The organism is Nocardia flavorosea (genome assembly GCF_015477805.1).
Classification (GTDB): domain Bacteria; phylum Actinomycetota; class Actinomycetes; order Mycobacteriales; family Mycobacteriaceae; genus Nocardia; species Nocardia flavorosea_A.
Genome location: NZ_JADLQL010000001.1, coordinates 114,083 through 228,663 on the forward strand (window position 1 = coordinate 114,083; position 114,581 = coordinate 228,663).

Annotated in this window: 106 protein-coding genes and 1 riboswitch (1 of these 107 cut by a window edge); of the genes, 54 read left to right on the forward strand and 52 right to left on the reverse strand. The window is 67.7% G+C overall.

What is annotated here, in order from left to right; translation table 11 throughout:
• Window positions 1–190: 190 nt before the first annotated feature.
• Window positions 191–460, reverse strand: coding sequence for a ferredoxin (locus IU448_RS00550; protein WP_195053519.1), 270 nt, complete (start codon window positions 458–460; stop codon window positions 191–193).
• The gene (locus IU448_RS00555; protein ID WP_195053520.1) at window positions 457–1,605 is read right to left on the reverse strand and encodes a Rieske 2Fe-2S domain-containing protein; all 1,149 of its coding nucleotides are present in this window, start codon (window positions 1,603–1,605) and stop codon (window positions 457–459) included. Before IU448_RS00555 ends, IU448_RS00550 begins: the two co-directional genes overlap by 4 nt.
• A 300-nt stretch (window positions 1,606–1,905) precedes the next feature.
• Here IU448_RS00555 and IU448_RS00560 point away from each other — a divergent pair, with 300 nt between their 5' ends.
• Window positions 1,906–3,999 (forward strand): FAD-binding protein, encoded by a 2,094-nt coding sequence (locus IU448_RS00560; protein WP_195053521.1) that lies wholly within the window; start codon window positions 1,906–1,908, stop codon window positions 3,997–3,999.
• Window positions 4,000–4,139: 140 nt separating this feature from the next.
• Here the strand turns inward: IU448_RS00560 and IU448_RS00565 are convergent, their stop codons facing one another.
• The 5 genes from IU448_RS00565 to IU448_RS00585 form a co-directional block, all read right to left on the reverse strand.
• Window positions 4,140–5,363, reverse strand: a complete 1,224-nt coding sequence (locus IU448_RS00565) for a DegT/DnrJ/EryC1/StrS family aminotransferase (protein WP_195053522.1) — start codon at window positions 5,361–5,363, stop codon at window positions 4,140–4,142.
• 181 nt (window positions 5,364–5,544) lie between these two features.
• Window positions 5,545–6,840 (reverse strand): LLM class flavin-dependent oxidoreductase, encoded by a 1,296-nt coding sequence (locus IU448_RS00570; RefSeq protein WP_195053523.1) that lies wholly within the window; start codon window positions 6,838–6,840, stop codon window positions 5,545–5,547.
• 88 nt (window positions 6,841–6,928) lie between these two features.
• A complete protein-coding gene (locus IU448_RS00575; RefSeq protein WP_195053524.1) occupies window positions 6,929–7,822 on the reverse strand; it encodes an aldo/keto reductase in 894 nt (297 codons plus the stop codon).
• The gene (locus IU448_RS00580) at window positions 7,819–8,541 is read right to left on the reverse strand and encodes an SDR family NAD(P)-dependent oxidoreductase (RefSeq protein ID WP_195053525.1); all 723 of its coding nucleotides are present in this window, start codon (window positions 8,539–8,541) and stop codon (window positions 7,819–7,821) included. Before IU448_RS00580 ends, IU448_RS00575 begins: the two co-directional genes overlap by 4 nt.
• Window positions 8,542–8,920: 379 nt before the next feature.
• Entirely contained in the window at window positions 8,921–10,237 is a 1,317-nt protein-coding gene (locus IU448_RS00585) for an MFS transporter (RefSeq protein ID WP_195053526.1), read from the reverse strand.
• Between the two features lie 521 nt (window positions 10,238–10,758).
• Here IU448_RS00585 and IU448_RS00590 point away from each other — a divergent pair.
• The 3 genes from IU448_RS00590 (at window position 10,759) to IU448_RS00600 (ending at window position 13,231) form a co-directional block, all read left to right on the forward strand.
• Window positions 10,759–11,238 (forward strand): VOC family protein, encoded by a 480-nt coding sequence (locus tag IU448_RS00590; protein WP_195053527.1) that lies wholly within the window; start codon window positions 10,759–10,761, stop codon window positions 11,236–11,238.
• Between the two features lie 271 nt (window positions 11,239–11,509).
• Window positions 11,510–12,256 (forward strand): SDR family NAD(P)-dependent oxidoreductase, encoded by a 747-nt coding sequence (locus tag IU448_RS00595; protein WP_195053528.1) that lies wholly within the window; start codon window positions 11,510–11,512, stop codon window positions 12,254–12,256.
• A gap of 117 nt (window positions 12,257–12,373) precedes the next feature.
• Complete coding sequence (locus tag IU448_RS00600) at window positions 12,374–13,231, forward strand: IclR family transcriptional regulator (RefSeq protein WP_195053529.1); 858 nt, start codon at window positions 12,374–12,376, stop codon at window positions 13,229–13,231.
• Window positions 13,232–13,721: 490 nt separating this feature from the next.
• On the opposite strand, the gene IU448_RS00605 is transcribed toward IU448_RS00600, so the two are convergent.
• The 5 genes from IU448_RS00605 to IU448_RS00625 are packed head-to-tail and all read right to left on the reverse strand — an operon-like array spanning window position 13,722 to window position 19,320.
• Window positions 13,722–14,747 (reverse strand): ABC transporter ATP-binding protein, encoded by a 1,026-nt coding sequence (locus tag IU448_RS00605; RefSeq protein ID WP_195053530.1) that lies wholly within the window; start codon window positions 14,745–14,747, stop codon window positions 13,722–13,724.
• On the reverse strand, window positions 14,747–15,880 hold the full coding sequence (locus IU448_RS00610) for an ABC transporter ATP-binding protein (RefSeq protein WP_324188473.1): 1,134 nt from the start codon (window positions 15,878–15,880) through the stop codon (window positions 14,747–14,749). Before IU448_RS00610 ends, IU448_RS00605 begins: the two co-directional genes overlap by 1 nt.
• Entirely contained in the window at window positions 15,877–16,788 is a 912-nt protein-coding gene (locus tag IU448_RS00615; protein ID WP_195053531.1) for an ABC transporter permease, read from the reverse strand. The genes IU448_RS00610 and IU448_RS00615 overlap by 4 nt, the downstream gene beginning before the upstream one ends.
• A complete protein-coding gene (locus IU448_RS00620) occupies window positions 16,785–17,732 on the reverse strand; it encodes an ABC transporter permease (RefSeq protein ID WP_195053532.1) in 948 nt (315 codons plus the stop codon). Before IU448_RS00620 ends, IU448_RS00615 begins: the two co-directional genes overlap by 4 nt.
• A gap of 55 nt (window positions 17,733–17,787) precedes the next feature.
• Window positions 17,788–19,320 carry an ABC transporter substrate-binding protein gene (locus tag IU448_RS00625; RefSeq protein ID WP_195053533.1) on the reverse strand — a complete coding sequence of 511 codons (1,533 nt, stop codon included), beginning with the start codon at window positions 19,318–19,320 and terminating at the stop codon, window positions 17,788–17,790.
• A 481-nt stretch (window positions 19,321–19,801) separates the two neighbouring features.
• Between IU448_RS00625 and IU448_RS00630 the strand changes: the two genes are divergently transcribed.
• Window positions 19,802–20,584: a hypothetical protein gene (locus tag IU448_RS00630; RefSeq protein ID WP_195053534.1), complete on the forward strand. Its 783-nt coding sequence runs from the start codon at window positions 19,802–19,804 to the stop codon at window positions 20,582–20,584.
• Here the strand turns inward: IU448_RS00630 and IU448_RS00635 are convergent.
• Window positions 20,562–22,022, reverse strand: a complete 1,461-nt coding sequence (locus tag IU448_RS00635) for an MFS transporter (protein ID WP_195053535.1) — start codon at window positions 22,020–22,022, stop codon at window positions 20,562–20,564. The genes IU448_RS00630 and IU448_RS00635 overlap by 23 nt on opposite strands.
• A gap of 288 nt (window positions 22,023–22,310) precedes the next feature.
• On the opposite strand from IU448_RS00635, the gene IU448_RS00640 reads away from it, so the two are divergent.
• A complete protein-coding gene (locus tag IU448_RS00640) occupies window positions 22,311–22,583 on the forward strand; it encodes a hypothetical protein (RefSeq protein WP_195053536.1) in 273 nt (90 codons plus the stop codon).
• Between the two features lie 89 nt (window positions 22,584–22,672).
• On the opposite strand, the gene IU448_RS00645 is transcribed toward IU448_RS00640, so the two are convergent.
• The gene (locus tag IU448_RS00645; protein ID WP_195053537.1) at window positions 22,673–22,948 is read right to left on the reverse strand and encodes a hypothetical protein; all 276 of its coding nucleotides are present in this window, start codon (window positions 22,946–22,948) and stop codon (window positions 22,673–22,675) included.
• Window positions 22,949–23,401: 453 nt separating this feature from the next.
• On the opposite strand from IU448_RS00645, the gene IU448_RS00650 reads away from it, so the two are divergent.
• From IU448_RS00650 to IU448_RS00680, 7 genes are all read left to right on the forward strand, one after another.
• The gene (locus tag IU448_RS00650) at window positions 23,402–24,349 is read left to right on the forward strand and encodes an SMP-30/gluconolactonase/LRE family protein (RefSeq protein WP_195053538.1); all 948 of its coding nucleotides are present in this window, start codon (window positions 23,402–23,404) and stop codon (window positions 24,347–24,349) included.
• A gap of 34 nt (window positions 24,350–24,383) precedes the next feature.
• Window positions 24,384–25,289: an SDR family NAD(P)-dependent oxidoreductase gene (locus tag IU448_RS00655; protein ID WP_195053539.1), complete on the forward strand. Its 906-nt coding sequence runs from the start codon at window positions 24,384–24,386 to the stop codon at window positions 25,287–25,289.
• Window positions 25,290–25,323: 34 nt separating this feature from the next.
• Window positions 25,324–26,562 (forward strand): cytochrome P450, encoded by a 1,239-nt coding sequence (locus tag IU448_RS00660; protein WP_195053540.1) that lies wholly within the window; start codon window positions 25,324–25,326, stop codon window positions 26,560–26,562.
• A 9-nt stretch (window positions 26,563–26,571) separates the two neighbouring features.
• Entirely contained in the window at window positions 26,572–26,892 is a 321-nt protein-coding gene (locus tag IU448_RS00665) for a 2Fe-2S iron-sulfur cluster-binding protein (protein WP_195053541.1), read from the forward strand.
• A 3-nt stretch (window positions 26,893–26,895) separates the two neighbouring features.
• A complete protein-coding gene (locus IU448_RS28650; RefSeq protein WP_195053542.1) occupies window positions 26,896–28,179 on the forward strand; it encodes an NAD(P)/FAD-dependent oxidoreductase in 1,284 nt (427 codons plus the stop codon).
• A 264-nt stretch (window positions 28,180–28,443) separates the two neighbouring features.
• Entirely contained in the window at window positions 28,444–29,562 is a 1,119-nt protein-coding gene (locus IU448_RS00675) for a terpene synthase family protein (RefSeq protein WP_195053543.1), read from the forward strand.
• A gap of 115 nt (window positions 29,563–29,677) precedes the next feature.
• Complete coding sequence (locus tag IU448_RS00680) at window positions 29,678–30,964, forward strand: sensor domain-containing diguanylate cyclase (RefSeq protein ID WP_195053544.1); 1,287 nt, start codon at window positions 29,678–29,680, stop codon at window positions 30,962–30,964.
• 56 nt (window positions 30,965–31,020) lie between these two features.
• On the opposite strand, the gene IU448_RS00685 is transcribed toward IU448_RS00680, so the two are convergent.
• The 10 genes from IU448_RS00685 to IU448_RS00725 all read right to left on the reverse strand — a co-directional run bounded on the left by IU448_RS00685 (window position 31,021) and on the right by IU448_RS00725 (window position 43,019).
• Window positions 31,021–31,224, reverse strand: a complete 204-nt coding sequence (locus IU448_RS00685) for a cold-shock protein (RefSeq protein ID WP_195053545.1) — start codon at window positions 31,222–31,224, stop codon at window positions 31,021–31,023.
• A 222-nt stretch (window positions 31,225–31,446) separates the two neighbouring features.
• On the reverse strand, window positions 31,447–31,581 hold the full coding sequence (locus IU448_RS29300) for a hypothetical protein (protein WP_267466982.1): 135 nt from the start codon (window positions 31,579–31,581) through the stop codon (window positions 31,447–31,449).
• A gap of 103 nt (window positions 31,582–31,684) precedes the next feature.
• Entirely contained in the window at window positions 31,685–33,325 is a 1,641-nt protein-coding gene (locus IU448_RS00690; protein WP_195053546.1) for an ABC-F family ATP-binding cassette domain-containing protein, read from the reverse strand.
• 291 nt (window positions 33,326–33,616) lie between these two features.
• Window positions 33,617–35,722, reverse strand: a complete 2,106-nt coding sequence (locus IU448_RS00695) for a xanthine dehydrogenase family protein molybdopterin-binding subunit (protein ID WP_195053547.1) — start codon at window positions 35,720–35,722, stop codon at window positions 33,617–33,619.
• Window positions 35,719–36,714, reverse strand: a complete 996-nt coding sequence (locus tag IU448_RS00700) for an FAD binding domain-containing protein (RefSeq protein WP_195053548.1) — start codon at window positions 36,712–36,714, stop codon at window positions 35,719–35,721. Before IU448_RS00700 ends, IU448_RS00695 begins: the two co-directional genes overlap by 4 nt.
• A complete protein-coding gene (locus IU448_RS00705) occupies window positions 36,711–37,232 on the reverse strand; it encodes a 2Fe-2S iron-sulfur cluster-binding protein (RefSeq protein ID WP_195053549.1) in 522 nt (173 codons plus the stop codon). Before IU448_RS00705 ends, IU448_RS00700 begins: the two co-directional genes overlap by 4 nt.
• Window positions 37,233–37,252: 20 nt before the next feature.
• Window positions 37,253–38,380: an XdhC family protein gene (locus IU448_RS00710; protein ID WP_195053550.1), complete on the reverse strand. Its 1,128-nt coding sequence runs from the start codon at window positions 38,378–38,380 to the stop codon at window positions 37,253–37,255.
• Between the two features lie 203 nt (window positions 38,381–38,583).
• A complete protein-coding gene (locus tag IU448_RS00715) occupies window positions 38,584–39,708 on the reverse strand; it encodes a cytochrome P450 (RefSeq protein ID WP_228811973.1) in 1,125 nt (374 codons plus the stop codon).
• A gap of 477 nt (window positions 39,709–40,185) precedes the next feature.
• Entirely contained in the window at window positions 40,186–41,952 is a 1,767-nt protein-coding gene (locus IU448_RS00720) for a hypothetical protein (protein ID WP_195053552.1), read from the reverse strand.
• Window positions 41,953–42,824: 872 nt separating this feature from the next.
• The gene (locus tag IU448_RS00725) at window positions 42,825–43,019 is read right to left on the reverse strand and encodes a hypothetical protein (protein WP_195053553.1); all 195 of its coding nucleotides are present in this window, start codon (window positions 43,017–43,019) and stop codon (window positions 42,825–42,827) included.
• A gap of 159 nt (window positions 43,020–43,178) precedes the next feature.
• Here IU448_RS00725 and IU448_RS00730 point away from each other — a divergent pair, with 159 nt between their 5' ends.
• Entirely contained in the window at window positions 43,179–43,931 is a 753-nt protein-coding gene (locus IU448_RS00730; protein WP_195053554.1) for an isocitrate lyase/PEP mutase family protein, read from the forward strand.
• A 73-nt stretch (window positions 43,932–44,004) separates the two neighbouring features.
• On the opposite strand, the gene IU448_RS00735 is transcribed toward IU448_RS00730, so the two are convergent.
• Entirely contained in the window at window positions 44,005–44,583 is a 579-nt protein-coding gene (locus IU448_RS00735) for a TetR/AcrR family transcriptional regulator (RefSeq protein ID WP_195053555.1), read from the reverse strand.
• Between the two features lie 100 nt (window positions 44,584–44,683).
• On the opposite strand from IU448_RS00735, the gene IU448_RS00740 reads away from it, so the two are divergent.
• Window positions 44,684–45,823, forward strand: coding sequence for an acyl-CoA dehydrogenase family protein (locus IU448_RS00740; protein ID WP_195053556.1), 1,140 nt, complete (start codon window positions 44,684–44,686; stop codon window positions 45,821–45,823).
• 96 nt (window positions 45,824–45,919) lie between these two features.
• On the opposite strand, the gene IU448_RS00745 is transcribed toward IU448_RS00740, so the two are convergent.
• A complete protein-coding gene (locus IU448_RS00745; RefSeq protein WP_195053557.1) occupies window positions 45,920–46,666 on the reverse strand; it encodes a 3-hydroxybutyrate dehydrogenase in 747 nt (248 codons plus the stop codon).
• Window positions 46,663–48,045, reverse strand: a complete 1,383-nt coding sequence (locus tag IU448_RS00750) for an MFS transporter (protein ID WP_195053558.1) — start codon at window positions 48,043–48,045, stop codon at window positions 46,663–46,665. Before IU448_RS00750 ends, IU448_RS00745 begins: the two co-directional genes overlap by 4 nt.
• A gap of 136 nt (window positions 48,046–48,181) precedes the next feature.
• On the opposite strand from IU448_RS00750, the gene IU448_RS00755 reads away from it, so the two are divergent.
• Window positions 48,182–49,096, forward strand: coding sequence for a LysR family transcriptional regulator (locus IU448_RS00755; protein WP_195053559.1), 915 nt, complete (start codon window positions 48,182–48,184; stop codon window positions 49,094–49,096).
• A 12-nt stretch (window positions 49,097–49,108) separates the two neighbouring features.
• Here IU448_RS00755 and IU448_RS29490 read toward each other — a convergent pair whose 3' ends face one another.
• Complete coding sequence (locus IU448_RS29490; RefSeq protein ID WP_195053560.1) at window positions 49,109–50,272, reverse strand: PucR family transcriptional regulator; 1,164 nt, start codon at window positions 50,270–50,272, stop codon at window positions 49,109–49,111.
• A gap of 150 nt (window positions 50,273–50,422) precedes the next feature.
• Between IU448_RS29490 and IU448_RS00765 the strand changes: the two genes are divergently transcribed.
• Window positions 50,423–50,800, forward strand: a complete 378-nt coding sequence (locus IU448_RS00765; RefSeq protein ID WP_195053561.1) for a nuclear transport factor 2 family protein — start codon at window positions 50,423–50,425, stop codon at window positions 50,798–50,800.
• Window positions 50,801–50,817: 17 nt separating this feature from the next.
• Here IU448_RS00765 and IU448_RS00770 read toward each other — a convergent pair whose 3' ends face one another.
• Window positions 50,818–51,498, reverse strand: coding sequence for a hypothetical protein (locus tag IU448_RS00770; protein WP_195053562.1), 681 nt, complete (start codon window positions 51,496–51,498; stop codon window positions 50,818–50,820).
• 76 nt (window positions 51,499–51,574) lie between these two features.
• On the opposite strand from IU448_RS00770, the gene IU448_RS00775 reads away from it, so the two are divergent.
• The 3 genes from IU448_RS00775 to IU448_RS00785 all read left to right on the forward strand — a co-directional run bounded on the left by IU448_RS00775 (window position 51,575) and on the right by IU448_RS00785 (window position 54,856).
• Entirely contained in the window at window positions 51,575–52,447 is an 873-nt protein-coding gene (locus IU448_RS00775) for a TIGR03619 family F420-dependent LLM class oxidoreductase (protein WP_195053563.1), read from the forward strand.
• Between the two features lie 29 nt (window positions 52,448–52,476).
• Window positions 52,477–53,217: an SDR family NAD(P)-dependent oxidoreductase gene (locus tag IU448_RS00780; RefSeq protein WP_195053564.1), complete on the forward strand. Its 741-nt coding sequence runs from the start codon at window positions 52,477–52,479 to the stop codon at window positions 53,215–53,217.
• A 718-nt stretch (window positions 53,218–53,935) separates the two neighbouring features.
• Window positions 53,936–54,856 (forward strand): universal stress protein, encoded by a 921-nt coding sequence (locus IU448_RS00785; protein WP_195053565.1) that lies wholly within the window; start codon window positions 53,936–53,938, stop codon window positions 54,854–54,856.
• Between the two features lie 860 nt (window positions 54,857–55,716).
• On the opposite strand, the gene IU448_RS00790 is transcribed toward IU448_RS00785, so the two are convergent.
• The 4 genes from IU448_RS00790 to IU448_RS00805 all read right to left on the reverse strand — a co-directional run bounded on the left by IU448_RS00790 (window position 55,717) and on the right by IU448_RS00805 (window position 58,307).
• The gene (locus IU448_RS00790; protein ID WP_195053566.1) at window positions 55,717–56,796 is read right to left on the reverse strand and encodes a saccharopine dehydrogenase family protein; all 1,080 of its coding nucleotides are present in this window, start codon (window positions 56,794–56,796) and stop codon (window positions 55,717–55,719) included.
• 116 nt (window positions 56,797–56,912) lie between these two features.
• Window positions 56,913–57,248: a rhodanese-like domain-containing protein gene (locus tag IU448_RS00795; protein ID WP_195053567.1), complete on the reverse strand. Its 336-nt coding sequence runs from the start codon at window positions 57,246–57,248 to the stop codon at window positions 56,913–56,915.
• 72 nt (window positions 57,249–57,320) lie between these two features.
• A complete protein-coding gene (locus tag IU448_RS00800; RefSeq protein WP_195053568.1) occupies window positions 57,321–57,767 on the reverse strand; it encodes a hypothetical protein in 447 nt (148 codons plus the stop codon).
• Window positions 57,768–57,866: 99 nt separating this feature from the next.
• Window positions 57,867–58,307, reverse strand: coding sequence for a MarR family winged helix-turn-helix transcriptional regulator (locus tag IU448_RS00805; RefSeq protein ID WP_195053569.1), 441 nt, complete (start codon window positions 58,305–58,307; stop codon window positions 57,867–57,869).
• A gap of 392 nt (window positions 58,308–58,699) precedes the next feature.
• On the opposite strand from IU448_RS00805, the gene IU448_RS00810 reads away from it, so the two are divergent.
• Together IU448_RS00810 and IU448_RS00815 are read left to right on the forward strand one after the other, a co-directional pair.
• Window positions 58,700–59,770: an enoyl-CoA hydratase/isomerase family protein gene (locus IU448_RS00810; RefSeq protein ID WP_195053570.1), complete on the forward strand. Its 1,071-nt coding sequence runs from the start codon at window positions 58,700–58,702 to the stop codon at window positions 59,768–59,770.
• Between the two features lie 222 nt (window positions 59,771–59,992).
• A complete protein-coding gene (locus IU448_RS00815; protein ID WP_195053571.1) occupies window positions 59,993–60,697 on the forward strand; it encodes a FadR/GntR family transcriptional regulator in 705 nt (234 codons plus the stop codon).
• Window positions 60,698–60,905: 208 nt separating this feature from the next.
• Here IU448_RS00815 and IU448_RS00820 read toward each other — a convergent pair whose 3' ends face one another.
• Window positions 60,906–61,832: an enoyl-CoA hydratase gene (locus IU448_RS00820; protein WP_195053572.1), complete on the reverse strand. Its 927-nt coding sequence runs from the start codon at window positions 61,830–61,832 to the stop codon at window positions 60,906–60,908.
• Between the two features lie 17 nt (window positions 61,833–61,849).
• Window positions 61,850–62,896: a phosphotransferase family protein gene (locus IU448_RS00825; RefSeq protein ID WP_195053573.1), complete on the reverse strand. Its 1,047-nt coding sequence runs from the start codon at window positions 62,894–62,896 to the stop codon at window positions 61,850–61,852.
• A gap of 237 nt (window positions 62,897–63,133) precedes the next feature.
• On the opposite strand from IU448_RS00825, the gene IU448_RS00830 reads away from it, so the two are divergent.
• From IU448_RS00830 to IU448_RS00860, 7 genes are all read left to right on the forward strand, one after another.
• Window positions 63,134–64,627: a class I adenylate-forming enzyme family protein gene (locus IU448_RS00830; RefSeq protein ID WP_195053574.1), complete on the forward strand. Its 1,494-nt coding sequence runs from the start codon at window positions 63,134–63,136 to the stop codon at window positions 64,625–64,627.
• Window positions 64,628–64,669: 42 nt separating this feature from the next.
• Window positions 64,670–65,848 carry a thiolase family protein gene (locus IU448_RS00835; RefSeq protein ID WP_195053575.1) on the forward strand — a complete coding sequence of 393 codons (1,179 nt, stop codon included), beginning with the start codon at window positions 64,670–64,672 and terminating at the stop codon, window positions 65,846–65,848.
• Between the two features lie 15 nt (window positions 65,849–65,863).
• Complete coding sequence (locus tag IU448_RS00840) at window positions 65,864–66,625, forward strand: SDR family NAD(P)-dependent oxidoreductase (protein WP_195053576.1); 762 nt, start codon at window positions 65,864–65,866, stop codon at window positions 66,623–66,625.
• Between the two features lie 46 nt (window positions 66,626–66,671).
• Window positions 66,672–67,436 (forward strand): SDR family NAD(P)-dependent oxidoreductase, encoded by a 765-nt coding sequence (locus IU448_RS00845; protein ID WP_195053577.1) that lies wholly within the window; start codon window positions 66,672–66,674, stop codon window positions 67,434–67,436.
• 37 nt (window positions 67,437–67,473) lie between these two features.
• Window positions 67,474–68,766: an acyl-CoA dehydrogenase family protein gene (locus tag IU448_RS00850; RefSeq protein WP_195053578.1), complete on the forward strand. Its 1,293-nt coding sequence runs from the start codon at window positions 67,474–67,476 to the stop codon at window positions 68,764–68,766.
• Between the two features lie 505 nt (window positions 68,767–69,271).
• Entirely contained in the window at window positions 69,272–69,880 is a 609-nt protein-coding gene (locus IU448_RS00855) for a TRAP transporter small permease (protein ID WP_228811974.1), read from the forward strand.
• Window positions 69,877–71,388 carry a TRAP transporter large permease gene (locus IU448_RS00860; protein WP_195053579.1) on the forward strand — a complete coding sequence of 504 codons (1,512 nt, stop codon included), beginning with the start codon at window positions 69,877–69,879 and terminating at the stop codon, window positions 71,386–71,388. Before IU448_RS00855 ends, IU448_RS00860 begins: the two co-directional genes overlap by 4 nt.
• A 65-nt stretch (window positions 71,389–71,453) precedes the next feature.
• Here IU448_RS00860 and IU448_RS00865 read toward each other — a convergent pair whose 3' ends face one another.
• Window positions 71,454–72,689: a CoA transferase gene (locus IU448_RS00865; protein WP_195053580.1), complete on the reverse strand. Its 1,236-nt coding sequence runs from the start codon at window positions 72,687–72,689 to the stop codon at window positions 71,454–71,456.
• 111 nt (window positions 72,690–72,800) lie between these two features.
• Here IU448_RS00865 and IU448_RS00870 point away from each other — a divergent pair, with 111 nt between their 5' ends.
• From IU448_RS00870 to IU448_RS29495, 8 genes are all read left to right on the forward strand, one after another.
• Complete coding sequence (locus IU448_RS00870; RefSeq protein WP_195053581.1) at window positions 72,801–73,988, forward strand: acyl-CoA dehydrogenase family protein; 1,188 nt, start codon at window positions 72,801–72,803, stop codon at window positions 73,986–73,988.
• Window position 73,989: 1 nt separating this feature from the next.
• Window positions 73,990–75,198: a CaiB/BaiF CoA transferase family protein gene (locus IU448_RS00875; protein ID WP_195053582.1), complete on the forward strand. Its 1,209-nt coding sequence runs from the start codon at window positions 73,990–73,992 to the stop codon at window positions 75,196–75,198.
• Window positions 75,199–75,241: 43 nt separating this feature from the next.
• Window positions 75,242–75,982 (forward strand): 3-oxoacyl-ACP reductase FabG, encoded by a 741-nt coding sequence (gene fabG, locus IU448_RS00880; protein ID WP_195053583.1) that lies wholly within the window; start codon window positions 75,242–75,244, stop codon window positions 75,980–75,982.
• Between the two features lie 158 nt (window positions 75,983–76,140).
• A complete protein-coding gene (locus tag IU448_RS00885) occupies window positions 76,141–76,290 on the forward strand; it encodes a hypothetical protein (RefSeq protein WP_195053584.1) in 150 nt (49 codons plus the stop codon).
• Window positions 76,291–76,315: 25 nt separating this feature from the next.
• Window positions 76,316–76,456, forward strand: a complete 141-nt coding sequence (locus IU448_RS00890) for a hypothetical protein (RefSeq protein ID WP_195053585.1) — start codon at window positions 76,316–76,318, stop codon at window positions 76,454–76,456.
• 94 nt (window positions 76,457–76,550) lie between these two features.
• A complete protein-coding gene (locus IU448_RS00895) occupies window positions 76,551–78,914 on the forward strand; it encodes a CaiB/BaiF CoA transferase family protein (protein WP_195053586.1) in 2,364 nt (787 codons plus the stop codon).
• Window positions 78,915–78,917: 3 nt separating this feature from the next.
• Window positions 78,918–80,174, forward strand: a complete 1,257-nt coding sequence (locus IU448_RS00900; RefSeq protein WP_195053587.1) for an acyl-CoA dehydrogenase family protein — start codon at window positions 78,918–78,920, stop codon at window positions 80,172–80,174.
• A 54-nt stretch (window positions 80,175–80,228) separates the two neighbouring features.
• Window positions 80,229–81,332: an acyl-CoA dehydrogenase family protein gene (locus IU448_RS29495; protein WP_195053588.1), complete on the forward strand. Its 1,104-nt coding sequence runs from the start codon at window positions 80,229–80,231 to the stop codon at window positions 81,330–81,332.
• A 398-nt stretch (window positions 81,333–81,730) separates the two neighbouring features.
• On the opposite strand, the gene IU448_RS00910 is transcribed toward IU448_RS29495, so the two are convergent.
• Both IU448_RS00910 and IU448_RS00915 read right to left on the reverse strand, forming a co-directional pair.
• On the reverse strand, window positions 81,731–83,122 hold the full coding sequence (locus IU448_RS00910; protein WP_195053589.1) for an amidohydrolase family protein: 1,392 nt from the start codon (window positions 83,120–83,122) through the stop codon (window positions 81,731–81,733).
• Window positions 83,119–84,279: a CoA transferase gene (locus tag IU448_RS00915; protein ID WP_195054946.1), complete on the reverse strand. Its 1,161-nt coding sequence runs from the start codon at window positions 84,277–84,279 to the stop codon at window positions 83,119–83,121. The genes IU448_RS00910 and IU448_RS00915 overlap by 4 nt, the downstream gene beginning before the upstream one ends.
• A gap of 225 nt (window positions 84,280–84,504) precedes the next feature.
• Here IU448_RS00915 and dctP point away from each other — a divergent pair, with 225 nt between their 5' ends.
• Entirely contained in the window at window positions 84,505–85,788 is a 1,284-nt protein-coding gene (gene dctP / locus IU448_RS00920) for a TRAP transporter substrate-binding protein DctP (protein ID WP_195053590.1), read from the forward strand.
• Window positions 85,789–85,904: 116 nt separating this feature from the next.
• On the opposite strand, the gene IU448_RS00925 is transcribed toward dctP, so the two are convergent.
• Genes IU448_RS00925 through IU448_RS00935 form a run of 3 tightly spaced genes read right to left on the reverse strand, consistent with a single transcriptional unit; the run spans window position 85,905 to window position 88,567 of the window.
• Complete coding sequence (locus tag IU448_RS00925; protein ID WP_195053591.1) at window positions 85,905–86,696, reverse strand: SDR family NAD(P)-dependent oxidoreductase; 792 nt, start codon at window positions 86,694–86,696, stop codon at window positions 85,905–85,907.
• Between the two features lie 28 nt (window positions 86,697–86,724).
• A complete protein-coding gene (locus tag IU448_RS00930) occupies window positions 86,725–87,732 on the reverse strand; it encodes a MaoC family dehydratase (protein WP_228811975.1) in 1,008 nt (335 codons plus the stop codon).
• Window positions 87,719–88,567 (reverse strand): CoA ester lyase, encoded by an 849-nt coding sequence (locus tag IU448_RS00935; RefSeq protein ID WP_324188474.1) that lies wholly within the window; start codon window positions 88,565–88,567, stop codon window positions 87,719–87,721. The genes IU448_RS00930 and IU448_RS00935 overlap by 14 nt, the downstream gene beginning before the upstream one ends.
• A gap of 213 nt (window positions 88,568–88,780) precedes the next feature.
• Here IU448_RS00935 and IU448_RS00940 point away from each other — a divergent pair, with 213 nt between their 5' ends.
• The 7 genes from IU448_RS00940 to IU448_RS00970 all read left to right on the forward strand — a co-directional run bounded on the left by IU448_RS00940 (window position 88,781) and on the right by IU448_RS00970 (window position 95,388).
• Window positions 88,781–89,935 (forward strand): acyl-CoA dehydrogenase family protein, encoded by a 1,155-nt coding sequence (locus tag IU448_RS00940; protein WP_195053592.1) that lies wholly within the window; start codon window positions 88,781–88,783, stop codon window positions 89,933–89,935.
• A 3-nt stretch (window positions 89,936–89,938) separates the two neighbouring features.
• Complete coding sequence (locus tag IU448_RS00945) at window positions 89,939–90,391, forward strand: MaoC family dehydratase (RefSeq protein WP_195053593.1); 453 nt, start codon at window positions 89,939–89,941, stop codon at window positions 90,389–90,391.
• Between the two features lie 13 nt (window positions 90,392–90,404).
• Window positions 90,405–91,601, forward strand: coding sequence for an acetyl-CoA C-acetyltransferase (locus IU448_RS00950; protein ID WP_195053594.1), 1,197 nt, complete (start codon window positions 90,405–90,407; stop codon window positions 91,599–91,601).
• Between the two features lie 369 nt (window positions 91,602–91,970).
• Window positions 91,971–92,067: riboswitch (TPP riboswitch) on the forward strand.
• Window positions 92,068–92,075: 8 nt separating this feature from the next.
• Window positions 92,076–92,765 carry a TenA family protein gene (locus tag IU448_RS00955; RefSeq protein ID WP_195054949.1) on the forward strand — a complete coding sequence of 230 codons (690 nt, stop codon included), beginning with the start codon at window positions 92,076–92,078 and terminating at the stop codon, window positions 92,763–92,765.
• Complete coding sequence (locus IU448_RS00960) at window positions 92,762–93,784, forward strand: ABC transporter substrate-binding protein (protein WP_195053595.1); 1,023 nt, start codon at window positions 92,762–92,764, stop codon at window positions 93,782–93,784. The genes IU448_RS00955 and IU448_RS00960 overlap by 4 nt, the downstream gene beginning before the upstream one ends.
• A complete protein-coding gene (locus IU448_RS00965; protein WP_195053596.1) occupies window positions 93,762–94,625 on the forward strand; it encodes an ABC transporter permease in 864 nt (287 codons plus the stop codon). Before IU448_RS00960 ends, IU448_RS00965 begins: the two co-directional genes overlap by 23 nt.
• Window positions 94,606–95,388 (forward strand): ABC transporter ATP-binding protein, encoded by a 783-nt coding sequence (locus tag IU448_RS00970; RefSeq protein WP_195053597.1) that lies wholly within the window; start codon window positions 94,606–94,608, stop codon window positions 95,386–95,388. The genes IU448_RS00965 and IU448_RS00970 overlap by 20 nt, the downstream gene beginning before the upstream one ends.
• Window positions 95,389–95,479: 91 nt before the next feature.
• Here the strand turns inward: IU448_RS00970 and IU448_RS00975 are convergent, their stop codons facing one another.
• From IU448_RS00975 to IU448_RS00985, 3 genes are all read right to left on the reverse strand, one after another.
• Window positions 95,480–96,067, reverse strand: a complete 588-nt coding sequence (locus tag IU448_RS00975; protein ID WP_195053598.1) for an alpha/beta hydrolase family esterase — start codon at window positions 96,065–96,067, stop codon at window positions 95,480–95,482.
• Window positions 96,068–96,248: 181 nt separating this feature from the next.
• The gene (gene mug / locus IU448_RS00980; RefSeq protein ID WP_195053599.1) at window positions 96,249–96,806 is read right to left on the reverse strand and encodes a G/U mismatch-specific DNA glycosylase; all 558 of its coding nucleotides are present in this window, start codon (window positions 96,804–96,806) and stop codon (window positions 96,249–96,251) included.
• A gap of 115 nt (window positions 96,807–96,921) precedes the next feature.
• Window positions 96,922–97,914 (reverse strand): LysR family transcriptional regulator, encoded by a 993-nt coding sequence (locus IU448_RS00985; protein WP_195053600.1) that lies wholly within the window; start codon window positions 97,912–97,914, stop codon window positions 96,922–96,924.
• A gap of 224 nt (window positions 97,915–98,138) precedes the next feature.
• Between IU448_RS00985 and IU448_RS00990 the strand changes: the two genes are divergently transcribed.
• From IU448_RS00990 to IU448_RS01015, 6 genes are all read left to right on the forward strand, one after another.
• A complete protein-coding gene (locus IU448_RS00990; protein ID WP_195054950.1) occupies window positions 98,139–99,380 on the forward strand; it encodes a glutamate dehydrogenase in 1,242 nt (413 codons plus the stop codon).
• A gap of 161 nt (window positions 99,381–99,541) precedes the next feature.
• Window positions 99,542–100,639 carry a WD40/YVTN/BNR-like repeat-containing protein gene (locus tag IU448_RS00995; RefSeq protein WP_195053601.1) on the forward strand — a complete coding sequence of 366 codons (1,098 nt, stop codon included), beginning with the start codon at window positions 99,542–99,544 and terminating at the stop codon, window positions 100,637–100,639.
• A gap of 4 nt (window positions 100,640–100,643) precedes the next feature.
• Window positions 100,644–100,916 (forward strand): MoaD/ThiS family protein, encoded by a 273-nt coding sequence (locus IU448_RS01000; RefSeq protein WP_280457693.1) that lies wholly within the window; start codon window positions 100,644–100,646, stop codon window positions 100,914–100,916.
• 99 nt (window positions 100,917–101,015) lie between these two features.
• Window positions 101,016–102,143: an alanine dehydrogenase gene (gene ald / locus IU448_RS01005; RefSeq protein WP_195053602.1), complete on the forward strand. Its 1,128-nt coding sequence runs from the start codon at window positions 101,016–101,018 to the stop codon at window positions 102,141–102,143.
• Window positions 102,144–102,339: 196 nt separating this feature from the next.
• Window positions 102,340–102,741 (forward strand): nitroreductase family deazaflavin-dependent oxidoreductase, encoded by a 402-nt coding sequence (locus IU448_RS01010; protein ID WP_195053603.1) that lies wholly within the window; start codon window positions 102,340–102,342, stop codon window positions 102,739–102,741.
• Between the two features lie 150 nt (window positions 102,742–102,891).
• Entirely contained in the window at window positions 102,892–103,851 is a 960-nt protein-coding gene (locus IU448_RS01015) for an NAD(P)H-dependent flavin oxidoreductase (RefSeq protein WP_195053604.1), read from the forward strand.
• Between the two features lie 261 nt (window positions 103,852–104,112).
• Here IU448_RS01015 and IU448_RS29500 read toward each other — a convergent pair whose 3' ends face one another.
• On the reverse strand, window positions 104,113–104,760 hold the full coding sequence (locus IU448_RS29500) for a hypothetical protein (RefSeq protein WP_195053605.1): 648 nt from the start codon (window positions 104,758–104,760) through the stop codon (window positions 104,113–104,115).
• Window positions 104,761–105,214: 454 nt separating this feature from the next.
• Here IU448_RS29500 and IU448_RS01025 point away from each other — a divergent pair, with 454 nt between their 5' ends.
• On the forward strand, window positions 105,215–106,768 hold the full coding sequence (locus tag IU448_RS01025; RefSeq protein WP_195053606.1) for an AMP-binding protein: 1,554 nt from the start codon (window positions 105,215–105,217) through the stop codon (window positions 106,766–106,768).
• Window positions 106,769–106,800: 32 nt separating this feature from the next.
• Here the strand turns inward: IU448_RS01025 and IU448_RS01030 are convergent, their stop codons facing one another.
• The 3 genes from IU448_RS01030 to IU448_RS01040 all read right to left on the reverse strand — a co-directional run bounded on the left by IU448_RS01030 (window position 106,801) and on the right by IU448_RS01040 (window position 108,821).
• A complete protein-coding gene (locus tag IU448_RS01030) occupies window positions 106,801–107,697 on the reverse strand; it encodes an SAM-dependent methyltransferase (protein WP_195053607.1) in 897 nt (298 codons plus the stop codon).
• A 345-nt stretch (window positions 107,698–108,042) separates the two neighbouring features.
• The gene (locus IU448_RS01035) at window positions 108,043–108,201 is read right to left on the reverse strand and encodes a hypothetical protein (RefSeq protein ID WP_195053608.1); all 159 of its coding nucleotides are present in this window, start codon (window positions 108,199–108,201) and stop codon (window positions 108,043–108,045) included.
• A 182-nt stretch (window positions 108,202–108,383) separates the two neighbouring features.
• Window positions 108,384–108,821, reverse strand: coding sequence for a nuclear transport factor 2 family protein (locus tag IU448_RS01040; protein ID WP_195053609.1), 438 nt, complete (start codon window positions 108,819–108,821; stop codon window positions 108,384–108,386).
• A gap of 217 nt (window positions 108,822–109,038) precedes the next feature.
• Between IU448_RS01040 and IU448_RS01045 the strand changes: the two genes are divergently transcribed.
• Complete coding sequence (locus IU448_RS01045) at window positions 109,039–109,680, forward strand: TetR/AcrR family transcriptional regulator (RefSeq protein WP_195053610.1); 642 nt, start codon at window positions 109,039–109,041, stop codon at window positions 109,678–109,680.
• Here IU448_RS01045 and IU448_RS01050 read toward each other — a convergent pair.
• The gene (locus IU448_RS01050; protein ID WP_195053611.1) at window positions 109,637–110,464 is read right to left on the reverse strand and encodes a Mut7-C RNAse domain-containing protein; all 828 of its coding nucleotides are present in this window, start codon (window positions 110,462–110,464) and stop codon (window positions 109,637–109,639) included. The two genes, IU448_RS01045 and IU448_RS01050, sit on opposite strands and share 44 nt — an antisense overlap.
• A gap of 496 nt (window positions 110,465–110,960) precedes the next feature.
• Entirely contained in the window at window positions 110,961–111,542 is a 582-nt protein-coding gene (locus IU448_RS01055) for a CGNR zinc finger domain-containing protein (RefSeq protein ID WP_195053612.1), read from the reverse strand.
• 102 nt (window positions 111,543–111,644) lie between these two features.
• Here IU448_RS01055 and IU448_RS01060 point away from each other — a divergent pair, with 102 nt between their 5' ends.
• A complete protein-coding gene (locus IU448_RS01060; protein ID WP_195053613.1) occupies window positions 111,645–112,817 on the forward strand; it encodes an epoxide hydrolase family protein in 1,173 nt (390 codons plus the stop codon).
• A 111-nt stretch (window positions 112,818–112,928) separates the two neighbouring features.
• Here the strand turns inward: IU448_RS01060 and IU448_RS01065 are convergent, their stop codons facing one another.
• Both IU448_RS01065 and IU448_RS01070 read right to left on the reverse strand, forming a co-directional pair.
• Entirely contained in the window at window positions 112,929–114,122 is a 1,194-nt protein-coding gene (locus IU448_RS01065) for a cytochrome P450 (RefSeq protein WP_195053614.1), read from the reverse strand.
• Between the two features lie 241 nt (window positions 114,123–114,363).
• Window positions 114,364–114,581, reverse strand: partial view of a hypothetical protein gene (locus IU448_RS01070; RefSeq protein WP_195053615.1) — the 3' portion only. Its footprint extends 274 nt past the window's final position; 218 of the gene's 492 nt are visible here — the last part of the coding sequence; the start codon falls outside the window, past its right edge; it ends in the stop codon at window positions 114,364–114,366.

Here is a 114,581-nt window from a genome sequence, read left to right on the forward strand (position 1 = left end):
CCGGCGCAGCGTTCCGCGACCGGACAGGTACAGCCCCGGAAGCCGAGATGATATCGACGGTGCGGACTGCCCGGGGTGTCCGCCGAACGGCAGGAGTCGGCTTCACGCCGGGCCGAGTGGGGCGACCGGGGTCCGTCCGGCGATCCGGTGCTGTGCGGGGCGCGGCCGAGTGAGCGGCGCCCCGCACAGTTCAGTCGGCCGGATGCTCCACCACCGGCAGCTCGCCGGCGGTCGCGGCATCCCGGATGGTGTCCCGCAGCTGCGCACAGCCCGCCAGGGACGGCCCCGGCAGCGGCGCCGCGCCGAGTTCCCGGCACGTCGACAATGCCTCGGCGTTCCACTGCACGCTGGTCTGATGCCAGCTGCTCTTGCGCACCAGCAGTTCCGCTGCGCAGGCCCGGCAGCGCAGCGGCTGCATGGGCGTATCGAGCAGGCGGTTGTCGGTGCGGGCGGCGGTCATGTCGCCGAACCCGTCGCATCGGCCTGCCGGGCGAGATTCTCCTCGATCTCCCGATTCCAGGCTTCCAGCGGGCGGGTGGTATCGAGTTCGAATTCGAACCGGTCCACCATTTCCGGCCTGATATCGGCCTTGTCGACGTAGAACTGGTCGTACCAGCGCCGCAGCTGATAGACCGGCCCGTCCTCCTCGCACAGCAGCGGATTGTCGATCCGCGCCTTGTTCTTCCAGATCTCGACATCCTGCTCGAAGCCGAGTTTCACCCAGTCACCGAGCGCTATGGCGGTGCGCATCGCCTCGTCCTCGGGCAGTCCCGCGGATTTCTCGACGATGATGCCGTACTGCAGCACGAACGATTCGGAATCGATCGGATAATGGCAGTTGAGCAGTACGGTCCGTTGGTCACCCTGTTCGTAGTGGTAGGTGAGGTCGTCGATCATGAACGAGGGGCCGTAATATGAGGCCACCGACGAGGTGCCGAGCATTTTCGGCTGCCCCTCGGGCGCCGGGAAATCAGCCCGCGCACCGCTCTTGAAATACTGGGTGGCGATCGGACCCTCGAATACGTTTTTGAAATACGTCGGCAGCGACCCGTGGATATAGAAGAAATGGGCCATATCGACCACATTGTCGATGATCTCGCGGCAGTTCGTATTCACGACGGTGGTGTACCAATGCCAGTCGGTCCAGTTATCGCTGCCCGCCCCCTCGATCCGTGGAATCGAGACGTCCTCGGTCGGCGGTTTGCCCTCCGGGTCGTTCCAGACGAACAGCATGCCGTCCTGCTCGAGCGTGGTCCACGCCCGGGTACGGGCCAGCGGGGGAACCCGGCGTGCGTAAGGAATCTGCTTACAACGGCCGTCGCCGCCCCAGCGCCAATCGTGGAACGGGCACGCGACCTCGTCGCCCTTCACCTCGCCCTGGCTGAGATCGCCGCCCATATGCCGGCAATACGCGTCCAAAACGTTGAGCGCGCCGTCGGCGCCACGGAAGATCACGAGCTTGGTCCCGAAAGCCTGGATCGCGTGCGGTTTCCCGGCGGGAAAATCGCGGAGCAGGCCCAGGCAATGCCAGCCGCGGGCGAACCGCGTGGGCGCGGCCGCGGCTTCTATCCGGCGAACGTCCTGATCGGGTTGCGTCGTTGTCATAGCGACTCTCCTCGAGACAATGGTGCGGAAGCGGGCTGAGGACCGGTGAAACGGCGGCTTCCGCGGCACCTCGGTTGTAGCAACCCCGGAGACGGTGAACAGCGTCACATTTCACTCACTGGACGTTTCGTGCAGCGGATTATCTCGGTGAACGGAACGTGAGCCCGCCGCGCCCCTGTGTTCCTGCCACCATTCGCTCGGTCCGGAAACGAGCATCGACTGGTCACCGCCGCGCGGCGTAGGCGCGTCCACCTGCGCGGCAATGGTTCTCGTCGGGTGCGGTGAGAAAGGGTTATCCCCATGAGCTGGGTGGATTCGGCGGTCGAATGGGACGAACGATGCGAGGTCCTGGTCCTTGGGTCCGGCGGTGGCGGGCTGACCGGGGCCTACACGGCCGGGCGCGAAGGATTGCACGTGATCGTCGCCGAGGCCACGGACAGGTTCGGTGGCACCACGGCGTATTCCGGTGGCGGGATGTGGTTCCCGGGCAACCCGGTGCTGCGGCGCGCGGGCGACGACGATACGGCGGAAAACGCGCTGGAGTATTTCCGGGCAGTGGTCGGCGACCGGACTCCCGCGGAACTCCAGCGGGCTTTCGTGACCGGTGGCGCGCCGCTCGTGGAGTATCTCGAACAGGATCCGGCGCTGCGGTTCCAGGTGCTGCCCTGGCCCGACTACTTCGACAAAGCACCGCACGCGCGGCCCACCGGCCGCCACATCATCCCGGTGCCGCTGCCCGGTGACGCGCTGGGGGAGATGGCAGCGCAGGTGCGGGCACCGCTGGCCACCGATCGCCGTTCGGTTCCGGTACCGGAACAGCTGGAAGGCGGCCGCGCCCTGATCGGCCGGCTGCTGCTGGCATTGCGAGCCCTGCCGACCGTCGAGTTGCGCCGGCGGGCGGCCTGCCGGGAGCTGATCCGGCTGGACGGCCGGGTGGTGGGTGCATCGGTGTCCACCCCGCAGGGGCTTCGGCGGATCCGGGCCACGCACGGTGTGCTCGTCGCGGCCGGCGGCTTCGAGCGGAACAGCCGGATGCGCGCCACCTTCGGGGTACCGAACTTCGCCCGTGATTCGATGGCTCCCGCAGGTAACACGGGCGCGGCAATAGCAGCCGCGATGGGCGTCGGGGCCGGCGTGGACCTGATGAACGAGGCGTGGTGGGCGCCGGGCCTGACCCATCCCGACGGCAGCTCGACCTTCTCCATGTGGTTCACCGGCGGCATCCTGGTCGACAACGAGGGCCGCCGGTTCACCAACGAATCCGCGCCCTACGACCGGGTCGGGCGCGATGTCCTCGCGGCCATGGATTCGGGCCGGATCGAACTTCCCTACTGGATGATCTACAGCGGCACCCCGGATCTCGCTCCGCCGGTGCTGTTCACCGGTATACCGCTGGACGATCACGACGCCTACCGCGAAGCGAGGTTGTGGCACCGCGCCGACACACTCGCCGAGCTCGCCGGGCTCATCGGTGTCCCGGCGCAGACGCTGACCGAAACCGTGCAGCGTTTCAACGCCGCAGTGGACGCGGGTTCGGACCCGGATTTCGACCGGGGCGGCGAAGCCTACGACCGGTCGGTACCGGGCACCCCGAACCCGTTGGTGCGCATCGACGGCGGCCCCTATTGCGCCGCCGCGTTCGGCCTGTCGGACCTCGGCACCAAGGGCGGCCTGCGCACCGATACCGCGGCCCGCGTCCTGGACGCCACGGGTGCGGTCATCCCCGGTTTGTACGCCACGGGTAACTCGATGGCGGCCGTGAGCGGCAATACCTATCCGGGCGGCGGAAACCCGATCGGCGCCTCGATGGTGTTCGCGCATCTGGCCGCACTGGATATGGCGGCCGTGACCCGGGTATCGGCTGCACCCGCCGTGCCGCGGTCCGAACCCACGCCCGGCGAGTTCAAATCAGCGTTGAGCCGGTTCTGTTCCGGGGTGACCATCGTGACGGCGATCGGGGAAGACGGCCCGGTCGGATTCAGCTGCCAGTCGTTCTCGGCGCTGTCACTGCAACCCCCGTACGTCAGTTTCTGTCCGGCGCTGACCTCGACTTCCTGGCCCCGGATCCGAGCGGCCGGCCGGTTCTGTGTGAACGTGCTCGCCGCCGACCAGGACGAGGTCTGCCGTGCCTTCGCCCGCAGCGGGACCGACAAGTTCGCCGGCGTCACATGGGCACCCGCTGGTAACGGAGCCCCGGCCCTGACCGGGTCGCTGGTATCACTGGAATGCACGCTCGAGCAGGAGCTATCCGGTGGCGACCACACCATCGTGATCGCGCGGGTCACCGCCGTCGGGCCGATCCGGGAAGCCGCCCCGCTGCTGTTCTACCGGTCGTCGTTCCGCGAACTGGCAGAACAACCGGTGGCCGCCGGGTCGAACGGCGCGGTTACCTGACGCGGTGGCCGACCGGTCCGTGTCTGCCGGGCGGTATATCTCCCCGACGGCCGGCAGCGTGGTTCGACCGGCCTGATGGTCTCGACCGAGCCGGGCCCGGGAGCTGCGGAATCTCCCGGGCCCGGCGGACGTAGTCGGGTTCAGTCCTGGGCGGGTGCGTAGTTGCGGGCGAACTCGTGGACGGTGGCGACGACGTGGTCGAGTTCTTCGGCGGTCATGCCGTGGCTCATCCCCAGGGACATACCGCGTTCGAAAACTTCGTCGGCGTTGGGCAGGCCGCCCTCGGGCACCCGGTATTCGACCCCGCGCATCATCGGATGCCGGGTGACATTGCCGCTCCAGACGGTGCGGGTATCGATGCCCGCCGCCTCCAGGTGGCCTTGCAGATCGGCCCGGGCGAATCCGGCGTCTTCGCGGATGGTGACCGGGTAGCACAGCCAGGCGGTGTGGAAGTCGGGGTGCTGGCGGGGCAGCCGGAACAGGGACGGGTAGGCGCCGAAAGCGCCGTTGAACGCCTCGAAGATCTCGGCGCGGCGCTGATAGTTCTTGTCGAGTTTCGACAGCTGAACCAGGCCGAATGCCGCACCGAGCTCGGAGGGCTCGAAATTCCAGGGCAGCACGTCGAAGATGAAGTCGTTGTCGTAGGCGACGCCGTCGAGATCCTCGCGGAACACCCGCCCGGTGCGAGCGGCCTCCGACCCGAACAGGTGCGGTTCGGAGCGCCGGCCCCAGCGGCGCAGCATCAGTCCCTTGTCGCGGAGCTTTTCGTCGTCGACGCAGACCATGCCGCCGTTGCCCGCGCAGGTGATGATGTGCGACATGGCGAAGCTGGTGACGGTGATATCGGAGCGGCTGCCGGTTTTGGTTCCCCGCAGGGTGGTGCCGATGCAGTCGCAGGAGTCCTCGATGACCTTCAGGCCGTGGCGGTCGGCGATATCGCGGATGGCATCCCAGTCGGGCGCGTTACCGGCCAGGTTCGGCAGTAGGATCGCCTTGGTCTTATCGGTGATCAGCGCCTCGATGGCGGCGGGATCGGCGTTGTAGGTGTCGGGTTCGACGTCGACGAACACCGGGATCCAGCCGCCGCGGACGATGGGGGAGACGTCGGTGGAGAAGGTCAGCGGTGAGGTGATGACCTCCGAACCCTTGGGCAGGTCGAGCAGTTCGAGGGCGAGGTAGAGCGCCGACGAGCCCGAATTGCACATCAGTCCGAGTTTCTTGCCGTACAGGTCGGCGACCCGGCGTTCCATCTCGGCAACATTCTTGCCGATCTTGAGCGCGTACGGCCCGCCCCGTAGAACCTCGAGGCAGGCGTTGATCTCGGCTTCGTCGTGGACACTGCGGGCATAGATGACTCTGGTCACGTGAGATCTCCTTGTAGTGGAATCGGACATAGAAAGGTCGCCTGCTCGGGCGTCGTGCCGGCTACGGTGCCTGGGCAGGCGTTCCGGCGGGGGATTTCGCCGGGCCCGGATCCGGCCCCGTGATGGCCGTCGCTGTTCCGCGGCCGTGCGAACGCGATGGTGTGGTGCACCGGGGCGGACGTCATCCGTCGGCGAGGTGGTCGCGCAGGGTGCTGCCCCGGTATTTCTTTCGCAGCAGGCCGCGATCCTGCAACCGGGGCACGACCTCGTCCACGAAATCATCGAGCCCGAGCGGCAGGTCGGCGGGCAGCACGATGAATCCGTCGGCGGCCCCGGCCTCGAACCAGCGCTGCAGGTCGTCGGCGACCGTATCGGGCGAACCGACGAGCGTACGGTGACCGATGCTGAGACCCACCCGCTGGGCGAGCTGGCGAACGGTCAGCTTTTCCCGCAGGGCGACCTCGGTCAGCAGGGTCGGCCGGCCCACACTCGCATTGCTGGGCAAGCGATCCCGTAGATCCGGGAACGGTTCGTCGAGGTCGAACCGGGACAGATCGATCCCGCCGAAGGTCTGGTTCAGGAATTTCAGGGTGGTCTGCTCGCTGATCAGCGACCCCAGTTCGAGCGCCAGATCGCGGGCCTGGGCGTCGGTGCGGCCGATGATCGGGGTGACACCCGGCAGCACTTTGACCGCCGAGCGTTCCCGGCCCGTGGCTACCGCGAGATCGCGCATACCGTCGGCGAATTCGATCGCCGACTCGATGGAATGCTGGGTCGCGAACACGAGATCCGCCACGCGGGCACCGAGTTTCATCCCGGTCGGCGACGAGCCCGCCTGCGCGAGCGGGAGCAGTCCTTGCGGGGAACGCGGAATGGTGAGCGGGCCCGCCACATCGAAATACTGCCCGTGGTGGTCGATGCGATGGAGTTTCGACCGGTCGGTCCAGATACCGGCCTCCCGATCGGCGACTATCGCATCCGGTTCCCAGCCTTCCCAGAGCGCCCGGACGACGTCGACGAATTCCTCGCCGCGCACATAACGGTCCGCGTGTTCGGGTAGTCCGGTCGAACCGTAGTTCTCGGCGGCCGCCGGAATCGCGGTGGTCACCACATTCCAGCCCGCGCGGCCGTTACTGAGATGATCGAGTGTCGCGAACTGCCGGGCGACTGTGAACGGATCGTTGTAGGTGGTCGAACTGGTGCCGATCAACCCGATGCGGTCGGTGAGCACCGACAGCGCGGAGAGGATCGGAATCGGATCGGGACGATCGGTGGCGTCGGTCTCGATCGCGGTCGACAGATTCAGTGCGTCCGCGATGAAGAATGCGTCGAAACAGCCGCGTTCGGCGGCCCGGGCGAGATGCGCCCAGTGGTCGACGGTGTGCATTCGTTCCGGGGTGGTGCGGGGCGAGCGCCAGACCGACTGGCCGACGCCGACTCCTTGTGCGAACACTGCCAGATGCATGAGTCTGCTCATGGGATCGGTCTCCTTTCTGCGATGACGGCCCGCCGGCGGAATTGCGGCGCCATATGGTCGCGCTATCGACTCGTCTGCTCGGCCTCGGTCAGGGCCCGGTTTCCGCCGGTGCGTCGAGCCGGGCGAGTTCCTCGTGGGTCAGCGTCAGGGACGCGGCCGCTACGGAATCGCGAACCGATTCGGGGCGTGAGGCGCCGGGGATCGGGATGACGGCCGGAGACCGATGCAGTTGCCAGGCGAGCGCGACCTGATGGATGCTCACACCGCGAGCGCGGGCGATCTCGGCAAAGGGCGACCCGCCGGCCCCGAGGCTCTTGGCCTGCCGCATCCCGCCGAACGGCCCCCACGACAGGAACGTGAGCCCGCGTTCCTCGCAGGCGCGAATCTCGCGCTCCGCCGTTCGCGCGGCCGGTGAGTATTCGTTCTGCACGGATACCAGCGCATCGCCCAGGATGGATCTGGCAATGTCGATCCGGGCGATATCGACGTTGGAGATCCCTACGCGGGCGATGAGACCTTCGTCGTGCAGCGCCCGCAGAGCGTACATCGACTCCTCGTAGGGCAGCTGGGGATCGGGTCGGTGGTGGTGGTACAGCGGTAGCGGATCGAGCCCGAGTCGCTGAATCGACGCCGTGCACGCGCGCCGCAGATGCGCGTAGCTGCCGTTCGTCCACCACGTATCGGTTTCCGGGAAACGGAGGTGGCCGCCTTTCGTGGCCACGATGATGTCGTCCGCGGACCCGGGCCAGGAACGGAGCGCGTCCATGAGCGCCAGTTCGTTGACGCCGTCCCCGGCGCCGGCCGGTCCGTAGACGTCCGCGGTGTCGAACAGCCGCACGCCGGCGTCGAGGGCGGCATGGACCGTTCGGCGCCCGCGGTCGGGGTCGTAACCCGCGACCTGCGTGATCGTCATGGCGCCGAAACCGATGGCCGGTACCACGATATCGCCGAGTTTCCGCAGCGGCAGCGAGATATCGCTCATTTTCCGACCGTCGTCCAGCCGCCGTCGACCGGGAGGCAGACGCCGGTCACGAATGCGGCGTCGAGTGCGAGATATTCGATGGACCGGGCCATCTCGTCCGGGCTGCACAGCCGGCCCAGCGGTGTCCGGGCCTCCGTGGCGGAGATGTCGTAGCCGTTGTCGATCATGTCCTGCACCATCGGTGTGCGGGTATGGCCGGGCGCGACGCTGGTGACGCGGATCAGGGGCGCCCACTCCACGGCGAGGTTGGCGGTGAGCTGGCGTACCGCGGCTTTGGCAGTGCCGTAATCGGCTTGCCGGTGCCAGCCGCCGTACGCGGTGGTCGACGAGATCGTGACGATCGAACCGTTCGCACCGGCGTCCAGCAGTGGCCGCGCGAACGCGGAAGCCACGAGGAATGTCCCCAGGACGTGGATATCGAACAGGCGACGGAGATGTTCGGGGTCGAGTTCCAGGGCCGGGACGAAGGCGCCGCGGATTCCGTGGCTGGTCACCAGCACATCGGGAGCCGGTGACTGTGCGGATGCCTGTGCGAGCGCCGACTCGACCGCGCTGCGATCGGTCACATCGACCCGGTAGTAGTCGACTCCCGCGCGGGCGGATGCCGGCTCGCCGAGATCGAAGACGCTCACCCGCAGGCCCCGGTCCAGGAATCGTTCGACGACCGCGGCGCCTATACCGCTTGCTCCGCCGGTGACGACGGCATGGTGTTCGACCACGATTTCGACTCCTAACGTGGAACAGCTCCGCCCGGGGTCTCCGGGTGCGCTGTCGAGGGATTCAGTTCGATACGGTGCTGCGGAAGGTACGGGCTGTTGTGCGGCAATGGTCGGGATACGCGCTGAGCGATCGGCTTGCGGGGCGCCGTGCCGCCCCGGGCAGCGGGGCGATCCGCGTGACTGCTGGACGAATCGAACGTATTTCCGATTGTGCTGGGCGGCAACCGACCCTTCCACGAGGCGGAACACCCATGGCGTAGAACCGCATACCGCACACGGATTCTCCGCGCGCTCCGGATGAACTCACGCCGGTCGCCCGGACGGGAACGTTTATGGCGGCCACCGGGCGGTTCGCTGCGATGGCCGCCGGTCCCGGGTTTCAGCGGGCGGGCACAGCGACCGCCTGACGCAGATCCTGGCCGCTGGTCTCCCGGATGCGGTAGACGGCGATGATGGTGACCAATCCACAGCCCATGGCGAGGATGATCAGCGGGACGCTGGTCGGCCCGCCCGCCAGCAGCGTGCTCGCGATGAGCGGTGTGAACCCACCACCGATCAGCGCCGCCAACTGGTAGCCCATGGACGCGCCGGTGTAGCGCACAGAGGTACCGAACATTTCCGACAGCAGTGCGCCCAACGGTGCGAACATCGCCGATTGGATCAACTGCCCCAGCATCATGGCCGCGATCAGCAGCGGTACCGAACCGCTGTCGACCAGTGCGTACACCGGCCACGCCAGTACTACGATGGCAACCGCACCGGTCAGCACCACGGGCCGGCGGCCGACCCGGTCCGACAGCGCGGAGAACAACGGAATGGCGATGAGCGCGGTGCTCGATACGAACAGCAGACCGGTGACGGCACTGGATCGTTCGTAGCCGATCGACGTCGCGTAGCTGATCATGTACGTACTGATCAGCGCGGTGAGCGCGAACGGGCCGATACCGACACCGCACGCCAGCAGCAGGTTTCCGGGCCGGCGCAGCACCGACAGAATCGGTATCTGCGGTGTGGACACCGTATCCTCCGCGGCACGGAACACCGGGCTCTCGGTGACGCCGATCCGGGTATACAGACCGGCCGCCAGCAGCACGATGCTGGCCAGGAAGGGAATTCGCCAGCCCCACGACAGCAGGTCGTCCTCGGGAAGCATGGCCACCACGGCCACGACCGCGGTGGAGAGCAACGAGCCGATGGGGGAGCCCATCTGCATGACGCCGTTCCAGAAACCGCGTCTGGCCGGTTCGGCGTGCTCGGTCACCATGAGCGTGGCCCCGCCCCATTCGCCGCCGATCGCGACGCCCTGGACGACGCGCAGCAGCACGAGCAGCAGGGGCGCGATGACCCCGACTGCCTGATAGGTGGGCAGTACGCCGATGAGGAAGCTTGCCACGCCCATCATCGCCATGGTCAGGACGAGCATCTTCTTACGGCCGATGCGGTCGCCGAAATGCCCGAATACGATGCCACCGATCGGCCGGGCCACATACCCGGCGGCCAAGGTGCCGAAGGCGGCGATCGTGCCCAGTGCCGGATCCGAATCCGGAAAGAACACGGTATTGAACACCAGTGCGGTCATGGTGCTGTAGAGCAGGAAATCGTAGTACTCGATAGCGGTACCGAGCAGGCTGGAGGCCGCGACCCTGCGTAACTGCGCGGGGTCGGGAACGGATTCCGGACCGGGTGCCGAACTCATGGAAGGTCCTTCCTCGGAAGTGAACAGGACCTCATCGTGAACGGCCAATTCCCGGTCGGCCGCGTTCTTTCCTGGTCAGTGGAATCCGTGCCCGGCCGGGTACGGAACCGGGTGTCCCCGGCAGTGTTCCGGTGGTTGAAATTCTCCGGTTTCCCCTGCGGCGGCCGGACATACCGTTGTCGGTGCGGCCCCGGCCGCACGGTCACCCGGCCGGCGCGGGGAGCATCGATTTCCCTGTGCTGTGCAAGCGGCGGGGCGGCCGCGCCGAGAAACTTCCATTCGGTCCTGCTGCGGTCGCGAGTGGCTTACGCCCCATCACCGCCGGCGGGTCAGGAGAACAGCGGGGCAACGATGTAGTGGAACGGTTCCGTCCGTTGGTGTCCTATGCGTCCACGGACACGCTCACCGAGGTTGCGGGCGGCTGACGCCTGACCCCGGTGGAGTTGCGCAGGCGGGGTAGTGACCAGGGGCGGCGCATCCGCCGGCAGCATGCACCCGATCGACGAAGGCAGGTACCGATCATGTTCTACGACTTGGCCCAGCTTCATCACGTCGGGTTCGTGGTCGACGATCTCGAGACATCGGCCACCGCCCTGCGGAAGCTGTACGGGTTGGATATCGTGCTCTTCCCGGAGGCGCAGTACCCCTGTCTGATCGACGGCGCGCGGTACGACACGGTGCAGCGCATGGGCTTGTCTGCGGGTCCGCCGTTCGTGGAACTGATTCGCACCGTGCCGGGTTCGCCGGTGTGGCAGCCGCGTGCGGGTATCCATCATCTGGGGTTCGTGGTCGACGATCTGGTCGCCGCCTCAGCGGATCTGGCCGGGCGCGGCGCGCCGCTGTGGATGACCGGTGGTCACGAGCAAGTGTCCTCGGCCGGCGCTGTCTACCACCGGGATCCGCTGGGCCAGGTGATCGAATTGCTGAGCCGGGCGACAGCGGAGCGTCTCGCCGCTCGGCGGGCTTCCGCGTTGCCGTGCGGTCGGCACCGTTCGCGGTAGTCCCGTACACCGATACAACACATTGACTCGCCACTTTCGCGACGTGGCGAGCCTCCTTGTCCGGGGCTCGGAATCGATCGGCGGGCGGCACCGAATGGCCGCCGCGGCCGATATGCGCGGCCGTCGATAGGTGCGTCGATTCCTGTCGGCAGTCGCGACCGCTCGTCGAGACGGGATGGCCATACTTTCCGCTCACCGGAACCCCACGGTGCCGGGAGGTCCCGGTGGTTTCACACTCGGCCAGGTCTGCTCGAACGGAAGGAATCGCCGGATGCCGGAAAACACACACGATCTGCTCGACCTCAGTGCGAAGGTCGTCCTCATCACCGGGGCCGCCCACGGTCAGGGCGCAGCGCATGCCCGGCAGTTGTCGGCGCTGGGAGCGGCGGTGGTGCTCGCCGATCTCGACAGGGAAGCATTGATGCGGACCTCGGCGGAGTTGAGTGGACCGCACCTGTCGGTCGAATTGGATGTCCGTCACGCCCGGGCGTGGCAGGCCGCCGTGGATGCGGCCGTGGCCCGATTCGGCCGGGTCGATGTGCTGGTGAACAATGCCGGAGTGCTGCGGAAGGCGTCGCTGGCTGAGTTGGCCGAGGCCGATCTGCGGTTCGTCCTGGATATCGATCTGATCGGTTCGGTACTCGGTATGCAGGCGGTACTGCCCGCTATGGGCGCCGGCGGCTCGATCATCAATATCGCCTCCACGGCCGCACTGACCGGATACGCGGAGGCGCCGGCGTATGCCGCGGCGAAGTGGGGGTTGCGGGGTGTGACCCGTTCGGTGGCGAAAGAACTGGGGGAGCGCGGGATCCGGGTGAACACGATATGTCCGGGCGCGATCGACACGGCCATGGTGTCGGAGGAGACCCGCAGTGGCCGGGGCGCGGTGCAGCGGTGGCCCATCGCCCGGGTGGGGCGTCCGGAGGAAGTTTCCGCGCTGGTCGCCTATCTGGCCAGTGATGCCAGTAGTTACTGCACGGGACAGGACTTCGTCGTCGACGGCGGGCAAACGGCGTAGCCCGCCGTTTCGGCGGCTGTGTGAACTGCTTTACATCTACGACACGCTGTGGTTACACTCACATCTGTCATATTCTGACACGTAGACAGAAGCTGACTGAGTCAGCTGGAGGTGTGCATGGCAACGGCGCGAACCGGTGAAACCCCCACCGCGATGATCGACCGGGTGGCGTCGATTCTCGAATCATTCGTCGGGCACCGGCCGCTGACATTGGCCGAGGTGGCGCGCGGCTCGGGACTGCCCAGGTCCTCGGCGCATCGCATCCTGCAACGTCTCGTCGAGCTCGGGTGGGTCGAACGCAACGAGTTCAAATACGCACTGGGACACCGGATGTTCGAACTGGGCACGCACTTCACCCGGCAGCGCAGCGTGCACCGCGCGGCGCTGCCGGTGATGACCGAACTGCATCGCCGAACCGGCCTGACCGCCCATCTGAGCATGCTGACCGGTGGCGAGATCCTGCATCTCGAACGAGTCGGCGTCTGGCCGGGGAATGCCGGCGAATGGAGTGTGGGCGCGCGGCAGCCCGTCGTACGTACCGCCGCGGGCCGGGCGTTGCTCGCGGCCATCCGGAGAGACGAATGGCCCGAGATCGTCTTCGGCCCCGCACCCACCTGCTACACCGTGCATTCGGCCGGTCAACTCGACCGCGATCTGGCCCGGACCCGGGACCGTGGCGGGGTGGCGGTGGACGCGCAAGGCTGTGCGCTGGGAGTGACGGTGGTGGCGGCACCGATCGCCACCGGAGAAGGCGGGCATTTCGCGCTCTCCCTGTGCGGTCCCACGACATCCATTCGTACCGAGGCGGTGATCGCCGATATCCGGCGTGCTGCGGCCGCCGTATGGCGCCAGGCTTCCGGAATACCGCCGCTGCGGGTCCGCCCCTGGGAAGACCGGCCCTCGGCGTCCTTCGCGCGAACGACGCGGGCCGTCGGTGCGCCCTGGTCGCCGGATACCGCGCCCTTGGTCGGATGAGCCGCGAATCGGCGTGATCCGCTCTGCGCCGGGTAGACCAATGAGCGGACCCGGCTCGACGATTCGATCGCAGTGCGGCCCGGCGCCCCGGCCGCCTCCGGTGCCCTGAGGCCGGAGTCAGCGGTGCGGCGGCCGGGTTCGTCGGGGTCGAGACGCCGGTGCCACGGCGGTGACCGGCCCTTCGAGTGGTCGACGAGCGCTCTGCCGCCGAGTAGGTCTTCGAGTGCCGGTTCCGGCACGCTCGGCCCCCTGGGGGTACGCCGGTGTCGTCGATGATCCATCCGGGACTGCCCGAACGGAAGATCGACGGCCCGAGCCTGTGGGGGCCGGGGCCGGGCTGCCGGTGGCTACCGCGCCGTGTCGACCGGTCAACGCGTCCTGGGGCGAGTACTCAGGTCAGGTGTCCGACCCGGCCCGCTGCGATGAAACGACCGGTATTCGGCCACCGGCAGCGTGTGGGCAACCTATGCGGTGGCCACGGACTCGGTCGCTATGTGTTCGCGGGGGACTCGGTGCTCTCCAACGGTTCCGCCGGGAAATGGCACGCGACATAGTGCTGGGGACGTACTTCGCGAATCTCCGGCTCGGATTCGGCGCACAACGCGGTGGCCTGCGGGCAGCGGGTGCGGAAGCGGCAGCCCGAGGGCGGGTCGTGCGGTGAGGGCAGATCACCCGACAAGGTGAGCGTGCCCGGTGCGACCTCGGGGTCGGGCTCGGGCACCGCCGACAGTAACGCGGCGGTGTACGGGTGCGCCGGTTGCGCATAGAGCGAATCGGGTGGGGCGACCTCGCAGATCTTGCCGAGATACATGACGACCACTCGATCGCTGATGTTCTTGACTACCGCGAGATCGTGGGCGATGAACAGCAGCGTCAGATCGTAGCGGTCCTTCATATCCTCGAGCAGGTTGAGAATCTGCGCCTGGACGGAAACGTCGAGGGCCGAGACCGGCTCATCGCAGATCACCACTTCCGGCTCGACGACCATCGCGCGGGCGATGGAGATCCGCTGGCACTGGCCGCCGGAGAACTCGTGTGGCCGCCGGTCGCCGGCGGTTTCCGGGTCGAGGCCGACCGCATCGAGGATCTCCTCGACCAGCGCGGCACGCCGCGTGCCGCTGTGCCGGCGGGCGACTTCCAGACCCTCGGCCACGATATGGCGGACCTTGCGCAGCGGATTCAACGACGAGATCGGATCCTGGAAGATCATCTGGATCGGCCGGCGCACCGAACGCAGTTTCCGTGCCGATTTCGTGGTCAGATCGTCGCCCTTGAACAGCACCTGGCCCGATGTGGGCGGCGGAAGCTGCATGATCGCCTTGGCCAGGGTCGATTTCCCACATCCGGATTCACCGACGAGACCGAGCGTTTCCCCGCGGCGGATATCCAGGCTGATATCCGAGACCGCATGTACCTTGCCCGAGCGGGCCGTATCGTATTCGACCACGAGATTCCGGACGCTGAGCACCACGTCGGTGTCGTCGGGGCGCAGGTGGGCAGTTCCTGTTCCGGCCATCAGAGCACACTCCTCGAGTCCAGGGGCAGTCCGGCGGCCGAGGTGCCCGCTGCCGTATTCGTCGCCAGGGCCGCCCCGCCTTCGGGGGTGCCCGCCGGATAGAAACAGGCGAAGCGGTGCCGCGGCCCCTCATCGGACGCGGCGGTCAGGCGAGGTGTTTCGGTCAGGCATCGCGGCCGGGCGTACCGGCAGCGCGGTGCGAACGCGCAGCCGGGAGGCGGGTCGACGATGGTGGGCGGCCGGCCGGGAATGGCCTCCAGTCGGGTGTGGCTGGGTGCGGCCAGTCGCGGAATGGAGCGCAGCAGCGCTTGCGTGTAGGGATGCCGGGTCGCGCGGAACAGTTCCGCGGTCGGCGCCTGTTCGACGATCCGGCCCGCGTACATCACGGCGATCTCATCGGTGCGCCCAGCCACGACCCCGAGGTCATGGGTGATGAGTACCATCGCCATCTTGTTCTCCCGCTGCAACCGGGCCAGGAGCGTCAGAATCTGGTGCTGCACCGTCACATCGAGCGCCGTGGTGGGTTCGTCGGCGATCAGCAGCCGTGGCGAACACGCGAGTGCCAGGGCGATCACCACGCGTTGCCGCATACCGCCGGAGAGGTTGTGCGGATACTGGCGGAGGCGGTTGCGCGCGTCCGGTATACCCACCGAGGTGAGTAGTTCCGCCGCGCGTTGCGCGGCGTCGGCTCGCGTCAGGGGAAGGTGCCGGCGCAGGGTTTCGGTGAGCTGAGCTCCGATGGTGAGCACGGGGGTCAGTGCGGTCATGGGGTCCTGGAAGACCATGGCTATCCGGGATCCCCAGAGCGCGCGCGCTTCCGCACGGTCGAGGGCGGCGGTATCGCGTCCCTCGATCTCGATCCGGGAGCCGGGCCGGATCGTGCTGTTGCGCGGGAGAATATTCATCACCGTGCGCGCGAGTACCGATTTACCCGAGCCGGATTCGCCGACGATGCCGAGTGTAGTGCCGGGGGCGACCGTCAGATCGACTCCGTCGACCGCGCGGACCATACCGCGCGGGGTGTCGAACCATACCCGCAGGCCGGTGACGGCGAGTGCAGGGGGCGTGGCGGCGCCTCCAGGCCCCGGAGTTGTTGCAACAGCCGCAGCCTCGACCTTGTCAAGAGATGTCACAGTGACGACTCCCGTCCGATGCGGTCACGTGCCCAGTCGCCGGTGAGATTGAGCGAAAGCACGGTGAGAAAGAAGAATGCTCCGGGAACGAGTACGAGATAGGGGGTTTCGTACAGACTTTCCCGGCCCGCCGCGATCATTCCGCCCCAGCTCGGCGCCGGTGGCGGTACCCCGAGACCGAGGAAGCTCAGCGAGCCCTCGGCCACCACCAGCGATGCCGCGACGACAATCGCGAACGAGAACACCGGAAGCGCCACGTTCGGCAGAATTTCGCGGACGAGAATGCGGAACGTGCTCGCGCCCAGCGATTTCGACGCGGTGACGAACTCCCGGCTCGCGAAGGCGATGGTGTTCGCCCGGGCAATCCGGGCGAACGTCGGCATCCCGACCAGGGCCAGACCGACGACCAGCGTGCCGATACTGGGCTCCATCACCGCCACCAAAGCGATGAGCAGAATCAGTGGCGGGAACGCGAGGATCGTATTGGTGCCGATATCGAAGCTCACATCGACCTTCCGGCGGAAGAATCCGGCAGCCAGACCGAATGCGGTCCCCACGGCCAGTGCCAGCAGTGTCGCGCCGATCGCCACGGACAGCGATATCTGGGCACCGTGGACCACCCGGCTCAGGAGATCTCGTCCGAGCGGGTCGGTGCCCAGGATATGCGCGGCCTCCCGGAACGGGGGAATCGAATACTGATCGGTGATCTTCGCCGGATCCGGTAGCGGCAGCATCGGCGCTGCCACGGCGGCGAGCGTGATCGCGATGAGCCAGATCGCGCCGGCGAGAGCACCGATATTCCGGCGCCGGCTACGGCGAGCGGGCGGTGCGGCCGCGTCCGGCCGGCCGGCCGCTGTTTCCGGCTCGATCCGATCGGAAGCAGCCGGTTTCACAGTAGTTGTGCTCATGACGTTCTCACTCTCGGATCGAGCAAGGGGTATGCCAGGTCGACCAGTGCGTTGATCAGGACATATCCCACGGCGACCACCAGGACGATGCCCTGGACGAGCAGGTAGTCCCGCGAGTTGATCGCGGTGATCACGAGGGACCCCAACCCGGGCAGCGCGAAAATGGATTCGACGATCACCGTCCCGCCGATCAGCCGCCCCATCGACACACCGAGGACGGTGAGCAGCGAGAAGGCCGATGGTCGCAAGGCGTGGACGAACAGGATCCGGCCGGTGGGAATACCGCGGGCCCGCGCCGACAGGACGAAATCCTGCTGCAGCGTGGCGACCATATCGTTGCGCAGCAACCGGATGAAGGCGACGGCCTCGATGGCGGCGAGCGTGGCGACGGGCAGTATCAGGCCACTGACATGCGGACCCAGACCTTCGGACAGCGGCGTCCAGCCCAGTACCGGAAGTGCCTGAAACGTCACCGCGAATACGAAGACGAGCAGCACTCCCAGCAGAAAACTGGGAATCGACAACGTCACCGAGCAGAGAAAAGTCGTGATCCGATCCGCCGCGCCGCCCGGACGGTAGCCGGCCCAGACGCCGAGCGGCACCGCCACCACCAGCGCCACGAGGATCGACAGGCCCGCCAGTTCGAGTGTGACGGGCAGGCGTTCCAGAATGGCTTCGGTCACCGGCACCTGCGACTGCATCGACCTCCCGAGGTCGCCCTGCAGCGCCGAGCCCAGCCATTCGAAATAGCGCTGCAGCAGCGGTCCGTTCAGGCCGAACCGTTCGGCGGCTGCCGCGCGCATCTCCGGTGTGGCGCCCTCCGGCAACAAGGTCGCCAACGGGTCGCCGGGAATCATCTCCAGCAGCAGGAAGGTCGAAATGCTGACCAAGGCCAGTACAGCGAGCAGTTTCGCGAGGTACGCGGCCAGTACGCGCCGGGTCACCGATCTGCCCCCCGGGACCGTGCCGGGTAGGCGCTCGAGTTCTTCATATCGGACCTCACTCCTGTATCCACGCCGTTTCTGGGCGCATCCAGTACTGGTACGCCACTTCGACGCCGTAGACCTCCGGGCGCAGCAGCAGGCTCGTTTTCGACGGCCGCCAATACCGGTAGGCGGTGGTGTCCACGAGTTCCCGGATCGCGGTCCGGTAGGCGTCGTCGACGACGGCGGGGTCTGCGGAGGTATGTGTCAGCTCCAGCGCCCGGTCCACGATCGGGTTCGAATACTTCGCCGAGTTACCGGAACCTTTCGTATGGAAGATCCGGTACAGGTTCTCGGGGTGCGCGGTGCCGAGCGAGGAAAGGATCAGATCGTAGTTGCCGGAAACCAGCGCGGTGGCGTAACCGGCGCCGTCCAGTGGTTCGATGACGATCTCGAGGCCGTCCGCCTGCTGCAGTTGAGCCTGCAGGACCTCGGCCACCCGGGTCAGGACCGGGCTGCCGGCAGTGGTGATATACGACAGCACGACCTTCTCGCCGCCGTGGCGGGCACGGTAACGGTCCACGAGCTGTTTAGCGCCGGCGACGTCCTTCTCCGGCCACTTCGCTGCCTCGTCGAAGAGCGGATGCCCCTCGGGCATGAAGTAGTCGGCGCCCTCGTCGCCCGGGAAGGCCGCTGCCAGGATCTGATCGTTGTCTATCAGCTTCCCGATAGCGGTACGCAGATCGGGATCGGCCAGGGTGCCCTGGCTGCTGAGGCGAACCCCGTTCCCGCCGAGCAGCGTCGCGTCGACGACCTCCATACCGGCTTCCCGGGCGCGGTCGGCATATCTGTCGCTGACCACCACCATGACATCCACTTCGTCGGCCTGTAATGCGTTGTAGCGCTGATCGTCGGCGGGAATCGTTTTGTAGACGAATCGGTCCAGATACGGCCGCGGACTGTCCCAGTAGCCGGGGTTTCGTTCGAGGACCAGCTCGGTGCCGCGGGCCCAGGAGACGAAAACGAACGGTCCGGCACCCACCGGGGCGGTAGCGAAATCCGCGCCTTTGCGTTCGATGGCGGTCGGCGAGCCGACGAATGCCAGTGATTCGGTGAGTTGATACGGAAGCTGGTGGTTGACCTCCGCGGAGGTAACGGCCAAGGTCGATGCGTCGACGACCTTCCAGGTCATGGTCTTCGCAGCGGCCCGGCTGGGGGAGAGCTTGCTCGGATCCAGTGCCCGTTCCCAGTTGAAGGCCACCGCGGCGGCGTCGAACGGCGTGCCGTCGGTGAAGGTCACGCCCGGGCGGAGTTTCAGGGTCCAGTGTTTGCCGTCTTCGCTGGTGAACGATTCCGCCATGCCCGGAATCACTTCGCGGGTATCGGCGTCGTAATAGAGCAGAGCTCCGTAGATCGCCTGGCAGGGGCCGAGCCCGATGCCGACAGCGCAGGTCACCGGATCCACGGACTGGGATTCGGTATTCCAGGCCAGCGTCACCGTCCCGCCGTGCCGGGGGGCACCGGCCGGCTGACGTTGCACGGTGGCGACGCCGGCGCACGCCGTGAGCAGCAGTGCCGCGGCGGCCACCACGCCCAGAGCGGATGTCATACGGTCTCTGATTCGCAAGGAATGACTCCTTTGTCATGGTGGAGCGGGCAATGCCGCAGATCGTGCGCTGTCGTCCTGGTCAGTGGGTCGATCGCGCCGGACGCCCGGAGCGCAGGGACGGGGCGAATTGCCGTGTGGCGGCGTCTCGGATCACTCCGCGAGAGCTGAGAGCATTACGCCACCGGTCACCATTCGGGGCCAGAGCATGTTCCGTTCAGCGGGAGAAGGGCCGATACCGGAAGGAAACGGGCGTAGGGGTGCGCTTGCCCGCACACCGAACCGGTCCCGCCGTCCGGTGCCCGATCGGAATGCCCATTCAGTGGAAAGTCCACCTGCCGTTTTGCGCTCCCAGGGCGATGATCGAGATCGGTGGCGTATCGCGCAGTGGCGTCCGCCGGCCACCGACGGCGCGCAACGTCACTTCCGGTGCCGGCCACCGGAAACCACTGGAAATTGTCCACCGAAGGGATCGGCAGGCTATATGTTCTCCGAACACGCGTTCTTCTCGTTCATCGATCTCACCGATCCCAGCGTGCACCGCGAATACAACGAATGGCATCAGCTCGACCACCGTCCGGAGAACCTGCTGCTACCGGGCGTCGCCTTCGGTGATCGGTGGGCCAGGCCGGCCGAGTACGCCGCACTGGACCGGTCATCGTCGCCGGAGCTCGCCGAGATCGACTATGTGGCGATGTACTGGTTTCGCCCGCCTTATGAGGAGAGCGTCGTGGCATGGACCAAACTGGGCGAGGATTCGTTCCAGTGGGGCCGGGGGCCGCAACTGCCGGGCGTCGAGCGGCCGCTGCTCGGCTTCTTCACACCGGTGAAGGGATATGCGGCACCGCGTATCGGGGTCTCGGCGGACGCACTGCCCTTCCGGCCCAATCGCGGGTTGCATCTCACCGTCACCCATTTCGCGGAACCACACGGAGCCGACGTCCACGAACAGTTCCGCTGGGACGATCGCGTCGGAATCCCCGCGCTGCTCGAATGCCCGGGAGTGGCGGGCGCGTGGACCTTCTCGCTGCATTCGATGCAGAAGCATCCCAGCCTGCCGCTCGGTGCCGGAAACCGTGAGTTCGCGCCGGGTTCGGTCCGTATTCGCCTGTTGTACCTGGACGACGACCCGGCTGAGGTGACTCGTTCGGTGACGGAGGCGGAGCGCGAACTCGCTGCCCGGGACGACCTCGCGTCGCGGCCGGTCGCCGGGGAGACGTTGTTCGACAGTCCGCTACGGACGATCATTCCCTGGCAGGACTGGTAACCGTTCGCTGGGTGCGCCGGCCTGCGAGGAGCAGGCCGGCGAGGACCGCAGCGGTTGCGGTGGTCGCGGCCGCTATCCAGAACATGGTGGAGAAGGCCGTCTCGCCGGGATAGTGTCCGCCGCCGATCGTGATGGTCCAGGTGCCGGTCGCGGCAGCCATGGTGGCGCTGGCCGTGGAGGTACCCACCGACTGGAGCAGAGCGCTGATACTGGTGGCCGAAGCCGACCGGGACATCGGGACCGACGTCATGATCAGGGTGGGGACGGTGGCGATGGTGAGTGACAGGCCGACCCCGACGACAACGGCGCCGCCCAGCATCTGCCACGGTTCCCGGCTGAAGGGTACGCGGAGCGTGAACGCGACAGCCAGTTCGATCGCTGCCAGCAGCAGAACCGGTTGTGGGCCGAAGCGGGCGATGGCGCGCGCCGCGACCGGTGCCGTGACTATTCCGACGAGCGCGATGGGCATGAGCCAGAATCCTGCCTCCAGTACGCTCATTCCCGCGCCGTACCCCGTCTCGGTGGGGAGCTGCAGCAACTGCGTGGTGAGCAGGATATTGCTGAACAGTGCGAAGCCGACGAGCAGCGCGCAGAGGTTCACCAGCAGCAGCGGTGGCCGTGCTGCCACGCGCAGATCCACCAGAGGTGTCCCGGAACGGAGTTGCAGCGGCACCCACGTCGCGAACAGGAGCAGGCTCGTACCGGTCAGGAGCAGTGTCCCGGGATCGGTCCAACCCCACTGACCGCCCTTCGACAGTGGTAGCAGCAGGGTGGTGAGCGCACCGGCGAGCACGACAGCGCCGAGGAAATCGAACCTTTCGCGTGGCCGGGGCGGTGACGGCGGGACGACCTTCGCGACAACCAGCATCAGGACCGACCCGGCCAGCGCTACCGCCCAGAAGATCCAATGCCAGTCCAGGAACGTGACTATCAGGCCGGAAAGGGGTAGTCCCGCGGCGGCGCCGATGGCCATCGAAGCACTCATGGTCGCCACCCCGCCGGGTACCCGGTGCGGTGGTAGCACATCGCGCATCGTCGCCATGGCGACGGGAATCAGCGCCAGGCCGCATCCTTGGACAGCGCGGGCGATGATCAGTGGAATCAAGGCGTCACTGAGCGCGCCGAGGACCGACGCGGCGATCACGAATGTCAGCGTCAGCACGATCAGCAGCTTCTTGCCGAAAATATCCGCGAGGCGTCCGATGAGCGGTGTGACGGCCGCCCCCGTCACCAGCGTCGCGGTCACCAGCCATGACGCGTTACTCGCGGAGGTGCCCAGCAGGGACGGCAGAGCAGGTAGCAGGGGCAGGGCCATCGTCTGCTGCAGCGCCATCAGATTCCCGCAGGCAGCGAGAACCACGACGATCCCGGTTCCGCCGCGGGCAGCAGTGGCAACTGCCGTTGCGGGCCGCACACCGTGCTGCCGGATGCTCACCATCGGCCGGAGCCCTGTTGCTGCGGGCAGGGGCAGAGAGGGCGGTTCGGTGGCATCGTCTCAGCATCGAGCCCGGCCGCGGCCCTCACAAGATATTCCACCGCTGAGTGGAACCCTGTTATCGCTGTGCCGCTGAATGGGAGGGGTCCGGTGCCCGGCCTGCTGGTATGCCATCTTGTGACGCGGCTCATGGTCGGCGTTGCCCAGAGCCGACGTCGTGGCGGGACCGGAACCTCGAGACGCATTCCGTGCGCAGCCGGACACTCGGTGAGTGCAGAAGGATGGATAGTCGTGATCACAACCGACAACGAGAAGGACGCCGCTGTCCGATGCGGCGCCGGTGCGGTGAGACCCGAATACACCGCGGACGTACACGTACGGATCTGGTTGTCCGGGCGCGCTTTCGAATACCTGATCGCGGTAGCAGGAGTCGGCAATCTGGTCGCCGACTGGAAGCGGCAGCGGTGGTGCGGCGCCATCGAGTTCTTCGCGGCGCCGACCTCGGGTGTGCCGCGCATACCCTGTGAACGGCTGTACCTCGGCGGTGCCCGGTCCGGAGAGTAGCCGACGAGCCTCGGACGCCGGCAGGCTCGGGAGCGCTGCAATCCTCTTCTCCAGGACCACCACGGTGGCACTGGAGAAGACGCTCGAGATCACTTCGCGCCGGTGAGATCGACGATCATCTTTCCCCGGTTGCGCCCGGTCAGCAGGCGGATCAGTCCCTCGGGGGCCGCACGCAGACCGTGCAGGGTTTCGTAGCGATACCGCACCGACCCACTGCGCCGCAGCTGCTGCATCTCGGACCGGAAAATTTCGTACTCCGGGTAGTGGTCGTAGACGACGAAACCCTCCAGCCGCAGCCGCTTACGCAGCATCGGACGCAGCGGTGGACCGACGGTGGACTCCGGACCGTTGTATTCGGCGGCCATTCCGCAGATGATGTGCCGGCCGTGTTCCCGGTTGCGCGCTGAGGGTATCGGTCGCCGGGGCGCGGGTGCGGTGGAAACCGGCTCGAATGGCGTTTGAACTGGGGTTTTGCCCATCCCGGAAGACGAGTGCTCCCGCTGAATGGGAGGCCGCCGATCGGCCCCTCGCGCAGACCCTATCGTCCTGTCATGCCACGCGCTTGTGACGCAGTTCACCGACGATGGCGACTCTGTTCGCCGGACCGCGCACATCGCCGCAACCGCCCGTCGCGGGAAGTGGTGAACCGTCGAACCGCCCGGTCGCACCGGGCCCGGGCGGTCCACCCGGAAGCCCGCTCGCTCCGGCCGGACCACCTGTAGTTACGACCCGACCGTTATCCGGGCCCGACCCGACCAGCCCACTGCCGTGGGGGGACGCGCCGGCCCGGCGAACTCTTCACCCGGAAGGCCCGCATCATGACCAACCCTGTCGAAAACGTAGCCGCCGCCGTCGCCGCGGCCGGCGCCCCGACTCGGGGAGCCCACCGAATCTCCTCGGGCTACTCCTGGCCGGAGTGCCCGCGGTGGCACGAGGGCGCCTTCTGGTTCTCCGATATGTACACCGGAACGCTGAAAACACTCGATGCCGACGGCAACGCGACCGTTGTCGTGGATGCGACCGGACGCGCCGCCGCCACCGACGTGCCGATCGTGCTGGGTGGATTCGGCTGGCTGCCGGACGGACGGCTCATCGTGGTATCGATGCACGAGAAGCTGGTGCTGGTACACGGCGGTGGTGCGCCGGACGACCTCGCCGTGTACGCCGATATCTCGCCGTACACGCTGGCCGCCGCCAACGATATGGTCGTCGACGCCGACGGCCGGGCCTACATCACCCAGCTCGGTTTCGATCTGTTCAAAGGCGAAGAGCCGGTGGTCTCCCCGCTGATCGTGGTGGACCCGGACGGTACGGTCTCGACACCGGACAAGGTCGACCCGCTGATGTGCGCCAACGGTATCGCCATCAGCGAAGACGGCACGAAGGTCTACACCGCCGAAGTGATGGCCTCCAAGATCACGGTGATGGATCGAGCCGCGGACGGCACCCTGTCGAACGCACGGGAATTCGCCACCTGTCCGTTCATGCCCGACGGGATCGGCCTCGACTCCGACGGCGGTGTCTGGGCGGCCATGCCGGGCGGCGGCCACGTCGCGCGTTTCACCGACCAGGGACTCACCCACGCGGTGTCGCTGCCACTGGAGGACGGTATCGCCTCGGCCTGTCTGCTCGGTGGCCCGGACCGCAAAACCCTCTACATCACTGTCGGATTCGAGGTCTTCGACTTCGAGAAGTCGGCGCGGGAAGCCCAGGGCACCATCTGGACGGCCGATATCGACCACTCCGGTGGCGCCACCCGCCCCTGACCTGTTCGCAACCCACAGAAATTCCGAGGAAATCATGGCAACACTGGACTTCTCCGACCGCGTCGTCATCGTTACCGGCGCCGGCCGCGGTATCGGCCGCGCCCACGCCGTCCTGCTGGCTTCGCGCGGAGCGTCGGTCGTGGTCGGCGATCTGGGTGCCCGGATCGACGGCTCCGGCGTCGACGGCGACAACCCGGCCGCGGAGGTCGTCGCGGAGATCACCGCTGCCGGCGGCAGAGCGGTCGCCTGCACCGGTGACGTGTCCACCGAAGACGGTGCCCGTGCGCTGGTCGATGCGGCGGTCGGTTCCTTCGGCGGGCTGACCTCTGTCGTCAACAACGCCGGGATCGTCCGGGCGGCGCCGTTCGCCGAGGTACCGGACGAGGAGTACCAGCGGCATCTCGACGTCCACTACTTCGGTTCCCTGCGGGTCATCCGAGCCGCCTGGCCGCATCTGTTGCGGGCCGAGGCGCCGCGGATCGTGAACACCATTTCCCAGGCGATGCTCGGCAATCCGGGGATGTCGCACTACGGCGGGTCCAAGGGGGCGCTGTTCGGCCTGACCCGCAACCTCGCGCTCGAGGGCCTGGCGGCGGGGATCAAGGTGAACGCGATCGCGCCCGGCGCCGGCACCCGGATGGCCGAGGCCGCCGCGGACACCTTGTCCCCGGAGGTCATGGAGTACATGCGCACGGCACTGCTGCCCGAGCATGTCGCGCCCGTCGTCGCCTATCTGGTGCATCCGTCCTGCGAGGTCACCGGCGAAGTGTTCAACGTGGCGGGCGGCATCGTGAACCGGCTGGCCCTGGTCAACACCGTCGGCATCCACGATCCGAGTCTCACCGTCGAATCCGTGGCCGACCGGTTCGACACGATCATGGCGATCACCCCGGAAGCGATTCCGCAGCTGGTCGCTCCCGCGCAGCTGCCGGCCTCCTGAACCACTTCCCACAGCCCCTATTTGGAGTGAGCCGATGAGTACAACCGAGACGGCCGGTAATGCCGTGAGCACCGAATACCCGTTCCCGCCGGTATCGCCGGACGAGGCGCTGGACCGCTATCACGCCATCGCCGCCGACCGGCCGATGACCAAGATGACCATGCCGTTCGGCGGTGACGTCTGGGTGATCCACCGCAATGCCGCGGCACGCGAGATGTTGAGCGACGGGCGGTTCGTCCGCGAACCGTTCCGGACCGGCGAACGGGTGGTGCCGTATTTCGTCGAGTTTCCCGATTTCCTGAAAACCACCCTGCAGTTCGAGGACCCGCCGCATCACACCAAACTGCGGAAGCTGGTGCAGCGCTCGATCTCCCCGAAACGGGTCAAGGCGATGCGTGATTCGGCGGTGGAATTCGCCAACCACCTCATCGACGAGATGGTCGCCAAAGGCGCGCCGACGAATCTGGTGCACGACTATGCGGTGGCGCTGCCGATCCAGATGCTGGCCAATCTGCTCGGCGTCCCGCCCGAGGACCGGCCGAAGTTCCAGAAGTGGAGTTCTTCGACGCTCGCGGTGGCGAATATGCCCGAGGAAGAAGTCGTGGCCAACATGACCGAACTGGTCGTGTACATGATGGGTCTGATCGAGGAACGCCGTAAGGAACCGCGCGAGGATCTGCTCAGCGATCTGGCCAATGCCCGCGACAAGGACGACAGCCTCACCGACGGCGAAATCCTGCCGATCGCCCTGGTTCTGATCATCGGCGGATTCGACAACACGGCGAACTTCATCTGCGCCGGCGTGCATTCGCTGCTGAGCAACCCCGATCAGCTCGAGCTCTTCCGCGCCGACCCCGACGGTCTGGCGCCGACGACGGTGGAGGAGGTCCTGCGGCACGGCCGGATGGCCGTGGACGGGGATATCGCCGGCGGCGGTGGACTGGTGCCTTTCGTGGCGACCGAGGATGTGGTGATCGACGGGCACACCATCGCCAAAGGCGAGGCGGTGCTGGTCGATCCGGCCGCGGTCAACCACGACGGCGTGGCCATCGACAACGACGGCGTGTTCGATATCCGGCGGGAAAGCAATTCGCACCTCACCCTGAGCTACGGGCTGCACCATTGCCTCGGGGCGCCGCTGGCGCGGATGGAGATGCAGGTCGGTCTTGCCGAACTGTTCAAACGCCTGCCGAACCTGCGGCTGGAGGGTGAGGCCGTTATCGATATGGACAATCTGACGCAGGCGGTCACCGAGCTGCCCGTGTCCTGGTAGGAGCCTGCGATGCCGAAAGTTTTCTACACCCAGCCCGACGGCGAGGTGAAGGTGATCGACGGCGCCGTGGGCGACTCCGTGATGTCGACCGCCGTGAAGAACGGTGTGAAAGGCATTGTCGGACAGTGCGGTGGCACGCTGTCGTGCGCGACCTGCCACGTGTACGTCGAACCCGGCGAACTGGGCAACTTCGCCGACCCCACCGAGGACGAGGACGATATGCTCGAATGCACCGCCTCCGACCGCGAGGACAACTCCCGGCTGTCCTGTCAGCTGACACTGGCCGATGGGGTGGATCTACACGTCACTGTCCCCGATGAACAGGTCTGAGCGGTGACAGAAACGGAAACCGTGCCGGGCGCCGCACCGTCACCGCGCAGCGTCGTGGTGGTGGGCGCCTCGCACGCCGCCGTCCATTTCGCGGACCGCCTACGCGATACCGGCTACGACGGTGCGATCACCCTCATCTCACACGAACCGCGGCTGCCGTATCAGCGGCCGCCGCTGTCCAAGGGATGGTTGAAGGGCGAGACGACCAGTGAATCGCTGCTGCTCCGCGATCCGGCGCACTACGCCGGCAACGAGATCGAACTGCTCACCGGCGCGCGGGTCGAACGGGTGGCTCGCACGCCGGCGGGTGTCCGGATCGAGTTCGCCGACGTAGGCGGCCTGCAGAGGAGGGAGTTCGACCGGTTGGTTCTGGCCACCGGCGCCCGAGCCCGGGCCCTCGATCTTCCCGGGTCCGCCCATCCCGATGTCGTGTGCTTACGCGACCTCGACCACGCCTCCGTACTGGCAGATCGGATCCGTAACGGCCCGATCGTGGTGATCGGTGGCGGATTCGTCGGCCTCGAAGTCGCCGCCACAGCGCGGACCCTGGGCGCGGAGGTGACCGTGATCGAAGCCGGGACACGGCTGCTGGGGCGCGCGGTGGGGGAGACCACTGCGGCAGCATTGCTCGCGGCGCACCGGGCAATGGGCACCGATATCGTGCTGGGCGCGCAGCCTGCAGCGATCGTGGCCGCGGACGAAGAGCTCTGCGGGGTCAGATTGACCGACGGCCGAGTGATCCCGGCCGCAACCGTACTGGTCGGGATCGGGGCCGAGCCGCGTATCGAACTCGCCACCCAGCTCGGCCTGCATTGTGCGGGCGGCGTGGTGGTCGACGACCGGTGCCTGGCTTCCGACGGGTGGACGCTCGCCATCGGCGACTGCACTACCCGAGTGTCGCCCACCACCGGCCGTCACTACCGGCTGGAATCGGTGGACAATGCCACCACTCAGGCCGAGGTAGCGGCAGCGGTACTGGCGGGGAGTACCGCTGCGGCCTCGGCCGCACCGTGGTTCTGGTCGGATCAGGGCGACCAGAAACTCCAGATCGTGGGCCTGACCGGCGATCACTGCACGGTCGTGGTCCGCACCGATCCGGACAAACCGCGCCGCCGGGTCGCGCTGTACTTCACCGGCGACACCTTGGTCGCCGCGGAATGCCTGAACGCGCCCGCGGACTTCGTGGCGCTGCGTGCGGCATTGGGCCGCGGGGATCGGCCGGGGCCGAACATGTTGTCCGACAGCAGTATCCCGCTCAAGAAACTGCTGACACCGGTCCGCGGCTGACCGGGGCCGGGACGCGGAAGCGCCGAGCCGCGGATCGGTCGCGGCGCCGGCCGTCCGGGTTGCGGCGCATACGAACCGCTCAGTGGGAACGTGTCTCGTTGGCGAGTGACGCGGTGCTGCTCGTACTCATCGCATTCAAATCGTTAGCCGTGTGTACCGCGCCCGCCGCGAGGCCGCTACCTCGGGGTGCCCCGGCACCGGGTGACAGTGACTCACCGGTGCACCACACTGAGAGGGTTCGGAATATGCGGGAGGAGAGTCGTCATGGCTTCTCGGTACACAGCGGCGGTCGAACGTGAGATCGACGATATGCGAGCACAATACGAAGTCTGGGTACACACCGGCGAGCCGTGGTCGTTACGCGAACTGTTCAGCACACCGGACTGCGATATCGCAGAGTACTGCGCGCAGTTCCGCCCCAGCGAATTCGGTGCGCAGGCCTGTGACGACGTGGAACGGTACTGCCGGGCGCAGGGTATCTGGCTGGAACCCGGTGGCGCGCATTACAACAGCATGACGCCCTACCTGCATCCGGGGCCGGTCAGCGCGCAGCGGTTGACCGTGATCGGATTGTTCAACGCAATCCTTTTCTGGCTCAACGACACCGTGGGCCGGGAGAAGTACGGCCACCTATCCGAAACCGAGCAGCGGCGGGCTCGCAGTGGACTCGACCGGTTGTGCATCCTACTGGAAAGCCGTGCAGCGCCCGACAATCCGTCGCGGGTCGAAGCGGCGACGGTCGATTTCCTGTCGCGTATCGAGGAGTTGTCGCAGCCACGGTGGCTGGACGAATTCCTCGCCTCGACTGTGGAACATCTGCGGACCGCCATCCGGGATCAGAACGCCCGGGCTCGTGGTGATCTGCTGACCGTCGCGGAGTACATCGATCTACGCGCGCAGGTATCGGGTATGTACCCGGCCATCGCGCTGTGCGAGTTCGGCCGCGACAGCTACCTGGACGGGGAACGGCTGGCGCGGGCCGGGGTGGCTGCGGACCTCCATCGATTACGTGTGCTCACTGCGGAAATCGGTGCCTTGATGAACGATATCTTCTCCTTCGAAAAGGAGTGCATTGCGGACCGGTCGGATTTCAACCTCATTCCGGTCTGCCTGCTGAACACGCCCGGTGCGACCTTGACCGATGCGGTCCGCGCGGCGGGCACCGTGGTACGCGACCGGATCACCGAATTCCGCCGGCGTCACGACGCGCTGGCGGATCGGTGCCGTGAACCGGGTCTTGCCGATACGGATCTCGCCGCGCAACTGCGTGCGCACCTCGCCGACCTCGCGGGTTGTGTCCAGGCGAGCTGGGTCTGGCAGCTGGCCACGACCCGGTACACGGGCGCCGGCATTTTCTCGGAGAACCACCCCCGGCGGGCCTGAGGCCGGTCGATGAGCGATGATGGTGATCATCAAAGGTAGCCACTCCTCCTCTCGGTAGGCGGACGATCCATGGCTGCGATCGGCGCGGTGGCGGGCAGAGCGACGAAGGGGTGCGATGGAGCCGGAGCACAGCGAACTGGTGCGAGAGTGGTCTGCGGCCCTCCATGCGACCAGTGGCTCCGGCCCCTCCGATCCGAGTATCGATCACCTGCTGGGCTGGTTGGTGCACGATCTCGCGCACGCGCTCACCACCACCCCGTTCGACCCCGATGCGGGCGCCCGGGCGGGGGCCGCGCTGGCGGCCGCGGACCTGCCGGCCTCCGATGTGGTGGCAGCGTCGGTCCCGGTGCTGTGGGCGCTCACGGGTGCGGGTGGCGATCCCGAAACGACCCGGCGGATGGCGGTCCTGCTGGCCAAGCTCGGCGAAGGCTTCGGTATCCGCCGGCAGATGCTGTTCGCTCCGCCCGACGCTCCCGGCCAGTTCGCCCAGCGTATGGATGAGCGTTTCCGCGTCGTTTTCGACAATGCGGCGGTGGCCATCGCGATCGGTGACACCAACGGCGTTCTGCTCAACGCCAACCAGGCGCTCGCGGAAATGATCGGTGTCCCCGCCGACGACCTGCGCGGTATCTCGGTCTACGAATTCGCCCACCCCGAAGACCGGGAGCGTATCCGCCGGATGGTCTACGAGCGGTTGGTGCCGCATAAACAGGGCGCCGTGAAACTGGAACAGCAGATCGGGCGGGCCGACGGCAGCTACGGGTGGGCTGCGTTCTCCATCACCTTCGTCCAGGGCCGTGAGGGACACCCGGACTATCTACTGGCCGTCGGCGAAGATGTCACCGAACAGCACCGGATGCGTGAGGAACTGCATCAGCAGGCACGCCATGATCTGCTGACCGGACTGCCGAACCGGCGGCAACTACTCGAATGGCTGGATTCGACGATCCGTGACGCCGGCCCACGGGACCGGGTCGGGTTGTGCTTCGTGGACCTGGACCGGTTCAAATACATCAACGACCGCTACGGACACGGCACCGGTGACAAGGTTCTCACCGCTGTCGCGCACCGGTTGCGCGACAGTGTTGCGGAGTTCGATTGCCTGGTCGCGCGGATCGGCGGCGACGAATTCGTCGCACTCGTACCGCCACCCGTCGACGACGACCGGATGACCGAGGTAGCGGAGCGGTTGCTCGGCGCCCTGTCCGATCCGGTCCACACCGGCGGGCACCGGCTCCACGTGTCGGCCAGTATCGGTGCGGTGGTGACAACGGTCGAGGGTGGGCAGGCAGAAGCTCTGCTGGACGCCGCCGATACCGGGCTGTATCACGCCAAGAACAGCGGTAAGGCGCAGTGGGTGCTGCACACCATGCCCGTCGACGAGGGTGCCGAACAGACCTGATCGAACGAGAAAGGCTCCGCATCCGTGGGATGCGGAGCCTGACGATTCACACGGAATCAGATCGTGCGGACGTCCTGAGCCTGCGGACCCTTCTGGCCCTGGCCGATCTCGAACTCCACCCGCTGACCCTCTTCGAGGGTTTTGAAACCCGAGCCCCCGATGGCCGAGTAATGCACGAAGACGTCAGGGCCGCCTCCGTCTTGGGCGATGAAGCCGAAGCCCTTCTCGCCGTTGAACCATTTCACGCTGCCTTGCGCCATGCTTTGTTACTTCATTCCTGTAGACGAGCCGCGCAGATCACTTCGATTAGCGCAGTCTCGGTGAACCAGTGTGTCATACGCACGGCAGCGCCTGTCGAGGGGGGGACCCGAGGCGCGAGTGAGGCCGGGTCCCGCTTCGGCTCCGTCCGGCCGGGGCCCGCCGCGGTAGGCGAAAGATACCGCTGGGTAGTCCGTTTCCGAGTGTGCTGATCGCCGCTGCCGTCAGCGGCGCTTGGGGTCGAAGGTGGACTCGACATCGGATTTCGCGACAGCTTTGGCTTTCTTCTCCGCCCGCTTTTCCTTCAGCGTTTTTCCGGGTTTCTTGGTGGCACCGCCACGGGGAGATTTATCGGACATGGACGTCCTTCGGTTCGCGGGACCTGAGCGGCCCCGTTGTCTCCACCGTACGCGACGCCGGGGAGTCCGGCGTAGGAAACGCGCTGTCCTCAGCGGGCCGGGGTTATTCCTCGGTGAGCAGGCCCGCTGCCATATGCCAGCGGCGGGTCGCGTGCACCGAATCCAGCATGCGGCGGTCGTGGGTCACCAGCAGAAGTGTGCCGGAGAAGGAGTCGACTGCCTGCTCGAGCTGTTCGATGGCCGGAAGATCGAGGTGGTTGGTCGGCTCGTCGAGCACCAGCAGATTGACACCGCGGGCCTGCAGCAGTGCCAGCGCGGCGCGGGTACGTTCACCGGGCGACAAGGTGTCGCAGGCGCGGGTGACGTGCGGGCCGCGCAATCCGAACTTGGCGAGCAGCGTCCGGACCTCGGCATCCGGCCAGTCGGGGACGGCCGCCCCGAAGGTCGCGGCCAGGGGGCCGGCGCCGCGGAACAGGCCACGAGCCTGGTCGACCTCGCCGAGCTGCACGCCCGCACCGAGCGCCGCAGTGCCCGTCCCGGGCGCGATCTTGCCGAGCAGCAGGGCTAGCAGGGTCGATTTACCGGAGCCGTTCGCGCCGGTCAGCACGATGCGGTCGGCCCAGTCGATCTGGGCGGTGATCGGCCCGAGCACGAAATCACCGCGCGTAACGGTGGCATTGCTCGCCGTCGCCACGACCGAACCGCTGCGCGGCGCCGCGGCGATCTCCATCCGCAGCTCCCATTCCTTACGCGGTTCCTCCACCACCTCGAGCCGTTCGATACGGCGCTGGGTCTGCCGAGCCTTGGCGGCTTGTTTCTCGGTGGATTCGGCGCGCGTCTTCCGGGTGATCTTGTCGGAATCGTTCTTGCTCTTGCGGCGTGCATTGCGAACCCCGTGCTCCAGCCAGTTGCGCTGCATCCGCGCCCGGGCCTGCAAAGCTGCTTTGGTATCGGCGAATTCGTCGTAGGCCTCGCGGGCGTGCCGGCGCGCGATCTCACGTTCGGCCAAGTACGAGTCGTAGCCGCCGTCATAGAAGTTGACCTGCTGCTGGGCGAGATCCAGTTCGAGCACGGCGGTCACCGTGCGGGTCAGGAATTCGCGGTCGTGGCTGATGATCATCAGCGGCACCCGGATACCGGTGACGAACCGTTCGAGGCGGTCGAGACCGTCGAGGTCGAGGTCGTTGGTGGGTTCGTCGAGCAGCAGGATATCGAAACGCGACAACAGCACCGATGCGAGACCGGCGCGGGCCGCCTGTCCGCCGGACAGGCCCGTCATGGGAGCGTCCAACCGACCGGCGAGGCCGTCGGTGAGCCCGAGATCGGCGGCGACCTCCGCGGCGCGCTGTTCGAAATCGGCGCCGCCGAGGGCGAGCCAGTGTTCGAGCGCGGGGGAGTAGTCGTCGTGCCCACCGTCGGCGAGCCGTTCGGCAGCGGCGTCCATCAGGCGCTGGGCGTGGGCGACTCCGGTCCGGCGGGCGAGAAATTCGAGTACCGTCTCGCCGGCGGTGCGTTCGGGCTCCTGGGCCAGGTAGCCGACGGTGGCGCCGGGCGGACTGAGGGTGATACTGCCTTCGCCCGGGGCGCAGTCGGCGAGCATACGCAGCAGCGTCGATTTACCCGCGCCGTTGACGCCGACCAGTCCGATCACATCCCCGGGCGCGAGAGTCAGATCGAGGTCGGCGAACAGGGTGCGTTCGGCGTGCCCGGCCGAGAGGCCACTGGCCTGCAATGTTGCGCTCACCGGGCATATTCTGCCCGGGCGGGTGGTGCCGGCCGGACCCGGCCGCCGGGCAGCGGATTCGGCGGTACCGGCGTGGACGAACACGAACACCCCCGGCCGGCTCCCCGGGCCGCGTACCAGTAGTTGTCGGTGGTATCGAACCACGCCGTCAACGTCGATCCAGGGGATCGGCACGCCGGTGAGTGCGGGTACGGACGGCTCGCTGTCGCGGCGGCGTTCCCCGAGGTGATTCGGGTCCAGGCTCCATCCCGACCGGGTATCGCCCGAACGACAGCCGACGCGAACTGGCGTTCAGGACTGCACGCCGGCACTCAGTACGGTGTCGGCGGTGATGGGTAGTGCGCGGACCCGGACCCCGGTCGCGTGATGAACCGCGTTGGCCACCGCGGCGGCGGCGCCGACGATTCCGATCTCGCCGGCACCGCGCGAACCCATCGGGTTGCTGTGCTCGTCGACTTCGTCCAACCAGATCGCGTCGATATCCTGGACGTCGGCGTGCGCGCTGATGTGGTACGACGCCAGATCGTGGGTGACAATATGGCCGAATCGGTGGTCGCGCACGCTGTCCTCGTGCAGGGCTCCGGATACGCCCATGGTCATCCCGCCGATCAGCTGGGAACGCAGGGTGCGCGGGTTGATCGCCCGCCCGATCGAGAACACGCCCAGCATGCGCGGGATCCGGATTTCACCGGTGGCGCGATGGACCCGGGCTTCGACGAAGTGGGCGCCGAAGGAATGCAACGCGAACTTCCCGGCGTCCGGATTCTCCTCCGCCGGTGCGCTGCTGTGTGCGCCGGCGGCCGGGTGGTCGCCGTGCTCGCGCCGGAAGGCCCGGGCGGCGGCGACCACGGCCGAACCCCACGAACCGATCCCGGTGGACCCGCCGGCGACGCTGGCTTCGGGCAGGTCGGTATCGCCGATGCGCAGCCGCACAGCGGTGGGGGCACACCCGAGGGCGTCGGCGGCGATCTGGGTCAGCGCCGTCCAGGTGCCCGTGCCGATATCGGCGGCCCCGATATCGACGGTGTAGTGCTGGTCGGCGAATTCGATCCGGGCGGTATTGCCGGGCATCGCCATCGCGGGGTAGGTGGCCGCCGCGACCCCTGTCCCGACCAGCCAGTCACCGTCGGTTCGCGCGCGCGGCGCCGGATCGCGCCCGGCCCAGCCGAAACGTTCGGCACCGGTACGGAGGCATTCCACGAGATGCCGGCCCGACCACGGCCGGCCCGATTCCGGGTCGGTGCCGGGTTCATTGCGGATCCGCAGCTCGATCGGGTCGATACCGCAGGCCACGGCGAGTTCGTCCATGGCCGATTCGGCGGCGTACATACCGGGACATTCGCCGGGGGCTCGCATCCAGAACGGCACCGGCACATCGAGCGCGACCAGGCGATGGGAGGTGCGCCGGTTCGGGGTGGCATACATCGTCCGGGAGGCGACTGCCGTCTGCTCGGCGAACTCCTTGACCCGGGCGGTCGTCTCGACGACATCGTGCGCTAGTGCGGTGAGCCGGCCGTCGCGATCCGCACCCAGCCGGATCCGCTGGACTGTCGGTGTGCGGTAGCCGACCAGCGCGAACATCTGCTGGCGGGTGCAGGCGTATTTCACCGGCCGGCCCGCGCAGCGCCGAGCGGCCAGGAGCGCGAGCACATTGTGGGCATGCGGCGCCCCCTTGGATCCGAACCCGCCGCCGACATGCGGCGCCAGCACCCGCAGCTGGGACGGTTCGAGCCCGAACAGGGGCGCCAGCGTCGACCGGACGGTGTGCACGCCCTGGGTGGAGTCGTAGAGCGTCACCTCCGTCCGGCCGGATGATTCGTCCCAGCGGGCGATGCAGGCGTGCGGCTCCATCGGATTGTTGTGTTCGGCAGGGGTGGTGTAGGTCCGGTCGATGGACACCTCCGCCTCCGCGAGCCCGGCTTCCACATCGCCCTCCTCGGTATCGGTGGGGAATGTGGGGTTCACCTGGTCGGGTGCGTAGCGGCCGGGATCGTCGGCGCGCAGTTCGGTGTTGTGCGGTTCGGTTTCGTATTCGGTTCGCACCAGATCCGCGCCGTGACGGGCTGTTTCGGCGGTCTCGGCGACCACCGCGCCGATCAGCTGCCCGCGGAAGTGCACGTGGTCGTCCTGGAGGATGCTCAGTTCGCCGTCGGATGTGTCGGCGAGGGCGGGCGCGTCGAAGACGGTCAGCGCCGCGACCACTCCCGGCAGTCGGAGTGCGCCGCCGGTGTCCATGGCGGTGACCCGGCCTCGCGCCACGGTCGCCTGGACCGGATGCAGGTACAGGGGATTGTCCACGCGATGTTCGACGGCGTACGGCGCCGTACCGGTGACCTTGGCGTACCCGTCGAGCCTGGTCAGCGGCGTACCCATCGAATCGGCCGGAATCAATGTCATTGCTGCGCCTGTTCGGTGAGGGTCTGCAGGGTCGATACCAGGGTGCGGCGGGCGAGTTCGACCTTGAACTCGTTACCGTCCAGCGGCCGCGCGTCGGCGAGCTCGGCATCGGCAGCCCGTTCGAAGGTGTGCTCGGTCGCCGGGGCCGCGGTGAGTTCGGCTTCGGCCCGCCGCGCACGCCACGGCCGGTGCGCGACCCCTCCGAACGCCAGCCGTGCGGATCGGATCGTGCCGCCGGATTCGAGGGCCAGTTCGGCAGCGACCGAAACCAGCGCGAACGCGTAGGAAGCACGGTCTCGTACCTTGCGATAGTCCGCTACCACCCCGGCCGGCGGGGCGGGGATCTCGATGGCAGTGATCAGCTGACCATGGGACAGGACGGTATCGCGCTCGGGATGGTCGCCCGGTAGCCGGTGGAAATCGGCGACCGGGATTCGCTGTTCGCCGTCGGTGCTCTCGGTCACGACCCGGGCATCCAGTGCCGCCAGCGCCACCGCCATATCCGAGGGGTGCACGGCCACACAGTGCTCGGAGGCACCCAGAATCGCGTGATAGCGGACGTATCCGCCGAGCGCCGAGCAGCCGCTGCCGGGATCGCGTTTGTTACAGGGCGTCGTCACATCCTGGAAGTACACGCACCGGGTGCGTTGCAGCAGATTGCCGCCTGTGGTCGCCAGATTGCGCAGCTGTCCGGACGCGCCGGAGAGCAGGGCCCGCGACAGCGCCGGATAGCGTGCCCGGACCACCGGATGCGCCGCCAGATCGCTGTTGCGGACGGCCGCGCCCACCCGGAGCCCGCCGCCCGCGGTCTCCTCGATCCCGTCCAGCGGTAGCCGGCTGACATCGACCAGCAGTTCCGGCGCGGCTATCCCCAGTTTCATATGGTCGACCAGATTGGTGCCGCCGCCGAGGAACGCCGCCCCCGGCCGCTCGGCCACCGCGGCCACGGCCTCCTGGGCGCTGGTCGCGCGCCGATACTCGAACGGGATCACCGGGCCGCCGCCTGCCGGATCGCCGCCACAATATTCGGGTAGGCCGCGCAGCGGCACAGGTTGCCGCTCATCCGCTCCCGTATCTCGGCGTCGTCGAGTTCGGCGGTAGCCGTGAGGTCAGGGGTGAGGTAACTGGGGTTCCCGGCCTCGGCTTCGGCCAGCATCCCTACCGCCGAGCACACCTGACCCGGCGTGCAATAGCCGCATTGGAAGCCGTCCTGTTCCAGAAACGCCTGCTGAACCGGGTGCAGGGCGGTTCCTTCGGGGAGTCCGGCCGCGGTGACCACCTCGGCGCCGTCGTTGGCGGCGGCGAAGGTGAGACAGGTGGTGGCGCGCCGGCCGTCGAGCAGTACCGTGCACGATCCGCACTGCCCGTGATCGCAACCCTTCTTGGGAGCGGTGACACCGAGCTGTTCCCGCAGCGCGTCCAGCAGGGTGGTGCGGTTGTCCACGCGCAGCGTCCGCCGCTGCCCGTCCACGTCCAGCGCGATATCGCTGGTGTTCTCGGCAGCTGTCATGGGCGCCGGATACCCCCGGTTCACATCCCAAACCGGGCACTCGTGCAACGAGTCGCGGTCGTATCGGCGGTGTGATGGATGGGACTGTCCAGATGACGCAGCGGCACACCGCTGCCGTTGCGCCGTTGCGCGATGATCTCCGCGGCGATGGATACGGCCGTCTCTTCCGGGGTATCGGCGCCCAGATCCAGGCCGGTCGGCGCGGCGAGGCGACCGAGCTGGGCGTCGGTGAGTCCGGCCGCCCGTAGGCGGCGCATTCGACCGGCGTGGGCGCGCCGGCTGCCCATGGCGCCGATATACCCCGCCTCGCTGCGCAGCGCCGCGGCGAGCAACGGCACCTCGAATTTCGTATCGTGGGTGAACACGCAGATGACGGTCGATTCGTTCACCGGGGTAGCCGCGAAATATTCGTGCGGCCATTGCACGACGACCTCGTGCGCCGCCGGGAAACGGGAGGCGGTGGCGAAGGCCGGCCGGGCATCGCAGAGCGTGACCCGATAGCCGAGGTAACGGCCGATCCGGGTGAGCGCGGCGGCGAAATCGTCCGCGCCGAAAACGAGCATCCGCGGTGGTGCGGGAAAAGACTGTACGAACACCCGGAGAACCCCTGCGGTATCGGTGTCCGGTACGTCGAAAACACCGGTCACGCCAGTATCGGCCAGCGCCCGCAGCCGATCCGGTGCCGCGCCCGTCGCCGGATCACCGGCTCCGGTAGGAGCCGGGAACAACGTATGGCGCGGTGCGGTGGCGCCGGATCCGGCGAGAACCGTTGCCAGGGTGGCCGGGTGTCCCGCCCGAACGGCCGCCAGCAGGGGTGGCAGCACCGCACGCAGCGATCGGTCCACCGGTTCGACGAATACGTCGAGCCGGCCACCGCACGGCAGGCCGGGGGCGGGGGACTCACCTGTCTCACCGTCGTATCGCAGCTGTTCCGGAACGCCGCTGCGTATGATCTCCGGCGCCCGCGCGCAGATATCTCCGTCGACGCACCCGCCGGAAACACTGCCCACGACCCGGCCCGATTCCGAAATCGCCAGCGCGGTCCCCGGCGTCCGCGGTCCGCCGGGGGAACCGGCCACCACGCGCGCCAACGCGGACCGCGAACCCGCCCGCGACCACTCCAGGGCCGCTTCCCACGCCGTACTCATCGGCTGCGGGAAACGGTCGAGCGATCGGTGACCCGTCCGGGCCCGGCCACGGCCGCCCGGGTGATCCGCGGGACGCGCGCGTGCGTGTCATCGGTCATGCGCGCGGCGTACCCGCGGACGCAGACTCCATGCGTGCACCGAGGTGAGCCGGGGCTCTGTCCGGCCGGTAACACCGGAGGGCGTTGTGCGGTACGGGCGGGTGCTCAGATACTGAGCGGCGGCGACGGCGGGAACATCACCGGCAGCGCGGTCAATGCCCGGTGGAACGGGCCGGGGCGCCACACCAGGTTGTGTTTGGGCACCGCGAGGCTCAGTTCCGGGAGGGCGTCCAGAAGCTGATCGATGGCGTCCTGAGCCAGCAGATACGCATACGGGCGCGCATGCGCCGGGCAGGCGTGCGGGCCGGTGCTCCAGGCCAGATTCCAGCCGTTACCCGAGAACTCGCCCGTATTCATCTCCGGATCGTTGTTGCAGGCAGCCATACTGACCATCACCGGCTGATTCGCCGGCAGCCAGACGTTCTCGATCAGGATCGGCTGGCGGGGGTAGGTGATGCAGTAGTTCGCCATCGGCGGGTCGATCGCCAGCATCTCGTCGAGCGCCGCCTTGGTGGACAACGGCAGGCTGCTGTTGTCGCTGGTGAAACGGGCGTCGGTCAGCATGAGCACCAGGGTGTTGGTGATGAGGTTCACCGTCGGTTCGACTCCGGCCGCGAACAGCAGCACCAGCTGATGGACCATCTCGTCGTCGGAGAGACCGGCATTGTGCTGGACCAGCCGGGTGGTGACGTCGTTGCCCGGGTGACTGCGTTTGAGCGTGGCCAGTTCGAGCAGCGCCTTGTTCATGATCGCGTTGACCGTTTCGGTGTCGACGCCGTCGAACATGGCCGCATTGGCGGCGGCCACCTGCTCGCCGATATCCTCCGGGCACCCCAGGACCTGGCACAGGACCGAGAAGACCAGCGGAAGAGCGTACTGGTTCAGAACGTCGGCGGTCCCGTCGTTGCAGAACGAGTTGATGACCGGAACAGCGGACTTCTCCACCATGCCGCGCAGGGTGTTGAGATCGACCTCGGCCAAGGCGGCGTTGAGGGCGCCGCGGTAGCGCGCGTGGGTTTCCCCACTGGTGCGCAGTGCGTTGGGGCGCCATTCGATCATCGGCATGATCGGGATATCGGCCGGCACGGTCTTCTGCCATGCCCGCGGATCGGCCGGAAAATGCTCGGGATCGTTGAGGATGCGTACGGCCGTGCGGTATTTGGTCACCAAGGTGGCGGGAACGCCGGGCCACATCTCGATCGGCACCAGCGGCCCGTAGTCCCTGCGCATCTGGCGGTAGGCGCCATGGGGGTCGGCCGCGAACTCCGCACTGTATAGCGGGATGCGAGGGCCGATGCCCTCGATAGGCGAAAATGAGTCGGCGCCAGCACCCTGCTGCGTGGGCTGCGGATACACGTATTCTCCTCGATATCGGTTTCGGCGGCATAGTACCCAAGGTGCGGGCCGGCCGAAGACCCGTAGGTTTCTATGTTGCTCTCTGCCAACAGGATTCTGACAGAACGGTTGGTGCTCCTCGCACCCGGCGGGGCACCTTCGGTATCAACTGTTGCGACTACGGATACACCCTCCGGCGTTGGTTACGGGTCGGTTTCACCGAATGTTTCCGGCAGCGATCCCGACGCGGTCCTGCGACAGCGACGGGGCGGTGCCGGAGATTCGGGCGGTGCGCCGAAAAGGGCGGGCTCCCGCCGGGGGCAGCCTCCGCAGAGGCGCCCCCGCCGGGAGCCCGATCCGTGCCGCGCCAGATCAGTGGCCGCGCACCTCGGCGACGCGGGCAGCCCACGCGCCGGGCAGGTCCGCGGACAGCACCGGTGCCCCGAGAATTTCGTCGTCGAAGCCCAGTGCATCGAGTACCGCGGGCAGGTGCCCGGCGAGATCGTCGATGGCCCGGCCGAGTTCCCGCTGCAGGGTCGCCACGGCGGCGACGTCGAGCAGACCGTGGGTGAGGTACCACGTGGAGTCCCGGTTGATGCTGTCGAGGACGAAGACATCACGCACTGCGGCGATCTCCGGGAGCCCGGCGTGCTCGTCGAGCGCCGCCAGCGCCTGCTCCGCGCAGTAGGCGCCGGCGAGGTCGAGCGCGTGCGGAACCGCCGCCAGCCGATCGTCGAGGCCGGGGGTGTTCAGATGCTGCTGCGCTTCCTGCGCGATCGTCAGGGTACGGGCGGCGAGCAGGCGCGCACGGTCGGCGGGATCGCTGGGATCGTGCAGCGTGGCTGCGGCCGGCGGGGTCGCGGCGAGCTGTTTGGCCAGTACCCGGCCCGCAACCGACCCCAGGACGTAGATATCGCCTTCGCCGGTGATGGCGGCATGGCAGACGCCGAGGTAACCGGCGACCCGGTTCGCGGTGAACATACCCTGCGCGGCCATCTTGATACGGCAGTCGGTCACCGTGTCCAAGGCATGCTTCTGGATGAAGTGCTTGGCCAGCATCACCGTCACGACGGTATCGCGAGCGGTGAGGTCGGCCCCGGCGAGGAACGTCTTGGTCGCGTCGCCGTAGACGGTCCGGGCGATGGTGCCGGCCAGATCGGTCAGCAGCGTGTCACGCACGTGCGGGATATCCAGCATGACCGGTTTATCGGTCGGGGTCATCGGCACCACCCGCTGGCCGGCGTAGCGCAGCGCGATGTAGAGGGAGGCGCGCGCGGCCGCGTTCAAGCAGGACGACAGCGCCAGGCGCCCGACGGTGAGCTGACTGATCGCCGAGGCGAACGCCCGCTTCGGGCTGTCCGCGTCGTTCCAGGTCAGGACACCGTTGTCATCCACGGTGGCCAGATTGTTCGCCAGCCACGCATGGCGTTCGACTCGCAGGTTGTCGAAGCTGATGACGGAGTTGTCCATGATCACCAGCGGCTGATGGTCGAGCTGGGTGATCGTGACCCCGGGTGCCGGGTCACCGTTGGCATCGCGCAGGCGGGCCGTGAACAGGTGCACGCCCTGGTCCACTCCGGCCGCGTCGATGAACCGCGCACCGATGACGCATACCCGGCCCACCGGAATGCCCACCGAGGGCATGAATTTCCGGGCGCGCGGATCCGGTGTGTTGAGCACGAATCCGTCACCGTCCCAGGTGGCGGTCGTCCGCATGAACCCGATATTGGAACCGCATTCGTACTCGGTCAGCAGCATGACGCCGACGGCGGTCGCGTCGTCCAGATCCATCAGATAGGGCGCCGCGGAATCGGAGTCGGTGAGGGTGGCCAGACTCCCCGAGGCCAGGTTGTAATGTCCCGAGATCAGCGGGATCAGATCCGTCGCCAGTACGGCGCACCAGTCGAACACCGCGAACAGTCTGGGTAGGTCGGTCGCGACGGCGCGGGTGCCGATCTCGTCGACCAGGTACTTCAACTGGTCGTAGGCGTTGAGGCGCCGCTCTTCCTGGCTCTGCTTCTCCGTGACGCGGAAGTCCGGGTTGCTCAGAATCTTCTGCAGCTGCTGATGGAACTCCAGGTTGCCGTGCCGGAGAACCTCGGCCAGCGCTGTATGTTCCAGATACCCGTCGGTACCCATTTCCGCCTCCTCATTTGTTTCCCGATCCCGGCGGTCGCTAGTCCACCGCCGGGCATTCCGGACAATCCCTGCCGACCCCCGGCGCGCAGAACCTGCGGGGTCCGCGCATGCGTGCGGACCCCGCCGAAACCGCGGCGAGGTTCTCGGGACCGTCTCTCAAGAGCTCAATGCGCCACTCACCTTCACGGGAGGGTTGGTTCCGGGGCGTGGCCGGCGGCGATCGTGCGCCGGGCCGGGCCGCGCCGCGCCGTGTGTAGGCGGTCGAGACGGCCGTGCGGGCGCGCCGATCCGCGAGATCGCTGTTGCCGCAGGGTTGCCGTCGACCGTCGGAATCACGAAAAGTATTGTGTCACAAAACCTCTTCGCTCTCCTGGTCAACAAAGACAACCGATTGGTCTAGGCCGTTGGCCTGGGATCTTTCCGGCCACCGCTGACCAGGCCCTACCCGTCGGGGAGTGGTGGGTTCATCGGCTCGGAAGTTTGCCGAGTTCACAGCCCGGCATCCGGTGACGGCCCCTCGGTGCCGTACTCGGCGGGTGGCGTGAGAGTTTGCCTTGCGTCGCCGGCTCGGTGCCGGCAAGCGCGGAACGGCCGTAGTGCGCCCGGCGATGAGGGTTCACGGGCCGGTGGTAGGCCCGCGGTGTTCCAGGTGTCGTTGCACGGCCGGGGCAGGGTGCAGATCGGTGGGCATCACCGTATGCCCGCGGGCAGAAGAATTTCGGTGGATCCGGGACCGGCGAGGCAGTCGGGGCAGTGCTATCGCGGACAGACCGCTGTACACCGGCGCCGCAGCCGCTGTGGGAACTCGGGGACGAGATCCACCATCAGTCGCGGACCGCGCTCACCATGGAATTCGTCTCGCCGGCGACCCGTCATCCGTCCATCCGATCCGAAATCGCCCAGTCGTCGAAGCGATTCCGGGAACTCCAGTCCAGCTGGAGATCGTCTCGAATGCCCTGCGCGACCGCGACCCGGGCCCGTGGACGCCGCTGACGCTGGTCATGCCGATGTCCAGCGTGTCCCGATTCCTGCGCATCGAAGAGGCATTCGACATCGACGCCGGGCATGCCGAGATCACCGCCGGGTGGAGGAATTCCTCGAGCGGACGGAGGGTCCGCGCGCGTCGCCGGGCGATCGGCGGTGACGGGACTGTGCCCCGGACTCCTGTTGTGCCGCAGTATTCTGGCCGGGCCGCAATTCCGCCTCCCGAGAAATGGGCTCACGCTATGACAACACTGTCCGAGAAGGCCGCCGCATTCCGGCAACTCCACCGGCCGGGCGATCCGGTGATCCTGCCGACGGTATGGGACGCCTGGTCGGCGCGGCTGGTCGAGCAGGCCGGGTTCCGGGGCGTGACGGTGGGCAGCCACCCGCTGGCCGATTCGCTGGGCCGGCCCGACGGTGAGGGGATGTCGTTCGCCGAAGTGCTGGGGCGGGTACGCGAGATCACGGCAGCCGTGGACATCCCGGTCTCGCTGGATATCGAATCCGGCTACGGGCTACTGCCGGAACAGTTGGTGGACGGGTTGCTCGGAGCGGAAGTGGTGGGCCTCAATATCGAGGACACCGTGCACAGTGACGGCGGGCGGCTGCGCGAGGCCCAGGAGCATGCCGATTTCGTCGGTGGCCTGCGGCAGGCCGCCGACGCCGCCGGGGTGCCGCTGGTGGTGAACGCGCGGACCGACCTGTTCCTGCGCGGTATCGGTGCCGAGGCCGATCGTGTCGATCGAGCGGTGGCGCGGTTGCGACTGGCCGCCGAGGCCGGCGCCGATGTGCTGTACCCGGTGGGTTTCCACGACCCCGGCACGCTGCGCCGCCTGTGCGCCGAATTGCCGTTGCCGGTCAACGCCGTGGCCTTCCCTGACCAGGGTGATCGCGGTGAACTCGCCGAAGCGGGTGTGGCGCGGGTCAGTTTCGGCCCGTTCCTGCAACGGGCGCTTTCCGGCGCAGCCACCGAGTTGCTCGAACGCTGGCGCTGAGCCGCCGCGCCGGCCGGGGCCGTCCCCGGAGGTGATTTCTGCCCGCGTCGGCGTCCGGAAGGCAATGCGGGTCTCAAGCGCTGATGCCGTGGGTGAGGACGGCGGCGAGTTCCCGGTAGGCGGCGGCATCGTCCAGGCCGGTGGCGGCGCGAACGCCGCCCTGCTGGATACGGACCATCATGGTGGCGGCCAGGTCCGCGGCGAACTCGGCATGGACGCGGCGGAATTCGCCGGTGGCGACGCCCTCGTCGATGAGTTCCCGGACGCGGCGGGCGGCGATGCGGGTATTGCGTTCGTAGACTTCGCGGGCCGGCGCGAAGGCGTCGAGATCGGCCATGAATCGGCCGGAGGCCACGGCCAGTGCCGTGCCGACGGCGGTGAGGTAGGCAGTGATCCGTTCGCGTGGACCCGGTGCGGCGGTGACCTCGGCTTCGACGGTGGCGGTGGCGTGTTTGAAGAAGTGCACGGTGGCGGCGGTGACGAGTTGTTCTTTACTGCCGGCGAGGGTGTAGAGGGTGGATTTGGAGCATCTGAGCCGGGCGGCGATGGCGTCGAGGGTCAGGTGCGCGAAACCTTCGCTGAGCAACAGAGCGACGAGTTCGTCGAACAGTTCGGTACGGCGGCTGGTGGCGAAGGCCGGGGATTGCTCCATGGCGGCGATAGTACTGCGGAGCTTCTTGCAGTACTGACAGTGCGACAGTACTGTAAGGAGGAGCAAAGTACTGTTCCGCGTATCCTCGGAGGAGATTCCTGTGGCCGTCGATCGACTTCTGCCCACCGATGAGGCGCGCGATCTCATCGGATTGACCCGCGACGTGGCCGATAAGGTGCTGGCGCCGATCGTCGACGAACACGAGAAGACCGGAACCTACCCCGCGGGCGTGTTCGCCACCTTGGGCGAAGCGGGATTGCTGAGCCTGCCGTATCCCGAGGAATGGGGCGGGGGCGGTCAGCCCTATGAGGTGTACCTGCAGGTGCTGGAGGAAATCGCCGCTCGATGGGCCGCGGTGGCAGTGGCGGTGAGCGTGCACAGCCTGGCCTGCCACCCGCTGATGACGTTCGGTACCGAAGAGCAGAAGCAGCGCTGGCTGCCGGAGATGCTGGGGGGCGCCACCGTCGGCGCCTACAGCTTGTCCGAGCCGCAGGCCGGTTCGGACGCGGCGGCACTGGTGTGCAAGGCGAGCACGGTCGACGGTGGATACCGGGTGACCGGATCGAAGGCGTGGATCACCCACGGTGGTATCGCCGATTTCTACAATCTGTTCGCCCGCACCGGCGAGGGCTCCAAGGGAATCTCGTGTTTCCTGGTGCCGAAGGACACCGCGGGACTGAGTTTCGGCAAGCCGGAGGAGAAGATGGGCCTGCACGCGGTGCCCACCACCTCGGCGTACTACGACAACGCGTTCGTACCCGCCGAACGTCGCATCGGCGCCGAGGGGCAGGGTTTGCAGATCGCGTTCAGCGCCTTGGATTCCGGCAGGCTGGGTATCGCAGCGGTCGCGGTCGGGCTCGCCCAGGCCGCGCTCGACGAGGCCGTCGCCTATGCCCAGGAACGGACGGCATTCGGGCGCAAGATCATCGACCATCAAGGGTTGGGTTTCCTGCTGGCCGATATGGCCGCCGCCGTGGATTCGGCCCGCGCCACCTATCTCGACGCCGCCCGCCGGCGTGATGCCGGACAGCCGTACTCCCGCAATGCGTCGGTGGCCAAACTGGTCGCCACCGACGCCGCGATGAAGGTCACCACCGACGCCGTGCAGGTACTCGGCGGCTACGGCTACACCCGTGATTTCCGGGTCGAACGCTATATGCGGGAAGCCAAGATCACCCAGATCTTCGAGGGCACCAACCAGATCCAGCGCCTGGTCATCAGCCGCCACCTCGCCGGCTGACCGGATTAACTGCATGGGTGTGCCGATCCGGAGCCGGTTTCCATCGGGGTCGCACAGCTCGATTTCCCGTGCCCACGGTGCGGGTGGAGCGCGCCCTCATCGCGCGCTCCACCCGCCATCCATCGTGTGGGCAGCGCCGGTGACCATGCCCGCCTCCGGCGAAGCCAGCCAACCCACCAGTGCGGCGACCTCCTCCGGTTCCACGAGGCGTTTGACCGCGCTTTCGGTGAGCAGAATCTTGTCCAGTACCTCCTGTTCGGGCACACCGTGCGCCTGCGCCTGGTCCGCGATCTGTTTGTCCACCAGCGGAGTTCGCACGTAGCCGGGGTTCACGCAGTTGCTCGTCACGCCGTGCGGGCCGCCCTCGAGGGCGGTTACCTTCGACAACCCCTCCAGGCCGTGTTTGGCCGTAACATAGGCGGCTTTGTACGGCGAGGCGCGCAGGCCGTGGACCGACGAGATATTGACGATACGACCCCAGCCCTGCCGGTACATATGCGGCAGAGCCGCGCGCACCAGCAAGAACGGCGCTTCGACCATCAGGGTGAGCAGATCCCGGAATCGCTGGGGCGCGAAATCCTGGATCGGGCTGATGTGCTGCACCCCGGCGTTGTTCACCAGGATGTCGGTATCGAGGGTCAGGTGTTCCAGAGTCGCGACGTCGAGCAGATCCACCGCCCATGCCGTGCCGCCGAGCTTCGCGGCCACTGCCTCGGCACCGTCGGCGTCGATATCGGCCACCGTGACCGTGGCGCCGCGCGCGGCGAGCGCCCGGGCGCAGGCCGCTCCGATTCCGCTCGCAGCGCCGGTGACCAGGGCCTTGCGTCCGGCGAGATCGTTCATCGTGCGGGAACTTCGGCCGGGGTCAGGCTTTCGGCGTCGGCGCGGTCGAGGGTTTCCAAGGTGAGCCCCTTCGTTTCCCGGGCGACCAGCGCGGCGATCGCACTGACCGCTGCGGCGCCCGCCAGGTACCAGGCGATCGGCACGGCGGAGCCGTAAGTGTCCAGCAAATGGACGGCGATGATCGGCGCCAGCGAACCCGCCACGATCGAGGTGACCTGGTAACCCAGGGACACACCCGAATAGCGCATCCGGGTCGGGAACATCTCCGCCATGAGCGCGGGTTGTCCGGCGTACATGAGGGCGTGGAAGACCAGGCCGATGACGATGGCGGAGACGATGATCAGGTTGTTCCCGCTGTCCATCATCGGGAAGGCGAAGAAACCCCAGGTGCCCGCGGTCACCGCCCCGGCCAGGTAGACCGGTCGCCGGCCGAAGCGGTCGGATAGGTTGCCCACCAGCGGGATCACCACGAAATGCACCGCGTGCGCGGCCAGCAGCCACCACAGGATCACCGAGGTATCGGCTCCCACCTCCACCTTCAGATAGGTGATGGTGAACGTGACCACCAGGTAGTACATGATGTTCTCGCCGAACCGCAGGCCCATGGCGGTGAACACGCCGCGCGGGTACCGGCGCAGCACCTCGACGACGCTGAGCGATCCGGCCTTGATCTGTTCGGCCTCCTGCTGCGCCGCGACGAAGATCGGCGCATCGGTGATCTTGGTGCGGATGTAGTAGCCGATCAGTACGACCACCGCCGACAACCAGAACGCGACCCGCCAGCCCCAGCCGAGGAACGCCTCGTCGGACAGCGTTGTCGTGAGCACCAGCAGCACGACCGTGGCCAGCAGATTACCCGCCGGCACGCCCGCCTGCGGCCAGCTCGCCCAGAAACCGCGGCTGCGACTGGGGCTGTGCTCGGCGACCAGCAGCACGGCGCCGCCCCATTCGCCGCCGACCGCGAACCCCTGGATGAATCGCAGCGCCACCAGTAGGGCGGGCGCCCAGTAACCGATCTGTCCGAAGGTCGGCAGGCAGCCCATCAGGAAGGTCGCGGCGCCGACCAGGACGAGGCTGAACTGGAGCAGTTTCTTGCGGCCGTACTTGTCGCCGTAGTGCCCGAAGACCACACCGCCCAGCGGACGTGCCACGAACCCGACCGCGTAGGTGACGAACGCGGCCAGGATGGCGTCCAGATCGCTGGTGCCCTCCGCGAAGAACACCTTGCTGAACACCAGGGTGGCGGCAGTGCCGTACAGGAAGAACTCGTACCACTCGACGACCGTGCCCGCCATCGACGCGGCGACCACCCGCCGCAGGCCGCCGGAATCGGTGTCCTTCGCGTCGACCGCATCGGGTCCGGGGCTGTGCTCGCGCATGGCAGTTCTCCTTCGCGCCGGAGGCCGCACGATCCGATGTGACGACCCCCACAATATCTGGCTGCACTGAGTATTGGTGCAGAGGATTTGCGCCGCAATGACCATTTCTGCAGCACGGTTGTGCAAAAGTGCAGATATGAGCGCGTCCGTCTCCGGTCGTCCCAGCGCGGACGATCTCCTCGTATTACTCGCCGTCGGCCGTTCCGGGCGTTTCGTGACCGCGGCGGACGAACTGGGTATCAACCACACCACCATTTCCCGGCGCATCGCCGCGCTGGAACAGACCCTGGGCGGCCGGGTGCTCACCCGCGCCGCCGGCGGCTGGGAACTGACCGAACTCGGCCGCGAGGCGCTGGCCGCGGCGGAGATGGTGGAATCGGCGGTGAAATCGCTGGCCGCCGGGGCCGACGGGAACAGGGTGCTCGAAGGTGTGGTCCGGATGTCGGCGACCGACGGCTTCAGCGCCTATATCGCCGCACCCGCCGCCGCCCAGGTGCGGCGCCGGCATCCGGGTATCGCGGTCGAGATCGTCGCGACCACCCGGCGGGCGTCGCGGCAGCGTTCGGGGCTCGACCTCGAAATCGTCGTCGGCGAACCGCAGGTGCGCCGCGCCACCGCCGCCCACCTCGCCGACTACCGCCTGGGCCTCTACGGGTCCCGCGAATACCTGCGTGACCATCGGGCGCCCGCGACGATCGACGAACTGGCCCGGCATCCGCTGGTGTACTTCATCGATTCCATGCTTCAGGTCGACGATCTGGACCTGGCCTCCGGTTTCGTCCCCGCCATGCGCGAATCCGTCACCTCCACAAACGTTTTCGTGCACGTCGAGGCGACCCGCGCCGCGGCCGGTCTGGGTCTGCTGCCCTGTTTCATGGCCGACCGCCACCCGGATCTGGTGCGCGTCCTGCCGGATTCCGTGGCGGTAACCCTCGGCTACTGGCTGGTCGCCCGAGCCGAAACCCTGCGCCGCCCCGAAGTCGCGGCGGTGGTGGCCGCGATCCGCTCGATGATCGACGACCAGCGCGATATCCTCGCGGGCCGGGGATGACCACCGCCGGAATCAGTCCGCGCGACTCCCGTCTCGTGGCGGTGCCGAGACCGGAACCGATCGGCCGTCAGCTGCCCGGAGCAACCGAGTGTGCAGCGCCAGATACAGCAGCGCCGCGTCGGCGGGCGAGGCGAATGCTTTTCCGGTGAGTCGTTCTATTCGCTCGAGACGGTGCCGGACTGTGTTGCGGTGCAGATGCAGACGCTTTCCCACCGCGGTGCTGGAGCCACCGAGGGCGTACCAGGCCATGGCGGTGTCGATGAGCAGCCCGCAGTCCTCGGGATCGAGTCGATCGAAAGCGGCGAGCAGGTCGCCGAAAACATCCGACGCCAGCTCCGGGTTCGCGGCGATCAGGGCACGTTCCGGCGCGGAGCCGTAGCTGTGGAGCCCGGTCTCGGTGGGGCCCGCGCATCGCAGCGCGAAACGTGCCTGGTCGAGCGCGGTGGGCGCGGCGGCGAGGTCGGTGAAGGGCCGGCTGGCCCCTGCACGTGCGCGCACTGTCCGAAGCGCTCGCTCGAGTGTGGCCGGTGCGCCGGCGGCGACCAGGGTGATCAGTTCGTCGCCGAGAACGGTCGACGCGGTGACGACTCCGGCCGCGTCGAGGTGGACATCGCCGACCAGGACGACCGCAACGGCTCGGGGGGAAAGGCCCATCCGGCGGCCGAGTTCGGCGCGTTGGCCAGGCGGTAGGCCAGGATCGAGTAGCGCGCGCAGCATGCCCTGCCCGGGGGGTGTGGTCCCGCCCGCGACCACGCGCCGGTAGGTGTCGGCAGCCGCGACCGAATAGGCGTCGACAGTGGCCCACACCAGCGTGGACAGCCGGGGGAGCGCGGCGCGGTCATGGCCGTCGGCGGATTCGACGATGATCTCCCAGAACACCAGCCCCGCCACGCGGAACGCGTGCAGCAGGCTTTCCAGCGGAATACCGCGCTCGGCCTTGAGCCGCCCGGCTCGGCGAGCGGGTTCGAGGGAATACGGGACCTCGGCGAGCGCGTCCAGCCATGCCGCGCAACAGTCGGCGACCAGCGCGATCAGTTCGTCGTGGCCGAGTGCGGCGGTGCCGTAGTCGATATCGTCGTGCTCGATCCGGGCGGTCACCAGTTCGGTGATCGCCGTCGAATCGGCGTGGAGATCACGCGGGAGGCGCGACTTCTCGAAGTGTGTGTCCTGGCTCACTACCGCTCAACGTAGCGCCGGCAGTGCGCGTGCACAACGGAGCCGGTCGAAGTGAGGGCTCGCGCCCATCGCTGCGCCGAGCGGCCTCCGCCGATACTGGGCATTCACTGCCGCCGCCATCGCGGACGTCGATCGATCGGAGTTATCGCCGTGACCACAGCAACCCGTGAACTGTTCGAGCGTTACCACGCCTGCTGGGCCGACCGCGACCCCGACCGGATCGTCGCACTCCACACCACCGACTCGGTATTCCATCTGCATTCGGGCCAGGAACCCGCCCGGGGCCGGGCCGCCATCCGCGAGGCCGCGGCGGGGACCTTCGCTCTGGTCCCGGACCTGACCTTCCGTGAGCTCTCGCTCCGGGTCGGCGCGGATTTCTGGGTGGTGCGGTGGCAGCTGACCGGTACTTCGGCAACGGGCCGGGACGTATGCGTCGATCTCGCGGATTTCGTGCTGGTCGAGGACGGCGCGGTCAAGGAGAAGCATTCCTACGTCGACGGTGTCGCCATGCAGGCAGCTCTGGGTTGACGGAGCCGGCGCCCGGGTCAGCGTCGGAGAGACCACTGGTATCGGCTGGTGGGTACCAGGTCCAACCCTTTATCGGCACCGAACCGTGCGACGCTGGCCATGAGCTCGGTGATCCGGCGCTGCAGTTCGGCCTGGTCACCGCCGCTGCCGTAGAACGTGTGCGGGTCGGTCATCGCGCCCATGGGGAAATGTTCCTCGACGATGGCCGCGACATCCGGTGCCGAGGGCGTGAGTTTCTCGTCGACGGTGTTCTGGATGTAGGCGACGGTGTTCTGGGTGCGGATGGCGATCGGGGTGTGCTGCACCTGCCAGTACTGCAGGTATTGTGTCCGCGGCATCGACGCGGGCCTGCGCAGTAGGGCGATATTGGCCAGGGCGTCGAAGCGGGTGCCGTCGGGGACCGGCATCGGGTCGAGGCGGATGTTCTCGTGCACGCGATAGGCGTGGGGTGCCCGCTCTCCGGTGGTGTCGGCCATCGCGGCGACGATCGTAGCGGGATCGCCCTCGGTCCATACCGAGACGAGCGCGGTGATCGGTTCACCGGGGCCGAACCGCATCGACGCGGGCGCGACGTCGGCATCGTCGATGTTCACCTGCACCGCGTTCGCGCCGGCGGCAGCCAGCGTTTCCCGGAATTCCGGTACGTGGAACCGGTCGCCGAGATCTGCGCCGTGCAGGGCGATGATCAGTTTCGCCATGGCGAAAAAGTAGCACGTGTTCTAATTTTGCCCAGACGAAACGGCCACCCGAAGCCGAGTGCAGAAAGGCCGACCCATGAGGTTCACCTACGCCGAGACCATGACCGACCCCTCCTACTACGTGCCGCTGGCACAGGCGGCCGAGGCCGCGGGGTACACCTCGATGGTCCTCGCCGACAGCATCGCCTACCCCCGCGACTCCGATTCCACCTACCCCTACACTCCGGACGGCAGCAGGGAGTTCCTGGAGGACAAGCCGTTCGTCGAAACCTTCGTCCTCGCCGCCGCGCTGGCCGCCGCAACCACCACCCTGCGGCTCACCCCCTTTGTGCTGAAACTGCCGATCCGGCCGCCGGTGCTGGTCGCCAAGCAGGCGGCGTCGGTGGCGGCGCTCAGTGGTAACCGCCTCGGCCTGGGCGTCGGGATCAGCCCGTGGCCCGACGATTTCGAGATCTTCGATGTGCCGTTCGAGAAGCGCGGTAAGCGGATGGACGAATGCCTCGATATCGTCCGCGGACTCACCGCCGGCGGCTACTTCGAATTCCATGGCGAGTTCTACGATCTGCCGCCGATCAAGATCTCACCCGTACCCACCGAACCGATTCCGCTACTCATCGGCGGGCACAGCAAACCCGCCCTGCGCCGGGCCGCGCAACGCGGGGACGGCTGGATGCACGCGGGCGGCGATCCGGCCGAACTCGACCGGCTGCTCGCCGAACTCGCGACCCTGCGCGCCGAATACGGCACCCGCGAGGATTTCGAAATCCACGTCAGCTCGCTGGACGGTTTCACCGTCGACGGCGTGAAACGCCTCGAGGACAAGGGCGTCACCGATGTGATCGTCGGCTTCCGCGACCCCTACGGCCGCGAGCAGGACACCGAGAGCCTGGACACGAAGATCGCGAACCTGTCCCGGTTCGCCGAACATGTCATCGCTCGCACCCGGTGAGCGGAGAAAATCGAGCCGAGGAAGTCGAAATGAGTAGTTTGGCGGGGAAAGTGGCGCTGGTGACGGGTGCCTCGTCCGGGCTCGGGGCGGCGGTCGCCCGGCTGTTCGCCGATCGTGGGGCCCAGGTCTTCGGCGTGGCGCGCGACGAAACCCGGCTGGCCGAAGTATTCGCCGAGGTGCCCGGTGGCCGGTTCGGCACCGGTGATATCGCGACCGCGCAGACATGCCGGTCGATGGTCGAGGACTGCGTCGGCGCATTCGGCCGCCTGGACATCCTGGTCAACGTCGCGGGCACGCATCGCATGCGCCGCACCGGCGACGTCACCGACGAGGACTGGGCGCACGACCTCGCGGTGAACCTCAACGGCCCGTTCTACCTGTGCCGTGCCGCCCTTCCGCACTTGCTGGAGAACGGCGGCAATATCGTCAACGTCGCCTCCATCGCCGGGGTCGAAGGCCAGGCGTATTCGGCGGGCTACTGCGCCGCCAAGCACGGTCTGGTCGGTCTGACCCGGGCGCTCGCGGTCGAGTTCACCGCGGAGCGCCTCCGGGTGAACGCGGTCTGCCCCGGCGGCATGCTGACCCCGCAGGTCACCGGGTTCACCCTGCCCGACGGCGCCGACCCGAACCTGGTCATGCGGGTCGCGTCTCCGCGGGGGATGAGCGGGCCGGAAGAGGTCGCCGCGGTGATCGCTTTCCTGGCCAGTGACGACGCCTCCGCGGTCCACGGCGCGGTGTATCTCGCGGACAACGGCAAGACCGCGGGCTGACCGTACCGTGCCGTTCGCGCGGCCGGTCCGCGGACCGGCTTTCCGCGGGCGCGTCTGTCCGGGGAGCCGCCGATCGATTACCGGCGGGCATTCACACGGACGGAGGATGTCGATACGATCGTTGGCGGGGTTTCTACGCTTAGCAGATCGGCTGTCGCACAATGCTTCTTGCAACCGCCTTCGATATCCTGGCGCAGGCCGGCACTCCGGTGCACGAGCCGCCGCCCGGGTCCGACAAAGTCCTGCAACTAACCCGGTATCTGACCTGGCTCCTCGTCATCGCGGGCGTGGCGGCGGTGGTGATCGGCATTCCGGTGCTCGTTTTTGTGGTCCTCCGGTTCGGTCGCCGTGGACCGGGCGGCCGGAACGGGTCCCGGCGGACCGCAGGAGTACGGCGGCCCGCCACCGGGTCCGCGCGGACCGGGGGGTGGACCGGCGGACGGCGGGTACCGGGGCGGCGGTGGGCCGAGCCGCTGAACGAGTCCGGGCAGTGCTGTACAGCTCACCGCCGACCGCCGTGAGCGGCCGGTGTTGTCCGATTCGCCGCAGGATCTGTCGCTGCCATAGGCCGGGACGCCGCTGCGTGTCGGCCGCCCGTCCGACGTCGACGGACTCCTATCCTGGGAGTCGGGGATCGGCCTGCGCGCCGGTCGGGGGCGTTCGACCGGGGGTTGTCATCGGAGAGTGACCGCGCCACGCTGAACGGAAGGTAGGACGGATGCAGCCAATCCCCGCGGGCAGCCACATCGTGGTGGGCGTCGACGGATCCGAGACCTCGCTGGCCGCCGCAGAATGGGCCACCGCCTTCGCCGCGAAGCTCGCGCTGCCGCTGCGTCTGGTGCATTCCTCCCCGGCTCCGGGGCCGATGCCCGAGATCGCGATGACCCCCGCCGAGCTGGCCGAACGGTATCGCGCGTATCGCTCGGAACTGCTGACCAGCGCCGAAGCCGCGGTGCGCCGGTGGGCGCCCGGTATCGGACTGACCTCGGTCGCCGATAGTGAGCCGCCCGCCGCGGGGCTGTTGAAAGCGGCCCGGGGCGCCGCGATGATCGTTATCGGGGCGACCGGCGCCGGCGCGGTCGAACGATGGATACTCGGTTCGACCGCACTGCGCGTGGTCGATCAGGCGCAGTGCCCGGTCGCGGTGTGGCGCGGCGATCCTGCGAATCCGTCCCTGGACGATCGGCCGATCGTGGTGGGTTGCGACGGCAGCCCGCTGTCGGCCGGGGCCACCGAACTCGCCTTCGCCTGGGCGCAGCTGTTCTCCGTCCCGGTCGTCCCCGTGCGGACGTGGACCGACAGCGCGGCGGCCGGGGATTCCGTTCCCACGGCGATGCAGGTGTTCGGGCCGAGTGCGATGACCGTCGACTGGGAGACCATCGCCCGCGCGGAGGCCGGGATACTGTCGACGATCGTCGCGCCGTATCGGAAGAAATTTCCCGGTGTCCCCGTGGTAGAACGGTCCCGGCGCGGTTCGGCCGTCCGCGAACTGCTGCGGGCGCTCGACGAGGGGCAGTTGCTGGTCGTCGGCCACAAGGGCCGCGGGCGGTTGCGCGGTGCGCTGCTCGGTTCCACCACGCAGAATCTGCTGCACCGGGCTCAGGGCCCGCTGGTTGTCTACCGCGGACCTGGGAACTGACTGTCGGCGGTGCAGCCGCTGCGCACTGTGTGCGACGGCGGAACCGGGATGGCGGGCTGTCGACGGGAGACGGAGGCTGGGCAGCGGTGCGAGGCGAGCTGTATTGCGAAAACGTCTACGCTCGCTTTTCGGCGCGATTCGGGAAAACTTCGGGCTACGGGATTTTCGGATACCGGCCCTTGGTGTCACATTTCGGCGGTTGATATCCGAGAGTTGTCGGCATTCGATGAAGATAAGGCTTTTTCTCCGGTCGTATCGTCCTTTTCGTTATATACCGGCGGTACGCCGGCTAACAGTTCTGATAAACCCGCGCGACAATGCCGTCGAAATGTGAGCTCATTGCAAGGGTTCGCAGTACCGGCCGAATACCGCCGTGTTGGCGGTGTGTTTCTGCGACATATTGCGTGAAACGCTTTCGGGCGAGGGTCGTTCGCTGCGAGTGAGGTGCTGACGTGGACTTTTCGAGATGCTAATCTGCACACGGGAACTTTCCCCGTAACCGGGGGCCCCGTCGGGCGATGGCCCTGCCGGACACGGTGTTCCGACCATTTGCCACCGAAGGGTTCGCGGGCCTCGTCGTTTCGAGCGATTTCTCGACCGGAGAACAATTCGAGTGTTTTGTCGGAGGAAGTGAGGGACGTGATGAGCGCGATCATCGGCCTCGGCTCCGCGGCCGCGGGCGCGGCCCTGAGTCTGGGGTGGGCTCTGCTGGGCATCATCATCTGAGGAAAGGAGGCGCTTGCCTGTCGAATAGTGAGAGTACTGCTGTACGAGCAACCAGGACGCCGTCACCGGCCCGTGGCACACCGCACCGAAGCGGCCACGGCCGGTGCGGCGTGTGTCGGGCCGGAATTTTCGATCTACCGGGAAATACCTGCCTCGGTGGCGCCGGCGGTGAGTGCGTCGAGGCCGAACGCCTCGACCGGACCGAGGGCGCCGGTGCCGAGCAGGCCACCGTCGAGTGCGGTCCGGGCGCCCCAGGCGAGGATCGCCGCGGTGAAGTCGTAAGGGTCCACGCCGGTGAGCGTTACGGAGGCCAGGTTGCGGCCCGCGGCATCCGATACGTCCGCGACAGCCCAGGTGCGGGTGCGCTCGCGGGCGGTGGATGGCGGCCCGCCGGTCGACCCTTTGACGACGCGGGTCAGTGCTGATTCGGCCAATCGCTTGACGGGCTCCACACCGGCGATCGTGGCGGTGATGAGCGAGGTCGCCCGCAGGCCGTGTGCGGCGGGCCCGGGCAGGCCCAGATAGACATCGGCTTCGCGGAGTTGCGGATACGAGCGGGTGAGAGCGAAATGCTCCGAACCCGGCACCGACGCCCCGGTGCGGGTGCGGCCCGCGACCTCGAAATCGCGGACCCGCGCCGCGGTTCGCTGGGAAACGACCCGGCCACCGCGCAGGGCGAAACCGTCTTCGAACAGCATGCCCGCCATCGATGCTCGGGTGCCGCCGCTGGTGCCGGGGTCGGCGATGAAATAGCCGATATCGGCGCGGACGGCGTCCGGCGCCTCGGCCAGCGCGAGCGCGGCGGCCAGATTGCCCGGCACATAATCGAACCCGAACGCGGTGAGCAGGGCGACACCCGCCCGGCGGGCCTCGTCGTCGTGGTCGAACACCGTGCGGATGAACGGCCCTTCGCCGGTGGAGTCGAAATAGTGCGCGCCCGCCGCGAGAGCTGCTGTCAGTGCGGGCTGCCCGTAGCGCAGGAACGGACCCACGGTGGTGATCAGCACATCGCCCCGGCCCAGTAGTGCGCGGACCGAGGCAGGTTCGGTCACGTCGGCCACCGCGGTATCCGCGCCGCCTACGCCGGTGGCCAGCTTCGCGAGCGAAGATGCGTTGCGTCCGGCGAGTACAGGTGCGTCGCCGTGGGCGGCCAGGGCCTGCGCGATCAGGCGACCGGTGTATCCGGTGGCTCCGAACAGCACGATCTTCGGCATGGCTGGTACTTCCGTTCTGTCCATCCGTCGGGTGGTGCGTTGTCACCGTGGCATATCCGACACTACGTCGGCGCATCCTGCCGGTGGCGGACTGCCCGCAAACGTGGCCGATTACGTCATCGTCCCGGTTCCAGTGCACCGCCGGCGGCGCGCCAGTCGATCAGTCCACCCGACATGTTTTTGGCGTCGAAGCCGTACTCGCGCAGCAGGTTGGCGGCCCCGTAGGACCGCAGGCCGCCCGTGCAGAAGGTGATCAGCAGCCGGTCCTCGGGTAGTTCGGCGCATTTGTCCGTCAACTGCTCCAGAGGTAGATGAACCGCGCCGGGGATACGGTTGCGGTGCCATTCGAATATGCGGCGCACATCGACGATGAGGGCGCCGGCGTGGACGGCCTCGATCGCCTCCGCGGCGGACAGGGACGGCGCGCGATACAGGTAATGACGGATGCTCATACGAACGGGTCCTTGTTTCGGGGGATCGAAAACATGCCGGCCGAGCGCCTTTGCGGGCACCGGCCGTGGGGGTCACGGGTGCGCGCCGGGGCGGATGATCATCAGGACGACGACGATCAGCCACAGCACGTTGTAGAGGCCCGCGAGCATGCCCAGGGTGCGTAGCCGGGCGCCGTCGCCCGCAACCGCCATGGCCTCGCGCTGCATCGGATGGATGATCATGGTGATGATCGCGGCCGCGCAGCCGGTGAGGATGATGGCCGCGGTGATCCAGATTTCGCCCATCCGGCCCTGGAGGAGGGCGAGCGCCACGCCGGCGACCGGGACGATCAGGGCCAGCCGCGCGTAGGTGCCGGTGATCCGGTGCAGGACGGCGGCGACGGCGGGGGAGCGCTCCGATACCGGGCCGGTGGTCGCGGCCAGCGGTGCGTAGCGGGGAAACAAGCTGGTCGCCACGGCGGAACCGCCGACGAAAACGATGGCCGCCAGAACATGGACCGACAGCAGCAGATGATGCATGGACAGCTCCCTCTCAACCTTCAGGTTGACTGAAGCTTAGCAGTACTTTCAGGTGGGCTGAAGGTTACCTGTGTCGGGCACTTCCTGGATCGACCGGTATCAGGCCTGCATCCCCCGGAATGCGTCGATGACCGCAATGCCGATCCTGCGCTGTACCGGATCGGCCGCCGCTCCGAACAGTCGCTCGTCCACGGCGGTGACCACCTCCTGAGCGGCCCGCAGCAGCCGCTCACCCTCCTCGGTGAGTTCGATCGCCGACGCCGACCCCGCGCGGGCGGTGCGGTCACGGACGAGTCCGGCGGCGGCGAGCGACTTCACCGCGGTGTGCGCACTCTGCACGCTGATTCCCGACATCCGGGCAAGCTCACTGAAGGAGGCTCCCGGGACACCGGAGATATGGCCGAGCAGGCCCAGGCGCCCGACGGTGAGGTCCAAGGCGGCCAGTCCCGCGTTCAGTTCGCTCTCCACGCGCCGCGCCAGCGTCAGCACGATGATCGAAGCGCTGGTCACCGGTGGTGTCCGGTCGTTGTCGGTACTCACCACTTCAGTTTCGCGCACCTCACCCGGCGCACCGCTCCGCGGGCGGGTGTTGCACGTAGCCTGCAGCAGGGCCCGGTGCCGCAATCCGTTCCCGTACAGCCGCGCATGGACGTGGCCTCGGCTCGCGGCCGCCGCCCCGGGTGCGTCGGTTGCCGGATAGGCGGCCCGGCCGATACGCGACCACATCGGGCCGGAGACAGGCGGGCGCTCATGCGACTGTGACACGAAATCGTCGTCGCCCGTCGATGCACGAGCTCTCGTTTCGGTTGCCGGCCCGGCGGACTCGTACGCGGGCGATAGGCGGTCATGCCGCGTCCGATAGATTCACTGTGCACCGGGATCTCGTGTGGCCCGGCGCAGTCGGCCCGGAAAACGCAAGCAGAAGGGTGGGTATGGGGATCGAAGTTCGCACCCTCGCAGCGGCGGAACTGGCCGCGGGGACCGCCGGCGAATTCGCCCTGGATGCGAACACGTTGCTCGCACCGCTGCTGCTGATCGATCTCAGCGATACCGATGAGGCGACCGCGACGGCCGCGGCCGCACGGATACCGGCACTCGGCGGGCCGGCGGTGGGATTCTGTTCCGGCGGTATCGGAGCGGAACTCGCACCCCTGACCTCCGCCCTCGACCTGACCTATGCCGAAGCAGCGGGTCCGGCCGACCGGGCGGTCGTCGTGACCGGTTCGGCCGAGCATGCGGTCGCCGAGTTCGCCGACTGTGTTCGGCGGTATCCGCAGGCGGCGAGTATCGCCGCGCAGGTTGTGCGCGCATCGGAGGGCCAGCCGGTGCCGGCGGCCATCGATGTGGAGTCGTTCGCCTACTCCACGCTTCAGGGCGGGCCGGAATTCGGCCGCTGGCTGGCGGAGCGTCGCCGGCTGGGCCGCCCGCTACCGCCGCCGCCCGAAACCGATCCGGTACTCCTCACCGCGGACGGTGATACCCTCCGCATCACGTTGAACCGCCCGGAGCGGCGTAATGCCTACGGCACCGCACTCCGCGATGCCCTGGTCGACGCGTTGCGCACGGCGCTGCTCGCGGAAACGTTCGGCCGGATCGTGCTCGACGGCGCCGGTACCTCGTTCTGCTCCGGCGGGGATCTCGACGAGTTCGGTCACACCCCCGATACCGCGACCGCTCATCTGATCCGGACCCGCGGCGGGGCGGCCCGATCGATGGCCCGGCTGGCGGCGCGCACCGAGGTCCGGTTGCACGGCCACTGTGTAGGAGCCGGGATCGAGGTCTCGGCCTTTGCCGGACGTATCGTCGCCGCCCCGGATACGGTGATCCGGTTGCCCGAGGTGGCCATGGGTTTGATTCCCGGTGCGGGCGGCACCGTGAGCGTGCCCCGGCGTATCGGCCGCTGGCGGGCACTGCATCTGTTCGTCACCGGGGCCGCGCTGGGCCCGCAGCAGGCACTCGAATGGGGGCTCGTGGACGCGATCGCCGGTGCACACCCGAGGTAGTCGTCTCGTGCCGCCACTGTCAGCGGGCCGGTTCGCTGCGATCGGTCGACGGATGGATGTGCGGTGGACACGAGGCGATTCGGGATGGTGTTCGGACACCAAATGAGGTAAACATAATCATAGATTGTCGGGGCTCGAACTCCAGTGGGTGCGGGGGAGCGGCCTGACCGTATGGAGGTACGTGTAGTGGGACAGCCAGGGCTTCGTCCACAGAAGACCGCGATGTTGGTCGCACAGCGCATCGTGGAGGGCATCAACAAGCGCGGGAACAAGGTCGGTGACAAACTGCCACCGGAGCGGCTGATGCTCGAGGAGTACGAGATCGGCCGGGGAACCCTGCGGGAATCGTTGCGGTTCCTGGAACTCCAGGGAGTTATCGCCCTCAAACCCGGCCCCGGCGGCGGCCCGATCGTGCAACAACCCGACGGTATGGGTTTGCAGACGGCCATTACGCTGCTGCTGCAGTTCGAGAATGCGCCGTTCCGCACCATCGTCGAGGCCCGTACGGCGCTCGAGCCGATGATGGCCCGGCTCGCCGCCGACCGGATCAGCGATGAACAACTCGCCACCCTGAAACATTCGGTGGACCATATGCGCGAGCACATCGACGACGAGGAGATCTTCGTCGAGATGAGCCGGGTTTTCCACGACACCATCGCGCAGGGGTCCGGGAACGCGCTGTTCGGCTATCTGATCCATGCGCTGCTGGATATGCTCGACGGCTCCGCGGTGGGGATGGAGTACCCGGAACGTCATCGCGTCGCGACCTGCGATATCCACGAGAAGATCTACAACGCGGTGGCCGCCGGGGACGCGGGTGCGGCGCTTGCGGCGATGGAAGAGCATATCGACGCGATCTGGCGATACGAAGAGAAGAACTACCCTGAGGTCCTCGATACGCCGATCGCCTGGGGAACCCGGGGCTGATCGGCCGGTGATCCGGGCCTGTGCGCTGAACGCGGCGGAATCGAAAGGGGCCGTTCATCGCCGGCGACTCTTCCTGGCGGGGTACTGCGACGATCGAAAACGGGCCGATTGCGTCCGGTGACGATGAAGGCGAAGGCGTGCCCGGCGCGCCTTCGCCTTCGGTCGTGCATCGGATCGGGTAGCGCAGATCCTGCGCTACCCGATCCGGTCAGGGCCGGTAGGGATCGGCCCGTTCCACCGGCGGAGCTGTCTTCCAATCGGGCAGACCGTATTCCGGTGTGCCGACCGGGGATTTACCGACCGACAGATGTGTCCACTGCGCGTGGTTGAGCTGGTGGATGGAGAAGCAGGCGTCGAGTGCGGTGGTGAAACCCATCGCATCCTGACTCTGGTTCACCGAATCCTTCACCAGCAGGGCCGCCATACTGGGCACCCGCGCGATCCGGCGGGCGAATTCCAGGGTGTTCTCGGTGAGTTGGCCGGCCGGGAATATCTTGTTCACCATCCCCAGCGCCAGTGCGTCCTCGGCATCGAGGCTGTCCCCGGTGAGTAGTAGCTCTTTGGCCTTGCGCGGGCCGAATTCCCAGGGATGGCCGAAGTATTCGACACCGCATACACCCAGCCGGGTGGCGACGACGTCGGCGAACCGGGTGCCCGCTGCGGCGACGATCAGGTCGCAGGCCCAGGCCAGCATGAGGGCAGCGGAGAAAACGTTGCCGTGCACCTCGGCGATGGTGATCTTGCGGAGTTTGCGCCACCGCCGGGTGTTCTCGTAGAAGTAGTGCCACTCCTGGTGGAAACGCGATTCGACGGCGTCGTGGGTGGCCCCGGTGCAGGTGAACGACCAGTGCTGATCGGGTCCGGGCTCACGTTCGGCCCGGTAATCGGAGCTACCCAGGTCGTGGCCCGAGGAGAACACGGGTCCGTCGCCCGCCAGGATTACCACGCGCACCGTATCGTCGGCCTCCGCCCGCAGGAAGGCGTGGGTGAGCTCCACGAGTAGCCCGCGATTCTGGGCATTGCGGTACTTCGGGCGGTTCAACACGATTCGCACGATCGTGCCCTCGTCGTGCGTTTCGTAACGCAGGTATCGATAGTCCACGTCAGTGGCGGGATCGAGGACGGTTTCGGTCATGATGAGTCCTTTTCTGGTCAGGCCGGCTCGGACGGGGTCCCGGCCAGCCCGCGGGCTTGGTCGAGCAGTGCCTGGGAAACGCCGTGGAAGCGGCGGCCGAGCGCGGTGTCGGCCTTCCCGGCGCAGGCGCGCGCATGGGTGCCTTCGAGGATGATGGCGAGCCGGTAGCAGGCGAGGACCTGGTACCAGTCGAAGTCGGACATATCCCGGCCGCTGACGGCGCCGTAACGGGCGATGAGTTCAGCGCGGCCGGGGAGCCCGTCGAGCCGGCGGGCGAGCCCGACCGTGCGGGTTTCGGTGGGGTCGGGCCACGTCGCGAGGAGGTGGCCGAGGTCGAGGAGGGGGTCGCCGACGGTGCCCAGTTCCCAGTCGACGACAGCAGCCACGGCGGGCCGGTCGCGCCGGAACATGACATTGCCGAAGTGGTAATCGCCGTGAATGATTCCCTTGCGCCAGGCCGTGGGCCGGTGCGCGTCGAGCCAGCGGCCGATCTCGTCGACTCCGTCGAGTTCGGGCCCGGGCCATCCGTCGAGTTCGTGATAGGAGTCGAGCTGGCGCCGCCAGCGGCCGACCTGCCGGTCGAGCCAGCCGTTGGCCCGGGTGAGCTGGGCTTCGCCGAGTACGGCGGGATCGATCGAGCCGAGCGCGGCCGCGCTGTCGACCATGGACAGGCCCATCGCATGTTGTATCTCGGCGGACGAGGCATGCGGTTCGGGGACCTCGGTGGTGGCGGTGAACCCGTCGACCGCCTCCATGACGAAGAAGACGCAACCCATGACATCGAGGTCGTCGCAGGCGGCCACGAGGCGGGGGTGGGGCACCTCGCTACCCGCGAGCGCGGCGAGCAGGCGCGCCTCCCGGCGCATCGTCTCGTCGCTGTTGCCGCGTTTGTGCAGCGGCGGGCGGCGGAACACGTAGTCGGTGCCGTTCCGAGTGAATTTCACCAGGATGTTCTGGGTGCCTCCGGTCAACGGGACGATATCGGTGACGGGCCCGGTGCCCACCTCGTTGCGGTCGAGCCATGACGTCAGTGCGGTGACGTCCACCGGGTCCTGATCCCTCATCGATCCACCTCATGCCTTCCCTGTGTGACGTGTGACGGTGGTGCCGTCGCACGCAGCGACCGGAGGCACCCACCTACGGGAGCCTACACATTCCTACGAACCATTGTCATGATTTCTTTCATATTCGGGCGCATAGTTGTTATCGTTAGCCGCGACGGGCCCGAATGTCTCCTGCCGCGCGTGGCTCGGCACCTCGGGTGCATATCAACAATCCAAGCGTTCTCACCAGGTGGTGCAATGGGTATCGAAATGGTTCTGGACATGGCCGCATCGGTTGTTCCCGAGCGGCTCGCGCTCGGGCGGCGTGATGCGGGGATGACCTATCAGGAGCTCAGCGATGTGGCCTCCGGTGGCGCCGCGGTCCTGGCCCGGTACGGTGCCGCGCATCTGGTTTTCGTCGGCGTCAACGGCCCCGCACTACCGGTGCTGACCTTCGCCTCCGCGCGGGCCGGCGTCCCGCTGGCGCCGATGAACTACCGGCTGGCCACCGACCAGCTGCGCGATCTCGTCGGGCAACTCGAACGACCGCTGATCGTCGCCGACCCCGCGTACCGGGAAAAACTCGACGGCGCCGCCGAGACCGTACTGACCAGCGCGGAGTTCCTCGAACTGGCCCGGACGGCCGAACCTCTCACCACCGAACCCACCCCCGACGACGCCACCGCCATCGTGCTGTTCACCAGCGGCACCACCTCCGCACCCAAGGGTGTGCTGCTGCGTCACCAGCATCTGCTGTCCTATCTGCTCAATACCGTGGAGTTCGGCTCCGCCGCCGAGGACGACGCGACCCTGGTCAGCACGCCGCCGTACCACATCGCCGGAATGGGCGCCGTGCTCAGCAATGTCTACGCGGGACGCCGGATGGTGCATCTGCCCGACTTCACTCCGCAGGGCTGGCTCGATATCGTCCGCGGCGAGCGGATCACCAGTGCCATGGTGGTACCGACCATGCTCGCCCGTGTCGTCGAGCACCTGGACGGCGCTCCCGGTAACGCCCCGGACCTGGTATCGCTGGCCTACGGCGGCGCCCGGATGCCGCAACCCGTGCTCGAACGCGCACTCGTCGCCTTCCCGGAGACCGGATTCGTCAATGCCTACGGCCTGACCGAAACGAGTTCGACCATCGCGGTGCTGGGCCCCGACGATCACCGTGAGGCAATGGCCGATCCCGCGTTGCGCGGCCGGCTGTCGTCGGTGGGCCGGGTGGTACCGGGAATGGAAGCCGAGATCCGGGACGAGGACGGCGCCGTGCTGGCCCCGGGCGAAACCGGACTGCTGTGGGTGCGGGGCGCGCAGGTCAGCGGCGAATACATGGGTAAGGGGTCGGCACTGGACGCCGACGGTTGGTTCCCCACCCGCGACCGCGCCCGCATCGAGGACGGTTACCTCTATATCGGCGGTCGCGCCGACGACACCATCATCCGCGGCGGCGAGAACATCGCCCCGGCCGAAATCGAGGATGTGCTGGTCCACCACAACGATGTGCGTGAGGTCGCCGTTATCGGCGTACCGGACGACGAATGGGGCGAGCGGATCTGTGCGGTGATCGTGCCGGCCGGGTCCGAGCACGCCGATACGGCGGCCATCCGGGCCTGGTGCCGGGAACGCCTGCGGGGTTCGCGGACACCGGACGAAGTCGTGTTCGTGGACGAGCTGCCCAAGACACCCACCGGGAAACTGGTGCGCCGCGATCTCGTCGCGCAGGTCACCGCGTCGTCGGTCGCGCGCTGACCGTTTCGCTCATCATCTGTTCCATCTTCTCCTGGAGGATCCATGCGTAGTGCCGTGCTCGTCGACGTCGTCCGTTCGGCGTCCGGTAAGGGCAAGGCCGGCGGCGCCCTGTCCGATATCCACCCCATCGATCTGCTGGCCGAGGTCCTGCGCTCGCTGATGGCGCGCAACGATCTGGATCCGGTTCTCGTCGACGATGTGATCGGCGGCTGTGTCAGCCAGGCCGCGGAACAGGCCGGCAATATCACCCGCTCCGCCGCGCTCGCGGCGGGTCTGCCGGAATCCACCCCGGCCACGACGGTGACCCGCGCCTGTGGTTCGAGCCAGCAGGCGGTGCATTTCGCGGCGCAGGGCGTGCTGGCGGGTTCCTACGACGTGGTGATCGCCTGCGGGGTGGAATCGATGAGCCGCGTGCCGATGGGCACCGCGCCGATGGGCCGCGACCTGGTCGGCACCGGGCTCGCCCAGCGCTACCCCGAGGGCTGGATCAGTCAGGGGGTGGCCGCCGAGCTGGTCGCCCGGAAATACGGGCTGAACCGTGACGATGTCGACCGGTACGCGCTGGAATCGCACCGGCGGGCGGCGGCCGCGGCCGCGGCCGGGCATTACGACCGCGAGATCGTGCCCGTGCCGGTGGCCGGCGGGGCACACGAGACCGACGAAACGATCCGTGCGGCGACCACACTGGAAAGCCTCGGCACTCTGCGGGCGTCGTTCCACTCCGAAGAGTCGGACCGGCGTTTCCCCGGGCTGGGCTGGATGATCACCCCGGGCAACTCGTCGCCGCTCACCGACGCGGCCGCCGCGACCCTGATCATGTCGGAGGAGCGGGCCGCGCAACTCGGGCTCACGCCGCGCGCACGTTTCATCGACTTCACGGTCGCCGGTGACGACCCGCTGTACATGCTCACCGCGCCGATCCCCGCGACCCGCAAACTGCTCGACCGCACCGGCCGCACCCTCGACGAGATCGATGTCTACGAGGTCAACGAGGCCTTCGCGTCGGTACCGCTGGCCTGGGCACGCGAATTCGACGCCGACCCCGCTCGGCTCAACCCCGCCGGCGGCGCCATCTCGCTCGGCCACGCGATCGGGGCGTCGGGCGTGCGCCTGCTGGCCACCATGGTGGGCGAACTGGAACGTACCGGCGGCCGGTACGGCCTGCAGACCATGTGCGAACACGGCGGTATGGCCAACGCCCTGCTCATCGAACGTCTCTGACCGAAAGGCATACACGTGAACATCAACGGCAAGGTCACCCTCGTCACCGGGGGCGCGTCCGGGCTCGGCCTGGCGACCGCCCGGCAGTTGCTCGCCCAGGGCTCGAAAGTGGTCCTGCTCGATCTGCCGACGTCGAACGGGGCGGAAGTCGCCGCGGAACTCGGGGCGGACGCCCTGTTCGCGCCCGGCGATATCACCGACGAATCCGCGGTGGCGGCGGCACTCGACGCGGCCGAGCAGTTCGGTGAACTGCGTGCGGTCGTGAGCTGCGCCGGAACCGGCCGGTCACTGCGGGTCGTCGGCCGGCAGGGCGTTTTCCCGCTCGACGTGTTCACCCGGGTCGTCACGATCAACCTGATCGGTACGTTCAATGTGGTGCGGCTGGCGGCCGAACGGATGTCGCGACTCGATCGTGACGGGGAAGAGCGCGGCGTCATCGTGACGACGGCCTCGGTCGCCGCGTTCGAGGGCCAGATCGGGCAGGCCGCATACGCCGCGTCGAAGGCCGGTGTCGCCGGGATGACGCTGCCGCTGGCCCGGGATCTGGCCTCGCTGGCGATCCGCGTCGTATCCATTGCGCCCGGACTGTTCGACACCCCGCTGCTGGCGGGCCTGAACGACGAGGCGAAGGCTTCGCTGGGCGCTCAGACTCCGCATCCCGGCCGCCTGGGCGATCCGCGGGAGTTCGCCTCCTTGGCCGCGCATATCCTGTCCAACCCCATGCTGAACGGTGAGGTCGTCCGGTTGGACGGTGCCATTCGGATGGCGCCGCGCTGATGAGTACGTCCGCGCTCGACAACGCGCCCGACAAGGAGGAACAACTATGACGGCTCCGGCACTTCCCTTGGAAGGCAAGGTTGCGCTGGTCACCGGCGGTAGTCGCGGCCTCGGCCGCGAAATGGTGCTCGCGTTCGCGTGGGCCGGCGCCGATACGGTCATCGTCAGCCGCAAAATCGACAGCTGCGAGAAGCTGGCCGCCCAGGTCACGGCGGCCACCGGCCGCCGGGCGCTGCCCGTCGCCTGCCATGTCGGCGACTGGGATGCGCAGGACCGGTTGGTCACGCGCGTCTACGAAGAGTTCGGCAAAGTCGACGTCCTGGTCAACAACGCCGGGATGTCCCCGCTGTACTCGAACCTCGAGGAAATTTCCGAGGCGCTGTTCGACAAGGTCTTCGACGTCAACCTCAAGGGGGCGTTCCGCCTGACGACCCTGATCGCGCCGCGGATGGCCGCCGCCGGTGGCGGCTCGATCATCAACATCAGTTCGATCGCTTCGGAGCGCCCCACCCTCGACGACCTGCCGTACGCGGCCGCCAAGGCCGGGCTGAACATCCTGACCAAGGGGTTCGCGCAGGCCTACGGGCCTGCGGTGCGGGTCAACGCGATCATGGCCGGGCCGTTCCTCACCGATATCAGCAAGGCCTGGGATATGGACGCGGTCGCCGAGAAGCTGAAGGCGCTACCGCTGGGCCGCGCGGGTGATCCCGGCGAGATCGCCGGCGCCGCGCTCTATCTCGCCGGGCCGGGCTCCACCTATACCTCCGGCGCGATCATCCCGGTCGACGGCGGCCGCACCGCGATGCGCTGACCGCGCCCGCAGACCTCTTTCAGAAAGGAACCAGGATATGAGCTGGGGATTCGAGACCGACCCCGAGTACCAGCGGGTGCTCGACTGGGCCGACGAATTCGTCACCCGGGAGGTCGAGCCGATCGACCAGGTCATCACCCATGCGTGGGATCTGCGGGACCCGCTGCGTCAGAAGCTGATCCCGCCGCTGCAGGACAAGGTCCGGGAGAAGGGGCTGTGGGCGACGCATCTCGGGCCGGAACTGGGCGGTCAGGGGTACGGTCAGCTGAAACTGGCCCTACTCAACGAGATCGTCGGACGCACCCATTCGGGCCCGATCGTGTTCGGCTGCCAGGCCCCCGATTCCGGTAACACCGAGATCCTCGCGCACTACGGCACGCCCGAACTCAAGGAGCGGTATCTCGCGCCGCTCATCGAGAACAAGATCGTTTCGTGTTATGCCATGACCGAACCGCAGGGCGGTTCCAATCCGGTCGAATTCGAGACCACCGCCGTCCTCGACGGTGACGAATGGGTGATCAACGGCGAGAAATGGTTCGGTTCGAACGCCCGCTTCGCCTCGTTCTTCATCGTCATGGCCGTCACCGACCCCGCGGCCGAACCGCATCGGCGGCTGTCGCAGTTCATCGTCCCCGCCGAGACACCGGGACTCGAGATCGTCCGCAATACCGGCGTCTGGGGTCACGATTACGAGGTCGGCACTCATGCCTACACCCGGTGGACCGATGTGCGGATCCCCAAGGATCACATCCTCGGCGGGGTCGGGCAGGGATTCGAGGTGGCGCAGACGCGGCTGGGTGGCGGCCGTATCCACCATGCGATGCGCACGGTCGGCCTGGTGCGGCGTTCGCTGGACATGATGCTCGAGCGGGCCGTCTCACGGACCACGCGTGGCAGCCGGCTCGGCGATAAACAGCTGGTGCAGGAAATGATCGCCGATTCGTGGCTGCAACTCGAACAGTTCCGGCTGCTGGTGTTGCGGACCGCGTGGCGGATCGACAAGGAGAACGACTACCGGAAGGTCATCGCCGACATCGCGGCGGTCAAGGCCGCGATGCCCAAGGTACTACTGGATGTGACCTCCCGAGCCGTGCAGCTGCACGGTTCGCTCGGCGTATCCAAGGAACTCCCGCTGGGGAAATGGCTGTTCGAGGCGTACCACATGGGTCTCGCGGACGGCGCCACCGAAATCCACAAGATCGGTCTGGCCCGGCAGCTGCTGCGCGACGCCACACCGCACGACGGCCTGTTCCCCAGCTACCATCTGCCGGCACTCCAGGATCAGGCCCGGGAGAAGTTCGCGACCGAGCTGAGCGCTGTCGCGGAGTAGGTCCTATACGGGCCGGTGGAGCCGCGGCCGGGCACCGTAGCGGCCGAGAACGTGGCCGTTGTCACGGCCTCGGCCGCAATCGTTCGGGCCAGGGCGCTCGGAGTGCTGGCGCCGCTGGTGAAGGCCCGGGAGAACGTGCACGGCGCGAGGGCAACCGGACGCCGTGCCCGGCCGTGACGAGCGTGTATCGCTCGGACACGGGCCCGAGCCGGGGACTCCGCTGGTCGGTGCGGTGTCCCCGGCTGCGGTGTGTGACGGATACCGTTCGGCGAATGGCGGTTATCCGGCCGGGAACCGATCGTCTGGCGGTATGTGGTGCACGAATAGACCCGCCTCGCCGGTTTCAAGGCAAATGATTCGCATGAAAGCTTGACTTGGGACGAATTCAGGCGAATGATATTCACAACTTCGGTGACGTGCATCACGGCCGAAGCACCTGCGGTCGCGTCGTGTGGTCACACCCACCCGCCACCGCGTTCCATCCCTCAAATCCTGCGGAGTTCACATGAGCGCATCAGCGCGCGCTTCGGGCGCGCGGCCCAACCGGCTGCGGCTCCTGATCGAGGTCCCGGCAGTCATCGTGCTCTTCGTCATGATGATCCATGTGACCGCCAACGCCCTGCTCCGGGCGTTCGCCTCGAGCCCCATCCAGAACACCCTCGAGATCACGCAGTACATCTACCTGCCGATCATCGCGCTGCTCGGTTTCATGGCGGCCCAGTCGCGTGGCGAGCACATCGTCGCGGATCTGGTCACGCACTACTTCCCGCGGCCCGCACGCCGGGCGGTCCTGTCCGGCGGATACATCCTGGCGTCGATCGTGACCGCCGGTTTCGCCTGGTTCGGCCTGGAGGAAGCCCTGCACGCCCGGGATATCGGCCAGACCGCGGGTGTCTCGACGGTCGTGTCGTGGCCGGTGCTGTTCCTCGTTCCGATCGTTTTCGCCGTACTCACCGTCCAGTTCGGCATCGCCGCTGTGCGGGCGCTACGCGGTGCCGAAGACGACACCCAGGACGGGGACGAAACCGCGGACGCCACTGTGGCCGCCGATATACCGGCCGGGCACAGCACCACGGTCGCGGCCGGCACGACATCGGATTCGGAGAAGAAATGACCACCGCCGCTGCGCCCGCGGAGAACGCGGGCACCCGCCCCCTCACCCCACCACCGGTCGGGCCGAGCCGTAAACACCTGCTCCGCTCGTGGTCCGTTTTCGGTGTCCTCGTCGTGGTGCTCCTCGGCGCGGTCGCGGCGATGTTCATGCCGCTGAAGCCGCAGGCGATCGGGGTCGCGGCCCTGGTGATGATGCTGACTCTGCTGCTGTTGCGGCTACCGGTCGCCCTGACGATGATCATTCCGTCGTTCGCCGGTCTCTACGCCCTTCGCGGTGAGAAAACCGTGGCCAGTGCGCTGTCATCACTGCCGTACCACCAGGTGGCCAGCTGGACCCTCAGCGTGGTGCCGATGTTCGTCCTGATGGGCCTGCTGATGTGGCGGTCCGGTCTGACCGCCAATCTCTACGCGGTGGCGCGGCACTGGCTCGGCTGGCTCCCCGGCGGCTTGGCGGTGGGTACCAATGTGGCCGGGGCGGGCTTGTCGACCGTGAGCGGTTCGACCACCGGGACGGCGTATGCGCTCGGCCGGATCGGGATCCCCGAAATGCTCAAGGCCGGCTACGACCGGCGGCTCGCGATCGGCGCGGTGATCGTGGCTGGGCTCCCCGGTCAGCTGATCCCGCCGAGTATCCTGCTCGTGCTGTACGCGGGGATCGCCGAGGTCCCGGTGGGTAAACAGTTGCTCGCCGGTATCGGCCCGGGCATCCTGGTGGCGATTCTGTTCACTCTCGCCATCATCCTGTTCGCGGTATTCGGTAAGGATCTGGCCGGACCGAACCGCGGCCGCAGCACCGAAAGCGTGCCCGTCAAGGAAAAACTCGCCAGTCTCGCCCAGATATGGCCTGTTCCGGTACTGATGCTGGTGATCGTGGGCGGCATGCTCTCGGGCATCTTCACCGCGACGGAGGCGGGCGCTGCCGCGGCACTGTGCTCGGTGGGTGTGGTGCTGCTGTGGAAGCGGAAGACCGGCGGTGCGCTGCAGGCGCTCGCCGACGGGGCCGTGGGCACGGTCTCGACCGTGGGTGCGGTGTTCCTGCTCCTGCTGGGCGTCGAGGCACTGTCCCGGATGATGACCTTGAGTGGAATCAGCAACGGTTTCGCCGATCTGATTGCGGGGATGGAACTCGGTCGAGTCGAGTTCCTGCTGCTGATGGTCGTGGTCTATCTGCTGCTCGGGGCGTTCATGGACCCGCTGCCGATGATGGTGCTGACCGTCCCGATCCTGATCCCGACACTCGCGAGCCTGGATATCTCGCTGCTGTGGTTCGGCGCGTTCACGGTCTTCATGGGCGAACTGGCTATCCTGTCGCCGCCCGTCGGTGTGCTGGCGATGGTGATCCACTCGATCGTCAAGGATCCCGAAGTGAATCTCGGCCGCAAGATTCCGTTGAAGGATGTTTTCGTCGCTTCGCTGTGGTTCCTGCCGATGGCGATCGCGGTGGTTCTGCTCCTGATCTTCTTCCCGGAGATCTCGACCTTCCTGCCGGATAATTCGAGCGCGGGCTGATAGCGGCTCGTCGCGTATTTCGGGCCCAGTTCGGCCGGAGCGGATTCGCTCCGGCCGAACTGCTGTCATGAGCGGGAATGTTCGGCGAGGGTGCCGGTCTCGATGAGCGCGGTGATCTCGGCGTCGTCCAGCGCGAGAACGTCGCGCAGGACATCGCGGCCGTCGGCGCCCAGGTCGGCGGCCGGTCCCGTCCGCAGATGGCGACCGTCGAACGAGGCCGGCATGGCGGCGGCGAGGTATTCGCCGATTCGCGGCTGGGAAAGCGGGGCGAACAGCGGGTTGTTTTCCAGGTCGCCGGATCGGACGACCTGTTCGAAGGTGCGGTACCGCTCGTGCAGGACCGAGGAGCCGGCCAGGGCCCGGCCGACCTCGTCGGCGTCGTGGGTGCGGAACCAGCGCGCGAACAGGGCGGTGAGCAGATCCCGGTGTTCGAAACGGTCGCTTTCCCGCCCGAAATCGGCGCCGAGGGCGGTTTCCAGCGCGGCGACGGTCTGCTGGGTTCCGGTGAGGGCGGTCAGATCGCGGAAATGCCGCGAGGTCAGCGCGACCACCATGAACCGCGCCCCGTCGGCGGTGCCGAAATCGGTGCCGTAGGTGCCGTAGACATCGTTACCGGTTGCCGGGCGGCCGATGCCGTTGACCTGGACCTCGGTGAGGTAGCCGAGGGCGCCGGCGGTCGCGAGTGCGACATCTTCGAGGGGAAGCACAATTCGCGACCCCGCCCCGGTGGTGGCGCGGCGGTGGACCGCCGCGGTGATCGCGAGCGCGGCGTGCAGCCCGGCCGCGACATCCCAGGCGGGTAGCGCGTGGTTCACCACGCCGTCGTGGTCGACGGGGCCGGTGACCTGCGGAAAACCGAGTGCCGCGTTGACGGTGTAGTCCACGGCGGGCCGGCCGTCGTGCCGGCCGAGGAGTTCCAGCGTGATGACATCGCAACGCAGTGCCGACAACGCGTCGTGGCTCATCCATGCCCGGCCGCCCGCATTGGTCACCAGGATCCCGCTGCCCGGCCCCGGCGCGGTCACCAGGCGCCGGACGATGTCCTGACCGGTTTCGCTGCGCAGATCGAGGGTGAGCGACCGTTTGCCCCGGTTGAGCCCAGTCCAGTAGATCGATTCCCCGCCGGCGGTGAGCGGCCAGCGGCCGGTATCGGCAGCACCGCCGAGCGGGTCGACCCGGATGACCTCGGCGCCGAGCTGGCACAGCGTGAGCCCGCACAGGGGAGAGGCGACGAAACTCGAGATCTCGACGATCCGGAGGCCGGCGAGTGGGCGGTCGGGAGTGTGTTCGGGTGCTGTCATACCGGGCTGTCCTTCTGTTGTACGGCTGCTGAGCTGGGCAGAAGATAATTAATGATAATAAATCACACCATAGTATTGACATGCATCTTTCTCGGCAGCAATACTGCCTCCATGGCCACCATTTCGGCAGTCGGTCCGGAAGATTTCGCTGACATCCTGGCGCAGACCCGTGCGTTCATCCGCAAGGAAGTGCTGCCGCGTGAGCAGGAGATCGCGGATACCGACAGCATTCCCGACGATATCCGCTCCAACGCCGCGGCGATGGGCCTGTTCGGCTACGCGATCCCCCAGGAATGGGGCGGTCTGGGGCTGGACCTCACCCAAGACGTCGAACTGGCAATGGAATTCGGCTACACCTCGCTGTCGTTGCGGTCGATGTTCGGCACCAACAACGGCATCGCCGGCCAGGTGCTGGTGGGTTTCGGCACCGATGAACAGAAATCGCGCTGGCTCGCCGATATCGCCTCCGGTGAGGTCGTCGCCTCCTTCGCGCTCACCGAACCCGGTGCCGGATCGAACCCGGCCGGGCTGCGTACCAAGGCGGTCCGGGACGGCGACGGCTGGGTGATCAACGGCGAGAAGCGTTTCATCACCAACGCCCCGCTGGCCGATCTGTTCATCGTCTTCGCGCGCACGCGCGCGGCCGACGAGAACGGCACCGGAATCGCGGTGTTCCTCGTGCCCGCTTCCACGCCGGGCGTGGAGGTCGCGCCGAAAGACCGCAAGATGGGCCAGGAAGGAGCCTGGACGGCCGATGTTCATTTCACCGATGTCCGGGTGCCGAACACGGCGCTCGTCGGTGGCAGCGAGGATGTCGGCTACCGGGCCGCGATGACCTCCCTCGCGCGGGGCCGCGTGCATATCGCCGCCCTTGCCGTCGGCGCGGCCCAGCGGGCGCTCGACGAATCCGTCGCCTACGCCGCGACCGCCACCCAGGGCGGAACGCCGATCGGGGATTTCCAGTTGGTGCAGGCGATGATCGCCGATATCGCCACCGGTGTCCTCGCGGGCCGTGCGATGGTGCGGGAGGTCGCCGCACGCTACGTGTCCGGCGAGGACCGGCGGACCGGCCCGTCGGCGGCGAAACTCTTCTGCACCGAAATGGTCGGTAAGGCAGCCGATCTGGCGGTGCAGATCCACGGCGGCTCCGGCTATCTGCGGGAAGTCGCTGTCGAGCGGATCTACCGCGATGTGCGGCTGCTGCGGTTGTACGAGGGCACCAGCGAAATCCAGCGCCTCATCATCGGCGGCGGTCTGGTGAGCGCCGCCAAGAAATCGGCCACCGCGGGAGGGCGCTGATATGCAGTCCGACGCGGTAGCCGGTGATCCCGGCCTGCCCCTCGCCGGGTTCACCGTCGTCAGCCTCGAACAGGCGGTCGCCGCCCCCATCGCGACCCGGCACCTCGCCGATCTCGGGGCCCGGGTGATCAAGATCGAACGGATCGGTGAGGGCGATTTCGCCCGTAACTACGATGCCGCCGTGCACGGGCTCGCCTCGCATTTCGTGTGGTTGAACCGGGGTAAGGAATCGCTGTGCGTCGACCTCAAGGCCGATGCGGGAATCGCCGCGGTACGCACACTGATCGCCGGAGCGGATGTTTTCGTGCAGAACTCCGCGCCCGGCGCGGCCGAGCGGCTGGGGCTGGGCGCGGAGGATTTGCGCGCTGACCACCCCGAACTGATCGCGGTCAATATGTCCGGGTACGGCACCTCGGGCCCGTTCGTCGACCGCAAGGCCTACGACATGCTGGTCCAGGCCGAGACCGGGCTGGTTTCGATCACCGGCACGCCGGAGACGGCCACCAAAACGGGCATCCCGACCTCCGATATCGCGGCCGGGATGTACGCACTGTCGGCGATCCAGGCGGCGCTGCTGCGCCGCGAGCGCACCGGAACGGGCGCGACCATCGATATCGCGATGTTCGACGCGACCGTCGAATGGCTCGGCCACTCCATGTACATGCAGATGTACCAGGACGTCCAGATCAAACGGATGGGGTTGTCGCACGCCTCGATCGCGCCCTACGACGCCTACCCGACCCGGGACGGGCAGATCCTCATCGGCGTCCAGAACGACCGGGGCTGGCGCACGCTGGTCACCGATGTGTTCCAGCGCCCCGAGCTCGCCGGCGACCCGCGCTTCGCGACCAATATCGAACGGGTGCGGCACCGGTCCGAGGTCGACGCCGTGGTCGGCGAGCTCACCGCCGGATTCGATACCGCCGATCTCGACGACCGCCTCGCGAAAGCGGGGATCCCGGCCGCGCAACTGGGTGATATGAAGGATCTGATCGCCCATCCCCAGCTGTCGGCGCGGGACCGGTGGCGCGAGGTGCAGACCGAAGCGGGGCCGATCCGTGCCGTGCTGCCGCCCATGACCTTCCGCGATATCGAACTGCGCATGGGCGCGGTGCCCGCGCTGGGTGAACAGACCGATACGGTGCTCGCCGAAATCGGCTTGGACGCCGTGCGGATCGCCGAACTGCGGTCGGCCGGAATCGTGCAGTAGCGCGTTCGCGCGCCGTATTCACAGATCAAGGATTGGAGCGGCAGTGGGACTGCTGGCAGGAAAGGTCGCCGTCGTCACGGGGGCCGCGCAGGGGATCGGCCTGGAGATTGCGCGCACCTTCGTTCATGCGGGTGCGAAGGTCGTGGTGGCCGATATCAACGACGAGGCCGGTGTGCAGGCGGTGGCCGAGCTCGGCGGGGCCGACAGCGCCGTCTACGCGCGCTGCGATGTCCGCGACGGCGCCGCGGTGGCGGGCGTGGTGGACATCGCCGAGGACACCTTCGGCCCGCTGGGCGTCTTCGTGAACAACGCGGGGATGACGCGGGACGCCACCATGCGCCGGATGCGCGAGGAGGATTTCGACGATGTCGTCGCGGTCCACCTGAAAGGCGCCTGGAACGGTACCCGGGCGGCCGCGAACCGGATGCGGGAGCACGGTGCGGGAGCGATCGTGAACATTTCCTCGCTGTCGGGCAAGGTGGGCCTCGTCGGACAGACGAACTATTCGGCCGCGAAGGCCGGGATCGTCGGCCTCACCAAGGCCGCGGCCAAAGAGGTCGCGTTCAAGAATGTCCGGGTCAATGCCGTGCAACCGGGGCTGATCCAGACTCCGATGACGGAAGCCATGCCCGAACGCATCTGGGAGCAGAAGATGGCGGAGATTCCGCTGGGGCGAGCGGGGCTGCCGAGCGAGGTCGCCTCCGTGGTGTTGTTCCTGGCCAGCGACCTGTCGAGTTATATGACGGGCACCGTGCTCGAGGTGACCGGCGGCCGGCTGATGTGACCGCGGCCGGGCCGCGCGAAGGCGACCGGCGGGTCATGGGATGAACTCTTGCCTTAATTCATGACTATGATTATGGTGAACTAGCAAACATTTCGCATCCCGGCAGACGTGGGAACCAGTCCCGTACCGCCGGTGCAATCCACCGCGAAGGAGCGAGGATGTCCGACAACACCGCAGGTACCGAGGCCGGTAACGGCAGCCGGCTGCGCTGCAACGAATGCGGCTCGGAAGCCATCGTCACGACCGCCGGCGGGTCCGCTCTCACCTGCTGCGGCATCGCCCTGGAAATCACTTTCGCCGGTCGCTGACCGGATCGGACCGAGGAGAACCCCGATGAACGAAACCGGTAAGCGCTACACCTGCGCCACGTGCAAAACCCAGGTCATCTGCGTCAAGAAGGGCGAAGGCCGCTTCACCTGCCACGGCGCGCCGATGGAACTGCTCACCGCAAAACCGCTGCCGTCGTCCGACTAGGACCGTAGCACCACTCGAAAATCATGTGCCGCGATACCGCGCGCCCGGGCGGGCGCCCGCCGGTGCGGCAACCGTGTAGAAGAAGGAGTTTCAGATGGCTGGTCCACTCGACGGACTCGTCGTGGTCGACGCGAGCTGGGGAATGCCCGCGGCCATCTCGACGATGCTGCTCGCCGACTACGGCGCCCGAGTCGTCAAACTCGAACGCCCCGGCGGACCGGCCGACGCGGAATCGATACTGCGTCGATCGACCGATCGCGGGAAGTGGAGCGTCGAGGCCGACCTGAACACTCCCGAAGGGCGCGCGATCGCCGAACGGCTCGTGGCCGGCGCGGATGTGTTCGTCGAATCCTTCGGCGCGGGCCGGGCCGATGCGCTCGGTATCGGCTACGACGCATGGCACGAGAAATATCCGGAACTGGTGTACTGCTCGGTGACCGGTTACGGCACCGACGGGCCGCTCGCGGACCGGCCCGGCTACGAAGCGCTGCTCAACGCGCGCCTCGGCCAGATGGCCGAACAGCAGGGGCATCGCGACGGGCCGATCTTCATGGGGCATCCGACAGTGTCCTACGGAACAGCGTTCATCACCACGATCGGCATCCTCGCGGCGCTGCGGGCCCGCAAGGTCAACGGCACCGGGCAGAAGGTCGACACCTCCCTGCTGGACGGCATGCTGGCGATCTCGTCGATGAACTGGTGGTGGAACGAACAGGACATCTCCTATCTCGCCCGCAGCGGCAACCAGAAGGGTTTCGGCAACAAACGGCTCATCACCGATCCGTTCCAGTGCGCCGACGGTAAATGGCTGATCCCGCACACCGGCGGCCCGGGCTCCTATAAACGGATGATGGATCTGCTGGGCTTCGGTGAGCAGACACAGACCATCGCCGGCCCGGAGATGGCGGTACCGCTCGATGAGGTAGAACTCGATATCGCCCGGAACAAGGTGCCGGAGGCGTTCCGGTCCCGCCCGCGCGACGAATGGCTCGAACTGTTCCACGCCGCCGATATCGCGGCGCTGCCGGTGCTGCATCCCGAGGAGACCTTCGCTGACGATCAGGTGAGGTTCGCCGAGATCGCGGTCGATATCCCGGACCCCGACCACGGCACCCTCCGCCAGATCGGCCCGGTGATCCGCTTCGAGAAATCCGCGCCGGGCGCACCTGCTCCCGCGCCGGCCGTCGGCGCGCACAACGACCGGATCGACGAGATCACCCGCTCGCCGCAGTGGGCGCCCGCACCGGGCCGCGACCCGGTGGCCGCGCCGCTCCAGGGCGTGCGCATTCTGGACTTCAGTTCCTATTTCGCCACCGGTTTCGGCTCTCGGCTGCTCTCCGATCTCGGCGCCGAGGTGATCAAGATCGAACCGCTGGTCGGCGACCAGATGCGTCCCCTCGGCGACCTGTTCGAAGGCGCCAACCGCGGCAAACGCACCATCGCCCTCGACCTGCGCTCCGCCGAAGGGCAGGAGATCGCGCACCGCCTCGTCGCCGGCGCCGATGTGGTGATGCAGAACTACCGCCCCGGAAAGGCCGAAAAGATCGGCCTCGGTTACGAACAGTTGAAGGCGATCAATCCCGACCTGATCTACGCCTACCTGCCCGGATTCGGTTCCGCGGGGCCGAAATCCACGCTGAAATCCTTCGCCCCGCTCGTCTCGGGCCTGGTCGGGCTGAACTTCGAAGGCGCCGGCGAGGGTAATCCGCCCATCCGCCGGGTGATCGGCAACGAGGATCTCTACAACGGCTTCCTCGGTGCCGTCACCGTTCTGCTGGCCCTGCACCACCGGGCCAACACCGGCGCGGGCCAGTACGTCGAGAGCCCGCAGCTGCATTCGAGCCTGTTCGTGATCAGCGAGCACTGCGCGACCGTGGACGGCGCCGCCGTACCCGCGCACCAGCTCGACGCCGAGCAGATGGGCCTGTCACCGCTCTACCGGCTGTATCGCACGACCGACGGCTGGATCGCGATCGCAGTCTTCGGGAACGCGGCCTTCGGCCGGCTCACCAGTGCCCTGAACCTGGGCGATCTGGCCGCCGACACCCGGTTCGCCACAACTGCCGACCGGGCTGCGCACGCCGACGCACTGGCGCAACGGCTCACCGAACGGTTCGCGGAACTCACCAGCGCAGAGGCGTTCGCGGTGCTGGACGGCAACCAGGTGCCCGCCGAGATTCCCCTCGACTACCCGATCATGCCCGAACTGCTGTGGGAAGAGTGGGCACTGGAATCGCAGCGGGTGATCGAACACCATCACCCGGAGTACGGCTGGTCCCGTGAGGTCGGCATGGTGATCCACCTGTCCGACACACCCGGCCGGTTCAAGGGCGGCAGCCCCCGGCTCGGCGAGCATTCGGCCGAGATCCTGGGCGAAATCGGCTATTCCGCCGACGAGATCACCGCACTGATGGCGACCGTGTGCAAACTGCCCACGGCCGCGGCAAAGGAATCCTGAACCATGGATATCACCTATCCCGCCGAAGCAGAGGCGTACCGCGAAAAGATCCGCGCGCTGCTCGAATCGAAACTGCCGCAGGGCTGGCGAGGTATCGGCGCGCTGTCGGAATCCGAACAGGAAGAGTTCCTGACGAGCTGGCGAAAAGTACTCTCGGACAACGATCTACTCGCCGTTTCCTGGCCGGAGGAGTACGGCGGGGCCGGTCTGTCGAGTATCGAACAGGTCGTGCTGAACGAGGAGCTCATGCGGCTCGGCGTACCGGACGGCACCGAAAACGACACCCTCGGTATCAAATTACTCGGCAACACCATGACCGTACTCGGCACCGAGGAACAGAAGCAGTACTTCCTGCCCCGGGTGCTATCCGGTGAACACGTATGGTGCCAGGGCTATTCGGAGCCCGAAGCCGGTTCGGACCTGGCCGGTATGCGGACCCGCGCCGTCCTCGACGGGGACGAATGGGTGATCAACGGCCAGAAGACCTGGACTTCCCAGGGACACAAGGCGAACTGGATCTTCGTGATCGCCCGGACCGATCCGACGGTGGCCAAACACAAGGGGTTGTCGTTCCTGCTGGTGCCGATGGACCAACCGGGTGTCGAGGTGCGCCCGATTGTCAACGCGGCGGGCTACGTCGCCTTCAGCGAGGTGTTCTTCACCGACGCGCGGACACCGGCCTCCCACGTTCTCGGCGGCGTGAACGGTGGCTGGAATACGGCCAATACGCTGCTCGGTTTCGAGCGCGGGGTGCGCGCCACCACCGACGCCGTCCGCTTCGGCCGCGAGGTGGAACGGCTCATCGAACTGGCCCGCGAACGCGGTCTCACCGCCGATCCCCGGATCCGCGCCGAACTCGCCTGGTGCTGGTCGCGGGTGCAGACCATGCGCTTCCGCGGCTACCGCGCGCTCACCAAACTGCTCAACGGCGGCTCCTACGGTGTGGACGGTTCGTTCTCCAAGGTGATCTGGAGCGAATTCTTCCAGCGGCTCACCGAGGTCGGAATGCAGATCCTCGGCCTCGAGGTGCTCACCCCGACCGGCGGCGGCAACGACGGCATGCTGGTGACCCCGAACCCGGGCGCCGACAATTCCTCGCGCTGCTGGACCGATATCGCGCTCTACGCCCGCGCCGCCACCATCTACGGCGGTAGTTCGCAGATCCAGCGCAACATCATCGGCGAACAACTGCTCGGGTTGCCCAAGGAACCCCGCCTCGACGGCGGCCCCTTCCAGGACATCGGCCGCAAGAGCGCCTGACCCGCTGCTTTCCGCCATCACCGTGGCGGGAACGGAAGAACGGAAAGTTACACCGTGTACTTCGCTTTCGACTCCGACCAGGAGGAGTTCCGGAGCTCGCTGCGCCGTCTCCTGTCCGAACGCGCCCCGATGACCCGCGTGCGCGAGGTCGCCGAACAGGGCACCTACGACGCCGATACCTGGCAGCTGCTGACCTCGAACATGGGGATTCCGAGCCTGCATATCGCCGAGGTATTCGGCGGCGGCGGATTCAGTGTCCTCGAAACCGCGATCGTCGCGCAGGAACTGGGCCGTGCACTCACACCGGTGCCCGTGCTCACCACCACCGGCGCCATCGAAGCCGTCCTGCGGCTCGGCAGTGCCGAGCAGCATCGCGCACTGCTACCACAACTCCTCGACGGTAGTGTGATCGGCGCCCTGGCGCTGAGCGGCGCACAGGACACCACCGTCGGCGCCGCGCGGGTCCGCGCCACCGGAGATGGCTCCGCCCTGCTGCTCACCGGCCGGCTCGACTACGTCGCCTTCGGTCATGTGGCCGGCCTGCTGGTGGTTCCCGCGCTGACGCCGGCCGGGGACGCTGTCGCCCTGTACGCCGTCGAAGCCGGGGCGGCCGGTGTGCGCGTCGCGGCGCAACCGTCACTGGACCCGACCCGCCCCGTGGCGACCGTCGAGTTGACCGATACCCCGGCCGCCCTGCTGGGGGCGGATCCGGAAGCGATCGGCCGTGTCGTCGATCTGATGCGGACACTGCTCGCGAACGAGGCGCTCGGCGCGGCCGAGGCCGCACTCGAGATGGCGGTGGAATACGCCAAACAACGCGTCCAGTTCAACCGCCCGATCGGGTCGTTCCAGGCGATCAAGCACAAATGCGCCGATATGGCCATCGCGATCGACGCGGCGCAGGCGACGGTGATGTACGCGTCGATGTGCGCCGAAGAGGACAACGAGGAATTCCCGCGGGTCGCGGTGATGGCGAAAACGCAAGCGGCGGAATGCCTGACGCTGTGCGCTTCGCAGAACATCCAGGTCCACGGCGGGATCGGGTTCACCTGGGAAGCGGACCCGCATCTGTACTTCCGCCGGGCCAAGGCCACCGAGCCCCTGTTCGGCGACCACGCCCACCATACCGATCTGCTCGCCGACCTCGTCGGTATCTGACTCGCGCCGCAACCATTTCCTGGGGCACTTCGGGGCTGAACGCGGGCAGCCGCGGTAGGTGACCCCGAGGTCGCCGGATTCGGCAGCGGACGGCTTGTTCGCCGGCGTTCGCGGTATCGCATAACGGTCCCCGCCGGGCGACGCAGAACTTCCCGGCAACGATCGCCGAGCGAGCCGATTCCGTACGGTCGATATGCAGTCCCGCCGGTGCGCGGCCGCGGGAGCTTTTGCATCAACGGTGTCGCACCCACCCGAAGGTGCACACATCGCCGCTGCACGGCGGTGTCGTGACGGCGCTGTTCGGCTGTCGTGCTCGGAATAGCAGCGGATCCGTGAGTCCGGCGGAACGGGCAGTCCCGTGGCCGCCGGTCCGAATACACCTGCGGATGCCCGGGCCCCTATCGTGCGAACACTGTCCGTCCCTGAACAAGGGTGGCCCGCACCGCGTCCGCGGTGGGAGCGATGAGCATGCGCTCGAGCGGCCGGTCCAGCAGGACGAGGTCGGCCGGCGAGCCCGCCGCCACAGCTCGGGCCCGGCCGCCGGGGTCGTGCAGCGGCGCGAGATACCGGCCGAGCGCCGAGGCGGCCCGGAGTGTTTCGGTGGCACCCACCACGGCACCGTCCGGTGCGCGCCGCTCGACGGCCGCGGCGATCACCTGCCACGGATCGAGCGGTCCGTATGGGGCGTCACTGGACAGCGCCAGGCCCACACCGCCTTCGGTCAGGCTCCGGCAACGGTAGAGGTCGGGGAGATCGACGGGGTCGACGCGGCGCCGGTAGTCGTCGCCGCGATCGGCGAGGAAGCCCGGCTGGGTGACCACGGTGATCCCGAGACGGCGCAGTGTGCCGATGGACTCGGCCGGGATCAACGCCCCGTGCTCGATCCGGTCGCCCGGAACAGCGCCGGTTTCGCCGAATGCGGCGAGCAGGATGAGCAGCGCCTCGCGACTCACACAGTGCACGGCGACCGGGCGGCCCAGTGCGTGGGCGCGCGCGATGGTGGCCACCAGAGTGTCGATATCGGGTAGCCCGGAATCCGCGAGCACGATCTTGTACGCGCCGGTGGTGATTTCGGGGCCACCGGTGCGGCCGAGCGGAACACCCAGGAGATTCAGTCGCTGGGGGAGTGCCCCCGTTCGCCTGGCCTCGATCAGCCCGGCAAGGGAATCCGCCGGGAGGTCGGGGCTGGCATCGGTGATACCGGTGATTCCGTAGCGGGCGAGCCGGGTACCGGTATCCCCGAGGTCCGGCGGGCCGGTGTCGGGCAGTCGCGACCGCAGCCAGATATCGGCGCGCCACACCCGCCCTGTGGCGCGCCCGGATTCATCGCGTTCCACGCCGGGTTCGGTCGCCGTATCGAGACCTGTGCGGCGGGCGGCGGCGGAGTTGAGCATCCACAGTGCGCCGCTGCGATGCTGGATACGGACCGGCCGGCCGCGGCACATCGTATCGAGCCCGGCCGAATCGAGTACTCCGGCGACTGTTTCGACGTAGCCGACTCCTCGGATCCAGCCGTCCCCCGGTGCGGTGGCGAGCGCTCGGGCGAGGTCGGCGGCGGTGTGCACCTGCGGGGGGCCACAACGTACCGAGTTCGTATCCGCGGCCAGGGCGTGCAGGTGCAGGTGATGGTCGTGCAGTCCCGGTAGCAGTGCCCCGCCGTCGGCGTCGAGAACCGGGAATCCGGTGGCGGGCAGACCGGGCCCCACCGCCTCGACGATGCCACCGCGGATCAGGACGTCGGTACGGCTCCCGGCGGATACCTCCGCGCCGCGGATCAGCAGATCGGTCATCCGGGACGCACGCCCAGCTCGGCGAGAACGGCGGCGGTGTCCCGGCCGCTCTCGGGGGCCGCGCCGATCGGTTCCCGCCGGCGCGGCGCGCGGACCGCCGATTCGTCGGCCGGCACGGTGGTCGAGCCGGTATCGAGGGTCGCGGCAACCACCGCGGACATCGGGATATCCCATAGGCGGCCGGATCCGTCGGCGGGCGCTGACATGGCCAGGACCGCCGCCGTCAGTCCCGTGAGCGGATCGGCGATCGCATCGCCCACGAACAGCGGTGTGCGCCCGTCGGGCCGGGCCACCAGGCCCGCGGTCGCGGCGATATCGTCACCGAAACCGATCCGGTTCGATGCCCGGCCGTGCGCGGTGATCGAGATCCACGTGCCGCCGGATTCGACGAATTCCGCCGCGTCGAGCCCGAAGCCGGCGAGCGCGCGCGGCCGGGACGCCTCGATCACGATATCGGCGGATTCGACGAGTTCGCGCAGGGCACGGCGCTGCGAGCCGGCACCGGGATCGAGGACCACGGATTCGTGTCCACCGTGCAGCAGCCGGTAGAACTCGGGGTTCCCACGCCGCGCGCCGTCGGGCCGGACCGGGGTCTCGACCTTGATGACGCGGGCGCCGGCCAGCCCGAGCAGATGGGCGCACAGCGGGCCCGCCCACAGAGCGCTGAAATCGACGACACGAAGTCCCGCCACCGGGCGCGGGCCGAGCGGTTCCGGGACCTCGGGGCCGACCGCTTCGATCGGACCGGCGGCCACGCCCAGCAGCTCGGCGCGTTCGGCGAGCTCGGCGCCGGTATGCGTGGCCAACCAGTCCGCCACAGCCGGCCACGGATCGTCGCCGATTTCTGCGCATACGAGGGCGCCGAGCAGGACGGGGTCGTCCGGGCGGGCACAGCTGACCGCGGCCCAGCCGTCCGCGGTGGGGAGCAACCGGCAGTGCCGGCCGGCCGAGATCGTCCCGCCGCGCCGGAAGCCGGTGAAGGCGGCGCGTTCGGCCAGCAACCGCGCACCGTCCAGGCGGACCCGCCCGCCGCTGATCGCCGCGACACGGTCGGTATACCGCCGGGCCACCGTCGCCGCTGATCCCGGGGGGACGAGCGGCGGCCCGTCACGATGGCCGGTGAGCGCGGGTATGCCGCTGTCCAGCCAGTCGCGCATTCGCTGCGCGTTGCCTACCGCCGCCTGGGACACCGTCCGATGCTACACCACGCTAATAATCATGCGCAGGAATAATTCAGGCGCATAGATATTGACACAACCGAAATTCAGACGCATGATTACCATCATCACAGTGAGGCGGCTCACTCCCATTGCGAGGGTTGTGTGCACGAACCAACCCGCTCACATCGTGTTCCAGCCGTCAGTTCCATTCGAGGAGACTCAGTGTCGAAGTTCTTCACCCGCGCGGGCACAGCCGGTCGTGTCGGTGCTCTCGCCGCCGCCGGTGCGCTCGTGCTCGCCGGTTGTGCCGAATCGAGCCTCGGCGGCACGAACGGCGGCGGTACGAGCGTCGCGTACGGCGCCTCCAAAGCCGAATACCAGGCGGCGTTCGCCGATATGGACACGATCCTGCTGCATACGCAGTCGCCGGGCGCCAAGGGATCGGTCGCCGGGTCGTTCGTGGAGAAGTACGTCGCTGCTGTAGAGGACTGGTCCGGCGGCAAGATCACCTTCGACCTCGCGTACTCCGACGCCGTCGCCAAATCCACCGAAATCGACGATGCGGTCAGCGACGGCCGCCTCGATATGGGTCAGGTGCTCACGGTGTACGAACCCAAGGAGTTCCCCGCGTCGGCAGCCTTGCTCGACGCCGGGGTGCTGTCGGACCAGGGCGTGGTCACCGGCACCATGCAATCCAACGCCTGGCCGGCCGAAGTGGCGTTCTCGACGCCCGAGATCGTCGCCGAATTCGAGGACAAGGGCCTGCACTTGATGATGCCGGCCTACAACGCCGGCGTGAACGCACTGTTCTGCGCGCAACCCACCACCAGCCTGGCCGATTTCGCAGGCAAGAGTATCTCGGTGGGCAGTACGGTGGCAGGTGAGCAAGTGTCGGCCCTCGGTGGTACCTCCACCTCGGTCGCTTACACCGAAGCCTACGAGGCGCTACAGCGCGGTGTCATCGACTGCGCGATGGTCAGCCCCTCGGCCGCGCAGATCGGCGGCCTGATCGAGGTCGCGCCCCATACGGTTATCGATCCCGCGGCCGGGCTGGCAGTGCCGACGGGCAACATGGTGTTCAATGCGGACCTCTGGGCCAATCTGCCCCTGGCGGCCCGGCAACTGCTGTGGGACCGGCTCGACGTCTTCCTGTCCGCGTCCATCGAGGACAAGATCTGGCCGGTGACGGCGAATGTCGTCACCGAAATCGAACAGTACGGAGGCGCGGTGGCTCCGTTCGCCGGCGACGCCCGGGCGCGGCTGACCGAGGCCAACGACAAGATCGTCGACGGGATCGCGGAGAACTCGGCATTGGACGGCGCGGCATTCGCGACCGCGGTCCGGGAGAAAACCCGCAAATGGAGCGATATCATCGCCGATCTCGGCTACGAGAACGACGCCGACTACAACGGTTTCGGCGAATGGTTCAGCCCCGGCAAGATCGATATCGACCCCTACGTTCAGCGAGTCTTCGAGGAAATCCTCCTCGACCGGCGGCCCGCCTGACACTCCCCGAAGGCAGCCGCGCTGTCCGGCGCCGGTCCCGCCGGGGCGCCTCGTTTTACGGAAGAAGCCCGGGAGGACAGTTTTTCCTGTCCTCCCGGGCTTCTTCTGCGGACCGGTCAGAAAGCGCTGCGACCACCGTCGACGGTGTACACCCCGCCGGTGACCCAATTGGCCTCGTCGCTCGCGAGGAACAGCGCGGTCGCGGCCAGATCGTCCGGCGTGCCGAGGCGGCGCAGCGGGAAGCGGGCGGCGGCGTCGGCATCGAGCGCGGCTTGGTCGGCATCCGGGGCGGCCGCGCCGCGATCCACCCGCGACTGGTAGACCAGCGGGGTGGGGATGGTTCCCGGGCAGATCGCGTTGACCCGCACATTGTCGGGGCCGTAGGTCACCGCCATCTGCTTGGTCATGGCGATGACTCCGCCCTTGGCGGCGGTGTAGGGGAAGATACCGGGCAGACCGATCAGCCCGCCCATACTGGCCTGGTTGATGATCGATCCGGTGCGGCGCTCGATCATGTGTGGAAGCGCGTATTTCGAGGTCAGCCAGACACCTTTGAGGTTGATCGCGATGACCCGATCCCATTCCTCCTCGGTGGTGTCGGCGGCATTGCCCGCGCCGTTGATGCCGGCGTTCGCGAAGACGATATCGAGCCGGTCGAACTCGTCGAGCGTTTCGGTGATCATGCGCCGGGAGTCGGCGTCGGAGGTGACGTCGGCGGCCACCGCCAGCGCGCGCCCGCCCGTCGCGGTGATCTCCGTGGCCACCGCGGTGGCGGCCGCGAGGTCGAGATCGACGACGGCGATCGCCGCGCCCTCGGCGGCGAAGCGCAGCGCCGAGGCGCGGCCGAGTCCCGAACCCGCGCCGGTGATGAGGGCGGTCTTGCCGGCCAGACGTCCGGTCGTGCTCATGATGAAACCTCTCGTGCGTAGATGGGGGTCAGGCGAACAGGGCAGTGAACCGCCAGTCCAGTACCGGGGCCGGGGCCTCGTCGCCGCGGTGGGCGGACACGCACGACCGGAGGTCGAGTGTGCCACCGCCGCCGGGTAGCGCCTCGGCGGCCTCGACGTGCAGCGAACTGGTGAGGGTGTCGCCTTCGTGGACGGGGCCGGTGTGGTCGCAGGACTGCCAGCCCAGGATGGTGACCATATCGGGCAGCGCACGACAGGCCTGGGCGAGCGCGAGGCCGATCGTATGACCGCCGTAGACAAGACGTCCGGCGGTACCGGCCCGCTCGTCGTGGTGCGTGGCGGCGATATTGAGGGTCAGGCGGGCGAGTTCGGGTGCGCCGGTGACGACATCGCCGCTGGAGGTGAAGGTCGTGCCGGCCAGTGCCGGATCGAAATGCGTGCCGGGTACGCGTGCGCGGTAGGCCGCCAGGTCCAGTTCGGCCGGGGCGCTGTGCAACGGCGCCGTTTCCGCGCCGATGGTGGCGAGGTCGTCGGTGTGGCGGGGTGCGCCCGCGGACGGAGCTTCGCGCAGGGGCAGCATGGCGCAGCGGTGGTAGTCGAGAACTGTCGCGCCGTGCTGGTCGGTCGTGGTGATGCGCAATGCGGCCAGGCCGGTCGGCCGGCGTCCCGGTTTCACCGAATTATGTTTCAGCCCGGCCACTTCGGTGGTGGTGTGCAATGTGTCCCCGATCTGCGGCAGCCGGTGCAACCGCAGTCCCCGGTAGAACAGGTTGGCCTTGACATGGTGGGTGACCAGCGTGGACTGGCCGATCGACAGATCGGCCACGAGTCCGGGATGCGCCACGGGGGCTCCGGCGACGGCGGTCGCGAGATGGGCGTCCAAGGGGAGCCGGAGCCGGTCGCCGAGGATGCTCTGGTGCACGGCGGCGAGCCCGTCGGTGAGCGTCACCGCGGGCGCGGTATCGAAGATCTGGCCGACGGTCAACTCGTCGAAATAGGGGCCGCCGACGGCGCGCACGGTATCACTGCTCATCATGGACTCCGGACATCGAGAGAGTGCGGCGGGCGGCCACCGCGACGGCTTCGTCCAGCATCTGGCCGTCCAGCAGGGCCGCTCCCGCGCCCCGGGCCGCGGCTTCCGCGAGCGTGGTCAGGACGCGTCGTGCCCGCTCGGCCTCGTCGGCGGTCGGGGTGAACGTATCGCGAACCGTGGCGATCTGGGCCGGATGGATGACCCATTTCCCGTCGAAACCCAGGCCGGCAACCCATCGCGTCGCCTCCCGGAAGGGTTCATCGTCGGCGATACCGAGGAATGGGCCGTCGACGGCCTGGATGCCGGCCGCCCGGGCCGCGTGCAGTACCCGATCCTGGACGAACAACCACTGCTGGGGCGTCACGGTGCGGGCCCGGCCCAGGGCGGCCCCGAGATCGGCGTAACCGATCACGACAGCGGTCAGGCGCGGACCGGTGACGATCTCGTCGATGGCGCCCACTCCGGCAGGTGTTTCGATCAGCGCCTGTACGGGCACGCCGGCGCCGAGCAGGGAATCGGCGGCGACCAGATCCGCACGGCTCTCCACCTTGGGGATCACGAGCGAGGTGAGTACGTCGCCGAGTGCGGCGCACGCGGCCAGATCGTCGGCGAACCAGTCGGTGGTCCGGCCGTTCACGCGGATCGAGACCGGCCGGGTCTTCCCGTACTCCCGGACCAGTTCCGCGACGAGTGACCGGGCGTCGGCCTTCAGGGCGGGCGTGACGGCGTCCTCGAGGTCGAGGATCACCTCGTCCGCGCTGCCGGCCAGCGCTTTCCGTGCTTTCTTCTCGTCGGAGCCGGGGGCGACGAGGGCTGCTCGTCGGCGGATGATTCTCACGGGCGGGTTCCTTATCGATCGTGCGCTGCGTGCCGGGGTATTCGCCGGGGGTGGGTCGCGCCGCCTGGGGTCGATTGGCGGAGCGGGGCCCGGCCCGCGAACGAATACCATGCATATGCTTATCATGATTGACATATTCTTTCAGCCGGTCGACTATGGCCGTACGGATTCCCGCGGGCCCGCCGGGCCCGCCACACGGTGAGGACATCGCGCGTGAGCTACTACCTGAACGACGAAGAAGCGCTGCTGGTGCGAACGGTGCGCGAGTTCATCGATCGTGAGGTGAAACCGTCGGTGCAGGAAGTCGAACATGCCAATCGGTACCCGGAGGCGTGGATCGACCAGATGAAGCGGATCGGTATCTACGGGCTGGCCGTTCCCGAGGAATTCGGCGGCACCCCGGTCTCGATGCCGTGCTACGTGCAGGTCACCGAGGAACTCGCCCGCGGCTGGATGTCGCTGTCCGGCGCGATGGGCGGCCATACCGTTGTCGCGAAACTGATCGGCCTGTTCGGCACCGAGGAGCAGAAGAAGCAGTATCTGCCGCGGCTGGCCACCGGTGAGATCCGGGCGACCATGGCGCTGACCGAACCCGGCGGCGGCTCGGATCTGCAGGCCATGACCACCCACGCCAAACGAGACGGCGACGATCTGGTGATCAACGGGGCCAAGACCTGGATCACCAACGCGCGGCGATCGGGAGTTATCGCCCTCCTGTGCAAGACCGACCCGGCCGCAACCCCGCGGCACCGTGGTATGTCGATCGTGCTGGTCGAACACGGCCCCGGCCTCACGGTGTCCCGGGACCTGCCCAAACTCGGCTACAAGGGGGTCGAGAGCTGTGAGCTGTCGTTCGACGGCTACCGGATCACAGCGGACGCCATTCTCGGCGGCGTGCCCGGTAAAGGTTTCGCGCAGATGATGAAGGGCCTCGAAACCGGCCGGATCCAGGTGGCGTCCCGCGCCCTCGGCGTCGCCGCGGCCGCCCTCGAGGATTCGCTCGCCTACGCGCAACAGCGGGAAAGTTTCGGCGAGCCGATCTGGAAGCATCAGTCGGTCGGCAACTACCTGGCCGATATGGCCACCAAACTCACCGCCGCCCGCCAGCTCACCCGGCATGCGGCCGAAATGTACGACCGCGGGGAACGCTGCGATATGGAAGCCGGAATGGCCAAACTATACGCTTCCGAGGTCGCGATGGAGATCGCGCTCAACGCGGTTCGCATCCACGGCGGGTACGGGTACTCCACCGAGTACGACGTCGAACGCTACTTCCGCGACGCTCCGCTGATGATCGTCGGAGAAGGCACCAACGAGATCCAGCGCAATGTGATCGCGGCCCAGCTCGTCGCCCGCGGGGGGCTGTGAACCATGCGGGTTTTCCAGGGAATCGACGAGGTGGCGGCCGCAGTCGGCACCCATCTCGGCTACAGCGAGTGGCTCGAGGTGACCCAGGACCGGATCGACGCCTTCGCCGCCGCGACCGGCGACCACCAGTGGATCCACGTGGATCCCGAACGGGCGGCCGCGGGCCCCTACGGCAGCACGATCGCGCACGGGTATCTGACGTTGTCGCTGCTGCCCGCACTGGGCGCCGCGATCTTCGAGATCGAGGGCGTCCGGATGAAGATCAACTACGGCATGAACAAGGTTCGCTTTCCCGCGCCGGTGCCGGTGGGCTCGAAGATCCGCTGCGGAGCCCGGCTGGAATCGCTCGAACGAACGCCCAAGGGCGCCAACCTGATCACCACCTACACCATCGAAATAGACGGCGCCCGGCGTCCGGCGCTGGTCGCCGAGACCATTCGCGTCCTGGTCGACTGAGGAGCGAAATCCCATGACACGCGCAGCATTGGTGGCCCCCGTCCGCACCCCCGTCGGCCGCTTCGGCGGAGCGCTGAAAGATGTGCCGGCTGTGACCTTGGCGACTACCGTCATCAAGGAAACCGTCGCACGATCCGGAATAGACCCCGAACGCATCGACGATGTCGCGATGGGCCAGTCGTACGCGAACTCCGAAGCCCCGTGTATCGGCCGCTGGGCCGCCCTCGACGCCGGACTGCCGATCTCGGTCGCCGGCCTGCAGACCGACCGCCGCTGCGGCACCGGCCTCCAGGCGCTGGTGACCGCCGCCATGATGGTGCAGACCGGTGCCGCGGAGGTGGTACTGGCCGGTGGCGTGGAATCGATGAGCACGATCGAGCACTACACGACCGGTGCGCGCTGGGGCGCCAAATCCGGTGGCCTGCAACTGTTCGACCGGCTCGATCGCGGTCGCGAACGCTCGCAGCCGGAATGGCGCTTCGGCCGGATCAGCGGAATGATCGAAACCGCCGAGAACGTCGCGGCGAAGTACGGGATCACCCGCGCGGAATCCGATCAGCTCGCCGCGGAAAGCCATCGGCGCGCCCACGCGGCCTGGGAAGCCGGGCGCTTCGACGCCGAGGTCGTGCCGGTCGAGGTCACCGATCGTAAGGGTGCGGTGACGATATTCGCCCGGGACGAGGGCATCCGGCCCGAATCCAGCGCCGATTCGCTCGGGAAACTACGGTCGATGCAGCCCGGCGGCGTGGTGACCGCGGGTAACGCGAGCCAGCAGAACGACGCCGCCGCGGCGGTGCTCGTCGTCGCCGAAGACCGCCTCGACGAACTCGGTCTCGAACCGATCGGATTCCTCGAAGGCTGGACGGCGGCCGGCTGCGACCCCGCTCTGATGGGCCTCGGCCCTGTCGCCGCCGTGGACAAACTGTTCGCCCGCACCGGACGTGGATTCGCCGACTACGATCTGATCGAACTCAACGAAGCCTTCGCCTGCCAGGTCCTGGGCGTACTCCGCGGTTGGGGCTGGGACGACCGGGACAGGTTGAACGTCAACGGTTCCGGTATCTCTCTCGGCCACCCCATCGGCGCCACGGGCGTGCGCATGCTGACCACGGCGCTGCACGAGCTCGGCCGGCGCGGCGGCGGCCGCGCACTGCTCACGATGTGCATCGGCGGAGGCCAGGGGATGGCGGCGTCGGTAGTTTCGGCCTGAACCACACCCTGCTCGGCCGGCCGAGGGCGTTACTCGCCGCGCACGGCACGCGGTCGGCAACGAATACGACCGGCGGGGCAGCCGGGTACGTGCACCCGCCGATGCCGCAACCCCGGACGGTGGCGTTCCGGCAGCCGGATCGAGTTTCGCCGGAACCACCGGAACCGGGCAGTGGGATTACGCCGTCGGCGCAGCGAGCTCCTCGGCCGGCTGATCACTGTCGGGGCTCGTGCGTGCGCCGGGAAGCGTGTTGGTGCGTGCGCCGGGAAGCGGTTGCCCGGCGGCCGTACGCAACGGCCCGGATCGGGGCGGCATTATCCGGGGCATCTCACCACTTGTCATGCGACGCGCCACTGGTATGGTCGGATTCGTTCTGACACGGGGTGCTCCGCACGGCGCGGGGCTGAGATCACACCCGGGAACCTGTCCAGGTAATGCTGACGAAGGGATGTCTTGGCGTTGTCCGCGCATACCATGGAAACCGGCCGTTTCACCGATCACCTCTGGGACCGGACGAAGGCGCTGCGCGGCGCCATCGACGATCTCGAATTCCTCCGGTTGCTCGGGGCCGGCACCCTGCCACCCGAGGTTTTCCGCACGTATATCGAGCAGGATTCGCTGTACCTGACCGGTTATTCGAAGGTGCTGGCCCTGCTCTCGGCCAAGGCGCCGACTGCCGAGGCAGCACGGTTCTGGGCGAATTCGGCCGCCTCGGCGGTGTCGGTCGAGACCGCCCTGCACGACGAACTGCTCGGTGGCGGAAAGTTGCCCGCACGCGAGGGGGAGCCGGAGCATTCGGCGGCCTGCCTCGGCTACGTCTCCTATCTGATCGCCACCGCCGCCACCGAGTCCTACGCCGTGGGCGCGGCCGCGGCGCTGCCGTGCTTCTGGATATACGCCGAGGTCGGGCGCGATCTCGCCGCACGCGCGGCCGCGGTTTCGGCCGCCGATCCCGAGCACCCCTACGCGCGGTGGGTGGCCACCTACGGTGACGCGGAGTTCCAGGAGTCGGCGGCCGCGGCCCGCACGATGGTCGACGCCGCGGCGGAGGTCGCCAGTGAGCGGGACCGCGCGGCGATGGTGACGGCATTCACCGTCGCCACCCGGTACGAACTGATGTTCTGGGATACCGCCCTGCATCCGCAGCCCTGGCCCGCCCCGTGACCGGCCGCCTACGCCGGACCCTCGCGACGGCAGCCGCCGCACTGGTGGCACTGACTGCGCTGAACGCCTGCTCCGCGGGGACCGGTGACGACGCAACCATCCGCTTCGCCCTGGACTGGACGCCGAACACCAACCACACCGGACTGTTCGTGGCGCAGCAGCGGGGCTGGTTCGCCGAGGCCGGCCTGGACGTGGAGATCCTGCCGTACAACAACACCGCCGTCGATACGGTCATCGATGCCGGTAACGCCGAATTCGGTATCAGTACCCATAATTCGTCGACGTTCTCCCGCGCCTCCGGCGGGCATACGATCTCGGTGCTCGCACCGCTGCAACATTGGGCCACCGGGATCGGGGTGAAGGCGGACCGGGCCGATATCAGGTCCCCGAAAGACCTGGACGGTAAGACCTACGCCGGCTTCGGCGACCCCGGCGAGGTGGAAGCACTGCAGCAGGTGATCCGCAACGACGGCGGTACGGGCGAATTCGAATCGGTCACCCTGGGCACCTCGGCGTACGAGGCGGTCTATTCGGGGCAGGCGGATTTCACCGTGTCCTATCTCGCCTGGGAGGGTATCGAGGCCGAACACCACGGCACCCCGATGAAGTACTTCCGCTACACCGATTTCGGTTTCGCCGACGCGTATGCCATCGTGATCGACGCCAATGAGGATTGGTTGGCGGCCAATCCCGATCGCGCGGCGAAGTTCGTCCAGGCTCTGCAACGCGGATACCAGTTCGCCGCCGACGAACCGGCCGCCGCCGCCCAGGATCTGCTCGACGCCAACCCCGGTGCCTTCCCCGACGAATCGCTGGTGTTCGAGAGTCAGCGCATGCTGGCCGAACAGTTCATGAAAGACTCCGGCGGCCGGGTAGGCACCCAGACCCGGGAGCAGTGGGCCGCGAACTCCGGTTTCCTGTTCGACAAGGGCCTGCTCACCGGGCCGGACGGTGCGCCCTTGGCCGAGGAACCCGACTGGTCGACGTATTTCACCGATGAATATCTCGCCTCCCCATAGCGTCGCGGCGCCCGGCAACCCGCCGTCCTCCACACCGCCTGCGGTAACCGGTTCCGGGTTCTCGGCGCTCGGCCGACTGGTGCCGGCACTCGCGACAGTGGTGCTTCTGGTCGCCGGCTGGCAGGTTTACGTGGAAATCAGTGGTATTCGGCCGCAACTGCTTCCGTCACCCCTACGTGTGCTGGAACAGGGGTGGGCACACCGCGACGAGATAGCCGTCCACGCCGTCGCCACCTTGCAGGTGACCGCCACCGGTTTCGCGTTATCGCTCAGCCTGGCCTGGCTACTGGCCGTCGTGGTCGATTTCTCGCCGTGGCTACGCCGCGCCTTCGTCCCGCTGTTCGTGGCCTCACAGACTCTGCCGATCATCGCGATCGCGCCGCTGATGGTCATCTGGTTCGGTTTCGGGTTGCTACCGAAAGTTCTCGTCGTCGCGCTGGTCACCTTTTTCCCGATGGCGATCGGCCTGATCGAGGGATTCGCCGCGGCCGACCGGGATGCGGGCGCGCTGTTGCGCAGTATGGGTGCTTCACGCGTTCAGGTCTTCCGCTATGTGCGCCTGCCGTCGGCGGTACCCCGATTCTTCACGGCGCTGCGCATCGGCATCACCTACGCCGTAGTCGGCGCGGTGTTCGCCGAGTACGTCGGGGCGCGCCAGGGGCTCGGTATCTACATGAGCTTGCAGAAGAACTCGTTCCGCACCGACCTGGTGCTGGCGGCCGTGTTCGTGACAGCGCTCCTCAGCATCGCGCTGTACCTGCTGACGTTCGCGGTCGAGCGGGTCGTCGCGCCGTGGTCGCGGACAGAGGACAGGAGCGGCCGTGGCCGATTCGCACGGTAATCGACTCGTCGTCGATTCCCTCGGCAAATCTTTTCCGCTCCCGGGCCGCAGGCAGGGGCGCCGACAGGTTCTGGCCGGTGTGTCGTTCATCGCGCAGCCCGGTGAGTTCGTTTCCGTCATCGGTCCGAGCGGGTGCGGGAAGAGCACCCTGTTCAATACGCTGGCCGGGCTGGAGATCCCTGATTCGGGCCGTATCGGCTTCGGTGACGATACCCGGCCCGCGGCCGCGCACTGCGCTTATATGCCGCAGAAGGATCTGCTGTTTCCGTGGCGAACCGTTCTCGACAACACCGTTCTCGGACTCCAGGTGCACGGTGTGCCGAAAGCCGAGGCCCGGCGCCGGGCCCTCGAACTGTTCGATGCCTTCGGGCTGTCCGGATTCGAGGACGCTCGCCCGTCCCAGCTGTCCGGCGGTATGCGGCAGCGTGCCGCGCTGCTGCGCACTGTCGTCCAGGAACGCGAATTACTGCTGTTGGATGAGCCTTTCGGTGCGCTCGACTCGTTGACGCGCACCGAGATGCAGGCCTGGTTGCAGGATGTCTGGCAACGGTATCGGTGGATGGTCCTGATGATCACCCACGATATCCGCGAGGCGGTCTACCTGTCGGACCGCGTCGTTGTCCTGTCTGCCCGGCCGGCCCGGGTGCGCCGCGAGGTGCGCGTCGACCTGCCACGGCCACGCACCCTGTCCGTGATCACGACCCCGGAGTTCGGCGCGTTGGAGCAGGAACTGCTCGATGTATTGACAGCGGAAACGTGTTGATGGCCGGGGCCGGCCGAGCGACGCGAATACGCCCCGGTTCCCGACGCGATCCGTAGACCGACTTCCGCTACCGGGCCGTCCCGGTGACCGTTCATTCCGGTAGTGGATGGGCTTCGAAGAAATCCCAGATCAGCTGCGTGGCGTCGATCGAGGTGGTGTTTCTGCCGACAAAGATCTCCGGGAACGGCACCGCAGTGTCGCCGGGCCAGACATGACCGCCGCCCTGGATGGAATACAGCTCGACCTCGGCGCCGGCGGGGCACGGATAGCTTTCGCGGTAGACGTCGGGGGCTATCTGCCGCCGGTCCGATGCGACGCCGCATCCGTTGCGCCGCGCCCATCCTGCGACGCTCTCCGGAACACTCGCGGGACCCGGCCCGTTGACCGTGGGGCCGTTGCGCTCGGTGCCCACGGAGGACCCGGTGCCGTCGGGGGAGGGCAGTAAGCGGGCATTGGGTCCCGCGCCTCCGGTGTAGGCGACGATCGGGTCCGCGGTGCCGTGGAAGGCGATGACCGGCACCGGCCGGGAGGTCTTGCACCAGGCGAAATCCTGTACCCCCGCGACCGGGGCGATGGCGGCTATCCGGTCGGACAGGTGGCAGGCCAGCGGATCGAGGTGCGCCACCGGGTCGGTCGAGACGGTGTCCCCCGGCGTGGCAGGACGGAAACGGTATTCCACTTCACGGAAATGAGTTTCTCACGGCATCGGTTCGCGGTCCGGGGATTCGGGCGATGGGTGACGACCGGCCTCGAAACCAACCTCGGCTGCCGTCGGCGTGGCGGAACGCCTCGGCATCTGCCTGCGCCTGGAGACAGGTGGTGCAGCCCGGTGTCGGATGGTCGGCGTCCTCCGCCGGTGTCTATTCCAGTGCCGCGCGCAGCGTACGGAATTCTGCGGCCAATGCGTCCAGCGTGTAGTGCGCGTTGAGCCCGCTCGGATTCGGCAGTACCCAGATCTCGGTTCCGCCGAGCGTATCCGGCTGCCGGCCCACTGTGGTCCGGGGCCGGGCGAATGCCGTGCGATAGGCCCCCAGGCCGAGTACCGCGAGGACCCGCGGACGGTACTCGCGTACCCGGTCGGCGAGGTCGCGGCCACCGTCGCGCAATTCCTGCGCGGTCAGCTCCGCGGCCTTCGCCGTCGTGCGTGGTACGACATTCGTGATACCCAGACCCAGCTCGAGTAGTTCCGCCTCCTCGTCGGGGCGCAAGAGCCGCGGCGTGAAACCCGAGCGGAACAGCGCCGGCCAGAACCGGTTACCCGGCCGGGCGAAATGATGACCGGTGGCCCCCGACCACAAGCCCGGATTGATCCCGCAGAACAGTACCCGCAGGCCCGGTGCCAGTAGATCTGGAACGGTACTGCCTTCGGCGGCCGCCAGTTCGGCCGGGGAGGGACGATACGCAGCCGAACGTGCCATCCCGACAGTCTGCCGCAACCACCCGGGCATCGGAGTAGCGCTCCCGAGCGGCACCCACCGGCCGCTGCTCGGCCCGGTCGCCGGCCGCGTGGCGCGGGACGGACGCCGTTGCGGTTCAGCCGAGTCCGAGGCGCCGGCCGTTCACATCGTGCGGCGGTGGTGCGGGCGATGCCGGAGCGGCCGGGGCCGGGAGTGCGGTATCGGCGCCCAGGCCTTTCTCCGCGGCGGCGGTCCTGATCGCGTCCACCACCAGCAGTAGCGCGGCCCGGCGGGCCGAATTGGTGCGGTAGGCCAGGGATACGGTCCGGGTGAGGATGTCACCGAGCGCGATGATGTCCACACCGGGTGGGCGCAGGGCCAGGCCCAGATCCGATACCAGGGCCACACCGAGTCCGGCCGCGACCATCGCCATCGCGGTCGCCTGCTCCTCCACCTCGTGGTCGATCCGCGGGGCGACGCCCGCCGATTGGAACGCCAGCCGCGCCGCCTGCCCGAAATGTGAGCGGGCCGGGGCGAGGATCCACGGATGTTCGGCCAGTTCGGCGAGTGTCACACTGGCCCCGGGCACCGCCCCGGACGGGACGGCGGCGTGGATCCGCTCCACCGCGATCACCGCGCGTTGCAGGCCACGGTCCCAGGCCATCGGATAGTTCGAATAGTCGAGTACGAACGACAGATCCAGCACGCCGTCGCGTACCGCCGCCGCGGTCGCTTCCGGAGCGAGTTCCCGCGTCCGCACCGTGATCCCCGGATGGGACCGGGAAAGCGAGGTGAGTGCGTCCGGCATCAGGCCGGAGGCCACCGACGCCCACACACCGGCCTTCAGCGTCGCCGATACCGATTCGCCGGCATCCTCGAGTGCCTGGGTCGCGCGTTCGACAGCGGCCAGGATCTCCTCGGCATGCTCGGCGAGCAGGACTCCGAGATCGGTGAGCTGCACGCGGCGTCCACGTCGTTCGAACAACCTGGTACCGACGTCGCGTTCGAGCTGTGCGAGCTGCTGCGATACCGCCGACGCCGTATAGTGCAGCGCCGTCGCGGCCGCCGTAACCGTCCCGCGTCGATGCAGCTCGCGCAACATTCGCAGGCGCGGGATCGACAAGTCCATACAACGAGCCTAAGCGTTGTGCAGCAACGCTGAACACTGCCGTGAACCAACCGTAAATAGACGCGCGAGCAGGTGCGACCGCACAGTTATGGGACCGGGCACACAAGTGGCCGTGGGGACGAAGAAGTCCGGACGGAACATCTGCGCGCCGGGGCTGCCGCATGCGGTGGCGACGGCCGGACACGAAAAGGAGGTGGTTCATCGTGACGGCGATCGACAACCCTATGGGGAGTACCCCGCCTGTGACCACGCAAACCTTTCCGGACATTCCCGCGGCAACGGCCGCCGCGCCACCGCAACGCCGGACCGAACCGTATATGCGGCTGCAGTGGACGGATTCGCTGACGGGCGCGGTCGGCTACCTCGTCGTACACACACTGCGCGCAGGTATGGCCACCGGCGGCACGCGGATGCGGGCCGGGTGCACCTTGCGGGAGGTCGAGGATCTGGCTCGCGGGATGGCCGATAAGACCGCCACCTTCGATCTGCCGGTCGGCGGGGCCAAGGGCGGTATCGATTTCGACCCGAAGGATCCGGGTGCGGCCGGTGTGCTCGAACGGTTCTGCGAGGCCATGCGTCCGTGGCTCGACACGCACTGGGTGACGGCGGAGGATCTGGGGGTCCCGCAGCATCTGATCGACGAGGTCTTCGAGAAGCTCGGCCTGGGGCAGAGCTACCACGCCGCGATCCGTCGCGCCGGTGACCCCGCCGCCACCCTGGAGCGGGTCCGCAACGGACTGAACGCGGCAGTCGAGGGCGGGTTCCTGCTGGGCGATGTGATCGGCGGCTACGGGGTCGCGCACGCCTGCCTCGCCGCCGCGGTCTGGCGGGGCCGGGCGCCCGCCGAGACGACGGTCGCGATCCAGGGCATCGGCACCATGGGCGGGTCCGCGGCCTATTACCTGCACGAAGCCGGAATGAAAGTCACTGTGGTCGCCGATGCCGCCGGCGCGCTGTACTGCGCGGACGGGCTGGATATCCCGGCGCTGCTGGATCTGCGTGACGGTTTCGGCGAGATCGACCGCACCCGCCTGCCCGACGGGGTCGAGGAACTACCGCGCGCCGCGGTGCTCTCCGCCGAGGTGGACATCCTCGTTCCGGCGGCGATCTCTTACGCGATCACACCGGACAACTCGTTCGATATCCGGGCCCGGGTCATCGTGGAGGCCGCGAACGCGGCGACCACACCGGAGGCGGAAGCCATGCTCGCCGCCCGCGGGGTCGCGGTGCTCCCGGATTTCGTCGCGAACGCGGGCGCGGTGGCCTGGGCGTGGTGGCTGCTTCTCGGCGAGGTCGACGACAATCCGGAGAACTCCTTCGACCGGCTGCGCACCACCATGCACAGTAAGGTCGCGCAGTTGCTGGCCGCCTGGGCCGAAGAGGGCGTCACGCCACGCGAGGCGGGACACCGCCTGGCCGACGAGCCCATGCCGTCGGCCGCCTCCGGTCCGCTCGTGATCCCCTGATCGCAGACGCCTGCCGCTACGGGCCGGTCGCGCTCACCTGGCGGTGAGCGCGACCGGCCCGTTCCACGGCACGCCTCGGCGCTCTGTTGTGCCGGAACCTGTCGGCCCCGCGGAGTACGCTCACACGCGCCGGCGTGGCGGTGACGACATGGAGGTACGTGATGGACGTACTGCTCGGAATCGGGACGCGCAAGGGATTGTTCCTGGCGCGCAGCAAGGACGGTCGGTCGAACTGGGAGGTGAGTGATCCGCAGTTCGCGGTGGCCGATGTGAAGGCCCTGGCCATCGATACCCGGCGGTCCACGCCGCGCCTGCTGGCCGGCGTACTGGACAGCCATTTCGGCCCGACCATGGTGGCCAGCGACGATCTCGGCGCCACCTGGAGCGAGCCGGACGACGCGCCTCTCGCATTTCCGCCGGACACCGGGGCAGCACTACAAGGGGTCTGGCAGATCACGCCCGCCACCGCGGCCGAACCGGATGTGGTGTACGCGGGCGCCGAACCGGCCGCGCTGTTCCGCTCCGCCGACGCCGGCCGGACCTTCGAGTTGGTCCGCGGCCTGTGGGACCATCCGCACCGGCCGGAGTGGATGCCGGGCGGCGGCGGGCTGGCGTTGCATACGATCCTGCCGCATCCGGCCGACACCCGGCGGATGGCGGTCGCCATCTCCACCGGCGGGGTCTATCGGACCGCCGACGCCGGGGTGTCGTGGAAGCCGGCGAACAAGGGGGTCACGGCGGATTTCATGCCGGGCGAACTGCCGGAATGGGGACAGTGTGTGCACAAGGTCGCGCTGGACGCCGATACCCCGAGCACCATGTACCTGCAGAACCACGGCGGGGTTTTCCGCAGCACCGACGAGGGCGTGAGCTGGCAGTCGATCGATGGCGGACTACCCGATTCGAATTTCGGCTTCCCGATCGTCGCGCATCCCCGGCGTGCCGGAGTGATCTACACCTTCCCGCTGGTGGCGGATATGGAGCGTTTCCGTTTCCCGCCGGACGCCCGCTGTGCGGTGTACCGCAGTGAGGACGGCGGCGATACCTGGTCCGCGCAGACCGACGGCCTCCCGCAGGGCCGGTTCTGGGCTGCGGTGATGCGCGACGCCATGTGCGCCGACGATGCCGACCCGGCGGGTATCTATTTCGGCACCCGCAACGGCGAGGTCTACTGCAGTCCCGACGAGGGCGATCATTGGCAACTCGTCGCCGCAAAACTACCGGACGTATTGTGCGTACGTGCCGCGGTCGTCGGATAGCGCCGTGGCCCGCGTCCGCCTGCCGTCCATGCTGCGCACCTATGTCGACGGCGCGAAGGAGCTCGATATCGAGGGGGCGACTCTCCGCGGTGTTCTGGACGCCGTCCGCGAGCGGTCGCCGGGATTGGAACGCCGGCTGCGCGACGAGAGCGGTCAACTGCGCCGCTACGTGAACTTCTACGTCGGCGACGACGAATGCCGAACCCTCGCTGGACAGGACACACCGGTGGGCGCCGATACCGAGATCATGATCATCCCGTCGGTCGCCGGCGGCTGAAGGCGCCGCAGACCCGGCCCGGCGGGTCCGCGTCGAAACGTGATCGGCCCGCACCGGTTCTCGGAAATCCTGCCGGCGTGTACGAGTAGGAGGAGAGTAATGCGTATCGGCGTGCCGAGGGAACTCAAGGATCACGAATACCGGGTCGCCCTCACTCCGATCGGCGTACACGAACTCACCAGCCAGGGACATCGAGTCGATATCGAGAAAGACGCCGGTCTCGGCTCATCCATCACCGATGCCGAATTCGCCACCGCCGGTGCGCGGATCGTCGACCGCGCCGAAGACATCTGGGGTGAGGCCGATCTGGTGCTCAAAGTGAAGGAGCCGATCCCGGCCGAATATCCACTGCTGCGCGCCGGCCTGGTGCTTTTCACCTACCTGCACCTCGCCGCCGATCGCCCGCTCACCGAGGCACTCCTCGACGGCGGGGTCACCGGTATCGCCTACGAAACAGTCCAGTTGCCGTCGGGCATTCTGCCGCTGCTCTACCCGATGTCGGAGGTCGCGGGCTGTCTCGCACCCCAGGTCGGCGCCCATTCGCTGATGAAGGCACAACGCGGGCGTGGGGTGCTGATGGGCGGGGTCGGTGGTGTGGCGAACTCCCGGGTGGTCATCATCGGCGCGGGGGTCGCCGGTCAGAACGCCGCGAATATCGCTCTGGGGATGGGCGCCGATGTCACGCTGCTCGACACCGACCTCGACAAACTACGAATGTCGTTCTGGCGCTACAACAATCGTGTGCACGGTCTGGCCTCGTCCCGTTTGGCGATCGAACAGCAGGTCAGCCGGGCGGATCTGGTGATCGGTGCAGTGCTGATCCCGGGAGCGTCGGCGCCCAAGCTCGTCGGCAACGACCTGGTCGCACGGATGAAACCGGGTTCCGTGCTCGTCGATATCGCCATCGATCAGGGCGGATGTTTCGAGGATTCACGGCCGACCACACATTCCGAACCCACCTTCGCGGTGCACGATTCGATTTTCTACTGTGTGGCGAACATGCCCGGTGCCGTACCGAACACCTCGACCTACGCCCTCACCAATTCGACGCTGCCCTATGTTGTCGCCCTTGCGAACAATGGCTGGCGTGCGGCGCTGCGCGCGGATCCGGCGCTCGGCAGAGGTCTCAACACCTGTGCCGGCGCCGTGACCAACGAGCCGGTGGCCGAGGCCCATGGGCTCACACCCGTCGCGCTCCCCGATGTTCTCGGCCGGCAGCAAGGATAAGAGCGGCCGGCTGCGCGATAGGGTTTGCCACGGCGGGTGCGGGGTTCACTCTCCCCGGGCTGTCGCCCGGACTTCGGCGGCCCGGCCTGCGAGACTGGAGAGATACAGCGCCGGATTTCGTCGCGTGCCGTACTGCCGCCGCAATCGGCCGGCAGTGCAGGAACTGGTGGGCCCTAGTGAAGTGAGGTGGTCTGCGATGCCCGCGCCCCGGTGGATCGCTCGCGCAAACAAAGCCGGTCTGAACCGGATCACGAAGGTTATCGCGCCGTGGGCGCCGGGCTGGGCGGTCGTCGTTCATCGCGGACGCCGTTCCGGCCGGATATTCCGGACCCCACTGTGGGCGTTCCGGCGCGACGACGGGTATGTGATCGCATTGACCTACGGCGCAGAGTCGGACTGGGTACGTAACGTTCTCGCCGCAGGCGGTTGCCGGCTCGAAACGCGACGACGGCGCTACGCGGTCGGCTCGCCGCACGTCTACCGGGACGAATCCGCCGGCGATATGCCGCCGCTCATCCGGTTCGTGCTGCGCCGAGTGATCAAAGCGCCGGAATTCCTCAGGGTCGAAGTGATCGCCGAACTGGACGCCTCGAAGTAGTCGGTCACCGGGTCGCTGCCCGCGCGGACGACGGCCCGATGAGCGGTCGGGTGCAGCTGCCGGAGGTGGCCGGGGCACCGGGTACGGTCGCGGAAAGAAACTGGATCCGGCATTCCGAAGCCGGTGCACAGACGAGCGAGGTGGACCGTAATGCTGTCGACGCCCTGGTCGCGGGAGATGGGTTTGCGCGCCCCGATAGTCAATGCCCCGATGGGCGGCGTGGCAGGCGGACGCCTGGCCGCCGCGGTCACCGCTGCCGGTGGCCTGGGAATGATCGGAATGGGTAGTACGGGTTCGGCCGCTCGGCTGACCGAGGAGCTGGAACTGCTCGGTACGGTGTCCGGGCCGTTCGGTATCGGGCTGGTGGATTGGGTCCTGGCGCGGGACCCCGGTCTGCTCGATACGGCGCTCGCCGCGCGACCTGCGGTGATCTCGGTCGGTTTCACCGACGATTTCTCCTGGGTACCGCGGCTGCACCGGCACGGCGTCACGGCGGTGACTCAGGTCTACGATGCGGAACAGGCCCGCCGCGCCGCCGGCGCGGGCGTGGATGTGCTGGTCGCCCGGGGCGCCGAAGGCGGCGGTCACGGGGAGCCGCTGCTGGGCACCCTGCCGTTGCTCGATGCCGTGCTGGACGCGGTGGACGTGCCGGTACTGGCGGCCGGTGGCATCTCCACCGGCCGCACACTCGCGGCAGTACTCGCCGCAGGTGCTGCGGGGGCATGGCTGGGAACGCGGTTTTCGGTATGCACCGAGGCGCTCACCTCGCACAACGCACGCGAGGCGCTGTTTCGCGCGCGGGCCACCGACACCGTCACCACCCGTGTTTTCGATATCGGCCAGAATTTGCCCTGGCCTGCGAATTTCCCTTCCCGCGTGCTGCGCAACGATTTCACACGGCAATGGAAACAGTGCGAAGACGAGTTGGGCGGCTCCCTCGCGGCCCACCGGGCCCTTGCCGCGGCGACGGCCGCCGACGACCCCGCGGTGGCACCGGTCGACGCCGGACAAGGCGTGGGCACCGTGACAGCGAGCACACCGGCGCAGGTGATCGTCGATGACCTGTGTGCGACAGCGCAGCGGTGCCTGCAGAAGTTCGCCACACACTGAAGGCCGGAAGGGGCCGAGGCGCGGTTGCGATGGCGAACCGGCGGAACGCAACTGCCAGCGGTACCCGAAACAGTGCAGCGAAGTGAGTCGCAGCGACCGACGCGAAACCCTCCGCGACTCAGTGCTACCGGGGTCGATTGCCGGGTGTCGGCGTCGGTCTGCACAGCCCGTACCATCCCGATTCCGCAATCGGCACCGTGTGCAGTCCGCACGGGTCGCGGACGCCCGGCCGTCGGGCACCCCGGGCGACACGGTCGGTACTCAGCAGGTCACCTGTACATCGGCCCCTGAGTAGAACGAGACGTGCACGTGGTCGTAGTGGTTCTGTGTCGGGCTCCCGCGGTCTTCCATATACGACCAGCCGCTGCCGTCGTTGTACTGCTGCTGCCAGATCACGTAGGAGACACCGAATCGCTCTTTGTTGGCGAGGACGAAATCGGCGATCGCATCGCCGTGCGCGGGATCGGAGGTCATGAAGTCGAGCGCCAGGCCGGCACCGTGCTCGCCGTCGTAGCGGCCGTTGGCGCCGCCGATATCGGCGACTCCGAACGTCTGGCCGATCAGGTTGCCCACCTGGGCCACGTGCGGCTGGGTTCCGGCGAGTTCCGTGGAACACGGGATCATCGGCGGCGGCGGTGCGTGGCGTTTCAGGTACCGCGCCGGTTCCCGCGGCGCGTCGACTGCCGCGACTGCCTCGGCGGGCTGTGGAGGCATCGGCGGGGTTTCCGACGCGGCACCGGTACCGGTCGCGGGAGACGCCTGTGTATCCGCCGCTACCGCGGTGGCCTGCGGGGTCGGGGCGGGACGTGCCATCACCGACAGCGCGATGACGGCCGTTGCCGCAACCGTGCTTCCGGCCAGTGGAGCGAGCTTCCGGGCTCGGGCCGGCTTGCGATGTTGACCAGGCATGATGGTGACTACTCGTAACGCTCGGAGACAAGATCACCGTTAGATTACGAAATGGTCGCGGCAAAGTCACGGCAGCATGCTGGCGTACTCGAGTCATCGCCCGGGTCGCCCATGGGACGCGCAAGCGTGACTGCCCAGGGCCTCGGCTGGGCGAGGGCAGCGTCGCGTCCGCCGTTCTCCTGCTTCGCGGTGGAGCCGGTGCCCTGTCGGCCTGCTCCATCGCGCGCACGATCCGGTGGCGGTCGAGAGCAGTGCGCCCCGGTACGCAGGTCGGTAGACGGGGCGTTCTCGGCCACTGAATCCCGAGCCGGCACTCTCCCGCAGTACCGAATGCCTGTGCTCCGCAATAAGAATTCCGGCCCCGACCGCGCTGTTGCGGGGAGACAATCGTCGGACCGCTGGAAAGGGTCCGCGGACTCGTATCGCGGGCGTATGCACGATCCGTAGGAGGGCCATGTTCGTCCCGTTCAGTATCGCCGATTTCCTCGACCGCGCCGAAACCGTGTACGGCGACCGGATCGGTGTGGTCGACGAACCCGCGCAGCCCGCGCCTCCCCAGGGCTCGTTGAGCTACGCCGAGGTCGCCGACCTCGCTCGCCGGCAGGCTGCCCGGCTCGACCAGTTCGGTATCGGGGCCGGTGAACGGGTCGCGATCGTCAGCCAGAATTCGAGCCGGCTGCTCACCTCCTTCTTCGGCGTCAGCGGATGGGGCCGGGTCCTGGTGCCGATCAATTTCCGCCTGCGTCCGGACGAAGTGCGTTATATCGTCGAGGATTCCGGCGCCCGCCTCCTGTACGTGGATCCCGAACTCGCGGTTTCGCTCGCCGGGATCGACTGCGAGCACACGTTCGTGCTGGGTTCCGATGCCGACCTCTACGCGCCGCCGGGTGTCGTGCCGCGCGTGTGGGAGCCCGACGAATCTGCCACCGCCACCATCAACTACACCTCCGGCACCACGGCCCGCCCGAAAGGAGTGCAGATAACCCACCGCAATATCTGGGTCAACGCGGTCACCTTCGGACTGCACGCCACGATCAGCGACCGCGATGTCTACCTGCACACCTTGCCGATGTTCCACGCAAACGGCTGGGGTCAGCCGTTCGCGATGACCGGGGTCGGCGCCCGGCATATCGTCCTGCGCAAAATCGACGGCGCCGAGATCCTGCGGCGCGTGCGCGATCACGGCGTCACGGTGCTGTGCGCGGCCCCCGCAGTCGCCACCGCGGTCCTCGACGCCGCGCAGACCTGGGAGGGGGAGATCCCGGGGCGCGACCGGGTGCGGATCATCATGGCCGGTGCGCCGCCGCCGACGAAAACCGTCGCCCGCGTCGAACAGGAACTCGGCTGGGAGTTCATTCAGATCTACGGTCTCACCGAGACCTCACCGCTGCTCACCGTCAACCGTGCCCGGGCGGAATGGGACGACCTCGACCCCGAGGCCAAGGCGGCGAAACTGACCCGCGCCGGCGCCCCGGCCCTCGGTGTCCGGTTGCGAATCGAGGAATCGGACGAGGGTGCGGGGGAGGTGCTGGCCCGGTCGAATGTGGTGATGGACGGTTACTGGGGCCGGCCCGGCGAAAGTGCGGCGGTCCTCGACGGCGGGTGGTTCCGCACCGGCGACGGCGGCGAGATCGGCGACGACGGCTATCTGACCATTGCCGACCGCAAGAAGGATGTGATCATCACCGGGGGTGAGAACGTCTCTTCGATCGAAGTCGAGGATTGCCTGTTCTCCCATCCCGCCGTCGCGGAAGTGGCGGTGATCGCCGTACCGAGCGAGAAATGGGGCGAGACGATCAAGGCGCTGGTCGTGCTCGACCCGGACGCGGATCCCGACAGCGCGACCGAATCCGATTTGATCGCCTGGTGCAAACAGCGGCTGGCCGGCTACAAGGCACCGACCTCGGTGGAGTTCCGGGGCGAACTGGCCCGCACCGCCACCGGCAAACTGCAGAAGTTCAAACTGCGGGAACCGTATTGGCGTGGCCGCGACCGCCAGGTCGGCTGATACCCGCCGGGCGCCCGGGTCGCTTCGTCCGGTCAGCGACGGCGTGCCACGACCAGGCTCCGGCGTGCCGCCTCGGCGAATCGGTCCATCGGGCCGTCGCCGGGCAGCGGTAGTTCACGGTGGTAGCTGCGGGCGCGTTCGTAGGTGTCGTAGGACTGTGCATCCCAGCCGTGCCGGTGCAGCCACGGTTCGGCGGTATCCGCCACTCCGCCGTTTCGCCACAGTGCGGTCATCTCGGAACGTGCCTGGCCGGCGAGTGCCTGCCCCATCAGTGCGACGGCCTCCGCGCTGACGAATTCGATCGCCAATCGGCTCCCCGGGGCGGATCGGCTGCCGACAGTCTCGAGCAGCCGGTCGTTCTGTGCGTGGTCGAGGTAGGGGAGCAGGCCCTCGATCAACCACGCCGACGGTGCCGCCGGATCGAATCCCGCCTCGTCCAACGCGCGCGCCCACTCCGTACGCAGATCCGTCGCGACCGGCATCCGCCGGCCCGACGGCCGCGCTGCGCGGTCGTCGAGGACGCGCTGTTTGAAGGTGAGCACCGCCGGACTGTCCAGTTCGTACACCGTGACTTCCGCGGGCAGGCCGAGCCGGAACGCGCGGGTGTCGAGCCCGGCCGCGAGGATCACCACCTGCCGCAGCTCCCGGGTGGCCTCCATCAGGTAATCGTCGAAGAAGCGGGTGCGGATGGGGGCGTAACCGCCGAACGACCCCGAATCCGGTGCAGCCGGATCCGGCGGTCCGGTGACGCCGGGCATATCGAATCCGCTCGCTGCCACGAAATCGGCCGCGTAGGGATCGATGAACAGGCGGTCCGCTCGCTCGGACTCGGCCGCGCGGGCGGCGGCGACGATCAATGCGGTACGCCCCACCCCCGTGGGCGAATCACCAGGGGAACTTCCGGTGGGATCCGAGGCATCGGTGGTCACCGGGTCAGTCTAGGAACTCTCCGCCGCGCCACCGGGACGGCGCGGCGAGTATGCCGGTCCGAGACCCGGCAGGTGGCCGTTCCGAGGCTGAGCGAGTCCGCTGTCCGTGAGCAGATCTCAGGACCATCCCGCAGCAGTGTTGTGGGCACACCGCCTCGTCCGGGGCGAGCGCGCCCGTTCGGTCGTCGCGGGCGGACGGGTGATCGAACATCGCGACCTGGTTGAGCAGATCGCCGCCACGCAGGCCGGAGCGGCCGAACGCAGCGGGCCCGAGAGTTGGCCCGAGCGCGCTGGGAAATCCGGTGCGTACGGCGGCCGGTGTTGCGGCGGTCGCGCACCGCGACATCAGAAGGGCAGGCACCGCCGCCAGTACTCGCGCCGGATCGCGTCCCACAGCGGTGACAACTCCGGGCAGCGCTCGCGCATTTCGACGAGATCGGGCGCATGATCGAAAGCGAACGGCACGAACCGGGAAGCATCGGAGATCCGGCTGAGTGCGATCACTCGAATCGTCTGGCCGTCGATCCGCCACAGCGCCTGCCAGCCACCTGTCTCGGTCGACCGCGCACGACTCCGGGGGCGGTGGGCCGGCTCGCCGAAGCGGAGGGCCGCCGCGTGGTTCCGGCCGGTTCGGGGCTCAGGGGCAGGGGCGCCGGAATTGCCCACCCGTGCACCGCTGTCCTCGGTCATCGCCGGTGCCCGGTGGATCCGGCGAGCTCGCGCAATCGCGGCCGCACACCGGACCGCCACCATCGCGGCCAAACCGAGGGTGCCGACAGTACGGCCACCACCAGCGGCGTGGGATCGAAATATGCGGTACGCCGGGTTATTTGGCCGTTGCGGTCGAGTTCGAGATTATCGACCGCATCGATGCGCACGGCACGCCCGCCGATGGTGGCGCCGAGCCGGTGTTCGATATACAGGCGGTCCGAAGACCCGGACCAACCGAGGACGTCACTGTGCAGATCGGTGGCGAAGCTCTGCAACCTGTCCACCGCCTCCCACCATTGCCGCTTCCCGTGACAGGTCGGGATCACCGGCTGCACGAGTTCGATATCTTCGGCCATCAAGGGGTCGAGGGCGCGGCTGTCGACATCCGCCCAGCCGGCGGTGAAAGTTGCCACGACCTTTTCGTGAATCGCGGTCCAGTCGATGCTCACCGCACCCCCGAACGAGAACCTGTGCTCTTCATCGCTGTTCCTTCTCCCGCGCCGGCCTCGGATGGTGTGCGAGGTCGCCTGCGAAGCCGGCGGAAACTATGTTTTGCAATGATTACAAGAAGTCTGGTCAGTACGGTAACAGTCGCGCACGATTTCCTGTAACGATTACAAGAAGGCGGGTATGGACCCACGCAAGCAACGCACCATCGACGCTCTGCTGCGGGCCGCGGAGGAGGTATTCGCCGAGCAGGAGGCCGATGCGGTGACCGTTGAGGAGATCGCGGCCCGCGCGGGCGTCGCGGTCGGGTCCCTCTACAACCACTTCGGCTCGAAATCGGGGTTGCGGGCAGCCGTCGTAGAACGAGCGCTCGACGCCGACCGCGACCACATGGATCGTGCCTACACCGCCGGTCGCACGCCGATCGAACAGCTCTACGCCGCCGCGGAAGAGTACTTCGAGTTCTATCTGGCCCACCCGGAGTACTTCCGGATGCTGGCATTCCCCGGTTCGCCCGGCCGATACCCGGCGGGCAAGGACATGGCCCGGCGGCTGGCCGAATCGGTGAACGAGCAGAACAGCCGCATGGTCGATACGCTGCGTGCGGGTATGGCGGCCGGCACCGTCCGAGCGGGTGATCCGGCGGCCGTCGCCACCGTGCTGTGGGCATCGTGGAACGGCATCATCAGCCTCGGATGGCGCCCGGACGAGTTGCGGCGCAGTACTTCCGACCTGCGCGAACTGTTGCGAACCGCCACCGATGTCATCGCGCGGGGGCTGCTCACCGGTCAGGACCCGGGGCTCGCGGAGGAGCCGGCGCGGTAGGGGCGGACCGGATCCGAGACATGATCCGGTCGACGAGTTGGTCGAGACGCTGTTGGTGGGTGCCTGCCCAGTAGATCCGGTTACAGCCGGTGCACCGGTGGAAAACGTGGTGCTCGTGACGGGTGTGTGGCGGGAGCCGATCGATGATATCGGCCTTGGCCACGTCGGCCAGTGGTGCGCCGCAACGCAGACATCGGGTGAGCGGGGCCAGCCGGCGGGACAGATCGAGGCGGTCGATCACCTCCACGGTCTGCTCGACCGGTCGGCCGGCGCGGACGAAGATCCCGTGGGTGACGATCCGGCGGGCGAGCAGACCGCGATCCCGAGTGAGCAGGATCCGGTGGTCGGTTGCCGAGATTTCGGCCAGGCAGGCGTCGTCCGCGTCGAATTCGCAGCGGACGTCGAGCCCCATCAGCCGTAGAAGTCGCGCCGCGCCACCGAGATTGACATCGGCGAGCAAGCGCGGTTCGCGCAGCGGCTCGGGGCGCACCCGGGTGAGCGGGGCGATATCGAGACTTTCGAATACGGGGTAGACGGCCAGCCGGTCGCCGGGCCGCGGACGGTGCCCGAATTCGACGGATTCGCCGTTCACCAGCAGCAGATCGACCTCGGTGTGCGGAATACCCGCGGCCTCGACGACGTCCTTGACAGTTTGATGGGGCCGGACCGGCCGTCGCAGTATCGAGAAGCGGGATCGCGGGGGCAGGAAATCGTTCAGTTCGGCGTAGACGCGAACTTCGAGGCTGCCCTGCCGGTCGCTGCTCGCCGCGGCGGAAGTGTGCATGATCTGCCTCGTCTCGGCATCGAGTCCACTCGAAACCCTGCGCAGCCTCTTAGTTTACTCCCGCCTTCCGAGCTACCCTCGCCGTCGACTCCGGTACGAACCGATCATTGCGCCCTGCCGGACGCCGACCGGCGGAGCTCGTACCGCGCGCCCAGCCGGCGCGTATGGAGTTCGGGCACCGCATCGTGAACGGCGGCGGATACACCGCCCGCGAATGCACCTCGGCCGCGGCTGTACCGATCTGCTCGTCTGCGGGTCGTACACCGATACGCAGGTTCGAATGTGACGTCGCTGTGGATATCGTTGCAGAGGTGGTCTCCACTCCGGAGAAGACCGGGCCGGTCCGGCTCGACCAGTGGGTGCCAGGGCGTGGTGCAGCCGAGTTCCGCCACCGGCAGAAGATCTCGTCGATTCGGGCGACGCCCGGCCCACGAGCTCGCTGACACGGATGTGCCGGGTCGCTCGGCGTCCGTCCCGAGATGCTTTCCTGTCGGCATCACTCACCCGGGCGGGGGCGCTGTTGTTTCGCTGCTCTGGCGTGCAAGCGTGCCTTCTTCTCACGATTCCCGCACGTGTTCATATCGCACCATTTGCGGGTGCGGCTCCGACTGGTGTCGAAGAAGGCGGCTCGGCAGGTCGGTGACGCGCACAGGGCCAATCTCCCGTCTCGTTCGCCGGCGATGATGGCGATGGCGTCGGCGGCGATCACGCTCAGGGCGTCCGCTACGCGCGAAGCCGAACCGAGTCGCCAGTGACGGTTGCCTTCCGGCGTCAGGACGGCCGCGGCCCGGCCCTGCACGCTGCAGTCGTTGATGACGCGAACGGCCTGTGCGGGGAGCGCATCGTGGACAGCGGCCGCCGTCGCGGCGGCATGGACGGATTCCCGTAGCTCACGGGCGCGTTCGAGCTGGGCGGCGGTGCAGAACTGGACAACGAGGCCGTTCACTGCGAGCCAGTCGACGAGTCGCTGCGGTGTGGGAATGCGCTCCACCGGGTTGCCGCACCGCTCGGTCAGAGTCGCCGTGAAGCTGGTCGCCAGCACGCTACCGAGGCGGAAGTCGGGGAACCGGTCGCGCATGGAACCACCATAGCTGGTTGCCGCCGACAGCTACGCATGTTAGAACCGTCATAGCCGGTTCGTTCGTGGTGCCGGCCGGTTCTGTGCCAACCAGGAGGTCCGATGTCCCGTCCCGCCTGCGACATAGCAGTATTCGAAACCCATGCCACCGACGCCGACCTCGACGATCTGCGTGCCAGACTGGCCGCGGCGCGGCTGCCAGAAGCCGAGACCGTCCACCGCGCCGCATCCGGCCCGGGCCGATGGAGCCAGGGCGTTCCGCTCGCCGACCTCATCGACCTCGTGAACTATTGGCGCACCGAGTACGACTGGCGTCCTTTCGAAGAGCGCCTCGACCGCGTCGGCCAGTACCGCACGACCATCGACGATCTGGGAATCCACTTCTTGCACCGCCGGTCCGCGCGGGCGGACGCCACTCCGCTGCTCATGACGCACGGCTGGCCCGACAGCATCGTCCGGTTCATCCACATAGTCGACGAGCTGGCAAATCCGGGAGACTCGGGGACGCCGGCGTTCCACGTGGTGGTCCCGTCGCTACCGGGCTTCGGCTACAGCGAGAAACCGGCCACTACCGGGTGGGGAACCGAAAAGATCGCCGCCGCCTGGGTGGAACTGATGGAAAGGCTCGGCTACCGCGAATTCGTCGCCCACGGTGGCGACTGGGGCGGCAATATCACCTCGGTTCTCGCCGGCAGGTTTCCGGACCGGGTGCTCGGCATCCATACAACGTTCGCGGAAGCACTGCCCGGATCGTCCACGGACGGGCTGACGGCTGTCGAGCGCCGGTGGGCCGAGGAGACTCGCGACTTCTGGGCCCGCCGCGCGGCATACGCGAAACAGCAGGCCACCCGGCCGCAAACCATCGGCTATTCGCTCGTCGACTCGCCCGTCGGGCTTCTGGCCTGGATACTGGACAAGTTCGCCGAGTGGTCCGATACCGAAGACAGCCCGTTCGAGACGATTTCCCGAGACCGCGTCCTCGACAACGTCACCCTGTATTGGCTGACGCGGACCGGAGCGTCAGCGGCCCGCATCTACTACGAAAGCCACAACTCGTTCGACTCCGCACTCCGCATCGACGTCCCGTCCGCGCTCACCATGTACCCGCGCGATGTCGAGAAGTGCCCACGCCCTTGGGCGCAGGAGCGGTACCGGAACATCGTCCGCTGGAATACACCCGAATCCGGCGGACATTTCCCGTCGCTCGAGGTTCCCGAGTACTTCGTCGAGGACTTGCAGGAAGGTCTTGCGGCAGTACTGGCCGCTCACAGCTGAGCGCTGCCGGGTGCTGGATCGATATCGGTCCCAGCGTTGAACTGCGCGCCGAATGCATCGGGCCGCGACGTACCCCCGAATTCGGAGACGGTCCGGCCGCGGCGGGGCCGGCTACGGGGTGTCCACCTCGACGAGCATGCCGCGGAGGGTGTAGCCGCCGATTGCGTCGTTGAAACCGGCTCGGGGCGGAGTTTGCAGGCGGACCCCGGGCAGGGTGAGCAGCTTGCTGAGGAAGATATCGGTCTCTACGACCGCGATCGTGGCTCCGGGGCATTTGTGTGCACCGTCGCCGAATGTGAGGACCGGGCCGGTGGCGTCGGTGCGAGATCGGCTGAGGCAGACCGTCAACGGACTCTCACCGACGACGGCCGGGTCGGTGTTTGTCGCTGCGATATCGATATCGATGAGCTGCCCGGGTGCGACGGTGACGGATCCGCCGTCGCCGTCGGGGAGGTCGACGGTCGCCGTGGTCCGGCGCAGCAAGTGCGCGACGACAGGTTCGAGCCGCAGAATTTCGTGGAGGATGGCGTGACGTTCCGGTTCCCCGGCGGCGCGGTAGCGCTCCCGCAGGGGCTGGTCGGTCAACAGATGCCATGCGGAAACGGTGATGAACTCGCGGGTGGTGACCATTCCCGCTGCGGCGAAAGTAATACATTCGCCGAGGATCTCCACCGAAGAACAGCCCTCGTCGAGCAGATGTGAGATCAGGTCGTCCCGGCGCCGGGTTCGGCGGGCACGCACCGCCGGACGTACATCGCTGAGGAAGATACTCGACCAGTTCCTCGCCTGCCGCCACATCCAGTGGAGGCCGTCGACGGTGGTGAACCCCGGCGCGCCGAATTTCTCGGGGAAGAACCTCTCCAACCGGTGAGTCAGCCCGGGACGGCTCTCGGTGAGCCCGACAACCGAGCACACCACGCCGATGGCGAGGCCGAAGCCGAGAGCCGCGAGGTCGGCACGGCCGTCGTGGCGGAGGCGGGACAGTTGTCGGTCGGCCAGGTTGTCGATCAAACCTCGGTACGCTTCGTCGACCCGGCGGGGTGTGAAGAATCGCGCGGTCCGGCGCCGGTGTTCTCGATGCTCCGGGCCGTCCCGGTACAACACCGGTCGACGGATACGAGCGGGCAGATTGTCCAGCGTCTCCACTCCCAAGCCGGCCTGGACCGTGTCCTGGCTGCGTAACGCTGCGCGGGCGGCGGCGTAGTCGCGTACGAGCCATATTCCGTCGGTGGTCTGGGTGATCGGACAGCCGCCGGGGCCCTGCCCACGGTTGATCTTGCGTGCGTCGGTGCTGTCTGCCGGCATGATCCCGTCCCCTTCAATGCGCGATACGGCGGTTCGCTTCTCCGGCAGTCCGGCGCGATATGTCGCCTCACTTGAACAGTGTTGCGCGCGAATGGCTTCGGTGTCACCGATATGGCTCGCCCGATGCCGTCACCGTTATGGCGCGAGGCGCGATCCACAGCCCGGCCGGCCGACCTGGACGAGGCGGCGCCGGCAGCGCGGACCGCGGCGCGATCTCGGAGTACACGCGCGGCGCGCGGGGTTACCAGGACTCGCTGTAGCGCAGCGGCGAGTGGACGCCCGGCTTGACGTCGGGTACCAGGACTGTGGTGTGCCAGCGGTCTTCTTCCCACAGTTGTTCGGGGAGGTCGGTGTGCAGCCGGTGTTCGAGGGGCTGGGCCAGGGCGATCACCAGGGTGGTGCGTTCGACCAGACGGCGCCGTTGCCAGGTCAGCGGGCCCGAGACTTCCAGTACCCCTG

Bases quoted from the DNA above. Each gene is read 5' to 3' on its own strand.
- IU448_RS00720 (WP_195053552.1), bottom strand. From the start codon at position 41,952: ATGGGTACCGACGGGTATCTGGAACATACAGCGCTGGCCGAGGTTCTC.
- IU448_RS00635 (WP_195053535.1), bottom strand. From the start codon at position 22,022: ATGGTGAGCATCCGGCAGCACGGTGTGCGGCCCGCAACGGCAGTTGCC.
- IU448_RS00990 (WP_195054950.1), top strand. From the start codon at position 98,139: ATGGGGAGTACCCCGCCTGTGACCACGCAAACCTTTCCGGACATTCCC.
- IU448_RS00830 (WP_195053574.1), top strand. From the start codon at position 63,134: ATGGGTATCGAAATGGTTCTGGACATGGCCGCATCGGTTGTTCCCGAG.
- IU448_RS00755 (WP_195053559.1), top strand. From the start codon at position 48,182: ATGAGCGCGTCCGTCTCCGGTCGTCCCAGCGCGGACGATCTCCTCGTA.
- IU448_RS00775 (WP_195053563.1), top strand. From the start codon at position 51,575: ATGAGGTTCACCTACGCCGAGACCATGACCGACCCCTCCTACTACGTG.
- IU448_RS00750 (WP_195053558.1), bottom strand. From the start codon at position 48,045: ATGCGCGAGCACAGCCCCGGACCCGATGCGGTCGACGCGAAGGACACC.
- IU448_RS00815 (WP_195053571.1), top strand. From the start codon at position 59,993: ATGTTGGTCGCACAGCGCATCGTGGAGGGCATCAACAAGCGCGGGAAC.
- IU448_RS01045 (WP_195053610.1), top strand. From the start codon at position 109,039: ATGGACCCACGCAAGCAACGCACCATCGACGCTCTGCTGCGGGCCGCG.
- IU448_RS00895 (WP_195053586.1), top strand. From the start codon at position 76,551: ATGGCTGGTCCACTCGACGGACTCGTCGTGGTCGACGCGAGCTGGGGA.
- IU448_RS00930 (WP_228811975.1), bottom strand. From the start codon at position 87,732: ATGATGAGCAGTGATACCGTGCGCGCCGTCGGCGGCCCCTATTTCGAC.
- IU448_RS00860 (WP_195053579.1), top strand. From the start codon at position 69,877: ATGACCACCGCCGCTGCGCCCGCGGAGAACGCGGGCACCCGCCCCCTC.
- IU448_RS29300 (WP_267466982.1), bottom strand. From the start codon at position 31,581: ATGTCCGATAAATCTCCCCGTGGCGGTGCCACCAAGAAACCCGGAAAA.
- IU448_RS00685 (WP_195053545.1), bottom strand. From the start codon at position 31,224: ATGGCGCAAGGCAGCGTGAAATGGTTCAACGGCGAGAAGGGCTTCGGC.
- IU448_RS01050 (WP_195053611.1), bottom strand. From the start codon at position 110,464: ATGCACACTTCCGCCGCGGCGAGCAGCGACCGGCAGGGCAGCCTCGAA.
- IU448_RS00625 (WP_195053533.1), bottom strand. From the start codon at position 19,320: ATGACATCCGCTCTGGGCGTGGTGGCCGCCGCGGCACTGCTGCTCACG.
- IU448_RS00665 (WP_195053541.1), top strand. From the start codon at position 26,572: ATGCCGAAAGTTTTCTACACCCAGCCCGACGGCGAGGTGAAGGTGATC.
- IU448_RS00770 (WP_195053562.1), bottom strand. From the start codon at position 51,498: ATGGCGAAACTGATCATCGCCCTGCACGGCGCAGATCTCGGCGACCGG.
- IU448_RS00995 (WP_195053601.1), top strand. From the start codon at position 99,542: ATGGACGTACTGCTCGGAATCGGGACGCGCAAGGGATTGTTCCTGGCG.
- ald (WP_195053602.1), top strand. From the start codon at position 101,016: ATGCGTATCGGCGTGCCGAGGGAACTCAAGGATCACGAATACCGGGTC.
- IU448_RS00945 (WP_195053593.1), top strand. From the start codon at position 89,939: ATGCGGGTTTTCCAGGGAATCGACGAGGTGGCGGCCGCAGTCGGCACC.
- IU448_RS00560 (WP_195053521.1), top strand. From the start codon at position 1,906: ATGAGCTGGGTGGATTCGGCGGTCGAATGGGACGAACGATGCGAGGTC.
- IU448_RS00865 (WP_195053580.1), bottom strand. From the start codon at position 72,689: ATGACAGCACCCGAACACACTCCCGACCGCCCACTCGCCGGCCTCCGG.
- IU448_RS00985 (WP_195053600.1), bottom strand. From the start codon at position 97,914: ATGGACTTGTCGATCCCGCGCCTGCGAATGTTGCGCGAGCTGCATCGA.
- IU448_RS00660 (WP_195053540.1), top strand. From the start codon at position 25,324: ATGAGTACAACCGAGACGGCCGGTAATGCCGTGAGCACCGAATACCCG.
- IU448_RS00705 (WP_195053549.1), bottom strand. From the start codon at position 37,232: ATGACAGCTGCCGAGAACACCAGCGATATCGCGCTGGACGTGGACGGG.
- IU448_RS00570 (WP_195053523.1), bottom strand. From the start codon at position 6,840: ATGAGCAGACTCATGCATCTGGCAGTGTTCGCACAAGGAGTCGGCGTC.
- IU448_RS00780 (WP_195053564.1), top strand. From the start codon at position 52,477: ATGAGTAGTTTGGCGGGGAAAGTGGCGCTGGTGACGGGTGCCTCGTCC.
- IU448_RS01065 (WP_195053614.1), bottom strand. From the start codon at position 114,122: ATGCCGGCAGACAGCACCGACGCACGCAAGATCAACCGTGGGCAGGGC.
- IU448_RS00850 (WP_195053578.1), top strand. From the start codon at position 67,474: ATGAGCTGGGGATTCGAGACCGACCCCGAGTACCAGCGGGTGCTCGAC.
- IU448_RS00605 (WP_195053530.1), bottom strand. From the start codon at position 14,747: ATGGCCGGAACAGGAACTGCCCACCTGCGCCCCGACGACACCGACGTG.
- IU448_RS00615 (WP_195053531.1), bottom strand. From the start codon at position 16,788: ATGAGCACAACTACTGTGAAACCGGCTGCTTCCGATCGGATCGAGCCG.
- IU448_RS00575 (WP_195053524.1), bottom strand. From the start codon at position 7,822: ATGAGCGATATCTCGCTGCCGCTGCGGAAACTCGGCGATATCGTGGTA.
- IU448_RS00715 (WP_228811973.1), bottom strand. From the start codon at position 39,708: ATGCGCAGGGACTACGGGCCGCTGGTGCCGATCGAGATGTGGCCCGGC.
- IU448_RS00695 (WP_195053547.1), bottom strand. From the start codon at position 35,722: ATGACATTGATTCCGGCCGATTCGATGGGTACGCCGCTGACCAGGCTC.
- IU448_RS00870 (WP_195053581.1), top strand. From the start codon at position 72,801: ATGGCCACCATTTCGGCAGTCGGTCCGGAAGATTTCGCTGACATCCTG.
- IU448_RS00550 (WP_195053519.1), bottom strand. From the start codon at position 460: ATGACCGCCGCCCGCACCGACAACCGCCTGCTCGATACGCCCATGCAG.
- IU448_RS00790 (WP_195053566.1), bottom strand. From the start codon at position 56,796: ATGCCGAAGATCGTGCTGTTCGGAGCCACCGGATACACCGGTCGCCTG.
- IU448_RS00650 (WP_195053538.1), top strand. From the start codon at position 23,402: ATGACCAACCCTGTCGAAAACGTAGCCGCCGCCGTCGCCGCGGCCGGC.
- IU448_RS00725 (WP_195053553.1), bottom strand. From the start codon at position 43,019: ATGCCCGGCGTCGATGTCGAATGCCTCTTCGATGCGCAGGAATCGGGA.
- IU448_RS00785 (WP_195053565.1), top strand. From the start codon at position 53,936: ATGCAGCCAATCCCCGCGGGCAGCCACATCGTGGTGGGCGTCGACGGA.
- IU448_RS00600 (WP_195053529.1), top strand. From the start codon at position 12,374: ATGGCAACGGCGCGAACCGGTGAAACCCCCACCGCGATGATCGACCGG.
- IU448_RS00875 (WP_195053582.1), top strand. From the start codon at position 73,990: ATGCAGTCCGACGCGGTAGCCGGTGATCCCGGCCTGCCCCTCGCCGGG.
- IU448_RS00645 (WP_195053537.1), bottom strand. From the start codon at position 22,948: ATGGCCGCCGAATACAACGGTCCGGAGTCCACCGTCGGTCCACCGCTG.
- IU448_RS01060 (WP_195053613.1), top strand. From the start codon at position 111,645: ATGTCCCGTCCCGCCTGCGACATAGCAGTATTCGAAACCCATGCCACC.
- IU448_RS00595 (WP_195053528.1), top strand. From the start codon at position 11,510: ATGCCGGAAAACACACACGATCTGCTCGACCTCAGTGCGAAGGTCGTC.
- IU448_RS00590 (WP_195053527.1), top strand. From the start codon at position 10,759: ATGTTCTACGACTTGGCCCAGCTTCATCACGTCGGGTTCGTGGTCGAC.
- IU448_RS00745 (WP_195053557.1), bottom strand. From the start codon at position 46,666: ATGAACGATCTCGCCGGACGCAAGGCCCTGGTCACCGGCGCTGCGAGC.
- IU448_RS00965 (WP_195053596.1), top strand. From the start codon at position 93,762: ATGAATATCTCGCCTCCCCATAGCGTCGCGGCGCCCGGCAACCCGCCG.
- IU448_RS00835 (WP_195053575.1), top strand. From the start codon at position 64,670: ATGCGTAGTGCCGTGCTCGTCGACGTCGTCCGTTCGGCGTCCGGTAAG.
- mug (WP_195053599.1), bottom strand. From the start codon at position 96,806: ATGGCACGTTCGGCTGCGTATCGTCCCTCCCCGGCCGAACTGGCGGCC.
- IU448_RS00630 (WP_195053534.1), top strand. From the start codon at position 19,802: ATGTTCTCCGAACACGCGTTCTTCTCGTTCATCGATCTCACCGATCCC.
- IU448_RS00810 (WP_195053570.1), top strand. From the start codon at position 58,700: ATGGGGATCGAAGTTCGCACCCTCGCAGCGGCGGAACTGGCCGCGGGG.
- IU448_RS00950 (WP_195053594.1), top strand. From the start codon at position 90,405: ATGACACGCGCAGCATTGGTGGCCCCCGTCCGCACCCCCGTCGGCCGC.
- IU448_RS00795 (WP_195053567.1), bottom strand. From the start codon at position 57,248: ATGAGCATCCGTCATTACCTGTATCGCGCGCCGTCCCTGTCCGCCGCG.
- IU448_RS00820 (WP_195053572.1), bottom strand. From the start codon at position 61,832: ATGACCGAAACCGTCCTCGATCCCGCCACTGACGTGGACTATCGATAC.
- IU448_RS00655 (WP_195053539.1), top strand. From the start codon at position 24,384: ATGGCAACACTGGACTTCTCCGACCGCGTCGTCATCGTTACCGGCGCC.
- IU448_RS01025 (WP_195053606.1), top strand. From the start codon at position 105,215: ATGTTCGTCCCGTTCAGTATCGCCGATTTCCTCGACCGCGCCGAAACC.
- IU448_RS00900 (WP_195053587.1), top strand. From the start codon at position 78,918: ATGGATATCACCTATCCCGCCGAAGCAGAGGCGTACCGCGAAAAGATC.
- IU448_RS00800 (WP_195053568.1), bottom strand. From the start codon at position 57,767: ATGCATCATCTGCTGCTGTCGGTCCATGTTCTGGCGGCCATCGTTTTC.
- IU448_RS00680 (WP_195053544.1), top strand. From the start codon at position 29,678: ATGGAGCCGGAGCACAGCGAACTGGTGCGAGAGTGGTCTGCGGCCCTC.
- IU448_RS00825 (WP_195053573.1), bottom strand. From the start codon at position 62,896: ATGAGGGATCAGGACCCGGTGGACGTCACCGCACTGACGTCATGGCTC.
- IU448_RS00855 (WP_228811974.1), top strand. From the start codon at position 69,272: ATGAGCGCATCAGCGCGCGCTTCGGGCGCGCGGCCCAACCGGCTGCGG.
- IU448_RS00915 (WP_195054946.1), bottom strand. From the start codon at position 84,279: ATGCGCGACTGGCTGGACAGCGGCATACCCGCGCTCACCGGCCATCGT.
- IU448_RS00890 (WP_195053585.1), top strand. From the start codon at position 76,316: ATGAACGAAACCGGTAAGCGCTACACCTGCGCCACGTGCAAAACCCAG.
- IU448_RS00675 (WP_195053543.1), top strand. From the start codon at position 28,444: ATGGCTTCTCGGTACACAGCGGCGGTCGAACGTGAGATCGACGATATG.
- IU448_RS01055 (WP_195053612.1), bottom strand. From the start codon at position 111,542: ATGCGCGACCGGTTCCCCGACTTCCGCCTCGGTAGCGTGCTGGCGACC.
- IU448_RS29500 (WP_195053605.1), bottom strand. From the start codon at position 104,760: ATGCCTGGTCAACATCGCAAGCCGGCCCGAGCCCGGAAGCTCGCTCCA.
- IU448_RS00925 (WP_195053591.1), bottom strand. From the start codon at position 86,696: ATGAGCACGACCGGACGTCTGGCCGGCAAGACCGCCCTCATCACCGGC.
- IU448_RS00845 (WP_195053577.1), top strand. From the start codon at position 66,672: ATGACGGCTCCGGCACTTCCCTTGGAAGGCAAGGTTGCGCTGGTCACC.
- IU448_RS00955 (WP_195054949.1), top strand. From the start codon at position 92,076: ATGGAAACCGGCCGTTTCACCGATCACCTCTGGGACCGGACGAAGGCG.
- IU448_RS00710 (WP_195053550.1), bottom strand. From the start codon at position 38,380: ATGAGTACGGCGTGGGAAGCGGCCCTGGAGTGGTCGCGGGCGGGTTCG.
- IU448_RS00585 (WP_195053526.1), bottom strand. From the start codon at position 10,237: ATGAGTTCGGCACCCGGTCCGGAATCCGTTCCCGACCCCGCGCAGTTA.
- IU448_RS00735 (WP_195053555.1), bottom strand. From the start codon at position 44,583: ATGGAGCAATCCCCGGCCTTCGCCACCAGCCGCCGTACCGAACTGTTC.
- IU448_RS00885 (WP_195053584.1), top strand. From the start codon at position 76,141: ATGTCCGACAACACCGCAGGTACCGAGGCCGGTAACGGCAGCCGGCTG.
- IU448_RS01010 (WP_195053603.1), top strand. From the start codon at position 102,340: ATGCCCGCGCCCCGGTGGATCGCTCGCGCAAACAAAGCCGGTCTGAAC.
- IU448_RS00730 (WP_195053554.1), top strand. From the start codon at position 43,179: ATGACAACACTGTCCGAGAAGGCCGCCGCATTCCGGCAACTCCACCGG.
- IU448_RS01015 (WP_195053604.1), top strand. From the start codon at position 102,892: ATGCTGTCGACGCCCTGGTCGCGGGAGATGGGTTTGCGCGCCCCGATA.
- IU448_RS00555 (WP_195053520.1), bottom strand. From the start codon at position 1,605: ATGACAACGACGCAACCCGATCAGGACGTTCGCCGGATAGAAGCCGCG.
- IU448_RS00910 (WP_195053589.1), bottom strand. From the start codon at position 83,122: ATGACCGATCTGCTGATCCGCGGCGCGGAGGTATCCGCCGGGAGCCGT.